The organism is Streptococcus sanguinis (assembly GCF_003943655.1).
Classification (GTDB): Bacteria; Bacillota; Bacilli; order Lactobacillales; family Streptococcaceae; genus Streptococcus; species Streptococcus sanguinis_F.
In genome coordinates this window covers 115,343-230,685 of record NZ_RJMM01000001.1, presented here as the reverse complement: position 1 = coordinate 230,685, position 115,343 = coordinate 115,343, and the positions used below count along the sequence as shown (strand labels likewise).

Annotated in this window: 97 protein-coding genes, 3 pseudogenes and 1 riboswitch (2 of these 101 running past the window's edge); of the genes and pseudogenes, 37 read left to right on the top strand and 63 right to left on the bottom strand. The window is 45.1% G+C overall.

The annotated features are described in order from the left end of the window. The 8 genes from cbiB to D8886_RS01050 all read right to left on the bottom strand — a co-directional run. On the bottom strand, positions 1 to 373 hold the beginning of the coding sequence (gene cbiB / locus D8886_RS01085) for an adenosylcobinamide-phosphate synthase CbiB (protein ID WP_125433965.1). The gene continues 578 nt to the left of window position 1, outside the view; only the first 373 of its 951 coding nucleotides appear in the window; it begins with the start codon at positions 371 to 373; its stop codon lies beyond the left edge, outside the window. 1 nt (position 374) lies between these two features. Further along, positions 375 to 1,733 (bottom strand): cobyrinic acid a,c-diamide synthase CobB, encoded by a 1,359-nt coding sequence (locus D8886_RS01080; protein ID WP_125433964.1) that lies wholly within the window; start codon positions 1,731 to 1,733, stop codon positions 375 to 377. Positions 1,734 to 2,031: 298 nt separating this feature from the next. After that, positions 2,032 to 3,789, bottom strand: coding sequence for an ABC transporter ATP-binding protein (locus D8886_RS01075; RefSeq protein WP_002910559.1), 1,758 nt, complete (start codon positions 3,787 to 3,789; stop codon positions 2,032 to 2,034). Beyond that, positions 3,779 to 5,545 carry an ABC transporter ATP-binding protein gene (locus D8886_RS01070; RefSeq protein ID WP_125433963.1) on the bottom strand — a complete coding sequence of 589 codons (1,767 nt, stop codon included), beginning with the start codon at positions 5,543 to 5,545 and terminating at the stop codon, positions 3,779 to 3,781. The genes D8886_RS01075 and D8886_RS01070 overlap by 11 nt, the downstream gene beginning before the upstream one ends. Then, positions 5,538 to 5,996, bottom strand: coding sequence for a MarR family winged helix-turn-helix transcriptional regulator (locus D8886_RS01065; RefSeq protein WP_125433962.1), 459 nt, complete (start codon positions 5,994 to 5,996; stop codon positions 5,538 to 5,540). Before D8886_RS01065 ends, D8886_RS01070 begins: the two co-directional genes overlap by 8 nt. 152 nt (positions 5,997 to 6,148) lie before the next feature. Beyond that, on the bottom strand, positions 6,149 to 6,559 hold the full coding sequence (locus D8886_RS01060; protein WP_125433961.1) for a peptide deformylase: 411 nt from the start codon (positions 6,557 to 6,559) through the stop codon (positions 6,149 to 6,151). Positions 6,560 to 6,605: 46 nt separating this feature from the next. After that, positions 6,606 to 7,505: a fructokinase ScrK gene (gene scrK / locus D8886_RS01055; RefSeq protein ID WP_002907200.1), complete on the bottom strand. Its 900-nt coding sequence runs from the start codon at positions 7,503 to 7,505 to the stop codon at positions 6,606 to 6,608. 159 nt (positions 7,506 to 7,664) lie between these two features. After that, positions 7,665 to 9,677 (bottom strand): PTS sucrose transporter subunit IIABC, encoded by a 2,013-nt coding sequence (locus D8886_RS01050; RefSeq protein ID WP_125433960.1) that lies wholly within the window; start codon positions 9,675 to 9,677, stop codon positions 7,665 to 7,667. Positions 9,678 to 9,873: 196 nt separating this feature from the next. Between D8886_RS01050 and D8886_RS01040 the strand changes: the two genes are divergently transcribed. Further along, positions 9,874 to 11,328, top strand: a complete 1,455-nt coding sequence (locus tag D8886_RS01040; RefSeq protein WP_125433959.1) for a sucrose-6-phosphate hydrolase — start codon at positions 9,874 to 9,876, stop codon at positions 11,326 to 11,328. Then, positions 11,309 to 12,274 (top strand): LacI family DNA-binding transcriptional regulator, encoded by a 966-nt coding sequence (locus tag D8886_RS01035; RefSeq protein ID WP_125433958.1) that lies wholly within the window; start codon positions 11,309 to 11,311, stop codon positions 12,272 to 12,274. The genes D8886_RS01040 and D8886_RS01035 overlap by 20 nt, the downstream gene beginning before the upstream one ends. A gap of 96 nt (positions 12,275 to 12,370) precedes the next feature. Here the strand turns inward: D8886_RS01035 and D8886_RS01030 are convergent, their stop codons facing one another. The 6 genes from D8886_RS01030 to uvrA form a co-directional block, all read right to left on the bottom strand. Continuing rightward, complete coding sequence (locus D8886_RS01030) at positions 12,371 to 16,069, bottom strand: pullulanase (protein ID WP_125433957.1); 3,699 nt, start codon at positions 16,067 to 16,069, stop codon at positions 12,371 to 12,373. Between the two features lie 223 nt (positions 16,070 to 16,292). Continuing rightward, positions 16,293 to 16,724: a transcription antitermination factor NusB gene (nusB, locus tag D8886_RS01025; RefSeq protein ID WP_185761212.1), complete on the bottom strand. Its 432-nt coding sequence runs from the start codon at positions 16,722 to 16,724 to the stop codon at positions 16,293 to 16,295. Further along, complete coding sequence (locus D8886_RS01020; protein WP_125433955.1) at positions 16,717 to 17,106, bottom strand: Asp23/Gls24 family envelope stress response protein; 390 nt, start codon at positions 17,104 to 17,106, stop codon at positions 16,717 to 16,719. Before D8886_RS01020 ends, nusB begins: the two co-directional genes overlap by 8 nt. Positions 17,107 to 17,125: 19 nt before the next feature. Then, positions 17,126 to 17,686, bottom strand: a complete 561-nt coding sequence (gene efp, locus D8886_RS01015; RefSeq protein ID WP_002896485.1) for an elongation factor P — start codon at positions 17,684 to 17,686, stop codon at positions 17,126 to 17,128. A 61-nt stretch (positions 17,687 to 17,747) separates the two neighbouring features. Then, positions 17,748 to 18,809 carry a M24 family metallopeptidase gene (locus tag D8886_RS01010; protein WP_125433954.1) on the bottom strand — a complete coding sequence of 354 codons (1,062 nt, stop codon included), beginning with the start codon at positions 18,807 to 18,809 and terminating at the stop codon, positions 17,748 to 17,750. 151 nt (positions 18,810 to 18,960) lie between these two features. After that, positions 18,961 to 21,792, bottom strand: coding sequence for an excinuclease ABC subunit UvrA (gene uvrA, locus D8886_RS01005; RefSeq protein WP_125433953.1), 2,832 nt, complete (start codon positions 21,790 to 21,792; stop codon positions 18,961 to 18,963). A 128-nt stretch (positions 21,793 to 21,920) separates the two neighbouring features. Between uvrA and D8886_RS01000 the strand changes: the two genes are divergently transcribed. Both D8886_RS01000 and D8886_RS00995 read left to right on the top strand, forming a co-directional pair. Then, positions 21,921 to 22,865 carry a magnesium transporter CorA family protein gene (locus tag D8886_RS01000; RefSeq protein WP_002901377.1) on the top strand — a complete coding sequence of 315 codons (945 nt, stop codon included), beginning with the start codon at positions 21,921 to 21,923 and terminating at the stop codon, positions 22,863 to 22,865. A gap of 18 nt (positions 22,866 to 22,883) precedes the next feature. Continuing rightward, positions 22,884 to 23,558: a DUF1129 domain-containing protein gene (locus D8886_RS00995; RefSeq protein WP_002901378.1), complete on the top strand. Its 675-nt coding sequence runs from the start codon at positions 22,884 to 22,886 to the stop codon at positions 23,556 to 23,558. 17 nt (positions 23,559 to 23,575) lie between these two features. On the opposite strand, the gene D8886_RS00990 is transcribed toward D8886_RS00995, so the two are convergent. The 8 genes from D8886_RS00990 to hutI all read right to left on the bottom strand — a co-directional run bounded on the left by D8886_RS00990 (position 23,576) and on the right by hutI (position 29,403). Beyond that, entirely contained in the window at positions 23,576 to 23,785 is a 210-nt protein-coding gene (locus D8886_RS00990; RefSeq protein ID WP_002901380.1) for a DUF1648 domain-containing protein, read from the bottom strand. Continuing rightward, positions 23,785 to 25,395: an ABC transporter permease gene (locus D8886_RS00985; protein ID WP_125433952.1), complete on the bottom strand. Its 1,611-nt coding sequence runs from the start codon at positions 25,393 to 25,395 to the stop codon at positions 23,785 to 23,787. Before D8886_RS00985 ends, D8886_RS00990 begins: the two co-directional genes overlap by 1 nt. After that, a complete protein-coding gene (locus D8886_RS00980; RefSeq protein ID WP_002901384.1) occupies positions 25,322 to 26,035 on the bottom strand; it encodes an ABC transporter ATP-binding protein in 714 nt (237 codons plus the stop codon). Before D8886_RS00980 ends, D8886_RS00985 begins: the two co-directional genes overlap by 74 nt. Positions 26,036 to 26,176: 141 nt before the next feature. Then, the gene (locus D8886_RS00975; RefSeq protein ID WP_185761217.1) at positions 26,177 to 26,833 is read right to left on the bottom strand and encodes a TetR/AcrR family transcriptional regulator; all 657 of its coding nucleotides are present in this window, start codon (positions 26,831 to 26,833) and stop codon (positions 26,177 to 26,179) included. A gap of 53 nt (positions 26,834 to 26,886) precedes the next feature. Continuing rightward, the gene (rpsR, locus tag D8886_RS00970) at positions 26,887 to 27,126 is read right to left on the bottom strand and encodes a 30S ribosomal protein S18 (protein WP_000068664.1); all 240 of its coding nucleotides are present in this window, start codon (positions 27,124 to 27,126) and stop codon (positions 26,887 to 26,889) included. Positions 27,127 to 27,162: 36 nt separating this feature from the next. Continuing rightward, the gene (locus tag D8886_RS00965; RefSeq protein WP_002896496.1) at positions 27,163 to 27,657 is read right to left on the bottom strand and encodes a single-stranded DNA-binding protein; all 495 of its coding nucleotides are present in this window, start codon (positions 27,655 to 27,657) and stop codon (positions 27,163 to 27,165) included. Between the two features lie 11 nt (positions 27,658 to 27,668). Further along, positions 27,669 to 27,959 carry a 30S ribosomal protein S6 gene (gene rpsF, locus D8886_RS00960; protein ID WP_002896497.1) on the bottom strand — a complete coding sequence of 97 codons (291 nt, stop codon included), beginning with the start codon at positions 27,957 to 27,959 and terminating at the stop codon, positions 27,669 to 27,671. A gap of 178 nt (positions 27,960 to 28,137) precedes the next feature. After that, the gene (hutI, locus tag D8886_RS00955) at positions 28,138 to 29,403 is read right to left on the bottom strand and encodes an imidazolonepropionase (protein WP_125433950.1); all 1,266 of its coding nucleotides are present in this window, start codon (positions 29,401 to 29,403) and stop codon (positions 28,138 to 28,140) included. Positions 29,404 to 29,602: 199 nt separating this feature from the next. On the opposite strand from hutI, the gene hutU reads away from it, so the two are divergent. From hutU to hutG, 8 genes are all read left to right on the top strand, one after another. Continuing rightward, the gene (gene hutU / locus D8886_RS00950; protein ID WP_125356083.1) at positions 29,603 to 31,633 is read left to right on the top strand and encodes a urocanate hydratase; all 2,031 of its coding nucleotides are present in this window, start codon (positions 29,603 to 29,605) and stop codon (positions 31,631 to 31,633) included. 119 nt (positions 31,634 to 31,752) lie between these two features. Beyond that, positions 31,753 to 32,652 carry a glutamate formimidoyltransferase gene (ftcD, locus tag D8886_RS00945; protein WP_002907222.1) on the top strand — a complete coding sequence of 300 codons (900 nt, stop codon included), beginning with the start codon at positions 31,753 to 31,755 and terminating at the stop codon, positions 32,650 to 32,652. A gap of 14 nt (positions 32,653 to 32,666) precedes the next feature. Beyond that, the gene (locus tag D8886_RS00940) at positions 32,667 to 33,293 is read left to right on the top strand and encodes a cyclodeaminase/cyclohydrolase family protein (protein WP_125340400.1); all 627 of its coding nucleotides are present in this window, start codon (positions 32,667 to 32,669) and stop codon (positions 33,291 to 33,293) included. Between the two features lie 66 nt (positions 33,294 to 33,359). Continuing rightward, on the top strand, positions 33,360 to 35,033 hold the full coding sequence (locus D8886_RS00935) for a formate--tetrahydrofolate ligase (protein WP_125433949.1): 1,674 nt from the start codon (positions 33,360 to 33,362) through the stop codon (positions 35,031 to 35,033). Between the two features lie 12 nt (positions 35,034 to 35,045). Beyond that, a complete protein-coding gene (locus D8886_RS00930; RefSeq protein WP_125433948.1) occupies positions 35,046 to 35,645 on the top strand; it encodes a HutD/Ves family protein in 600 nt (199 codons plus the stop codon). A 76-nt stretch (positions 35,646 to 35,721) separates the two neighbouring features. After that, positions 35,722 to 37,062 carry an APC family permease gene (locus D8886_RS00925; RefSeq protein WP_125433947.1) on the top strand — a complete coding sequence of 447 codons (1,341 nt, stop codon included), beginning with the start codon at positions 35,722 to 35,724 and terminating at the stop codon, positions 37,060 to 37,062. A gap of 35 nt (positions 37,063 to 37,097) precedes the next feature. After that, positions 37,098 to 38,639 carry a histidine ammonia-lyase gene (hutH, locus tag D8886_RS00920; RefSeq protein WP_125433946.1) on the top strand — a complete coding sequence of 514 codons (1,542 nt, stop codon included), beginning with the start codon at positions 37,098 to 37,100 and terminating at the stop codon, positions 38,637 to 38,639. Positions 38,640 to 38,780: 141 nt separating this feature from the next. Next, positions 38,781 to 39,770 carry a formimidoylglutamase gene (gene hutG / locus D8886_RS00915; protein WP_125433945.1) on the top strand — a complete coding sequence of 330 codons (990 nt, stop codon included), beginning with the start codon at positions 38,781 to 38,783 and terminating at the stop codon, positions 39,768 to 39,770. Positions 39,771 to 39,831: 61 nt separating this feature from the next. On the opposite strand, the gene D8886_RS00910 is transcribed toward hutG, so the two are convergent. Continuing rightward, positions 39,832 to 42,888, bottom strand: coding sequence for an ATP-binding protein (locus D8886_RS00910; protein ID WP_125433944.1), 3,057 nt, complete (start codon positions 42,886 to 42,888; stop codon positions 39,832 to 39,834). Positions 42,889 to 43,048: 160 nt separating this feature from the next. Between D8886_RS00910 and D8886_RS00905 the strand changes: the two genes are divergently transcribed. The 4 genes from D8886_RS00905 (at position 43,049) to D8886_RS00890 (ending at position 46,595) form a co-directional block, all read left to right on the top strand. Continuing rightward, positions 43,049 to 43,870, top strand: a complete 822-nt coding sequence (locus tag D8886_RS00905) for a PrsW family intramembrane metalloprotease (RefSeq protein ID WP_002914347.1) — start codon at positions 43,049 to 43,051, stop codon at positions 43,868 to 43,870. A 313-nt stretch (positions 43,871 to 44,183) separates the two neighbouring features. Next, entirely contained in the window at positions 44,184 to 45,233 is a 1,050-nt protein-coding gene (locus D8886_RS00900) for a bifunctional glycosyltransferase family 2/GtrA family protein (RefSeq protein ID WP_125433943.1), read from the top strand. Continuing rightward, positions 45,230 to 46,141: a phosphodiester glycosidase family protein gene (locus tag D8886_RS00895; protein WP_125433942.1), complete on the top strand. Its 912-nt coding sequence runs from the start codon at positions 45,230 to 45,232 to the stop codon at positions 46,139 to 46,141. The genes D8886_RS00900 and D8886_RS00895 overlap by 4 nt, the downstream gene beginning before the upstream one ends. After that, a complete protein-coding gene (locus tag D8886_RS00890; protein WP_185761210.1) occupies positions 46,122 to 46,595 on the top strand; it encodes a hypothetical protein in 474 nt (157 codons plus the stop codon). Before D8886_RS00895 ends, D8886_RS00890 begins: the two co-directional genes overlap by 20 nt. A gap of 91 nt (positions 46,596 to 46,686) precedes the next feature. Here the strand turns inward: D8886_RS00890 and D8886_RS00885 are convergent, their stop codons facing one another. The 9 genes from D8886_RS00885 to D8886_RS00845 form a co-directional block, all read right to left on the bottom strand. Continuing rightward, complete coding sequence (locus tag D8886_RS00885) at positions 46,687 to 47,256, bottom strand: histidine phosphatase family protein (RefSeq protein WP_125433940.1); 570 nt, start codon at positions 47,254 to 47,256, stop codon at positions 46,687 to 46,689. 11 nt (positions 47,257 to 47,267) lie between these two features. After that, positions 47,268 to 48,110: an HAD family hydrolase gene (locus tag D8886_RS00880; protein WP_125433939.1), complete on the bottom strand. Its 843-nt coding sequence runs from the start codon at positions 48,108 to 48,110 to the stop codon at positions 47,268 to 47,270. A 245-nt stretch (positions 48,111 to 48,355) separates the two neighbouring features. Continuing rightward, positions 48,356 to 50,593 carry an alpha-galactosidase gene (locus tag D8886_RS00875; protein WP_125433938.1) on the bottom strand — a complete coding sequence of 746 codons (2,238 nt, stop codon included), beginning with the start codon at positions 50,591 to 50,593 and terminating at the stop codon, positions 48,356 to 48,358. 108 nt (positions 50,594 to 50,701) lie between these two features. Then, positions 50,702 to 51,646 carry an AraC family transcriptional regulator gene (locus tag D8886_RS00870; protein WP_185761216.1) on the bottom strand — a complete coding sequence of 315 codons (945 nt, stop codon included), beginning with the start codon at positions 51,644 to 51,646 and terminating at the stop codon, positions 50,702 to 50,704. A 1-nt stretch (position 51,647) separates the two neighbouring features. Continuing rightward, positions 51,648 to 52,526 carry a methylenetetrahydrofolate reductase [NAD(P)H] gene (gene metF, locus D8886_RS00865; protein WP_002896521.1) on the bottom strand — a complete coding sequence of 293 codons (879 nt, stop codon included), beginning with the start codon at positions 52,524 to 52,526 and terminating at the stop codon, positions 51,648 to 51,650. Between the two features lie 138 nt (positions 52,527 to 52,664). Then, positions 52,665 to 54,917 (bottom strand): 5-methyltetrahydropteroyltriglutamate--homocysteine S-methyltransferase, encoded by a 2,253-nt coding sequence (gene metE, locus D8886_RS00860; RefSeq protein WP_125433936.1) that lies wholly within the window; start codon positions 54,915 to 54,917, stop codon positions 52,665 to 52,667. Positions 54,918 to 55,157: 240 nt separating this feature from the next. After that, positions 55,158 to 56,099, bottom strand: coding sequence for a hypothetical protein (locus D8886_RS00855; protein WP_125433935.1), 942 nt, complete (start codon positions 56,097 to 56,099; stop codon positions 55,158 to 55,160). Then, entirely contained in the window at positions 56,096 to 57,196 is a 1,101-nt protein-coding gene (locus tag D8886_RS00850; RefSeq protein WP_125433934.1) for an AI-2E family transporter, read from the bottom strand. Before D8886_RS00850 ends, D8886_RS00855 begins: the two co-directional genes overlap by 4 nt. A gap of 78 nt (positions 57,197 to 57,274) precedes the next feature. Next, positions 57,275 to 57,646, bottom strand: a complete 372-nt coding sequence (locus D8886_RS00845) for a hypothetical protein (RefSeq protein WP_002910615.1) — start codon at positions 57,644 to 57,646, stop codon at positions 57,275 to 57,277. 132 nt (positions 57,647 to 57,778) lie between these two features. On the opposite strand from D8886_RS00845, the gene pabB reads away from it, so the two are divergent. The 9 genes from pabB (at position 57,779) to D8886_RS00800 (ending at position 66,219) form a co-directional block, all read left to right on the top strand. Continuing rightward, a complete protein-coding gene (pabB, locus tag D8886_RS00840; protein WP_125433933.1) occupies positions 57,779 to 59,509 on the top strand; it encodes an aminodeoxychorismate synthase component I in 1,731 nt (576 codons plus the stop codon). A gap of 1 nt (position 59,510) precedes the next feature. Further along, on the top strand, positions 59,511 to 60,125 hold the full coding sequence (locus tag D8886_RS00835; protein WP_125433932.1) for an alpha/beta fold hydrolase: 615 nt from the start codon (positions 59,511 to 59,513) through the stop codon (positions 60,123 to 60,125). Positions 60,126 to 60,257: 132 nt separating this feature from the next. Further along, positions 60,258 to 61,166 carry an ABC transporter ATP-binding protein gene (locus D8886_RS00830; RefSeq protein WP_125433931.1) on the top strand — a complete coding sequence of 303 codons (909 nt, stop codon included), beginning with the start codon at positions 60,258 to 60,260 and terminating at the stop codon, positions 61,164 to 61,166. A gap of 16 nt (positions 61,167 to 61,182) precedes the next feature. Continuing rightward, on the top strand, positions 61,183 to 61,935 hold the full coding sequence (locus D8886_RS00825; RefSeq protein WP_125352271.1) for an ABC transporter permease: 753 nt from the start codon (positions 61,183 to 61,185) through the stop codon (positions 61,933 to 61,935). A gap of 37 nt (positions 61,936 to 61,972) precedes the next feature. After that, positions 61,973 to 62,665: an ABC transporter permease gene (locus D8886_RS00820; protein ID WP_125433930.1), complete on the top strand. Its 693-nt coding sequence runs from the start codon at positions 61,973 to 61,975 to the stop codon at positions 62,663 to 62,665. Between the two features lie 144 nt (positions 62,666 to 62,809). After that, entirely contained in the window at positions 62,810 to 63,718 is a 909-nt protein-coding gene (locus tag D8886_RS00815; RefSeq protein ID WP_125433929.1) for an ATP-binding cassette domain-containing protein, read from the top strand. Positions 63,719 to 63,730: 12 nt separating this feature from the next. Beyond that, positions 63,731 to 64,426 (top strand): ABC-2 transporter permease family protein, encoded by a 696-nt coding sequence (locus D8886_RS00810; RefSeq protein WP_125433928.1) that lies wholly within the window; start codon positions 63,731 to 63,733, stop codon positions 64,424 to 64,426. A gap of 145 nt (positions 64,427 to 64,571) precedes the next feature. Further along, complete coding sequence (locus tag D8886_RS00805; protein WP_125433927.1) at positions 64,572 to 65,504, top strand: ABC transporter ATP-binding protein; 933 nt, start codon at positions 64,572 to 64,574, stop codon at positions 65,502 to 65,504. Beyond that, entirely contained in the window at positions 65,497 to 66,219 is a 723-nt protein-coding gene (locus D8886_RS00800) for a lantibiotic ABC transporter permease (protein WP_002910626.1), read from the top strand. Before D8886_RS00805 ends, D8886_RS00800 begins: the two co-directional genes overlap by 8 nt. A 110-nt stretch (positions 66,220 to 66,329) precedes the next feature. Here the strand turns inward: D8886_RS00800 and D8886_RS00795 are convergent, their stop codons facing one another. The 4 genes from D8886_RS00795 to D8886_RS00780 form a co-directional block, all read right to left on the bottom strand. Beyond that, complete coding sequence (locus tag D8886_RS00795) at positions 66,330 to 66,947, bottom strand: helix-turn-helix domain-containing protein (protein WP_002910627.1); 618 nt, start codon at positions 66,945 to 66,947, stop codon at positions 66,330 to 66,332. Positions 66,948 to 67,056: 109 nt separating this feature from the next. Next, positions 67,057 to 67,887 carry a CPBP family intramembrane glutamic endopeptidase gene (locus tag D8886_RS00790; RefSeq protein ID WP_125433926.1) on the bottom strand — a complete coding sequence of 277 codons (831 nt, stop codon included), beginning with the start codon at positions 67,885 to 67,887 and terminating at the stop codon, positions 67,057 to 67,059. 454 nt (positions 67,888 to 68,341) lie between these two features. Then, positions 68,342 to 69,217, bottom strand: coding sequence for a sensor histidine kinase (locus D8886_RS00785; protein WP_125433925.1), 876 nt, complete (start codon positions 69,215 to 69,217; stop codon positions 68,342 to 68,344). A gap of 1 nt (position 69,218) precedes the next feature. Then, positions 69,219 to 69,899 (bottom strand): response regulator transcription factor, encoded by a 681-nt coding sequence (locus tag D8886_RS00780; RefSeq protein WP_002896543.1) that lies wholly within the window; start codon positions 69,897 to 69,899, stop codon positions 69,219 to 69,221. Positions 69,900 to 70,214: 315 nt separating this feature from the next. On the opposite strand from D8886_RS00780, the gene D8886_RS00775 reads away from it, so the two are divergent. Beyond that, entirely contained in the window at positions 70,215 to 71,996 is a 1,782-nt protein-coding gene (locus D8886_RS00775; RefSeq protein WP_125433924.1) for a serine hydrolase domain-containing protein, read from the top strand. A 17-nt stretch (positions 71,997 to 72,013) separates the two neighbouring features. Beyond that, positions 72,014 to 73,792 carry a serine hydrolase domain-containing protein gene (locus D8886_RS00770; protein ID WP_125433923.1) on the top strand — a complete coding sequence of 593 codons (1,779 nt, stop codon included), beginning with the start codon at positions 72,014 to 72,016 and terminating at the stop codon, positions 73,790 to 73,792. A gap of 213 nt (positions 73,793 to 74,005) precedes the next feature. Here the strand turns inward: D8886_RS00770 and D8886_RS00765 are convergent, their stop codons facing one another. Beyond that, the gene (locus D8886_RS00765; RefSeq protein WP_208447622.1) at positions 74,006 to 74,566 is read right to left on the bottom strand and encodes a TetR/AcrR family transcriptional regulator; all 561 of its coding nucleotides are present in this window, start codon (positions 74,564 to 74,566) and stop codon (positions 74,006 to 74,008) included. A gap of 95 nt (positions 74,567 to 74,661) precedes the next feature. Between D8886_RS00765 and D8886_RS00760 the strand changes: the two genes are divergently transcribed. Together D8886_RS00760 and D8886_RS00750 are read left to right on the top strand one after the other, a co-directional pair. Further along, positions 74,662 to 75,327 (top strand): HXXEE domain-containing protein, encoded by a 666-nt coding sequence (locus D8886_RS00760; RefSeq protein ID WP_125433922.1) that lies wholly within the window; start codon positions 74,662 to 74,664, stop codon positions 75,325 to 75,327. Between the two features lie 390 nt (positions 75,328 to 75,717). Then, positions 75,718 to 76,665 (top strand): alpha/beta fold hydrolase, encoded by a 948-nt coding sequence (locus D8886_RS00750; protein ID WP_125433921.1) that lies wholly within the window; start codon positions 75,718 to 75,720, stop codon positions 76,663 to 76,665. A 97-nt stretch (positions 76,666 to 76,762) separates the two neighbouring features. Here D8886_RS00750 and D8886_RS00745 read toward each other — a convergent pair whose 3' ends face one another. From D8886_RS00745 to D8886_RS00720, 6 genes are all read right to left on the bottom strand, one after another. Further along, a complete protein-coding gene (locus D8886_RS00745; RefSeq protein ID WP_125433920.1) occupies positions 76,763 to 78,202 on the bottom strand; it encodes a 6-phospho-beta-glucosidase in 1,440 nt (479 codons plus the stop codon). A 229-nt stretch (positions 78,203 to 78,431) separates the two neighbouring features. Continuing rightward, positions 78,432 to 79,580 (bottom strand): DUF3592 domain-containing protein, encoded by a 1,149-nt coding sequence (locus D8886_RS00740; RefSeq protein ID WP_446677709.1) that lies wholly within the window; start codon positions 79,578 to 79,580, stop codon positions 78,432 to 78,434. Between the two features lie 144 nt (positions 79,581 to 79,724). After that, a complete protein-coding gene (locus D8886_RS00735) occupies positions 79,725 to 80,072 on the bottom strand; it encodes a VOC family protein (protein WP_125433918.1) in 348 nt (115 codons plus the stop codon). Between the two features lie 154 nt (positions 80,073 to 80,226). Then, positions 80,227 to 82,002 (bottom strand): pyruvate oxidase, encoded by a 1,776-nt coding sequence (gene spxB / locus D8886_RS00730; RefSeq protein ID WP_125433917.1) that lies wholly within the window; start codon positions 82,000 to 82,002, stop codon positions 80,227 to 80,229. A gap of 313 nt (positions 82,003 to 82,315) precedes the next feature. Further along, positions 82,316 to 82,948, bottom strand: a complete 633-nt coding sequence (locus tag D8886_RS00725; protein ID WP_125433916.1) for an SGNH/GDSL hydrolase family protein — start codon at positions 82,946 to 82,948, stop codon at positions 82,316 to 82,318. Next, positions 82,948 to 83,805 carry a Cof-type HAD-IIB family hydrolase gene (locus D8886_RS00720; RefSeq protein ID WP_002901458.1) on the bottom strand — a complete coding sequence of 286 codons (858 nt, stop codon included), beginning with the start codon at positions 83,803 to 83,805 and terminating at the stop codon, positions 82,948 to 82,950. Before D8886_RS00720 ends, D8886_RS00725 begins: the two co-directional genes overlap by 1 nt. A gap of 184 nt (positions 83,806 to 83,989) precedes the next feature. Between D8886_RS00720 and D8886_RS00715 the strand changes: the two genes are divergently transcribed. The 3 genes from D8886_RS00715 to D8886_RS00700 all read left to right on the top strand — a co-directional run bounded on the left by D8886_RS00715 (position 83,990) and on the right by D8886_RS00700 (position 87,809). Further along, positions 83,990 to 84,631 (top strand): GntR family transcriptional regulator, encoded by a 642-nt coding sequence (locus D8886_RS00715; RefSeq protein ID WP_002896558.1) that lies wholly within the window; start codon positions 83,990 to 83,992, stop codon positions 84,629 to 84,631. A 248-nt stretch (positions 84,632 to 84,879) separates the two neighbouring features. Then, entirely contained in the window at positions 84,880 to 86,070 is a 1,191-nt protein-coding gene (locus D8886_RS00705) for a quaternary amine ABC transporter ATP-binding protein (protein ID WP_002898349.1), read from the top strand. A gap of 14 nt (positions 86,071 to 86,084) precedes the next feature. Beyond that, a complete protein-coding gene (locus D8886_RS00700) occupies positions 86,085 to 87,809 on the top strand; it encodes an ABC transporter permease/substrate binding protein (protein WP_125433914.1) in 1,725 nt (574 codons plus the stop codon). 107 nt (positions 87,810 to 87,916) lie between these two features. Here D8886_RS00700 and D8886_RS00695 read toward each other — a convergent pair whose 3' ends face one another. Together D8886_RS00695 and D8886_RS00690 are read right to left on the bottom strand one after the other, a co-directional pair. Beyond that, complete coding sequence (locus D8886_RS00695) at positions 87,917 to 90,046, bottom strand: transglutaminase domain-containing protein (RefSeq protein WP_125433913.1); 2,130 nt, start codon at positions 90,044 to 90,046, stop codon at positions 87,917 to 87,919. A gap of 274 nt (positions 90,047 to 90,320) precedes the next feature. Next, positions 90,321 to 91,766, bottom strand: a pseudogene (locus D8886_RS00690) (glycoside hydrolase family 1 protein). Positions 91,767 to 91,871: 105 nt separating this feature from the next. Here D8886_RS00690 and D8886_RS00685 point away from each other — a divergent pair. After that, positions 91,872 to 92,744 carry an AraC family transcriptional regulator gene (locus D8886_RS00685; RefSeq protein ID WP_049553250.1) on the top strand — a complete coding sequence of 291 codons (873 nt, stop codon included), beginning with the start codon at positions 91,872 to 91,874 and terminating at the stop codon, positions 92,742 to 92,744. Positions 92,745 to 92,896: 152 nt separating this feature from the next. Here D8886_RS00685 and D8886_RS11880 read toward each other — a convergent pair whose 3' ends face one another. From D8886_RS11880 to D8886_RS00645, 8 genes are all read right to left on the bottom strand, one after another. Continuing rightward, positions 92,897 to 93,097, bottom strand: coding sequence for a RhtB family transporter (locus D8886_RS11880; RefSeq protein ID WP_125433912.1), 201 nt, complete (start codon positions 93,095 to 93,097; stop codon positions 92,897 to 92,899). A 184-nt stretch (positions 93,098 to 93,281) separates the two neighbouring features. Further along, complete coding sequence (locus tag D8886_RS00675; RefSeq protein ID WP_125433911.1) at positions 93,282 to 94,664, bottom strand: CapA family protein; 1,383 nt, start codon at positions 94,662 to 94,664, stop codon at positions 93,282 to 93,284. Between the two features lie 215 nt (positions 94,665 to 94,879). After that, the gene (locus D8886_RS00670) at positions 94,880 to 96,151 is read right to left on the bottom strand and encodes a TRZ/ATZ family protein (protein WP_125433910.1); all 1,272 of its coding nucleotides are present in this window, start codon (positions 96,149 to 96,151) and stop codon (positions 94,880 to 94,882) included. A 136-nt stretch (positions 96,152 to 96,287) separates the two neighbouring features. Further along, positions 96,288 to 96,980: a methionine ABC transporter permease gene (locus D8886_RS00665; RefSeq protein ID WP_002898357.1), complete on the bottom strand. Its 693-nt coding sequence runs from the start codon at positions 96,978 to 96,980 to the stop codon at positions 96,288 to 96,290. Beyond that, the gene (locus tag D8886_RS00660) at positions 96,980 to 98,047 is read right to left on the bottom strand and encodes a methionine ABC transporter ATP-binding protein (protein WP_125433909.1); all 1,068 of its coding nucleotides are present in this window, start codon (positions 98,045 to 98,047) and stop codon (positions 96,980 to 96,982) included. The genes D8886_RS00665 and D8886_RS00660 overlap by 1 nt, the downstream gene beginning before the upstream one ends. Positions 98,048 to 98,295: 248 nt before the next feature. Further along, the gene (locus tag D8886_RS00655; protein ID WP_125433908.1) at positions 98,296 to 99,168 is read right to left on the bottom strand and encodes a MetQ/NlpA family ABC transporter substrate-binding protein; all 873 of its coding nucleotides are present in this window, start codon (positions 99,166 to 99,168) and stop codon (positions 98,296 to 98,298) included. Positions 99,169 to 99,326: 158 nt separating this feature from the next. Continuing rightward, positions 99,327 to 100,262 carry a peptide-methionine (R)-S-oxide reductase MsrB gene (gene msrB, locus D8886_RS00650; protein WP_125433907.1) on the bottom strand — a complete coding sequence of 312 codons (936 nt, stop codon included), beginning with the start codon at positions 100,260 to 100,262 and terminating at the stop codon, positions 99,327 to 99,329. Positions 100,263 to 100,425: 163 nt separating this feature from the next. Continuing rightward, positions 100,426 to 101,364, bottom strand: coding sequence for a dihydroorotate oxidase (locus D8886_RS00645; RefSeq protein ID WP_125433906.1), 939 nt, complete (start codon positions 101,362 to 101,364; stop codon positions 100,426 to 100,428). Positions 101,365 to 101,717: 353 nt separating this feature from the next. Here D8886_RS00645 and gdhA point away from each other — a divergent pair, with 353 nt between their 5' ends. The 3 genes and pseudogenes from gdhA to D8886_RS00625 all read left to right on the top strand — a co-directional run. Next, positions 101,718 to 103,064: an NADP-specific glutamate dehydrogenase gene (gene gdhA, locus D8886_RS00635; protein WP_125433905.1), complete on the top strand. Its 1,347-nt coding sequence runs from the start codon at positions 101,718 to 101,720 to the stop codon at positions 103,062 to 103,064. A gap of 31 nt (positions 103,065 to 103,095) precedes the next feature. Next, on the top strand, positions 103,096 to 103,581 hold the full coding sequence (locus D8886_RS00630; RefSeq protein ID WP_125433904.1) for a GNAT family N-acetyltransferase: 486 nt from the start codon (positions 103,096 to 103,098) through the stop codon (positions 103,579 to 103,581). A gap of 15 nt (positions 103,582 to 103,596) precedes the next feature. After that, positions 103,597 to 103,746, top strand: a pseudogene (locus tag D8886_RS00625) (NADP oxidoreductase); the annotation flags it as partial. 56 nt (positions 103,747 to 103,802) lie between these two features. Here the strand turns inward: D8886_RS00625 and D8886_RS00620 are convergent. From D8886_RS00620 to D8886_RS00605, 4 genes are all read right to left on the bottom strand, one after another. After that, a complete protein-coding gene (locus tag D8886_RS00620; protein ID WP_125433902.1) occupies positions 103,803 to 104,171 on the bottom strand; it encodes an EXLDI protein in 369 nt (122 codons plus the stop codon). A gap of 62 nt (positions 104,172 to 104,233) precedes the next feature. Next, a complete protein-coding gene (locus D8886_RS00615) occupies positions 104,234 to 105,136 on the bottom strand; it encodes a DUF2268 domain-containing putative Zn-dependent protease (RefSeq protein WP_004188786.1) in 903 nt (300 codons plus the stop codon). Positions 105,137 to 105,310: 174 nt separating this feature from the next. Next, the gene (locus D8886_RS00610; RefSeq protein WP_125433901.1) at positions 105,311 to 105,940 is read right to left on the bottom strand and encodes a DUF4352 domain-containing protein; all 630 of its coding nucleotides are present in this window, start codon (positions 105,938 to 105,940) and stop codon (positions 105,311 to 105,313) included. Positions 105,941 to 105,961: 21 nt separating this feature from the next. Beyond that, complete coding sequence (locus D8886_RS00605) at positions 105,962 to 106,825, bottom strand: mechanosensitive ion channel family protein (protein ID WP_125433900.1); 864 nt, start codon at positions 106,823 to 106,825, stop codon at positions 105,962 to 105,964. A gap of 144 nt (positions 106,826 to 106,969) precedes the next feature. Here D8886_RS00605 and sstT point away from each other — a divergent pair. After that, a pseudogene (sstT, locus tag D8886_RS00600) lies at positions 106,970 to 108,135 on the top strand (serine/threonine transporter SstT). 65 nt (positions 108,136 to 108,200) lie between these two features. Here the strand turns inward: sstT and D8886_RS00595 are convergent. The 6 genes from D8886_RS00595 to D8886_RS00570 all read right to left on the bottom strand — a co-directional run. Next, entirely contained in the window at positions 108,201 to 109,538 is a 1,338-nt protein-coding gene (locus D8886_RS00595; RefSeq protein WP_125433899.1) for an alanine/glycine:cation symporter family protein, read from the bottom strand. A gap of 85 nt (positions 109,539 to 109,623) precedes the next feature. After that, a riboswitch (glycine riboswitch) is annotated at positions 109,624 to 109,716 on the bottom strand. Positions 109,717 to 109,882: 166 nt separating this feature from the next. After that, positions 109,883 to 110,197 carry a thioredoxin gene (gene trxA / locus D8886_RS00590; protein WP_002898369.1) on the bottom strand — a complete coding sequence of 105 codons (315 nt, stop codon included), beginning with the start codon at positions 110,195 to 110,197 and terminating at the stop codon, positions 109,883 to 109,885. 84 nt (positions 110,198 to 110,281) lie between these two features. Then, a complete protein-coding gene (locus D8886_RS00585) occupies positions 110,282 to 111,700 on the bottom strand; it encodes a C69 family dipeptidase (RefSeq protein WP_125433898.1) in 1,419 nt (472 codons plus the stop codon). Between the two features lie 100 nt (positions 111,701 to 111,800). Continuing rightward, the gene (locus D8886_RS00580; protein ID WP_125433897.1) at positions 111,801 to 112,445 is read right to left on the bottom strand and encodes a GNAT family N-acetyltransferase; all 645 of its coding nucleotides are present in this window, start codon (positions 112,443 to 112,445) and stop codon (positions 111,801 to 111,803) included. Between the two features lie 10 nt (positions 112,446 to 112,455). Next, positions 112,456 to 114,789 (bottom strand): endonuclease MutS2, encoded by a 2,334-nt coding sequence (locus D8886_RS00575; protein ID WP_125433896.1) that lies wholly within the window; start codon positions 114,787 to 114,789, stop codon positions 112,456 to 112,458. A gap of 54 nt (positions 114,790 to 114,843) precedes the next feature. Further along, positions 114,844 to 115,343, bottom strand: partial view of a CvpA family protein gene (locus D8886_RS00570; protein WP_125433895.1) — the 3' portion only. It continues 52 nt past the right edge of the window; only the last 500 of its 552 coding nucleotides appear in the window; the start codon falls outside the window, past its right edge — the gene reads right to left on this strand; the stop codon is at positions 114,844 to 114,846.

The following is a 115,343-nucleotide window of genomic DNA, read 5'->3' as shown; positions in this document are numbered from 1 at the left end:
CAATCATGCCAACTTGCTTTCTAGCTTCTTCCAAACTACCAAACTTGAGCGTATGGTAAACTTTTCGGGCCTCAAAAGCTAGACTCTTAGTCGCCAAACTGGCATAGGCCAGATAGATCCAGACAATCCAGTAGAGGACGGGATGAACAAGACCAGCCAACCAAAGTAGCCCGTAGCTTACTCCCAGCGCCAATCCAACTGTTGTCAACCAGAGAAAAAAGCCAAATAGATAGGGCGAAAACTGCCTTTTCTCCTGCAAGTGCATACATAAATAAATATAGGAACCCATCCACTTGACCGGATGAGGCCAGCTATAGGGGTCGCCAATCAGCCAGTCCAGTAAGACGGCCAAAAAAATTGCAATGAGTGTCATATCACTTCGCCTCTTTGATATAGTTCAGCCAGTTGGCCAGCAGCTGCTCATCCTGATAAAAATGAACATGCAGGTAGCTGGCAAAGGTTCGGCCCTTTTGATAACCGCCTGTCCAGGCAGCTACGACCTGACCGTCTCTGACCTTCTCGAGCTTGAGGACCGTATCTTCCTCCGTCTCAAAGACCGAATGGTGAAACTCATGTCCCCTGACAGCTGTACCTTTAGGACCAAAAAGACTATTTACCTGCGTTTCTGCTTGGCAGTAGCCAAAGCTTTTCAGGCCGGGGGTCATCAGGCTCTTGCCCTTGAAAATACCGACCATCTCATAGACCTGACCCTCTACTTCCAGCAACTCTCCCAGATACATGAGGCCACCGCATTCTGCGTAGATTGGCCGGCCCTGCTCGTGTGCTTTCTTAACCGAAGCACGAAAGTCATCATTTGCCATCAGCTCCTGAGCGTAGACTTCCGGAAAACCTCCGCCAAAGTAATAAGCGTCTGCAGCTGGCAGCTCCTTATCTTTCAGAGGGCTGAAAGGTACTAACTGGACCTTGAGCTCTCTTAAAAAGTCCAAATTATCTTCGTAGTAAAAGTGGAAAGCATCATCCAAAGCATAAGCCAAAGTCAAGGGCTGATCATTGTGGATATGAAAAGGATTGGTCATCTGCTTATCGGGCAGTTCTGCATTTTCCAGCAGCCTGTCTAGATTTATATGCTTAGCCGCTGCCGATCCCAATTCCTCAAATCGACGGTCCAAATCATCCATTTCTACGTCTGGGATTAGACCCAGGTGACGCGATGGCAGCTCTGCTGTTGTATTTTTAGGCAGATAGCCCAGCACTTCGACATCCGTGTAACGCTCAATGGCGCCCTTGATAAGTTCAAAGTGAGTCTGCGAAGCCACCCGATTGATAATGACCCCAGCAATATCCAAGTCCGGATCAAAAGTCGCAAATCCATGGACCATAGCTGCCGCCGAGGTTGATGTCGCCTTTCCATCGATAATCAAGACAACCGGAATTCCCAACTTCTTAGCAACAGAAGCAGAGGACGCACAGTCCTTGTCTGTTCCCAGACCATCAAAGAGCCCCATGACTCCTTCGACCACTGCCACATCCGCATCTCCATGCCATTTATAGTAGGACCAAGCCAGACTCTGATCGTCCGGTATCATAAAGCTGTCCACATTCCGCGACGGTCGCTTGGTAATCCGACTATGATAAGCTGTATCAATATAATCAGGTCCTACCTTATAAGGCTGGACCTGATAACCTCTGTCTGCCAGAGCTTTCAAAATCCCTAGGGTAACTGTAGTCTTTCCAACACCGCTGGAAACACCAGCTAGCATAAATTGCTTCATCGCTTTACTCCAGATTCGCTGATAAAAAAAGTACTACAAAAAAATAAGGAATTTTTATTTTTTTGTAGCACCGTTGCTCACTTATATGTAGAACAAACACCCCGTTGTGTTCGCTTTCAGTTCTTATATTAAATTTATTTTAATATAAACGACAAAAGCTGTCAAGTTTTTCCTAGAGCATCTGCGAAAAAAGTCAGAATTTTAGAGCGTCTTCACTGAAAACTGAGCATTTTTTACAATTCTGTTAAATTTTAAAAAACATCAGGAAAACGAACATTCCTGATGTTTTATTTAAGCATCAACTTGCATCTTCCTCTACAAACTGACTATTATAGAGATCCGCATAGAAGCCATTCTGCTCCATGAGTTCATCATGGTTGCCCTGCTCGATGATATTTCCATCGCGCATGACCAAGATAAGATCTGCATTACGGATAGTGGACAGGCGGTGGGCAATGACAAAGGAAGTCCGGCCTTCCATGAGTTTGTCCATAGCCTTTTGAATGAGCTCCTCCGTCCGCGTATCGACTGACGAAGTTGCCTCATCCAAGATCAAGAGCGGTGCATCTTTGAGCAGAGCACGAGCGATGGTCAGCAGCTGCTTCTGACCGACCGATAAGTTGACCGTGTCATCCAACACTGTATCATAGCCCTGCGGCAGAGTCATGATAAAGTGATGAACACCGACCGCCTTCGCTGCAGCGATAACTGCTTCATCTGCCACATGCTCCTGATTGTAAATCAAGTTCTCCCGAATCGTCCCCTCAAAGAGCCAGGTATCCTGCAAGACCATTGAAAAGGCATCGTGAACCTCGGAGCGTTTCATATCCTTAATATCTATACCATCAATGCTGATACGCCCTTTATTAATTTCATAGAACTTCATGAGCAGATTAACAATGGTTGTCTTACCAGCACCCGTTGGGCCGACAATGGCTATCTTCTGTCCGGCTTTGGCCTGGGCTGAGAAATCATGAATAATCGTCTGGTCTGGCTTGTAGCCAAAGAAGACATCTTCAAAGGCAACATCTCCCTTGACAGCAGTAAGCTGCTGCTCTTTATGCTGGTCGTCTTCCATCTCAGGCTCAGCCAGAAAGTCAAGGACACGAACCAGTGCTGCACCAGCCTGCTGCAAGACAGTGATACCTTGGGCAATCTGTGACAAAGGCTGAGAGAAGGTCCGCACATAAACCATAAAGGCGACGATAATTCCGATGCTAATAGAGCCATTAATCGCCAGAGCAGCACCGACCAAAATAACCAGCACATAAGCAAAATTCCCCGTAAAGAACATGAGCGGCATCATCATGCCAGAGATAAATTGAGACTTCCAAATACTGTTATAGAGATTATGATTGAGAACCGCAAAGCGCTCCTTAGACTGCTCAATGGCATTATAGCTGGTAACAACATTATGACCGGAGTACATCTCCTCCACATAACCGTTTACCGCAGCCAGATCGTTTTGCTGGGCAGTGAAATAACCCTGGGACTTGCCCATGATGAGACCAACAAAGACAAAACCTAATACAGTAGCCAAGATAGTTACCATGGCCAAGATCCAGTTCATGAAGAACATGGTCAAAACCACAGCAACCAAGAGCAGGCTGGCAGAGATGACGTTACCCAAACTCTGGTTGAGGGATTGGCCGACCGTATCCACGTCATTGGTCACGCGCGACAGAGTATCCCCCTGAGAATGACCATCGAAATAGCCCAACGGCAGCTTGTTTATCTTCTCTGCAATGGCCGTCCGCAGCCGCTTGGAAAAATACTGGATAACCGTACTGATGATAAAGGACTGGCCATAGTTGAGCAGGGCTCCGACTGCATAGAGCACGGTCAGCAGAAGGGCAATCTGAGACACAGCTTTCAAATCAATGCTGGTAGCCAGACCATCAGAAATGAGATTGGTAATTTCTTTTAATTTATTTGGCCCATAGACCGTAATAATGTTTGACAAGACAGCTCCCACAAATGCCAAAGCAAGAGGAAGCTGGAAGCCTTTGAGATAAGGCCGTATCTGGCTAAATAATGAAGGCTTCTTATTTTCCATTTTCTAATTCCTCCTTGGATAGTTGTGAGTAAGCAATTTCTTGATAGACTTCGTTGCTGGCCAAAAGTTCTCGGTGAGTACCTTGACCGACTACCTTACCAGCATCCAAGACCAAGATTTGATCCGCATCCATGATAGTAGAAATCCGCTGCGCCACGATCAGTTTGGTCATATCCTGCGTCCGCTCAGCCAGTTCCTTGCGCAAAATGCGGTCTGTCTTATAGTCTAGCGCTGAGAAGGAGTCGTCAAAGATGAGGATTTCTGGCTTACGAGCCAAGGCTCTGGCAATGGCCAAGCGCTGACGCTGACCACCAGAGAAGTTGGTCCCGCTTTGAGCCACTTCTGACTTGAGCCCTTTTTCCTTCTCTTGGACAAAGGGCTTAGCTTGTGCTAGATCAAGAGCATCCCACATTTTCTGCTCATCCAGCGGACTTTCTTTGCTTTGGCCGAAGTCCAGATTGCTCTCAATATCGCCAGAGAAAAGCACAGCCTTTTGCGGGATGTAGCCGACCTTATTATGCAAGTCTTCCAACTGGTAATCTTGAACATTGACACCATCTACCAGAATCTCTCCTTCAGTCACATCATAGAAACGAGGAATGAGATTGACCAGCGTGGATTTCCCTGAACCGGTTGAACCGATAAAGGCCACAGTATCACCAGCCTGCGCTGTAAAGCTGACATGCTCAATGACCGCTTCTGAATTCTTGGAATAGCGGAAGGACACGTCTCGAAAGACCACCTCTCCCTTGCTATCCGCTGCTGCCTTAGGCTGTTCCGGACTGGTGATAGAAGAATGCAGGTCCAGAACTTCATTAATCCGGCCAGCGGATACAATGGTCCGAGGCAGGACGATGAAGAGGGCACCCATGAGCAAGAATCCAATCACAATCTGCATAGCATAGGACATAAAGACGACCATATCACTGAAGAGCGGGAGACGCTCCTGCAGCCCAGCCTCCTGAATCAAGTAAGCACCAATCCAGTAAATCGCCAGTGTCAAGCCGCTGGAAATCCCCATCATAACTGGATTCATCATAGCCATCAGACGACCGATGAAAAGATTGAGTCGGGTTACTTCATCATTGGCCGCCGCAAACTTCTCATCCTGATAGTCCTCAGCATTGTAAGCCCGGACCACGCGAATCCCAGTCAGACTCTCTCTAGTGACGCTGTTTAGCTTATCGACCAAGCGCTGCGCCACTGACTGCTTGGGAAAGGCCAATGTCACCAAAACTACTGTCAGCAGGATATTGACTATAACAGCAATAAGAACTGCAGTTAGCCAGTTCTCGGACTTACCAATAATCTTGGTCATAGCCCAAATCGCCATAATCGGTCCCCTAGTCACCACCTGCAGTCCCATGGTAATTAAGGTCTGTACCTGGGTAATGTCATTCGTCGTCCGAGTCAGCAGACTAGGGATTGAAAATTTCTTAATCTCCGTCTGCGAATAGTCCAGCACACGGTTGAAAATATCGCTCCGCAAACTCTGGGTAAAGCTGGCAGCTATACGAGCGGCAAAAAAGCCAACCACAATGGCTGACAGCAAGCTAGCAAAAGACAGGCCGATCATTTTCAGACCTGGCTCCCACAGATCCGCCAAACCAGTCCCCGGCGTTTGCAATAGCTCTGTAATCGTCGAAATATAGGTTGGAACTTCTAATTCCAAATATACCGTTAGGAAGGTGAAGAGCACACTGAGAACAATCATGCTCACTTCCCTTGCCGTCAGCCGTTTAAATAACTTAAACATCTTTTCCTCCATTTTCTAAACTTTCGATATTCTGATAAAACTTGGCCATGACTTGAGAAAAAATCAGCAGTTCCTGCTCAGAAACACCTTTCAAAATAGAACGGTTCATTTCATCAAAAAAGTCACGGATTTTCTTCATTCTTTCTTGCGACTGCGGAGTGAGACGGATATATTTAGCCCGCTTGTCTGTCTTGCTCATTTCCAGCTGGATAAAGCCATTCTTCTCCATCCTTTTCATTAAGTTAGAGGCCACCGATTTGGAAATATCCAACTCCTGCTCAATATCCTTGATAAGGGTATCCTTCCCCTCTTCCATACGGCAGGCGACAATATGCAAGACCTGCCCCTGCGGCCCAGCCATGGACTCAATCCCTTGCTCCTTAGCAAGCTTTTCCACTATGAGATGAATCTTTCGTCCAAAACGCTTCATTTCTAATAAAGGCTTTTCCATCAAAACTTCCTTCCTAGGTTGGTTCTCGTGAGAACTAATTAGTTTTCATGAGAACTATTTTAACACATAGAAGAAAGATGTCAAGAAAAAAGTTTCTATGAGAACTATTTTTCGATCAAAAAATTCAGCCCTTCTCAGGCTGAATTACTTTCTTAAATCAAAATCCCTTCCAAATGATCCAATTCATGCTGGCAGATTTGGGCAGGCAGGCCTTTCAAGGTCATGGTCTGCTGCTGCCAATGTTTATCCAGATAATCGACTGTGATTTCCTGATAACGTTGAGTGGGACGGCTTCCAACCAAGGACAGGCAGCCCTCTTCTGTCTTATAAGGGCCTGACTTAGAGAGCAGCACCGGATTAAACATGACTACCGGCACCAAGCCATATAGAAAGATAATGACCCGCTTACGGACACCAATCATATTTGCTGCGAGCCCTATACAGTTTTCTCGATTGGCCTGCAGAGTATCCTGCAAGTCTTGAGCCAGATAAAGGTCTTCTCTGCTAGCCCGCTCAGACAGCTGCTGCAGAAAGAAAATATCTTTGACAATTGCTTTTTCCATTGCTTTCCCTCATAGAGAAGAGCCTGATAAATCAGACCCTATAAGCTTATTTTGCGTGGCGTTCACTAACTTCTTTAGCCAGTACAAAGTTGCCCAGCGTTGCGGAGCCATTTCCAGCCACAGCCGGTGTCACGATATAGTCACGAACATCAGGAACTGGCAAATAGCCATTCAGAAGAACTGTGAATTTCTCACGAACTCGATCCAGCATGTGCTGCTGAGCCATAACTCCGCCACCAAAGACGATGACATCTGGACGGAAAGTCACTGTCGCCTGAATAGCCGCCTGAGCGATATAGTAAGCTTGAATATCCCAGACAGAACTATTGAGTTTAATGTTTTCCCCACGAACTCCGGTCCGTGCCTCTAAGCTTGGCCCAGCCGCCAATCCTTCCAAACAGCCATTGTGGAAAGGACAAACGCCATTGAACTCTTTTTCCACATCCATAGGGTGCTTCGCTACATAATAATGTCCCATCTCTGGGTGGCCTGTCCCCCCTACAAATTCGCCTCGCTGGATAGCGCCAGCACCGATTCCTGTCCCAATCGTATAATAGACCAGATTTTCAATACGGCCACCAGCATTGTTGCGGGCTACTACTTCACCATAAGCTGAACTATTGACATCCGTCGTGAAGTAAATGGGCACATTGAGAGCACGGCGCAGAGCGCCGACAATATCCACATTAGCCCAGTGCGGCTTAGGTGTAGTCGTGATAAAGCCGTAAGTCTTTGAGTTAGGGTCAATATCAATCGGACCGAAAGATCCAACAGCCAAACCAGCTAGATTGTCAAAACGAGAAAAAAACTCAATCGTCTTGTCTAGGGTTTCAATAGGTGTGGTCGTTGGAAACTGTGTCTTTTCAACAACTTCAAACCGTTCATCACCTACAGCACAGACAAACTTAGTGCCGCCCGCTTCCAAACTTCCATACAATTTTGTCATTATAAATCCTCTTTTAATATTTGATTTCTACTCTATTCATTATAGCATATCTCTTGCAGACTTCTTGCCAAAAATAGTTTTTTTAAAGCTTTTTCAACAAGACTGTACTTATGACATAAAAAACGAACAAAAGCNGATTTGTTCGTTTTCTAAATTCCATTAGGCTTTCACTTCGATAATTGCGTCGCCTTTAGCAAGAGCTCCTTCTGCTACTGGAGTCACAGAAGTGTAGTCAGCTGTGTTGGTAACGATGACCATAGTCGTATCATCCAGACCAGCGGCTGTAATTTTCTCAGCTTCAAATGTTCCCAGAACGTCACCAGCTTTGACCTTGTCGCCTTGAGCAACCTTTTGGTCAAAACCTTCGCCGCCCATAGACACTGTGTCGATTCCGACATGAATCAGAATTTCAGCACCATTAGCTGTCTTCAAACCATAAGCATGGCCAGTCGCGAATGCAATTGTCACTTCAGCATCAGCCGGTGCATAAACCACACCCTCACTAGGCTTGATGGCAATTCCTCGCCCCATCGCTCCGCTAGAGAAAACAGGATCATCAACATCGCTCAAAGCAACTGCCTGACCAACAATTGGAGAAATAATCGTTTCATCTTGGAGAGCAGCTGGCACATTACCAGTTATTTCTTCTTCGACCAGTTTTTCAGTTTCAGCTTTTTCTTCAGCAGTTTCTTCGTCTTTGTAACCAAACATATAAGTCAGAACAAAACTCAAACCAGTTGTCAAAACAACCATAAAGATATATTGCAACAATTGACCATTCAGGTAAAGGAGAGTACCTGGAATAATTGTGATACCGAAACTTGTACCTGCAAGCCCCATAATAGAAGCTAACCAACCACCAACGGCACCAGCACCCAGTCCAATTACAAAAGGTTTAACAAAGCGCAAGTTAACCCCGAAGATAGCTGGCTCAGTAATACCCAATCCTGCAGAAAGTGCTGCTGGGAAAGCAAGAGCCTTGAGTTTTTTAGATTTTGTCTTCACAGCTACAGCCAAAGTCGCACCAGCTTGAGCTGTCATAGCAGCAGTGATAATCGCATTAAATGGATCTTTCCCAGTTTGAGATACCAACTGAGATTCTAGTAAGTTGAAGATGTGATGAACACCAGTTACGACAATCAGCTGATGCACAGCACCGATAATCAATCCAGCAAGACCAAACGGAAGGCTAAGAAGGAACTCTGTTCCATTTAAAACATATGACTCTACAATGTGGAAGACTGGACCAATCACAAAGAGTCCCAGAATAGACATGACAAGGAAAGTAAGGAATGGAACAAGAAGAAGATCCAAAACATCTGGAATTTTCTTGTGCAGCCATTTTTCAAATTTTGCACCAAACAAACCTACAAAGAAGGCTGGAAGCACAGAGTTTTGGTAGCCAACTACTGGAATAAAACCAAAGAAGTAAATTGGGTGAACTTTTGTTGCTGTAACTTCGCTGGTAAATTTCAAACTTCCTAGAACATCCATATTAGCAATTTTGTCTAAAATGTCCTTAGAAGGATCAACAGCAAATTTAGTAGCCTGACCAGCTACCTCCCAAGCATTTGGAAGTGCTGAGTTAACCATCATTAGACCAAGAACCAAACCAATGATTGGGTTTCCGCCAAAAACTCTAAAAGCCGACCAGCAAATCAAAGCAGGGAAAAAAGCGAAGGCAGTATCAGTTAAGACTACTGTATAAGTATAGAAGTCAGTTGCTTTGAAAGCATCCGCAGTAGTACCAAACAAAGCTAAAACTTGATCCTGAGCAATTGCTCCACGAACTCCCATGAAAAGTCCTGTCGCAACAATAGCTGGAAGAATTGGTACAAATACNTCACCAAATGTACGGATGGCACGTTGGAACCAGTTTCCTTGCTTAGCAGCTTCTGCTTTCATGTCATCTTTTGATGAAGTTGGCAATCCTAAGGCTACAACTTCGTCATAGATTTTATTAACCGTACCGGTACCAAAGATAATCTGGTACTGACCTGAGTTAAAGAAGGCACCCTGAACTTTTTCCAGATTCTCGACAGTATTTTTGTCGATTTTACCTTCATCTTTAACCATCACGCGTAAGCGAGTCGCACAGTGAGCCACACTGTTAACATTCTCACGTCCGCCAAGGGCTTCAATGACTTTTTTTGCAATGTCAGTATTATTCATTTGCAAAAATCTCCTTATAAATATTTTTAACTTTTTGAAAGCGATTTTATCGCCTTTACGAATATTATTTTACCATGATTCAAAAATATGTCAAGCGTTTTGCAGAAAAAATATTTTTTTACTGTTAAATGTTGATTTTTCAGCAGAAAACGTTTACTATAGTAATAAGAAATAATATGATTCGGAGGACAAAAGATTGGCTTGGACGACTGAAAAACGCTACAAACGCTATGAAGACTGGACTCAGGAAGAGCTACAGCAGATCAAAGAAAACATCGCTAAATCTCCTTGGCGGGCTAACTACCATGTAGAGCCTCAGACAGGTCTCCTAAATGACCCCAATGGCTTTTCTTATTTTGATGGCAAGTGGGTGGTTTTCTACCAAAACTTTCCTTTCGGAGCAGCTCACGGTCTCAAGTGCTGGGTCCAGATGGAAAGCGATGACCTAGTTCACTTCACGGAAACTGGCCTTCGGGTGCTGCCAGATACTCCTCTAGATAGCCACGGCGCCTATTCTGGCTCTGCCATGCAGTTTGACGACAAGCTCTTTCTCTTCTATACTGGCAATGTTCGTGATGAAAACTGGGTGCGTCATCCTTATCAAATCGGTGCCTTGTTAGACAAATCAGGCAAGCTGGAAAAAATTGACAAGGTCTTGATTGAACAACCTGCTGAAGCGACTGACCACTTCCGTGATCCACAGATTTTCAACTACAAAGGGCAATTCTATGCCATTGTCGGTGGGCAAAACCTAGATAAACAAGGATATATCAAGCTTTACAAGGCTGTTGATAATGACTATACCAACTGGGAAGTCGTCAGCAATTTGGACTTCGCCAATGACAAGACAGCCTATATGATGGAGTGTCCTAATCTAGTCTTTATCAACGACCAGCCAATCCTGCTCTATTGCCCTCAAGGCTTGTCTAAGGATGTACTAGATTATGGCAACATTTATCCAAACATGTATAAAATAGGTCAATCGTTTGACACAAGTAACGCTACTTTGATTAATCCTAGTCCTATCCAAAATCTGGACTATGGCTTCGACTGCTACGCGACCCAAGCCTTTAACGCGCCTGACGGTCGTGCACTCGCTGTCAGCTGGCTGGGCTTGCCTGATGTGGAATACCCATCTGACCGCTTCGACCATCAAGGTGCCTTCTCCCTCGTCAAGGAATTAAGTCTGAAAGACGGAAAACTCTATCAATACCCAGTGCCTGCTATCAAGAACTTGCGAACAGATGAACAGCCTTTCACTGCTTTGGCAGAAAGCAAGAACAGCTACGAACTAGAACTGAAGCTTGCTGCGGACACCAAGCATGAAATCGTCCTCTTTGCGGACAAGGATGGCAAGGGCCTACGCATCAATTTTGACCTCAAGGCAGGTCAAGTGACCGTTAACCGCAGTCAAGCGGGTGAGCCATTCGCTCTGGACTTTGGAACCAGCCGAAGCTGTGATATTGACAAAGAAGCAACGAGCGCTACTATCTTCATCGATAAATCGATTTTTGAAATTTTCATCAATAAAGGAGAGAAAGTATTTTCCGGCCGTGTCTTCCCAAGAGAAGACCAAACAGGTATTGCCATTACCAAGGGCAATCCAACCGGTACTTACTATGAATTAGATTATGGTCGCAAAGCTAACTGATGTAGCAAAACTAGCAGGAGTCAGCCCCACAACTGTTTCCCGCGTCATCAACAGAAAAGGCTACTTATCTGACAAAACGATTTCCAAGGTTGAGGCAGCCATGCGAGAATTGGCTTACAAGCCTAACAATCTGGCGCGTAGCCTCCAAGGAAAATCAGCCAAGCTAATTGGACTCATTTTCCCTAATATCAGCAATGTCTTTTATGCAGAATTGATTGGTAAGCTGGAGCATGAGCTCTTTAAACAAGGCTATAAAACCATCATCTGCAATAGTGAGCATGATTCAGACAAGGAGCGTGAATACCTTGAGATGCTGGAAGCCAATCAGGTGGACGGCATCATTTCTGGCAGCCACAATCTAGGCATCGAGGACTACAATCGTGTGACCGCACCAATCATTGCCTTTGACCGCAATCTTTCGCCAGATATCCCAGTTGTCTCCTCAGACAACTATGGCGGCGGAGTGCTGGCAGCTCAGACCTTGGTCAAGACTGGAGCGCAAAACATCATCATGATTACTGGCAATGACAATTCCAACTCACCAACCGGCCTGCGCCATGCTGGCTTTGCCTCTGTCCTGCCTGATGCTCCTATTATCAATGTATCCAGTGACTTTTCTCCAGTCCGAAAGGAAATGGAAATCAAGCAAATCCTGAGTCAAACCAAACCGGATGCTATTTTTGCTTCAGATGATTTGACAGCCATCTTAATTATGAAAGTCGCTCAGGAGCTAGACATTCAGATTCCCAAAGATTTGAAAATCATCGGCTACGATGGCACTTACTTTGTAGAGAACTACTACCCACAGCTGGCAACAATCAAGCAGCCGCTGAAAGATATTGCCTGCCTCTCTGTGGACCTGCTCCTCAAAAAGATTGCTGGTCAAGAAGTCCAAACGACTGGCTATTTCCTGCCAGTCAGTCTCTTGCCTGGTAAGAGTGTTTAAAACTTATATAAACAATGAAAGACGACCTCCATTATTGGAAGTCGTCTTTATTTAGCCATAGTCTCAAAAATTTCTCACAGGGCATTCATCAAATTATTACTGTTTCTTTCTAAAGGTTAAAAGACCGGCCAGGAAAGCAAGGAAGCCACCTAAAAGTGCCAGTAGGGAAGTGTTGGTTCCAGTTTTTGGCAAGGTTTTTTCTGTTTGGCTAGCCGCTTCTTTTACTTCTGAAGCCTGAGGTTTTTGCCCATCCAAGGATAAAGCCTGAGGCTTAGTACTGGATACAGAAGGGACAGACCGCTGCTCTTCTTGGGCTACTGGAGCTTGAGATTTTTCTTCCTGAGTTGGGATACTTTTTCTAATTCTCAAAATAGTCGCTGTTAGCGGAGCCAGGGCTAAACCATTGCTGTTTCTGGTGACACCTGCCGGATCAGAAATGGCTGTCACTCCTGCCGTATTGCCATCTGCCACAATCTCTGCACCTGCTAGATGCTTGTAAGCTTCACCAAAGTTAAATTGTCGTTCCTTGGTGTCCGCATTGACAAAGACTGCATAAATATCGCCATTTGAAGCAACCACTTGGTAGCCGAGAACAAGGTCTTCTTTCTCAACACCATCCTTGCCAGGCTGGGTAATGAGGGTTACATTTTGCTCCACTTCATCTTTGGAGCTGCGGGTAAAGGCATCTGTTGACTTCCGCAAGGCAATCAAGCCTTTCATATAGGCACGACTCTTGGCATTTTCAGGGAACTTCTCCGAATCAGTCGCCTTGGTCCAGTCAAAGTGGTTGACCGCGTCGCTCGAATCATAAGAATCATGAATGAAATAGGGATAGTCAAACGGCGTGCCGTCTTCATTGGTCAACAAATGCGCTTTGTTTGGAACCTTGTCTTCTGAGACAGGATATTTATAGGCAGGATCGCGGAATTGCTTGGTCCGGCCGTACTCTTGACCAGAGTGGATAAATGGTGTCCCTTGCGAAGTCAGAATCATCAGATTTCCCAGACGCAGGCGGCGATGAATCTCCTGATAATTGGCAGCTAGTGCCGGATCTTTCTTAATCGACTGGGCAATGATATCAAAGAGTGTCAGATTATCATGAGCAGCGATGTATTGGATCACGTCCCCTGGACTATCTGCCTCAAAATTGGTTGGCTGCGCCTTGATGTTTTTGAAGACATTTTCTATGTTGCGCTTGCCATTCGTGATAAAGGCTGGTGTTCCCTCATTTGGATAACCCGATTTCAAGGTATTGCGAATATCATCTGAGAAGACCGCTACCGTGTCTGTTGACTTCATCCAAGATTGGTCAGCAGGCTGGACAGCTTTATTTTCATCACCTGCATAAGTCTTCCAGCCCTCACCCAGCATAATGAGATTTGGGTTGAGCTTCTTGGCTTCTTCATAGGCTTTTTGAATGGACTCAGCATCATGATCTCCCATCATATCAAAGCGGAAACCGTCTACCTTGTACTGGTCTGTCAGGTACTTGATCGAATCCACCAAGACCCGTCTGCTCATATAGTGAGTAGTACCCAAGCGGCCGCCACCAAAGCTTGATCTCGGTGTACCATCCGCATCCATAAAGTGGTAGTAATTGGGCTCCAAATCTTCAAAGATAGAGGTCTTAGCCGTATGATTATAGACCACATCCAGGATAACGCCCATGCCACGCTTATGAATTTCATTGACAAGGTTTTTAAATTCCTCAATGCGCTTGGCTGGATCTGTCGGCACGCTGGAGTACATACCTGTCAGCGAGAAGTAGTTTTGCGGGTCATAGCCCCAGTTATAGTTGCTGTTGCTGGAAGCATACTTGTCCATGCGCTCAGCATTTTTCAGCTCATTTACAAAGTAATAACTTAGAACTGGCAAGAGCTGAATGTGGGTCACTCCCAAGTCTTTCAAATAATCTAATTTTTCAATGAAAGCTGAGAAAGTTCCAAATTGAGATTTCAAATCCTTTGAGATAGCTGGATCAGAGGTAAAGTCACGAACGTGCGCCTCATAAATCAAGGCATCTTCCCGCTTCTTAAAGTTCGGAATAGTAGCATAGGTCAGGTCTTTCGGTCCATATTCACTTGGATCTACAAAGGCTGCCTTGGCAATCTTGTAGGCATCCCCCTTATCCGCATCTTCACTGTTCCAAGCGGCTAAAGACTTGGCATAGGGGTCCAGTACAAGAACTTTTTTACCACCGCGAGTGATTTCATAATGATAGAAATACCCTTGATAGTCTGAAATCCCCAGACCGCTCTCAGGCGTCAGGCTGCTGGTCCATGTGCCAGACTCACCTTTCTGCATAGCCAGGCGTCCAATGACCTTATTCTGATCTTCTTTGTCATAGACCACCAAATCAACTTGGTCTGCACTCGGTGACCAGAAGGTTAGGTCCACTTGTTTGCCCGCTTGAGAAACACGCGCTCCCAAATCACCATCATACTTATAAATACTATCCTTCAGCTGCCAGTTCATGCTGGTTTTGAATTGATCATTGCCATATTTGATAAAATAAGGTGACTGAGCTTGGTTAAAATCACCGATGAATTTGGCGCTTTTGGTCTTAGGATCCAGAACTACATCTTGCACAGCGACTTCATTGCCATCTTTGTCTGTAATCTTTAAGTTCTTTAAAATGTCCTCTTTTTTGGCATTTTCTAAGGTAGAAAAGCTGGCTTCAATCTCGGTCAAGCCTATATGCTGGGCTCCCGTCATACGAATATCATTGACAAAGTAAGGGTTGGTATAAACTGTCGGATCCGCATCCCGCAAGAAAATTTGGCTGTTTTTCTCCAAATTAGCAACATTATAATCCTGATTTTGAATCTTCACATCATCTCCTGATTTGCTTTCGTCTAGAAGCAAAAAGCCAATCATCTTAGCAGCGTCTTTCAAGGGAACATCTACATAGCGACCATATTTCCCAGTATTTTCAAAATCCACTCCGTCAGGCCAATTCTTGCTCGGGTTTTGGACATCTCCCCAGAGCCAGAGCGACTTCTTATCATACTGCCCATCTGTACGATAGTAGTTGATTCGTACCATGCCTTTTTTCAAAGGCTCATAGGTATGAGGTTGATAGTCTGTGTCAAACCAAACTTCATTCATCTGAGGACTGAGCAGTTCAACTGTCTTGTCACCTGTAATATTTTGCCCTGCGGTATTATTGATTAGAAGGCTGATTTTGCTTCTTTTCTCAGCCATTTTAACATCAAGGTAATAACCGTAGTCATCTTCTTTAGCAGTCGCAAAGCTAGTCGCTCCAGTCGGCCAACCACCCTTTTGGCTAGAAGGCGTCTCGACATCGTCCCAAGTCCACAGGCCCAAGCTGTCTAGATTTTGTGAAGGAAGGGTTTTGAAATGAAAGCGAATATTGCCTTCTTCAATAGCATCTTTAGCCAAAGCCTGCGGCTGACTAACTGGTTCTTGCTTGTCTTTTTCACTTGGATTTGCAGCATCTTGACCAGCTGCTTCCGAACCTGCACTAGCTGGAGCTTGATCTGCCACTACACCAGTTGGAGCAGCCTGCTCTGAAGCCCCCGCTCCTGAACTATCTGCCTCTCCAGTTTTTTCTTCATATGCTGACTTAGGTAGGGCAGCCGCATTTGCATCAGAGACTGCTGCTGTCGCTGGGCTGGTAGCTGTGCTCGCCTCATCCGCTTGGACTAATCGGGCATTTCCAAGTAGGAAACCTGAGGCAATAACAACAGAGGCTACTCCTAATTTTAAGCGACGGATGCCGAAATAATGACGCTTTTCGCACATCCGAGACTCTAGGTGATAGTTATTTTTCATAAACAGAAAACTCCTTTATTTTTTCTTATAGAGAACATCTATGCAAACGTTTTCTGTATTTATTATACCGATTCTTTTTAAACTTGTAAAGGCTTTCAAGAAGAGTTTTTTTACTCAGATATTTCATGCTCTCTGTGCGGATTTTGATGATTCGATAAGCTATTTGCGATTCAAACGACAATTGACAAACAAAAAAGCCAAGACACTTGTCTCGACCTTCATTTTATTCAACGATAAATTGACTCAAAATGCCGTTGATGAACTTACTGGACTTTTCGTCAGAGAATTGCTTGGAAAGCTCAATGGCTTCGTTGACCGCTACCAGCTGTGGAGTGTCAAACTCCGTAATCTCAAAGATCCCCAGACGCAGGATGTTTTTTTCGACCAGCGTCAGACGATCCACTGTCCAGCCCTTTTTGAGATGCTGGGCAATTTTCTTGTCCAAGTCGTCTTTGGACTGGACCACACCAGAGACCAGATTGAGCAAGAAAGCCGGAATATCAGCTTCCCCCCCTTTGTCTGCCTCTTCGTCCTTATCATAGGAATAGGCAAAGCGGCAAGCCTCCACAAGATCCCCTTCATACTCTAGGCTCATCAGGGCCTGAAAAGCCCGCTGGCGCAGACCTCTTCTGGATTCCAACAGTATATCAGTCATTGAGGAAGTCCTCATCAAATAGATCTTTCAAGTCTGGCTTCGGTGCCTTTTCTGGAACAATGCCTACCACATGGATATTGACAGCAGACAGCTCTACCTCAGCCATATCAAAAACAGCACTTTTTACAGCCTTCTGGATTGCTACTGCAACAGTCGGAACGCTGACACCGTATTCCAAATACAGGTAGATGTCCACCGTCACATCACCTGTCTCATCGGTATGGAGTGATACTCCGCGACCAAGTGAGCGCATAGAAAGACTGTCTGACATACTCTTATTTGCGAAGGAATAAACACCTTCTACCTTTGCCGTTGCAATGGCAATGATTTTTTCCAAAACACGTGGCGCAATGACGATTTCACCTAATTGTTCAGCTGCCATAGTTATTACCTCTTCTATATTATGCGCGAGAAACGTAAGTTCCTTCTGCTGTGTTGATGATTAATTTTTGTCCAACTTCGATGAAGTCTGGTACGTTGACAACAAGACCTGTCTCAAGTGTAGCTGGCTTACCAGATCCGGTAACAGTAGCTCCCTTGATAGATGGCTGAGTATCTGTCACGACCAATTCAACTGTTGTTGGTACTGTCACACCAATCACTTCTGTTCCGTAGAACTGGATTTTCACATCAGAGTTTTCAAGGATGAATTTCAATTCTTCTTCTACATTGACTACTGGAATTTCATATTGATCGTAAGTCTCAGTATTCATGAAATAAGCAGTATCATCCATTTGGTACAAGTATTGAGCTGGAACAGTTTCAATAATGGCTTGTTCAAATTTTTCTTCTGGACGGTAGCTGGTATCAAAGGTAGAGCCAGTACGAACATCGCGCAGCTTCATACGCATAATCGTATTTCCCTTACCTGGCTTGTGGTGGCTCGCTTCCAAAACGCGGATGAGTTTCCCATCAGCTGTTTCGAAGGTCATTCCAGCTTTCAGCTTACTTGCTTCAATCATTCTATATTACCTCTTTTTAAAATTATATTTCTACTTATTCTATCATAAAGCCTGATAATTCTCAAATAACAATCAACTCTTTCGGCGCAAGAGTTAGGACTTGACAGCCGGTTTCGGTGATGAGGAGATCGTCTTCGATGCGGACACCGTATTTGCCGTCCAGATATATACCCGGCTCATCCGTCAGGAGCATGCCTGCCTCAATCGGCTCTTCTGACTTGCCGAAGTAAGGAATCTCATGGATGTCTAGGCCGATACCGTGGCCAATCCCATGGCTAAAGTAAGGACCGTAGCCAGCATCGTTAATAATCTGGCGCGGAATCCGGTCAAAATCAATTCGGCTAAGCCCAGCCTTGGCTGCTTCTATCAGGGCTTGATTGCTGCGCAGGACAATATCATAAATCTCCCGCTCCTCATCCGTCACATGCCCCACATGAACAGTCCGCGTCATATCACTGACATAGTGATTGTAGTAGCAGCCAAAGTCCATGGTTAGGGTTTCACCCTTTTGAATGACCTTGTCACTAGCCACGCCATGTGGCATAGCAGAGCGGTATCCTGAAGCGATGATGAAGTCAAAAGAGGCACCTGAAGCACCTAGCTGGCGCATACGGGCATCTAAAAAGTTCATAACAGCCAGCTCTGTCGTCTCACCAGGCTTGATAAAATCCAGTACATCTAGGAAGGCTTGATCCGAAATCTGACAGGCCTTGCGAATAGTCGCGATTTCTTGCTCATCTTTAATCATGCGCAGATTTTCAATAAAGCCCGTCATGGGAACCAGCTCGTAGGCCGAGAAGACATTTTCTAGCATCTTGAAGTAGGCATAGGAAATTTCATCCTCAAAACCGATTTTTTGCAGCTTATCGCCCGCAATAATCTTGACAATCTCCCCAATCGCGTCGCGCGTTTCGACAATATCAAAACCTTGGACAACTCCCTTGGCAATCAGCGTATAGCGCGCATCCGTCAGGAAAATCCGACGATTCTTGCTGATAAAAACTGTCGCTTCTGTCCCACTGAAACCAGTCAGATAGTAAATATTTTTCAGATTGGTTACTAAAACAGCATCGCATTCTGTCTTAGCCAATGCTGCTTCAAACTTTTCAACTCTTGATAACATGAGCCACCTCCATGAAATAACTAAGCTTATTATATCAAAAAACCAGTCAAATAGGAGATTTTTTTACAAGTCCTATCTAAGACTTAAATCTGACGAGCATTCTCCGACACGAAAAATCCCTGTTTTTAATATCAAACAGGGATTTGATGAATTATTTTACGTGTAGCTTGCCTTTCAAGTACTGGCCGGTATAGCTGGCTGGATTAGCAGCGACTTCTTCCGGTGTACCCGTCGCAATGATGGTACCGCCACCGACACCGCCTTCCGGTCCTAAGTCGATGATATGGTCAGCTGTCTTGATAACATCCAGATTGTGCTCAATAACGAGGACTGTATTTCCATCGTCCACAAAGCGTGATAGCACATGAAGAAGCTTAGCGATGTCTTCAGAATGCAGACCCGTGGTCGGCTCATCCAAGATATAGAAGGACTTCCCAGTCGAGCGCTTGTGAAGTTCGCTGGCCAGCTTCATCCGCTGGGCTTCACCACCTGACAAGGTCGTGGCTGGCTGCCCTAGAGTCACATAGCCTAGTCCCACATCCTTGATAGTCTGAAGTTTGCGGGCAATCTTAGGAATATGCTGGAAGAATTCTACCGCATCATTGACTGTCATGTCCAGAACCTGAGCGATATTCTTCTCCTTGTAGTGGACTTCCAGAGTTTCGCTATTATAGCGGGTGCCGTGGCAGACCTCGCAGGCCACATAGACATCAGGCAGGAAGTGCATCTCAATCTTGATAATCCCATCACCCGAGCAGGCCTCACAGCGGCCGCCCTTGACATTAAAGCTGAAACGTCCCTTCTTGTAGCCGCGAATCTTGGCTTCATTGGTCTTGGCAAATAGATCACGTATATCATCAAATACTCCAGTATAAGTAGCCGGATTAGAGCGCGGTGTTCGGCCAATCGGACTTTGGTCAATATCAATCAGTCGATCCACATGCTCAATGCCGCTGATTTTCTTGAACTTACCTGGCTTGGCAGAATTACGGTTGAGTTTTTGTGCGATGGCCTTTTTAAGGATAGAGTTGACAAGCGTTGACTTACCAGACCCAGAAACTCCCGTCACAGCGATGAATTTTCCCAAGGGGAATCTGGCCGTGATATTCTGCAGATTATTTTCCTGAGCACCAGTCACTTCGATAAAGCGTCCATTGCCTACACGGCGGTCCAATGGTACTGGGATCTCGCGCTTACCTGACAGGTATTGGCCTGTGATGGATTTCTTGCTCTTGGCTACTTGTGGAGGAGTGCCAGCTGCGACGATTTCACCGCCGAAAACACCGGCTCCTGGTCCCACATCAATCAGCCAGTCAGCCTCCCGCATGGTGTCCTCATCGTGCTCAACCACGATGAGGGTATTGCCCAGGTCGCGCATCTTCTTGAGGCTGGCAATCAGGCGGTCATTATCACGTTGGTGCAAACCAATAGAGGGCTCATCCAGGATATAGAGGACGCCACTCAAGTTAGAACCAATCTGGGTCGCCAAACGAATCCGCTGACTCTCACCTCCCGATAGAGTCCCAGCCGAGCGAGACAAAGTCAGGTAATTAAGGCCAACGTTATTGAGGAAAGTCAGGCGATCATGAATTTCTTTGAGAATAGGCCGCGCAATCGTAGCTTCATTTTCGGTTAGACTTAGCCGATTCAACTGGACCAGATGATCTGCAATGGACAAGTCTGAAATCTCACCAATATGCAAGCCATCTTCACCACCAACCTTGACAGACAGAGCCTGAGGACTGAGTCGATAACCATGACAAGCCGCACAAGTCAGCTCATTCATATAAGCCCGCATCTGTGTCCGAGTAAAATCACTATTGGTTTCATGGTAGCGACGGTTGATATTGGTGACAACCCCCTCAAAAGGAATATCAATATCGCGCACGCCGCCAAATTCATTTTCATAGTGGAAATGAAACTCTCGTCCATCTGAGCCAAAGAAAATCAGCTGCTTTTCTTCCTCCGTCAGCTCCTCAAAAGGCTTATCCATATCAATGCCAAAGGCTGCCATGGCCTGCTCCAGCATCTGCGGATAGTAGTTGGAGGAGATGGGATTCCAAGGTGCTAGCGCTCCTTCGCGCAAGGTCTTGCCAGCTTCTGGCACAACGACATCTAGATCCACCTTCAGCTTAACCCCCAGACCATCACAGTCCGGACAGGAGCCAAAGGGCGCATTAAAAGAAAAGAGTCGCGGCTCTAGCTCTGGCACTGTAAAGCCACAGACTGGGCAGGCATAGTGCTCAGAAAAGAGAAGCTCTTGACCGTCCATGGTATCAATCACCACATAGCCCTCAGCAATCCGCAGAGCAGCTTCGACCGAGTCAAAGAGGCGACTGCGCACCCCTTCCTTGATAACAATTCTGTCTACCACAACCTCAATATCATGCTGCTTGCTCTTAGAAAGCTCTGGCACTTCCGTCACATCGTAAATATCGCCATCCACGCGCACACGGACATAACCGTCCTTCTGAATCTTATCAAAAACGGTCTTATGCTGGCCCTTTTTCTTGCGGATGACCGGGGCTAATATCTGCAGCCGCTGACGCTCTGGCAATTCCAAGACCTTGTCAACAATCTGTTCAACAGACGAAGCCGTAATAGCTCCATGACCGTTGATACAGTATGGAGTTCCAACACGAGCATAGAGCAGGCGCAGGTAGTCATTGATTTCGGTAGCTGTTCCCACTGTTGAGCGGGGATTTTTACTGGTCGTCTTCTGGTCGATGGAAATAGCCGGGCTGAGACCATCAATCGAGTCTACATCCGGCTTTTCCATATTGCCCAAAAACTGCCGAGCATAGGCCGATAGACTCTCCACATAGCGGCGCTGCCCCTCGGCATAGAGGGTGTCAAAAGCCAGACTGGACTTGCCTGAACCAGACAGACCGGTCACCACGACCAGCTTGTCCCGCGGAATTTCTACATCAATATTTTTTAAATTATGAGCTCGCGCTCCATGAATCACAATTTTATCTTGCATCTTGACCTCGTTTCACTTATAAACCTTCTCCATTATAACAAATTTTTCTGCAAACTTTTGCCCCAAAAGCCCGAATTTGTAGTATAATAGTACGGTATGCAAAAAACACTCTGGAAAGGAAAAAGATCATGAAGCAAGTCTTTTTATCAACTACGACAGAATTCAAAGAGATTGATGCGCTCGAATCAGGCTCTTGGATCAATCTTGTCAATCCTTCCCAGAGCGAATCAATCGAAATTGCCAACGTCTTTGGCATTGACATCACTGACCTGCGAGCGCCACTCGATGCGGAAGAAATGTCTCGGGTTACTATAGAGGATGAGTACACGCTGATCATTGTTGACGTGCCCATCACAGAGGAGCGGAATAACCAGACTTACTATGTCACGATCCCCCTTGGTATTATCATCACGGAAGAGGCGATTATCACCACTTGTTTGGAAAAATTACCTCTGCTGGACATCTTCATTCACCGGCGCCTGCGCAACTTCTATACTTTTATGAAGTCACGTTTTATCTTTCAGATTCTCTACCACAATGCCGAATTATATCTGACAGCCCTGCGCTCCATTGACCGTAAGAGTGAGCAGATTGAGAGCCAGCTGCACAAGTCCACGCGAAATGAAGAACTGATTGAGCTCATGGAGTTGGAAAAGACCATCGTCTATTTCAAAGCCTCTCTTAAGACAAATGAGCGTGTGATTAAGAAGCTGACCAGCTCCACCAGCAATATCAAGAAATACCTGGAAGACGAGGACTTGCTGGAAGACACCTTGATTGAGACCCAGCAGGCCATTGAGATGGCTGATATCTACGGCAACATCCTCCACAGTATGACTGAGACCTTTGCCTCTATCATTTCTAATAACCAGAACAATATCATGAAAGCCTTGGCTCTGGTGACTATCGTCATGTCTATCCCGACCATGATTTTCTCGGCCTATGGGATGAACTTCAAAAATAACGAACTGCCTCTCAACGGTGAACCTCATGCCTTCTGGATTATCATGTTCATCGCCTTTGCCATGAGTGCTTCGGTCATGGCCTATCTCATGCACAAAAAACTATTTTAACCTTTAGAAAGAACGCCTATGTCACAAGTATCCCTCGACAAACTCAGCAAAAAAAACAAAGAATTTATCCATATCGCGACTAACCAACTCCTACAAGACGGCAAATCCGATCAGGAAATCCAGACTATCTTAGAAGGCATTCTGCCGGAAATTTTGGAAAATCAAACCAAGGGAATCACTGCCCGCGGCCTCTACGGAGCCCCAACTACTTGGGCAGCATCTCTGACTGCAAAAGAGCGCTATGATGCCGAGCATCCAAAGGAAAATGACGATCCTAAATGGATGATGCTGGACTCTGTCCTCTTTATCTTTGGTTTCTTTACCCTCCTGACCTCTATCGTCAATCTGGCTTCCTCTCAGCCATCTGTCTATGGACTGACGACTCTCGTACTTGGAAGCATCGTCGGTGGCCTTTCTTTCTATGCTCTCTACCACTTTATCTACCGTTTCTACGGACCAGATAAGGACCGTAGCCAGCGCCCTAAACTGCTCAAGTCCATCCTTACCATGGCAGCAGCTATTCTCCTCTGGAGCATGTCCATCGTATTGACCAGCCTCCTGCCTGAATTCCTCAATCCCCGCCTGTCCAATGTCGTAGTTGCTATTGTCGGCGCTATTACCCTAGCCCTGCGTTTCTATCTCAAAAAACGCTTCAACATCAAGAGTGCGACTATGGGACCGACGAGATATTAATATCACACAAAAAGAGGTCAATGACCTCTTTTTGATTTGCTTCGGAAATATTTCCAATAAAGAGAGTAGGGAATGGGCAAACCAAGAATCAACCAAAAGCGATTGACAACAATGTCCGCCTTTCCTACCCTGTTAAAATGAATGGGGACCTGCTCTGGCAGCAGGCAGATAATCAGAAATATGATTACTGCTAAGAAAAACAAAACGAATAAATCTTTCTTTTTCATTAGCCATGGACCTCCTTAAAATATCCTTGTTTTATTAAATGCCTATAAAGGACGACAGCCAAAAGCAAAAGTCCAAGAGCTGAGATTCGCAGCGACATCTCCAAGTCCATACCAAATAGTAAGGAAAAGCAAAGAGGGAACACAAGAACCAAGATGCCAATTCCTCCAGACAAGATAGCCGAAAAACTTTGCTTAATAACAATCATTTCATTGTCCCAGATGAACTTAGGATAATGAAAATTGACCACAAGTCCCTGAAGAGCTGTAAATAGAGAATAAGGCAGTGAAATAAGGACCAAGTCCACTACTTGCAATCCTCCTAGCGAGAAACGCCAAACCAGAACAGGCAAGCCCAGCAGCAAGGCCACGAAATGTAAAGACACCGTCAAGGCCAGCTTTGCCATCATTATCTGCCTCATAGAAACCGGGAGCGTCTGAAGCAGCCAAATCTCTTCACCCTCTAAGGAAATACTGACAGCTGCAGGATTGGAAATACTGAGACAGCCAGCCAGTAATAGGGGTAAAAATTCTCGGCTATCGCTGAGTCCTATCGAAGAAAAGAGGACATCAGGACTCATAAAACAAAGTGAGATGGCTAAAACGATGATTAAAATAGTTCCCAGCCCACTATTGAGCATATAAAGATAGGAACTCACAAAATTCGCAAATTCTCTCCTATAAAGAGCCATAAAGGGAGACTTCTGCCAGCTTCTATAGACTTTGCTTTCTGACTTCACTCCTGTTATCATCTGATTCATTTTTAAATAATTTCTACTTAAATACCTTAGAAAAAGTCCTGTCAGCGCAAACGATATAAGCATCAACAAAAGGCTAGCCCACAAAAAATGCTGAGGGTTAAAAAACAAGCTTGCCGGAGGATAGAGAGAAGTCAGTTGCTTGGTAAGCAAGAGACCAACATTTTCTGCTGACATTCCTGCCCTCATAGCCCACATACTGCCTGTTGCCAGCCCCAAAAGCAAGAGAAGAGAAAAAAGGAAGGCAACTAGATTCTTATGAGGGGCCTTTGAGGCTATGTAGGCAACGCACAAGCCAAGTAAAGAGGCTAAACAGAGAGGTAAAAGAGGAATAAATCCCATTAAAAGCAGATAAAGAAGCAACTCCAACAAGGACGCACTATATCCAAACCAAACGAGGCCTGCTGGGAGCATGAGAAGGACGGCAAACACACTGTTTAAAAGATAAAGAAAAGCATATTTCTCATAGACGATTTCCCTAATACTGAGCGGCAATACAATGAGCCTTTCAAGTTCCTCTTGGTCAAACAAGATACCATTTGACTGCATCAGACTAAAAAAGAAAATAATAAAACTAACNAAGGCAATCATATAGGCTGGAATCAAATTTGCCTGCCCAAATCTTACCAAACTCAAAGCCGTCAAAAGGTTATAGCCTGAAAATAGCAAAACAAGCAAGAAGAGCAGGCCAAGCTTAAAATACTTGCCCAACCCTCGTCCTTTCCTTAAATCATTAAGCGAAAATGTGCTGTATAATTGTACTTTTAAAAGCAAAAGAATATTAGTCATCATCCTGTAACTCCATAAATACTTGTTCCAAACTGAATGTCCCCTTAACTTCAGAGGTTCTTCCATTAGCCACCAAACGTCCCTTTTGCAGAATTGCTACCTTATTGCAGAGTTCTTCCGCAACCTCTAAAACATGGGTAGAAAAGAAAATCGCATGCCCTTGACTGGCTAGCTCTCTCATGATCTGCTTAAAATAATAAGCACCTTTCGGATCTAAACCGACAAAAGGTTCATCTAAAATCAACAATTCTGGCTCATGCAAGAGGGCAGCTATTAGTGCCAATCGCTGCTTCATTCCATGTGAATAAGCTGATATCAACTGATCCAAAGACGTATCCAGCTCAAACATTTTAGAATACTTTTCTATAGCTGCTTGCCTCTTTTCCATAGAAACCCTATAAATGTCTGCTACAAAATCCAAAAACTGCCTTGCTGTCAGATTTTTATAAAGATCTGGGTTATCCGGCAGAAACGCCATCTTTTTCTTACAAAGCAAGGGCTCCTTCCTGATAGAGTGCCCGCAGATATAAATCTCCCCTTTATCAAAATCATGAATCCCCACAATGGACTTAATAGTGGATGTTTTACCTGCTCCATTGGCGCCGATGAAGCCATAAATATCTCCAGTCTCCACCATCAGACTAAGATCATCCACTGCCTTTTTACCGTTGCTATATACTTTTGTTAAATGTTCTATTTTTAACATGAATTTCTCCTTTTATTTAAACTTACATCTTGTCAGTGTTAGCCTAAAATTTTTTAAATATCAGGATTAAAAGATTGAAGATTTAAACTGACATTTTGTCAGTTCTATTTCTAAATAAAAGGCAGAAAACTGCCGATTATTCTAAAAAATAGATTCTTCTAATCCTAAGCTTCTTTCTAGGATTGCCTGGAAGCTGGTGAGATAATACTGAAAAGTCTCTGGTTTTTCCTGACTCATCTTGATATCATTGGACACAAAGACGTAGGCAGTCATGAGAAAAGAAGCCGTTTCATGCGGATATTTCAAATGAAAATCTCCAGATTTCTGACCTTCCTCCAAGATATGAGTAAAGAAAACAATCATCCGCTCACAGAGTCTATGATAAAAGCGATCCAAGACATAGCGATTTGTTTCTAAATTGNCGGTTTCCTGCAAGACTTGATTTTCCTGTGTTCTGCTCTCCTCTGGGATAAGGGTCGCCTCAATAAAAGTTCTGATTTTTTCCTTGGCTCCGACATTTGGCTGATAGCTGATTTTTTCTAGCTTTCTCAGCAAGGGCTCAGAGTTCTTTTCAATCAGACAATAGAGAATATCTTCCTTATCCTTAAAATGATAGTAAAGCAGGCCTCGAGAAATTCCAAGCTTATCAATAATGTCTTGAGTCCTTGTCTTTAGATAGCCCTTTTGGGCAAAGAGCTGCAAGGCTGCAGACATAATCTCCGCCCGCCGCACCTCTACTTCCTTGACATCACGCATGATTTCTGCCTCCTTGTGGTCAGTATAGCACTCCACTGACATTTTGTCAATGACAAAATAAAAAAACAGCAAGCTAGAGCCTGCTGTTAATCTAATTAGTCTTCATTTACGAAAGGCATCAAAGCCATTACGCGAGCGCGTTTGATAGCTGTTGTTACTTTACGTTGGTTTTTAGCTGAAGTTCCTGTTACACGACGAGGAAGGATTTTCCCACGTTCTGAAACGAAACGGCTAAGAAGCTCAGTATCTTTGTAATCAACATATTCAATTTTGTTCGCTGCGATGTAATCAACTTTTTTACGGCGTTTGAATCCGCCACGACGTTGTTGAGCCATGTGTTTTCTCCTTTATATTATAGTTAGATTCGGTCCTTAGAAAGGTAGATCGTCGTCTGAGATATCCATTGGGTTGGAATTGCCAAATGGGCTCTCATCACGAGAAAAGTTCGGTACTTGGTTAGACGAGTCTGCACTGCCATAACTTGGAGCAGAGCTGCCGCCGAAGCTGTTCCCACCGTAACCGCCAGATGACTGACCTTCACGATTAGAGCGACTTTCCAAGAGTTGGAAATTGTCCGCAACAACTTCTGTGACATAGACACGCTGGCCTTGCTGATTCTCGTAGTTACGCGTTTGAATACGGCCTGTAATTCCGATCAGGGCTCCTTTTTTAGCCCAATTTGCAAGATTTTCTGCCTGCTGACGCCAGATAACAACATTGATAAAGTCTGCTTCTCGCTCGCCACTTTGATTTTTAAAGTTGCGATTGACAGCCAGAGTAAATGTTGCGACCGCTTGGTTCTGCGGAGTATAGCGAAGCTCGGCATCACGGGTCATGCGACCCACCAGTACAACGTTATTAATCATAGTCTACCTTCTTAAGCGTCAAGTTTGACGATCATGTGACGAAGAATGTCAGCGTTGATTTTTGAAAGACGGTCAAACTCTTTAAGAGCTGCATCGTCGTTTGCTTCAACGTTAACGATGTGGTAAAGTCCTTCACGGAAATCTTGGATTTCGTATGCAAGACGACGTTTTTCCCAGTCTTTTGATTCAACAACAGTTGCACCATTGTCAGTCAAGATAGAGTCAAAGCGTGCTACCAAAGCGTTTTTAGCTTCTTCTTCAATGTTTGGACGAATAATATAAAGAATTTCGTATTTAGCCATTGATTTTTCCTCCTTTTGGTCTAATGACCCCAAGACTTTGCAAGGGGTAAGTGAGGTTTGCTCACAAATAACTATTATAGCAGACTTCCAGCAGAATGGCAAGGGAAAGTTTTGATATAAAGAAAACTCTCCCTGTCACCAGAGAGAGTCCGAAAAATACGATTCATTTTTAGAGAGGCTAGACAATTCTGCCTTGATCGACGACCAGTTTTCCAGCCTTGTAGACCTGATGGGTCAGGTTGGTCGCAAAGAAATAAAGTGGATAGTCAATATTCTTAGCGTCTAGGATGGTAATATCAGCCTGCTTGCCAGTGTCAAAGCTGCCAATCTTATCTTGTCGATTAACTGAGTAGGCCGCATTGATGGTTACAGCGTTAAGGACTTCCACTGGCGTCAGACGCATCATAAAGCAGCCTAGCTGCATGACGAACTGCAGGTTAGCTGTTGGACAAGAGCCTGGATTGCTGTCGGTAGTCAGAGTGATGGCCATACCAGCTTCCAGCATTTTGCGGGCTGGTGCATAGGTATCTTCCATCAGACTGAAGGTAGTTGCCGGCAGGAGATTCCCAATAACCTTGGCTTCCGCCATCTTGCGAATGCCTTCATCGGTCGCCACCATCAAGTGCTCTGCACTAGTTGCTCCTAGTTCAGCTGCGACATCTACTCCACCGATAGACTCGATTTCATCAGCATGGATACGAAGCTTGAAGCCCATTTCCTTAGCCTTGGAAAGTAAGTAACGTGACTCAGCCGCTGTAAAGACACCTTTTTCGCAGAAAATATCACAGAACTCAGCTAGATTTTCTGCCTTTACCCGAGGCAGCATTTCCTCGACGATGAGCTCCAGATATTCCTGAGAGCGTCCTTTATATTCTGGTGGGACGGCGTGGGCAGCCATAAAGGTAGAAACGAGGTCAATCTCATGGTCACGGTCTAAAGCCCCAACGACATCCAGCTGGCGCTTCTCTGTTTCCCAGTCCAGACCATAGCCACTCTTTGCCTCAACAGTCGTCACCCCATGCAGCAGCATATAGTCCAGCAGTCTCTTAGACTTATCATAGAGAGTGTCAAAAGAAGCTTCTCGAGTTGCTCGGACTGTACTGAGAATACCGCCGCCTTGAGCAAGAATTTCCAGATAAGGGACCCCGGCTAACTTCTTAGCAAATTCATGCTCCCGGCTGCCACCGTAGACCAAGTGAGTATGGCAGTCGATCAAACCAGGCGTAGCAATCTTGCCCTCATAAGACTGAATCTTAGTATCTGGTCCAACCAGACTGGCATCCGGCTCTCCGCTGCCAACTGCTAGGATTTTGCCGTCTTTGACTGCAATGTAGCCGTCCTCCAAGACCTGAGCTTCCTTCATCTCCTCGCCAAAAAGGGGATGTCCGAGATCCTTGGGACAGAAGACTTGATTAAAGTGAGTTAATAGTAAATCAGCAGTCATGCTTGTTCCTCCATTTCATTTTCCGACATATTTGCTTTTCATCATAATACACTATCGTCAAATTATAGTCAAAAGCTTGTAAAAGATAGGAGCCCCACTTTTTTTACTGTTTTTGTCATTTTCTTGACTCTTTATGGACGGGAGTCTTATAGAATGTAGGAGAAAGATATTTTACACTTGACTAAAAGGAGGATTTTTCATGTCATACTTTAGCGAAAATGAAATTGCAGCAGCAATGACCGTCAAATTAGACGATGTACTGCCTGAAAAAACAGTTTTCCAAGAAGGCATCCGTCGAGCACCTGACCGGGGCTTCCGTTTGACTCAAGCTCAAACCGAAATTGCTCTAAAAAATGCCCTTCGCTATATTCCAAAGAGATTCCATGAGGAAGTGATTCCAGAATTTCTGGAAGAACTGAAAACTCGCGGACGGATTTATGGCTACCGCTGGCGTCCAAAAGAACGCATCTACGGTAAACCAATTGACGAGTACAAAGGGAACTGTACTGCAGCCAAAGCTATGCAGGTTATGATTGACAACAACCTGAGCTTTGAAATCGCCCTTTATCCTTATGAATTGGTTACTTATGGGGAAACTGGATCTGTCTGCGCTAACTGGATGCAGTACAACCTCATCATGAAATACTTGGAAATCATGACCGACCATCAAACCTTGGTTGTGGAATCTGGCCACCCACTCGGACTCTTCAAATCTAAACCAGAAGCACCTCGTGTTATCATCACCAATGGCCTCTTGGTCGGTGAATATGACAACATGAAGGACTGGGAAATTGCAGAAGAAATGGGCGTGACCAACTATGGTCAAATGACAGCTGGCGGCTGGATGTACATCGGCCCTCAAGGTATCGTCCATGGTACTTTCAACACTCTCCTCAATGCTGGACGCTTGAAACTAGGTGTAGCTGATGATGGCGACCTGACAAGCAAACTCTTCATCTCTTCTGGTCTGGGCGGCATGAGTGGAGCTCAAGGGAAAGCAGCCGAAATTGCTAAAGCTGTAGCAATCGTGGCAGAAGTAGACTATTCTCGGATTGAAACTCGTCACTCTCAAGGATGGATTAGCCAATTAGCCGAAAGTCCGAAAGAAGCTATCGACTTGGCTCAAAAAGCTCTGGAAGCTGGCGAATCAACTTCTATCGCCTATCATGGTAACATCGTAGACCTCTTAGAATATGTCAACGAGAACAATATCCATGTAGATTTGCTGTCTGACCAAACTTCTTGCCACAATGTCTATGACGGCGGCTACTGTCCAGCTGGTATCAGCTTTGAAGAGCGGACTCGCCTCTTGGCTGAAGATAAGGAAACCTTTGCTAAGTTGGTTGACGAAACATTGGAACGTCACTTCAAGGCAATCAAGACCTTGACTAACAATGGCACTTACTTCTTTGACTACGGTAATGCCTTTATGAAGGCAGTCTATGACTCTGGCATCAAGGAAATTTCTAAGAATGGCTTTGATGATAAAGACGGCTTTATCTGGCCATCTTATGTAGAAGACATCATGGGTCCAATGCTCTTTGACTATGGCTACGGTCCTTTCCGTTGGGTATGTCTGAGCGGTAAGCACGAAGACCTAGTCGCTACTGACCATGCAGCCATGGAAGTCATCGACCCTAACCGCCGCTACCAAGACCGCGACAACTACAACTGGATCCGTGATGCAGAAAAGAACCAGTTGGTTGTTGGAACTCAGGCTCGCATTCTCTACCAAGACTGTATGGGCCGTGTCAATATTGCTCTCAAGTTCAATGAATTAGTACGCGAAGGCAAGATTGGTCCTGTCATGATCGGCCGTGACCACCACGACGTATCTGGTACCGACTCTCCATTCCGTGAAACTTCTAATATCAAGGACGGATCTAATGTCACTTGCGACATGGCTGTGCAATGTTATGCTGGTAATGCAGCTCGTGGTATGAGTTTGGTAGCTCTCCACAACGGTGGCGGAACTGGTATTGGTAAGTCTATCAACGGTGGCTTTGGCTTAGTACTGGACGGCAGCGAACGCATTGATGAAATCATCAAATCTGCTATCGCTTGGGATACAATCGGCGGAGTTGCTCGTCGTAACTGGGCTCGCAATGAGCATGCTATCGAAACAGCTATCGAGTACAACCGTCTCCACCAAGGAACAGACCACATCACCATTCCGTACTTAACTGACGAAGATTTGGTCAAAGAATCTGTTAAAAAGTTGTTCGAATAGAAAAAACTTGTCCCCCAACTTCCGACCTGAGCTGGGTATCAGCCTAGCTCAGGAGGAGGTTCTGCTTTATTAAGTTCATATTATAAATTAAAATTATTGATATCACGAGGTAATATCTTATGGCAAAAATTGTTGAATGTATTCCTAACTTTTCTGAAGGCCGCAACCAAGCGGTCATTGACGGTCTAGTGGAAACAGCTAAGAGCGTGCCAGGTGTAACACTTTTGGACCACTCTTCTGATGCCAGCCACAACCGCAGCGTCTTTACCTTGGTCGGCGACGATCAAAACATTCAGGAAGTTGCCTTTCGTTTGGTCAAATATGCTTCTGAAAACATTGACTTGACCAAGCACCAGGGCGAACACCCTCGTATGGGCGCAACTGATGTCCTGCCTTTTGTACCGATTAAGGACATCACAAGTGAGGAATGCGTAGAAATTGCGAAGACAGTATCTGAGCGAATCAACCGTGAGCTCGGTATTCCTATCTTCCTCTATGAAGATGCAGCGACTCGTCCAGAGCGTAAGAACTTGGCTAAGGTACGTAAGGGACAATTTGAAGGCATGCCAGAAAAACTCTTGGAACCTGACTGGGCGCCTGACTACGGTGAAAGAAAGATTCACCCAACTGCTGGTGTCACTGCTGTCGGTGCTAGAATGCCGCTCATCGCCTACAACATCAACTTGGATACAGACAATCTGGAAATTGCCAACAATATTGCCAAAATTATCCGTGGATCAAGCGGTGGCTACAAGTACTGTAAAGCTATCGGCGTTATGCTGGAAGACCGCAACATTGCCCAGGTTTCTATCAATATGGTTAATCTGGAAAAATTCCCACTCTATCGTGTCTTTGAAACTGTTCGCTTTGAAGCCAAGCGTTACGGAGTTGGAATCCTCGGCTCAGAAGTCATCGGTTTGGCTCCAGCCAAGGCTCTGATTGACGCAGCAGAATACTATCTGCAAATCGAAGACTTTGACTATGGCAAGCAAGTTCTGGAAAACCATTTGCTGGGCTAGGAGGGCAGAAACCTATGAAATTAGTAGATTTAAGTTTGACAGAATTTGCCCAAGTCCTAGGCTCAGACGCTCCTGCACCAGGAGGCGGCTCTGCCGCTGCTCTTTCAGCAGCTAACGGGATTTCCCTAACCAAAATGGTCTGTGAATTAACCCTTGGCAAGAAAAAATACACAGAATTTGAAGCAGAAATTGCTCAAGTGCATGCAGAAAGCGCCTGCCTGCAAGAAAGCCTGCTCGCTGCTATCGACAAGGACACTGAAGCCTTCAATCTGGTCTCCGCCGTCTTTGATATGCCTAAGGAAACAGAGGAAGATAAGGCTGCTCGTCGGGAAGCTATGCAGCAAGCCCTCAAGGAAGCGACCAAGTCACCTTATGGCATGATGGAAGACATCTTGGCTGCCCTGCAAACAACTCAAAAGGCTGTCGGTAAGTCCAATACCAATGCTGCCAGCGACCTGGGGGTAGCAGCTCTCAACCTTAAGGCTGGTCTGCAAGGGGCTTGGCTCAATGTCCTCATAAATCTGTCAGGTGTCAAGGATGAAGCATTCGTCGCAGACTACCGCAGCAAGGGTGAAGAGCTCCTACAAAAAGGCTGCGCTCTAGCCGATGAAATTTATCAAGAAATTTTGAAAGTTGTCTAATAGATAAACGGAAGAGAAGTCTGCTCTTTCCCATGGATGGACTTCCTTTTCTCAAGAGGTAACAATATGGTTTTATCAGATATTGAAATTGCGAATTCGGTTCAAATGAAGCCCATCAAAGAGGTGGCAGAAAAGCTAGGAATTGCTGAAGATGCCTTGTCTCTTTATGGAAATTACAAGGCAAAAATCAGTGCCGGCCAACTGGAAGCCTTAAAAGACAAGCCAGACGGCAAACTGATTCTCGTGACAGCTATTTCTCCGACACCAGCAGGAGAAGGCAAGACAACGACTTCTGTCGGATTGGTCGATGCTTTAGCTGCTATCGGTAAAAAAGCCGTTATCGCTCTGCGTGAACCTTCACTCGGACCTGTCTTTGGTATCAAGGGCGGAGCTGCTGGCGGTGGTCACGCCCAGGTTGTACCCATGGAGGACATCAATCTCCACTTCACTGGTGACTTTCATGCCATCGGTGTTGCCAACAACCTACTAGCGGCCCTCATTGATAACCACATTCACCATGGCAATGCCTTAGGTATCGATTCTCGCCGCATCACTTGGAAGCGGGCAGTGGATATGAATGACCGGCAACTGCGCCACATCGTAGACGGCTTGCAAGGTAAAGTCAACGGTGTTCCGCGTGAAGATGGTTTTGACATTACAGTTGCTTCTGAGGTTATGGCTATTCTCTGTCTGTCAGAAAATATCACTGACCTCAAGAACCGTTTGGAAAAGATTATCATTGGCTACAGCTTTGACGGTAAACCAGTAACTGCCAAGGATCTGAAAGCTGGCGGCGCTATGGCTGCTGTGCTCAAAGACGCTATCCATCCAAACTTGGTTCAAACTCTGGAACACACACCAGCCTTGATTCACGGCGGACCTTTCGCCAACATTGCCCATGGTTGTAACAGTGTTCTGGCTACCAAACTGGCTCTCAAATATGGTGACTATGCAGTCACCGAAGCTGGTTTCGGTGCTGACCTGGGTGCTGAAAAATTCATTGATATCAAGTGTCGTACATCTGGCCTTCGTCCATCGGCTGTAGTTCTGGTTGCTACCATCCGCGCTCTCAAGATGCACGGTGGTGTGGCTAAGAGTGATTTGGCTGAAGAAAATGTCCAAGCTGTTGTAGACGGACTGCCGAACTTAGAAAAACATCTGGAAAACATTCAAGATGTTTATGGATTGCCAGCAGTCGTTGCCATCAATAAATTCCCGCTGGATACCGAAGCAGAATTGCAAGCAGTTTATGACGCCTGCCAAAAACGCGGAGTTGACGTAGTGATTTCCGACGTTTGGGCAAATGGCGGAGCCGGCGGTAAAGAGTTGGCTGAAAAAGTCGTTGAACTGGCCGAAGGAGACAATCACTTCCAATTTGTATATAATGAAGAAGACTCCATTGAGACCAAGCTCAACAAAATTGTTACTAAGGTCTATGGAGGCAAGGGCGTTCGCCTGACACCTGCCGCTAAACGTGAGCTCAAACAACTGGAAGAGCTGGGCTTCTCCAACTATCCTATCTGTATGGCTAAGACTCAGTACTCCTTCTCAGACGATGCTAAGAAACTAGGCGCACCTAAAGACTTTGTTGTGACTATCAGCCAGCTCAAAGTTTCTGCTGGTGCAGGCTTCATCGTCGCTCTGACAGGTGCTATCATGACCATGCCTGGCTTGCCTAAGGCACCAGCCAGCGAAAAGATTGATGTTGACAAAGACGGCAATATCAGCGGTTTGTTCTAATAAATACCAAAAATGACAAATGTAACCCTTTTAAGAGCAAACGATTTTCAAGTTTCCGATTGGTCGGGGGGAAAGACTAAACAGCTTTATCTTTCCCCACCAACTGGCCACTATGGCAAGCGTGACTTTGACTATCGACTCTCAACAGCGACTGTGGAGTTGGCTGAAAGTCAGTTTTCTGACCTCAGCGGCTTTCACCGTATTCTCATGAGCCTGGACCACACACTTCATCTCCACAATGCCAGCCGGCAGGAGGAAACGGTTCTAGCTCCCTTTACTCCCTATTTCTTCGAAGGGAGTGATTCTATCACAAGTCGTGGAACTTGTACCGACTTTAACTTAATATACAGCGACCATTATCAGGGACAGATGATTGCCGTCTTCAATGAGCAAGAGCTTAGCCGAGATGACGAAATTCAATTTATTTATGCCTTAGAGGATCTGACGGTGACGGGAACAAACCTGCCAGCACTTAACCTAGAGGCAGAGCAGCTTCTGATAGTGGAAAAAGAGACTCAGGAAACTGAGCTGCATATAATGTTTTCGAGTAACCAGCCAAAGGGCGCTCCCCTCGCTATTTGGGCTGGTTTGACCTACATCCCTACTAAGTAAAGATACCATAATGCCTTGTCACCATTCTATCTTTACTTGGAGAGGATCGCCATATCTCTAAAGGAGAAACATTATTATGGATGCAACTAAACTCACTGCACAAGAACAAGAACAGGAAAAAGCGAAATTTAGCTTTTCCGGTGCAACTCTCTACGGTATCAATGCCGTTATCGGTTCGGGTATTTTCCTCCTACCGCAAAAGATTTATAAAGGACTTGGTCCTGCCTCTCTGGCTGTCATGCTTGGAACAGCACTCCTCGTTATTCTCTTAGCCGTCTGCTTGGCAGAAACTGCTGGTTATTTTAACAAGAACGGTGGAGCCTTCCAATATTCCAAAGCAGCCTTTGGAGACTTCATTGGATTTAACGTTGGTTTCCTAGGCTGGGTCGTAACTGGTATTGCCTGGTCAGCTATGGCTGCTGGTTTTGCCCGACTCTTTGTCATTACCTTCCCAGCTTTCACTCCTTACGAGCGTTTGCTTAGTATCGCTTTGATTATCTTGCTCAGCTTAATGAACATTGCTGGTTTGAAGACCTCAAAAATTTTCACACTCACTGCAACTGTAGCTAAGTTAATCCCAATCATTGCCTTTGCAGCATGTGCTATCTTCTTTATCAAAGGCGGAGTAGATAAAGGAAATTTCACTCCTTTCCTACAGCTTGAACCTGGAACCAATGTCATGACTGCCATTGCCAACACAGCTGTCTATATCTTCTACGGCTTCATTGGATTTGAAACTATGTCTATCGTTGCCGGTGAAATGCGCAACCCAGAAAAGAATGTGCCTCGGGCTATCTTGGGCTCTATCAGTATTGTATCTGTTCTATATATGTTGATTATCGCTGGAACCATCGCTATGCTGGGTAGCCGTATCTTGCAAACAGATGCTTCTGTACAAGATGCTTTTGTCGAAATGATCGGCCCTGCAGGCGCTTGGATTGTTTCTATCGGTGCCCTCATCTCTATCGCAGGTCTTAATATCGGGGAATCCATCATGGTACCGCGTTTTGGAGCAGCTATCGCAGAAGAAGGCTTGCTGCCTAAGAAAATTGCAGAAACCAATGCTAAAAACGCTCCTGTAGTTGCTATCTTAATCTCTGGAGCATTCTCAATCGCTCTGCTCTTCTCTGGAAAATTTGAAGAATTGGCTACCCTCAGCGTGGTCTTCCGTTTCTTCCAATACATCCCAACTGCCTTGGCGGTCTTGAAACTCAGAAAAATGTATCCAGAAAAGAAGGTTGTCTTCCGCGTACCATTCGGCCCTGTCATCCCTATCCTAGCTGTTGTTGTCAGCCTGGTTATGATTGTAGCTGATAATCCGATGAACGTCGTTTATGGTGTCATTGGAGCCGCTGTTGCCAGCTTAGTATACTTCTTTATGCACGGCCGAAAAAAGGTTCCTACTAACCCTGACTAACTCTAAGCATTATATCCCATCATGGAGGATTTTACATGTCAAAATTGATTCACTTAGACGGAAACAGTCTAACACTTGAAGATGTTATCGCAGTAGCCCGACATGGAGCCACCTGCGAAATCAACCAAGAAGCTAAGAAAGCTGTAGAAGCTTCCCGCAAAATCGTGGATGACATCGTCCGCGAAAAGCGGGTAGTCTACGGTGTTACAACTGGATTTGGCTCTCTCTGCAATGTCAGCATCTCACCAGAAGATACGACGCAGCTGCAAGAAAACCTAATCCGTACACACTCTTCAGGCTATGGCGATCCTCTACCTGAAGATGCCGTCCGCGCTATCATGCTAATCCGGATTAATTCCTTGGTAAAGGGCTATTCTGGCATTCGTCTCTCTACTGTCGAAAAGCTCCTAGAATTGCTCAATAAAGGCGTAGTCCCTTACATTCCGGAAAAAGGATCTTTGGGAGCTTCTGGAGATTTAGCACCGCTGGCTCACATGGTTCTGCCTATGTTAGGACTGGGGCGCGCTTACTATCAAGGTGAATTGCTCTCTGGACAAGAAGCATTGGACAAGGCCGGTATCGAGAAAATTGCTCTAGCAGCTAAGGAAGGGTTGGCGCTGATTAACGGTACGACTGTCCTGACAGGTATCGGAGCCCTGGCTACCTACGATGCCATCCAGCTGCTTAAACTGTCAGATGTCGCTGGCGCTCTTTCCATGGAAGTCCATAATGGTATTACCAGTCCATTTGAAGAAGACTTACACACCATTCGACCTCAGAGCGGTCAGCTAGCTACAGCCCGCAATATCCGCAACCTTCTGGAAGGCAGTGGCAACACAACCGTAGCCACTCAACAACGGGTCCAAGACCCTTACACCCTGCGTTGTATTCCGCAGATTCATGGTGCCAGCAAGGACTCTATCGCTTATGTGAAAACTAAAGTTGAGATTGAAATCAACTCCGTCACAGACAATCCTATTATCACCAAGGAAGGCCATGTTATTTCAGGCGGTAACTTCCACGGTGAACCAATGGCTCAGCCATTCGACTTCCTCGGCATCGCTATTTCTGAAATCGGAAATGTATCCGAGCGTCGTGTAGAACGTTTGGTCAACAGCCAACTGAGCAAGCTTCCATCCTTCTTAGTCAAACACCCAGGACTCAACTCTGGCTTTATGATTACCCAGTATGCTTGTGCTTCACTCGCATCTGAAAACAAAGTTCTGTCTCATCCAGCCAGCGTAGACTCTATCCCATCTTGTGAAAACCAAGAAGACTTTGTCAGCATGGGAACTACTGCAGCACGTAAGGCAGCTGAAATTCTTAAGAATTCTCGCCGCATCGTGGCAACAGAAATCATGGCAGCCTGCCAAGCTCTAGATCTGAAACCAGAAAATCATGAACTAGGCAAGGGAACCAAGCCAGCTTATGACCTCTTCCGTCAGCATGTCCGCTTTATCGAGTTTGATAAGGACATTGAAATCTACGAAGAGCTCAACAAGGCTTCTGAGCTGATTGAAAACGAAGAATTCCTAGCAGCCGTTGAAAAGGCTGTGGACTTGAGCATTCAGTTTTAAAGTTGATGACTCTATAAAAAACTAACCTAAGAAGCCCACTCTCATGCAGCTGGGCTTCTTTTCCCGCCAAAAGTCATTGACAGGCTTGGTGGAAACTCTTATAATAAAGTCGCAAATATCGTTATGGAAAAGGACAAAATCATGTTAGAAGATTACTATCAGCTAGATAACAGCTATTATCATAAGAGACTGGATGATGATTTATATGCTGCCAAATGGGGGATGGTTATTGAGTTTTTGGACTTAAATGACCCTAACTTAAAACCTTTTGATGGCGTCAACTTTGCCTTGATTGGCTTCAAGAGTGATAAAGGGGTTTATATCAACCATGGCCGAGTGGGGGCTGTCGAAGGGCCACAAGCTATCCGAACCCAGCTGGCCAAGCTTCCTTGGCATCTGGGCAGAAACGTCCGCGTCTTTGATGTTGGCGATATTGACGGTCCTAACCGCTCTCTGGAGCAGCTACAGCAAAGCTTGGCTCGAGCAGTCAAACGCCTGCGAGAGCTCAATCTCCGGCCTATTGTCCTAGGGGGTGGCCACGAAACAGCCTACGGCCACTATCTGGGTCTAAAGTCGTCACTAGCTCCTGACCAAGACTTGGCCGTTATCAATATGGATGCCCACTTTGATTTGCGTCCCTATGACCAGACTGGTCCTAACTCTGGTACCGGTTTTCGCCAGATGTTCGATGACACTCTGGCTCAGAAACAGGCCTTTAACTACCTTATCCTAGGGATTCAGGAGCACAATAACAATCTCTTTCTCTTTGACTTTGTGGCAAAATCCAAGGCTATCCAGTTTCTGACTGGAATGGATATTTACCAAATGGGTTACAAGGAAGTCTGTAAAGCGGTCGATACCTTTCTAGCCGGCAAGGAGCAGGTCTATTTGACCATTGATATTGACTGCTTCTCAGCTGGTGCTGCTCCTGGTGTTAGTGCCATTCAGTCGCTCGGTGTGGATCCCAATCTAGCTGTTCTGGTCTTCCAGCACATCGCTGCGTCAGGCAAGCTGATAGGCTTTGACATCGTCGAAGTCTCTCCACCTCATGATATTGACAACCATACGGCTAATTTGGCTGCCAGCTTTGTCTTTTACCTGACCCAAGTCTGGGCGCAAGCACATGATTGATGGACATTTAAAAACTTCATTACAAACATCAAAAGAGGATGAACTCTATGTTCGTCCTCTTTTATTTTTTGTTTAATGCCAGAGATAGGCCTTGGCGTAAGTTTTCTAATTCCTTTAGCTGGTGACGATCTCGATAAGGATTGAGCTGTCTTTTAGCCGTTTCATAGTAGGAATCAAAGTCCTGAGCCAGTAAGCCTTCAAAGGCAGACTCCTCTATGCTTCCAGTCAGCAGGCGATACTTAATCACAGCCATCAGATAGTAGATTAGCCCCTTGTCCCGCGGATTGCCATAGCGACTAATGAGGCTATCCTTTTTCCGCAGCAGGTCAAGGACCGGCTGGAAATCTCCCTTCTCACAGCCAATCAAGGCCAAATACACTTCCAACTGGGTCTCTTTCCAAGGGAAACTGAGGGACTTCAGAGCTGTTTTAGCCTTGAAGAAAATCCGCTCCGCCTGCTCATAATCTCCCAGTTGATAATAGGTCATACCCAAGCCGATGTAAAAAGCAAAAATCGAAGGCTCCGCTGTTTTATTTTCCGTCAGCTCAATGGCCTCCTTCTGATGAGCCAGAGCTGTCGTGAAATTCCCGCGAATCTGCTCAATCTCCGCCAGATAGTCTAGAGCCGCCGCAATCTGAATTGAATACTTGGAACGCAGCGAAGACGTCAGGCTGAAACAATCAATAGACTGGTAGAGATGGTGAAGCGACTGCTCCTCATCTCCAATCATGAGATGATAGAGCCCCTTGAGTCGGAGATTGATAGCAATGGCCTCGTGATTGTTGGCCTGGACCGAAGCATCTAGAGCCAACTCCGTATAGTAACGCATCTCAGAGATATTCTCCGTCTGGATGCAGTAATAAATCATCTGCCGATAGCCTTCTAGGAGAAAATCCATCTGCTGCAGCTCCTTGGCTGAAATAATCACCTGCTGGATATTGTCCATTCCCTGCTGGTAATTCCCCGTCCGGATAGCATAGCGCCCTTCTAGATAGAGAAAGCGGAGAACCAATAGCTGAAAATCCTTGTGATTCTGATGTTTTCTCTCTAAGCCCTCTATCTCCCGACGGATACGGTCAAACTGGTCTAAAACTGCGGACTGATTGCTATCATCCGTCTTTTCGATAAAACCAAACTCCCGTGAATAAATCGGAAAGAGCTCGTGATGAAACTTCAGAGTAGCTTCGAGATAATGCAGCTCGTACTCCAGAGACTTGATGGGCTGCTTGGACATCTTGTAGTGATAGGCGATTTCATTGAGCAACTGAGCATGATAGAGAGAGTCTCCCAGCTGGTCTTCCATGCCTTGGGCAATCTGATGATGCAGCATTCGCTTCTTGGCAAGCGACAAGCGCTCATAGGCGTAGATTCTCAAAAGCTCCTGACTGAACCGCACTACCAAGTCCTCGCCCTGCTCCTCTTCCATCAATAGCTGCTTCCGTCCAAACTCCTCAGTGGTTTCGACCACTTCTTCCATCGGCAGGCCTAATAACCTAGCTAAGAGCGAAACCGACGCAGGAGCCCTAAAACAAGCCAGATAGTCCACCAACTCCTCTTCTTGACTGCTCAGGTAATCCAGCTTCAAGGACAGCTTAGCCTTGATGGCCGGAGTCAGCGGATGAAACTTCTCTCCTCGTAGGAGCTGCTCAGCGTATTCCGACAGGAAGAAAGGGATGCCTTGGCTGACCCGATAAATATCCTCAAGGCGTTCTTCAGATATGGCTAACTGACCTGTCTGGGCTTGCAAGTAAGCTGCACTATCCTTAAAATTCAGCGGCTGCAGCTCGATAAATCCCAGCTTATTGCGTACCAGCAGGTGATTGAAAAAATGTTCCAAATAAGAAGGGGTGCTCAGATGCTTGGTCAGCACAAAGGCCACAGGATAGCCGGTCAAATGATTCATAACCTGCTCTAGGACAGCAACGCTGTACTTATCCATCCAGTGACAGTCCTCAATCAAGATTATCAAAGCTTTTTTCTTAGAAATCTTCTGCAGAATATCCACGACAAACTGAGCCAGCTTGTCCGCATCCAACTGAAGACCAGAAGTGCCGCCTGTCAAAATGGGAAAATAACTCTCCAAAATGACCTGCCACTGACTGATAGAGAGAATCTGGTGCTGAATAACCAAGTCCCCCAGGCCGTCCAGCAAACCACGCCAAGGCTGGAGCTCTGACTTCATCTCTTCCTTGAAGCACTCGGCCATAACAATCTGGAAATACTTGGTCTGGTTGGCCAGTACTTGACGAGTCACTGTCCGCTTTCCAATACCAGTACCACCGACTAGAACCAGAGCACGAGCCTCCTGAGTCTCTATCACTTTAGAGAAATAAGATTCCAAGCGTTTGATTTCATCGACCCGTCCGAAAAAGTGGTCCGTATTACGCAGAAACTGCTTAGTCTTGCGCTCGCTACGGTCCTTGGCAAGCACTTCATGATATAGTTGCTGGATAGGTTCCGTAGGACTAATACCCAGTTCCTTATCCAAAATATTGACCAATTTGTAGTAGGTCTCTATCACCTTGCCAGGCCGGTCATTATCCTGATAGAGCTTCATGAGCAGATGATAGTTCTTCTCGTCAAACTCATCAATGCTGATCAAGCGGCGCAAATTCCGCTCAGCCTCTTTCAAATCCAGCTGGTCTTTTTCTGTTTCCATCTGTTGGTAGCAGGCCTGGATATAAAGCTGCTCATATCGCGTCCGCATCTTAGACACCCAGTAATCAAAAGCCTCGCTATCCTTGAGATAGAAGCCCTGCAGAAAATCACCCTGATAGAGAGACAGATGCTCCGCAGGATGATCCGTAAAAAGTTCTACATCACTTTCAATCGCACACTCGGGATTAAGCGACAGAACAGTTCGGTTGGGAGCGACAATCCATTCCCCACCTAGTAGCTTGTTAGCTTGATAAATTGTATTGCGCAGATTCTTTTTGGCGGTCTGATTGTCCTTGTTTTCCCAGAGGATTCCTGCAATCTCCTCTCGATTGACTGCTCCATTGATGTGGAGATAGTAAAGCAGAGCATTGATTTTGGCAAAAGGAAAAAAGACTTCCTCTTGATTGAGAAAGACACTCGGACTTCCCAGCAATTTCAACCTCAACAGATCTTTCGTCATGCAAACGCCTCCAAGAAACCTTATAGAACTAATATAAACAAAAAGAGACAGTTTGGCAAGTAAAGTATTATACCAGCCCTTAATTTCCAGTTTTTAAATTGGTTTTATTTAGGATTTTTTTGTTATACTAGGATGAAAATAAAATTTTAGAAAGTTACTTATGAAGAAAAATATTGTTCTTTTCATTTTTCTCCTTCTGAGCGCGATTGGCTTAGAATACGAGACACAAGCCTATACTACTGGCAGTATGTCAGGTACTTCCTATGGGATTGTCGGACTGTCAGCCCTTCTGGCCTTGCTCTATATCATCCCTGCCCTGCTCTTGATTCGCCAACTGGGCAAAAAATGGCAGACGCCTGCACTTAGCCTTGGGGTAGCTCTGCTAGGTGGTCTTTTCATTTCTGGCTGGACCTCTGGCTTGGCCAACACCTATATCCACGAGTGGGTCAGCACGAGCTTCCCAAACACCTTGCTCAGTGACCTAGAAAATGCCATCGCAGCTCCGCTGGTTGAAGAACCCCTTAAGCTGTTGGCAGTTGCCTTCGCTGTCTATCTAGTCCCAGTCAAAAAGCTCAAATCTTTCTTGATGCTGGGTATAACGGCCGGCATGGGCTTTCAGATTAGCGAAGATTTCTCTTATATCCTCTCTGACCTGCCCGAAGGCTTCTCCTTCACCATCTCTGGGATTCTAGGACGTATCACTGGCGGCATTGCCTCTCACTGGCTCTACACCGCCCTAACCACTCTCGGTCTGGCTCTCATGCTACGCTATGCCAAAACTCAGAAAAATTATTTCCGAGTGGGGCTCTTCTACTTCCTAGCAGCCTTCGTTCTCCACTTCTTCTGGAATTCACCGCTGACTGCTATCGAAACGGACATCCCAATCATCGTACCTGCCATGACTGCTCTGGCTGTCTTTATCTTTTACCAAGCCTACCGAACAGCCCATAAAATCGACCAAGAAGAATTGGAAGTGGAATAATATCAAAAAAACGACCGTTATGGTCGTTTTTTCGTTGCAGGAAAATATTTTCCCAATATTTATATTTGAATCATAGTAATAGATTGCCAACATTTGAATTTTCTAGTTTTTATAAGTATATACATAAATCACCTTTCATACTCTATAATTCATCCCACAACTTCACCTCAACCCCTCTTCCCATCGCATTTCTACCACATTCTACCTCTGCTCTTTCCTTAAAAAAATGTTAACATTTTCTTAAAACTAACTTATATTAGGAATTTTTAAGCCACAGTCTGTATACTTTCTACAAATCATCTAAGAAAGAGGTATGGATATGGATTATCTAGTGATTCCGGCCTATGAGCCTGATTATAATCTTATTAAGCTGATAAAAAAAATTCACCATAAGAGTGATTTTCATATCATTGTTATCGATGACGGCAGCTCTTCCAAATGCCAGATAGTCTTTGAGCAGGCAGAGCAGTACGCGATCGTGCTCCGTCATCAGGTCAATCAAGGCAAGGGGCAAGCACTGAAGACTGCTTTTACCTTTATCCAAGCACTGAAGATCTATGGAACGGTGGTAACAGCAGATGCGGATGGCCAGCACAAGGTCTGGGATGTTTTCCGCGTAGCGGCCAAATCTTCTGAAAATCCCAATCAGCTGATTCTGGGAGCACGCGCCTTTACTGGCAAGGTGCCTCTGCGCAGCCGCTTCGGCAACAGTCTGACTCGGGCTCTCTTCAGGCTTCAGACTGGCGTGGGTGTCTCCGATACTCAGACAGGCTTACGAGCCTTTACGACCAACATGATTCCATTTATGCTAAAGGTAGAGGGCCAGCGCTATGAGTATGAAATGAACATGCTCTTAGAAGCCAGCAAGGAATATCCCATTTTGGAAGTGCCTATTGAGACGGTCTATATCAATGACAATCAAGGCTCCCACTTCCGGCCGATTCGGGATGGACTCATGATTTATAAAAATATTTTCAAATTTGCCCTGACTTCTCTCAGCAGCTTTATCGTAGACTACATCGTCTATGCACTGGCTCTCTTGTTTTTAGCTGCTGTGCCGACCAGCCTGAGAATTCTTTTAGCTAACGGGATTGCTCGAGTGACCAGCTCAATATTTAACTATTCGACCAATAAAAAGCTGGTCTTTAAGAACGACGACAGTATACTCAAGACAGGAACTGGCTATTTCAGCTTAGCTGTGGTGCTCTTTATCCTGGACACACTGCTGATTCGCCTCTTCTATGCTGTCTTTGGTCTTAATCTTCTGATTGTCAAAATCATCGTCGGCATCTTGCTCTTCATCGTCTCCTGGATGGTCCAAAAGAGATTTATTTTTAAGGAAAGGACACACACCGCATCATGAAATTTTTAAAGAAACGCTATGCCTACGCCTCCATTTTCGGGCTGCTTCTGACAGCTTCCTTCAGCTACTCCATGCTGAAAACCTTCGTCATCGCAGAGACCATTTCGACGGTTTCAAGCACAAGTTCGTCGTCCAATGCCGAGGCTGCCAGCAAGGCTGCTGAGACAGCGACAGTGACGGATACCAGCTATTCAGACGACAACATCTCGGTCACATTGACTGAAAAGACCGTCAGCAACACCCAAGTCTACATCGCTGATGTGACCGTCAGCTCATCGGAATACCTGAAAACCGCCTTTGCCCAAAATACCTACGGAAACAATGTCACAGCCAAAACTTCGGAAACAGCTGCCAGCAACAATGCTATCCTAGCGGTCAACGGCGACTACTATGGGGCCAATACGACTGGCTATGTCATCCGCAATGGCGTCGTCTACCGCGATACCGTCCGAGAAGACTCCAGCAATGGTGATTTGGCTATTTACAAAGACGGCTCCCTCAAGATTATCTATGAAGATCAAGTCTCTGCCGATCAACTGGTTAAAGACGGCGTGGTCAATCTCTTGACCTTCGGCCCATCTCTCGTAGAAAATGGTGAAATTGTCGTTGATACCAACTCCGAAGTCGGCCAGTCCATGTCTTCCAATCCTCGGACAGCTATCGGTATCATTGATGAAAACCACTATATCATCATTGTTTCAGACGGACGCACCACAGAAAGCGAGGGGCTTTCCCTCTACCAGATGGCAGAAATCATGAAATCTTATGGTGTCAAGACCGCCTATAACCTCGATGGCGGCGGCTCCTCTACACTTTACTTTAACGGTCAGGTCATTAACAAACCTACAACCAACGGAAATACTATCTCAGAAAGGTCGGTGAGTGATATTGTCTACATCGGTTACTAATCCCAGCAAAAAACGTTTTAGAAAAACAGCCCTTATCTACGCACTATTAACTATTTTCTTCTTTGCTTTCAGCAGAATCTATGAATCCTTCAGCTTCGGCGAAACATCTAGTCACATGCACTATCTATTTGCTATTCCTCTAGCGGGCTGCATCCTCCTCCTGCTCTTTATGAAGGTCATCCCTAATCTCTCTCGGCTCAGCCTCAACCTCTGGAACTCAGCTGTAGCCATCATGACAGCCGGTATGCTCTTCCGTGGCATCGTCAATCTATCTGGTCGCTCCACGACACTGGATATGCCCTACTGGTATGTGGGATCATCCTTTGCAGCTCTGACACTACTCTCCATGGTCTTTACCCGAAGTGAGTGGAAGGCAGAAGAGCAAGCTCAACCAATACCCAGCAAAAAAGAAGACGCAAAACTAAGTCGTCGTGAAACCTACAGTCAAGTATAAACCAAAAACCTCAGAAAAATCTGAGGTTTTTATTCTAGTGATAATCTTTCTAATTCTTCATTACTATGAGCAGTTTAAAAAATTTGCTTTTTCATTCACACTCATACACACTACCCGTCAGCGGGTCAATGACTTCTACCAGCTTAAAATATCCCTGCTCATAATGGTAATGACAAATGGCGCAGTTGCCAAAGCGCACCTTGGGATCCAGAGCTTGAGCTGCAATCTTGAGATAGAAGGCCCACATGGCACCACCATGGCTGACGGCCAAGACTGGCTCTGCATCCGCCTGCTCCATTACCTCAGTCAGAGTAACTAGCACGCGCTCACCGACCTGGTACACACCTTCTCCGCCATAGGGGACGAAGAGGTCTTCGCTTTCCCCTTCAAAGGTCCCGAAGTTCCACTCCTTGAGTCCCTTGATACGCTTATAGGGAATCTTACCGTCTGTTACCAATTCCAAGGTATCACAGGCCCGCTCTTGAGTAGAGCTATAAGCATCGTCAAAAATAATTCCAGCATCCTTAAAATATTTCCCCGCCACCTTGGCCTGATAGATGCCAAAATCAGTCAGAGGAGCATCACACCAGCCTTGTACCTTATGGCGTAGGTTGAAAAGCGTCTGCCCATGCCGCATCAGATAAAGAGTTTTTGCCATCATTCATATCTCCTTTAGATGAGTTCTAACTTTTCAAAGGCCTTGTAGAGACCGTCTTGGCTGACCGAGTCTGTCACCAGATCGGCCATGGCCTTGATTTCCGCTCCGCCATTTCCCATAGCGACCCCGACCTGACAATAGTCCAGCATAGGAATATCAACCTTGGCATCACCGAAAGCCAGAGTATACGCCCTGTCAGCATGCAGATGCTTCAAGAAAACCTCAATAGCATGCGCTTTGGTAATGCCTTTGACTCCCAAATCACCAAATAGGGCATGCTCGCCCTTGCCACCCCAAGTACCTGCTTTGAGCTCAGGAAAAGCCCGTTTGGAGTCCAGATGGTCTTGGTAACTCTTTAGGATAAAGCTGACTTTGTTCAGGTCGTCCCGATAGAGCTTCCCACCATAAACCAGGCCGTGAAGAGCTTCTTCTGCCTCCATATTTACTACTTTTTCTGGATTAACACCTTTTCCAAGGACGTAGGTCCGAAGCGCCGGCCGCGCTGCTTCGCGGAAGCCTTTGCTTGCAAAGAGACCGTTATTACTCTCTAGGTAAAACTCTAGCCCCCGCTCTTGAAGCCAGTCGACTAGCCTTTTAGCGACATCTCGCGGAATCAGTTGGTGCAGAATAACCTCCCCCTCATGCTCCACATAGGAGCCGTTGCCACCAATCATCCCATCAAAGCCGATATCCCAAATTTCCGGCGGCATCTCAGCCTTGCTGCGGCCGGTACAGACATAGACCAGATGGCCCTTTTCTCGTGCCTTGCGAATGGCGACAACAGCAGACTCCGGTATATGATTATCATAGTCGATGATGGTACCGTCCACATCCAGAAAGATGATTTTTCTCGTCATAAAACTTCCTCTTCCTCATGTTCTTCCTCGCATTTGCTGAATGCTTTCTTCATTTTTTACAAATTCTCTCACTTTTAGCCAATATTATTTTACGAACTCTCTATCCTATTATATACCTTTTCGAAAGCCTTTTCCTATAGAATTATCAGAGATAATGGTACTATCCTTTTTTCTCAGAGAAAAAAAGCAAGAAGGATAGCTTTTAATCAGCTTGTTCCTTCTGCTCTTTTTATTCCTCATCTTATCTACTCATCCTCTGCTTCAAACAGCCAGAGTTTGGAATCAAAGTCATAGCTCGGCTTTTGCTCAGAATCCTCTAAAAGCTGACCGCTGGAAGCGTCCGTGGTGACCAGTCCAACTCGCATAAGCTCAGCCCCCGTATAGGCACACACCTCTAGCCGATAGACCTTATCCGCAGCCAGTCCTTTCAGTTGCAAGCGCTGATGAGAACGATTGACTTGATTGAGGACCTTGAAAGCGCCTAAAAGTGCAGTGTTCTGATCCTGACTGACAACCATCCAAGCTGTCTGCCCATCTCCCTTAAATGGCGACTGCAGTCGATAAAAAGTTCCATTATGAATCAGCTCTCGATGGCGCTTGTAAAAAGCTATCTGTTCCCTGACCTCAGCCAATTCTTCTGGACATAGCTGATTAAGGTCCAGCTCATAACCAAAGGAACCGAAAAAGGCGACATTCCCCCGCGTCTTCAACGGAGTCAGACGATTGGTCTGGTGATTGGGCACGATGGAGACATGGGCTCCCATAGACGAAAGCGGATAGAGAAGACTGGTCCCATACTGGATCTTCAAGCGTTCAATCGCATCCGAGTCATCGCTGGTCCAAGCTTGAGGAGCATAGTAGAGCATACCTGGATCAAAGCGGCCTCCACCTGAAGAGCAGGACTCAAATAACAATCTCGGATAGCGACTAATCAAACGCTCATACAAGTCATAAACACCCAAGACATAGCGGTGAAAAATCTCTCCTTGCTGATCCGCTGGCCAGGCAGCTGAGAAGACATCCGTCAGAGGGCGATTCATATCCCATTTGATATAATCCAGCTGCGCTTCCTCGATAACCGCTGACAGACGTTCAAAAATCTCATCCACTACTTCCGGCCGAGAATAGTCCAAAACAAACTGGTTCCGACCATGGTGGGGCTGTCTATCTGGCACTGCCAACAGCCAGTCAGGATGAGTTCGGTAGAGTTGGCTGTCCTTATTGACCATTTCCGGCTCAAACCAAAGACCAAACTGCATGCCCAAACCGTGAATCCGCTCTGCTAGCGAGCCCAGCCCCTGCGGCAGCCTTTCTGGATTGACAAACCAATCCCCCAGCCCAGCACGATCGTTAGTCCGCTGGCCAAACCAGCCATCATCTAACACAAAGAGCTCCACCCCTACTTCCTGAGCCTTTTCAGCAAGCTCCAGCAGCTGATCCTCACTAAAGTCAAAATAGGTAGCTTCCCAGTTATTGATGAGCACAGGACGCACTCGCTCGCGCCAGTAGCCTCTAGCTAGTCGTCGACGAAATAGCTGATGAAAGGCTTGACTCATGCCGTTGAGGCCCTGCTCAGAGTAAACCAACAGAGCTTCTGGACTGGTAAAGGAATGGCCCACAGCCAGCTTCCACTCAAAATCGAAAGGATTAATTCCTAGCTGCAACCGGGTCACATCATAGGTATCCACCTCAGCCTGAATGAGAAAATTGCCCGAGTACACCAAGGCCGCTCCTAGCACTGGACCTGATAACTCAGTCGTTTCCGGTCGCTTAAGAGCCACAAAAGGATTGTGGTGGGGACTGGAAATGCCGCGGATTGACTCAATAGACTGAATCCCCTGCTGAAGCGGGCGCTCCTTGATATAGCGTTCCCGAGCCCATGCTCCTGATAGCTGCAGCCAGTCATAGTCAGCATCTGGCAGATCCAGCGACAGACTAGCTAGGGATTCCAAGTAGCAAGTTTCCCTGCCTTGATTGATCACTTTGCTGGAACGAGCTATAACCGGCCAATCAGCAAAAATCGTATAAAACAGCTGAACTTCCACTTCTGTCAACGCATCTCGCAGAGTTAGAATAAGAGTCTTAGCCTCCGTTTGAGCCTCTGTATAAGTAGCGGGCAGGCCCTCTAAAGCCGGCTTACCATCTACTATCTGATGACTGACATAGACAAAATCAGTAATACGCGAGCCATTTTCCTGCCGCAGACAGATAGCGGGATGACGAAAATCTGTCGTGCCGTATTCTGGAAATTCCTGCCGTACATGCTCCAAAGAATAGCGTAAATCCCCTTCTTTCCGATAGGTCGTCATGGGCCGATGCTGCAACTCCACCAGATAAGAATAATCCCGCTCCGGTACCCCCGCGCCATAGTAAAGCTGCAAGAGTTTACCATCCTCCGCAACCCGAAAGATATAAGAAGCATCACCATTAGTCAGATGAAATTGCCTGCCCTCTTCGTTAAACAAAATACTCGCCTTATTCATGGTCTTCTCCTTTCACAGTCTGCAATCAAGCTTCCACTTTCATTATAAAAAAGGCTGCCCTTTTTGGTAAGCCTTTCTTTCTAGTATTATTTGTCCAAATGTGACTTTTTACAGCTCCTGCCCCAGATGAGAGCTAGCCTTGCGAAAATTCAAGGGCGACTGGCCACGCGCCTTCTTGAAGGCTTTTGAAAAGCTCTGTGTTCCGGCAAAGCCTGTCTTACTGGCAATCTCTTCCACCGAAAGCTGGCTGCTCGTCAGCAGATCAGCTGCCATATTGAGCCGCAAATCATTACTGTACTCCTTGATCCCCTTTCCTACTTCATCCTTGAAAAGCCGAGATAGGTAGGAAGGGTGCAGAGCCAATTTCTGCGCCAAGTCCTGTACAGATAAACTTTCTGGCAGATGACTGCTCAGCAGTTCCAAGACCTGCTGGACATAGGGATTGACCCGACGGCTTTCCGTGATTAAAGATGTCTGCTTAAGACGCTGGGACAAGAGCTCTAAGAAGCGATAAACTTGCCTTTGCAGAGCCAGTTCAGCTGTTATTCCGCTGCCCTCATAAGCCAGACTTTCAAAGACCAAGGCCTTAAATTCCTGCAAAGAAGTCAGCTCAAAAGACCATTGGCTCGACTGTAAGCCCAGAGCCTGCAGATAAGGAGGCAAGAGACGCCCGCCCAGTCCCATCCAGACATAAGACCATGGCTCTTCTCCATCAGCCTGATAAAAGACCGACTGACCTGGCGGCACCACAAAGCCCTGCCCTTCCTGCAAATCATAGCGCTGATTGCCCACGGAGTAAGTCCCCCGTCCCTCCAGTACGATATGAATGACATAAACATCCCGGACAGCCGGCCCAAAGCTATGATGGGCTTCCGTTTTCGAATAACCGCAGAAGGCAAAAAAACAATCTTCTTGGCCAAACTGCATAGACTTAACCAAGGTCAGCGAATGCTCCATCAGCTCCTCCTTAGATTTGGATAAGTTTTTTATCCTTATTATAAAACAAAAACCACTAAACAGCAAATGAATCTGATTAGTGGTTTCTTCATTCATCTTAAAAAGATTGGACGGATGGATTATGATTAAAGAGGGCATGGGTAGCCTTATAGATATGGTAGGCTGTTGCAGCATTATTCATAGTATAAAGGTGTATGCCCGCTACATCTTGGGTCACCAAGTCAACGATTTGATCCACAGCATAAGCCAGACCTGCTGCTCTCAGAGACTCTGGGTCATGTTCGTACTTATCCAGAATAGCCCGGAATTTTCTCGGCAGCTTAATATTCTCACATGTCTTGAGCAAGCGCAGAGCCTGATTGCGGTTGAGAATTGGCATAATCCCAGCATGGATAGGCACTTCAATACCTGCTAAAATGCACTTGTCCTGAAAATCATAAAAGCGCTCATTGTCAAAGAAAAGCTGGGTCACCAGACTAGAACAGCCAGCATCCACCTTTTTCTTCAGATTTTGAATATCCGAAATCTGATTTGGCGAATCTGGATGGCCTTCTGGATAGCAAGCTCCGATGATGTCAAAATGCGGTGCTTCTGTCTTGATGTATTCGATCAAGTCAGTCGCATAGGTAAAATCATCCTTAGGTGCTACATCTGGAAAAATATCCCCTCGCAAAGCTAAAATCTGATGGACACCAACCCGATCTAGAGACTGCAAAATATTGGACACCATGTCCTTGGTCAGATAAACCGCGGGTAGGTGAGCAATCGTCGGAATCTTGAGGTCGTTGGCGATGAACTCCGTCAAACGAACCGTCGTCTCCTCAATGTCAAACTTATTATTGCTGGCTGTCACACTGATAAAGTGAGGAGCCAGATCTTGCATCTCTCTCAACGCCTGAAAAATCTTATCATTGCCTACTGCCGGATTGGGAGGAAATACTTCAAATGAGAGACTGGGTGTGTGACGACGAACCATATAACAAAAAGTTCCTTTCAATGATGGTAGTGATAGCCGAGGACAATCCTAGAAGAACAGCTTCTGCAGGATTGTCAGCTCTGCTTCATTTTTTGGGGGTATCCTCCATCAAGTTCAACTTTTGAGGTTCCAGGAGGATTATTTCAAATGTTGTCTAGCTGCTTTGGCTGCTTCTACTAAGCGCACCAAGCTAGCCTTGGTTTCTGGGATACCACGAGTTTTAAGACCACAGTCAGGGTTGATCCAGACCTTGCCGCTTGGCACCTTAGCCAAGATAGCCTCAATCGTATGGTCGATTTCCCCTTCATTTGGCACGCGTGGTGAGTGGATATCGTAAACTCCAGGCCCCACTTCTGTCTGGAAGTTCTTAGCCTTGAGCTCATCCAGGATTTCCAAGTTAGAACGGCTGGCTTCAAAGGAAATCACGTCCGCATCCATGTTGTCGATAGCTGGGATGATATCTGTAAATTCTGAGTAACACATATGAGTGTGGATTTGCGTATCTGGCGCTACTGTTGAGTGTACCAAGCGGAAGGCTGGAATTGCCCAGTCAAGGTAGTCTTCGTACCAGTCGCTGCGACGGAGTGGCAATTTCTCACGAAGAGCAGCCTCGTCGATTTGGATAATCTTCACGCCTGCAGCTTCAAGGTCAAGTACTTCATCTTTGATTGCAAGAGCGATTTGAAGGGTAGAATCCTTGATAGAGATGTCTTCACGTGGGAAAGACCAGTTGAGGATGGTTACAGGTCCAGTCAACATACCCTTAACAGGTTTGTCTGTACGGCTTTGTGCGTAGCTAGACCATTTAACAGTGATTGGGTTGAGACGAGTCACATCACCCCAGATGATTGGTGGTTTTACCCCACGCATACCGTATGATTGTACCCAACCATTCTTAGAGAAGAGGTAGCCTGACAAGTTTTGACCGAAGTACTCAACCATGTCATTACGCTCGAACTCACCGTGCACCAGCACATCAAATCCAACTTCTTCTTGCCACTTGATCCATTCATCGATCTGCTCAGCCAAGAACTTGTCATAGTCTTCTGCTGACAGCTCACCCTTACGGAAAGCCAAACGTTTGGCACGGACTTCCTTGGTTTGAGGGAAGGAACCAATTGTCGTAGTTGGCAATGGTGGCAGATTGAGCGTCTTGTTCTGGATTTCCTCACGCTCTGCAAAGGCTGGCAAACGAGTGTAGTCAGCGTCTGTCAAACCAGCGATGCGAGCACGAAGTTCCGCATTTTCACCCACACGTTCAGTCGCAAAGAGTTCTTTGTTAGCAGCAAGTGCTTCTGCACCGCCACCATTGCGGATAGCATCCAAGTCACGAATTTCATCCAATTTTTCCACCGCAAAGGCAAAGTGGTTCAAGATTGCTGGTTCAAATTCTTCATTAGCTGTTGTAACTGGCACATGGAGCAGTGAACATGAGCTTGTCAAGACGATGTTTTCAGCTGGGATTTGCTCAAGCACTGCCAAGCTCTTTTCATAGTTGTTGCGCCAAATGTTCTTACCATTGACAATCCCTGCATAAAGAGTCTTATCAGCTGGGAAGCCACCTTTGACAAGTTCAAGTGTTTTCTTGCCTTCGACAAAGTCCAAACCAATCGCATCTACTGGCAACTCTACAAGATCTGCATAGATGTCACGAACATCACCAAAGTAGGTTTGAACCAAGACTTCCAAACCTTTCTTGTCTTCCAAAAGTTTCTTATAAAGGTCCAAGAAGAGAGCTTTTTCTTCTGCTGACAGGTCTTTGACCAAGCTTGGCTCATCCAGCTGGATACGCTCTGCGCCCAGCTCTGCTAATGTTGCAAAAACTTCTTGATAAGCTGCAGCCAGTGCATCGACAAAGTCAGCTGGCGCTAAACCGTCTTCAAAGTCAGATACTTGCAGGAGAGTGAATGGTCCGACCACAACTGGACGGGTTACCAAGCCCAACTCTTTCGCTTCTGCAAATTCATCAAAAATCTTATGCCCAGCCAATTTGACTTGGGTTTCTTTTTCAAATTTAGGAACGATATAGTGGTAGTTGGTATTGAACCATTTCTTCATCGGAAGGGCACGGACATCCCCTTTTTCGCCCTGATAGCCACGAGCCAAGGCAAAATACCGCTCCAAGTCAGTCAACTCCAAGCCTTGCACAGATGACGGCACCACGTTAAAGAGAAAGGCCGCATCCAGCACATTGTCATAATGAGAAAAGTCATTAGACGGAAGCTCTGAAATTCCTTTTTCCTTAACAATATTCCAGTGCTTAGCGCGCAGCTCCTTAGCTGCAGCCAGAAGCTCATCTGCTGAGATTTCATGTCTAAAGTATTTTTCAGTTGTAAATTTCAATTCGCGGAATTCGCCCAAACGTGGGAAACCAATGATAGTCGTTGACATAAACGTCCTCCAAAATTTTTCTTGATTTTATCTTATCAGAAAATCCCCCCTCTGTATAATTGGAATTTCCCAGAGTTTGTTATAGCTTAAAACTATAACTGATTTCATCAACCAAGCCAAAATCCCCATTTTAGCTGCACTATTGACTAAGATTATTGTTTGATATAGGTAGAAGTTATGACATTGGAAAAAGAAAAACCAGCGATTTTTATTCTCGCTGGTCTTTTATGATTTGCTTACTTAATTTTTCTGTAGCGCTGGATGCTGCTCCAACCATGCTTTTGCTTCTTGACTATTATGAATCTGAGTATCAGATACAGATGAATCATCATTGTAGCCATAAACTGGCAAGACATCTTCTCCCTTGGTCGCAAACCAATAAAGAAGAGTATCAAACCACTCATCTGGTGTAACCTTATCCGTCCTAACATAAAGCACCCAATCTTCTTTAATCAGTTTAGACTCTATATCTGGATAAAGGCTGTAAAGATTGATGTTCACATCTTGAACCCTCCCGTCAAGTGTGAATTTTGCTATTTGATTCGAAGGATTCATATAGCCCTTAGGATCTATAACTTCCGAAAAATTTGTTGCTTTTGCCGTATTATAGATATCAGAATCCATGGTAAACTTTGTATTTTCTGATGCATCTTCTATTTGTTCTGTCTCCAAATTTAAGTACACATCTTTTAAAGTTGGTCGTTCTTCTGAAAGGTTCTCTATAGTCAATCTAAAGTAATGGTCCCCATCAAGATAATAACATCCAATTAGTTCAAGCGGAACACTTTTCTTATTGTAACTTCGAACAGCTTGATAGAGATCAATCTTTCGTTCTGGCAAACCTTCTTCCTCTAAATTATAAAGAATAAGGTTCCAATACTCTCCTTTTTTCTGAAGATGCTCCTTCGAAAATGTTTGTTCTTTCTCTGGAAGAATCGCCCATCTTTTTTCTGAATCTATGGCGTACTTTTTCCCAACAATCAAAGAACTTGGTGCTAGGACATATTGCTTTTTATCTCCAAATATTTGAATATCTGAACGTTTTACTTTTGAGTTCGAGTTACTCTTATATGCTATTTTCTGAGATTCATTCTCCGTTGATTTTCTATAAATAGTGAAATAAAAACTAACAAGCAAAATAGCTAATAGCAGCGAGCTGAGAAGGATTATTTTTTTCTTCATCTACTTCCGCTCCCCTCGGCTTTTTTCCCCTCCTTCTCCTCAACAAACTCTCTAACCAAGCGGTAGATAACTGCGAAGATAGGAGTGAAGAAGATCATGCCAACCAAGCCAAAGAGGTTACCCCCAATCAGTGCGGCTGCTAGGGTAAAGAGAGTTGGAAGACCGACGGACTGGCCGACTACACGCGGATAGATGACGTTGCCCTCAATCAACTGCACTCCCTGAAAGACTGCGATTGAAAGAAGGGCTTTCCAAGGGCTATCGGTAAAGATAAAGATAGCTCCCAGAGCACAAGCTGAGAAAGGCCCGATGTAGGGAATGAAAGAGAGCACTCCAGCCAAAACTCCTGTCAAGGCTGCATAAGGCAGGCCTGTCAGAGAATAGGCGATAAAGACTAAAATCCCAACAATGACGGCCTCAATCATCTGCCCCATCAGAAACTTATCATAAGTCTCAACAATGACAGAACCGACATAGGAGAGGCGTTTGACAGCCTTCTCAGGAAGCATAACCTGCAGGAGACGGCTAGTGATTGTCTGCAAATGCTCCTTGCTGCTCAAGAAGGCAAACATGAGGAAGATAGACATGATGACAGAGAAGAAATTGCCAAAGATGGCAGAGATATTGCCTGTCAGACTGCCCAGAAGAGAGATGGCTCGGTTGACAATGTCACTGTTTTGCAGCTGCTTGGTCAAATCTTTCAGCTGGCTAGAGGAAAGCAAGCCAGACTGCTGCAGCCACTTGGCTACCTGAGGCGCTACCTTGCCGATTGTTGCGCTCAGCTGATTGACCGCTGTGGTCAAAGTCGGCACGACGATGGAGACAATCCCCGTCATAATGAGAGCTAAAATCAGCACCTCCAAGACTAAGGCCAAACCACGCTGCAACTTCTGAGGGACTCGGCATTTATCCAAGAAGTCTTCCAGTTTTTTCATCGGAACATTAAAGATAAAGGCAAGGACACCACCCAATATAATGGGTGAAAAAACCGAAGTCAGGCTCTGCAGACCAGACCAGATGTTCCCGATATATAGAACCAGAGCCAGAGCGAGCGCCGCAAAGACGATTAGTTTATAAGATTCATTTATTTTTTTCATAAGGCTTCCTTTTAAGGTTTTATCATTTCCTTATTTTATCATAATTTTCGAGGGCTTTCGAGCAGGAGAAAGCATGGATTAGTCAGCTTTGTCTTCACTTTTTATTTTTTGAAAATCTTGAAGATAGAGGACCCCAGCTCCTATAGACAAAAGGCCTGCAAAGATAGCTAGAAAAGGAATAAATCCCATGATAGATGCAAAAAGCAGCATCTGATGATTCATCTTATTGACCCTAGAGTCCCCACTATAATGAGACATACCAGCTAAGGAAAGTATCAACAAGAAAACATTAATTAGCAGAATCAGAAGTGCCCATATGTAATTTTCAATGAAGCTACCAATCAAATCAACAAACTCAAAACTCGATCTTTGTAAAGAAAAATACATGATAAGAATTCCCGCTATAATACTCGCAACCCCATTTACCAATAACAATTTATTTGATTTCATAGCAATCTCATTCTTTCTTTTTTAAACATAGTATACCTAGCCACTTTCTAATCTGTCAACCATTATAAAAGAATGATTGTCACATCCGATAAATCCGTTTTCATTCAAATTATCTTATGATAAAATAACTTTATGCACAAGAAAACGATTATTGATTTTAAGCAGTTGGGCCAACGCCTGATTTTTACGAATCCCATCAAGGAGCTAAAGACTCGCCGTCTTGACCAAGTGGAGGAACTTTTGACAGAGATTGAGGGTTGGCAGGAGAAAGGATACTACGCTGTCGGCTATGTCAGCTATGAAGCAGCGCCAGCCTTCGAGGAAAAATTCCAAGTTCATTCGGCTCCGCTCCAGAAAGAATACCTCCTCTACTTTACTATCCACGATAAGACCGAGGAGGCTTCCATTCCCTTGACCTATGAGGAAGTGGAAATGCCAGCGGCTTGGCAGGGGCTGACTTCTGAGCAAGAGTACCAGAAGGCTATCGAGACTATTCATCATCATATCCGCCAGGGCGATACCTATCAGGTCAACTACACGGTGCAGCTGTGCGCGGAGCTCAATCCTGAGGATAGCTTGGCTATTTACAACAGGCTGGTCGTTGAGCAAAATGCTGCCTACAATGCCTATGTGGAGCATGACGAGACCGCCATCTTGTCCATCAGCCCTGAGCTCTTTTTCGAGGAGCACCGAGGTCAACTGACCACTCGTCCTATGAAAGGAACTACCAATCGGGGACTGACCTTAGAGCAGGATAGAGAGCAGGCTGCATGGCTGGCCCATGATGCCAAAAATCGAGCAGAAAATATGATGATTGTCGATCTGCTGCGCAATGATATGAACCGCATTTCTCAGACGGGCAGCGAGCGGGTTGAGCGTCTCTGCAGTGTCGAGCAATACTCTACAGTCTGGCAGATGACCTCTACCATTAAAAGCCAGCTAAATGAAGGAATTGGGCTGGCAGAGCTTTTCAAGGCGCTCTTTCCTTGCGGATCCATCACAGGCGCTCCTAAGATTTCGACCATGGCGATCATCAAAGCAACAGAAAAAGCTGCTCGCGGTGTCTACTGCGGTACAGTCGGCATCTGTCTGCCAGACCAGAGACGGATTTTTAACGTCGCCATCCGCACCATTCAACTCGAGGGAAGAAAAGCTATCTACGGCGTTGGCGGCGGAATCACTTGGGACAGCACGTGGAAATCCGAGTACATCGAGACCCAGCAAAAATCTGCCGTCCTCTATCGAAAAAATCCGCGATTCGACCTGATTTCTACCGGAAAAGTAACGAATGGAAAGCTGACCTTGCAAGACCAACACCTGCAAAGACTGACAGAAGCAGCTAGCTACTTCGCCTATCCTTTTGACCAAGACAAACTGAACCAAGAGTTAGAAGAAACCTGCGCTCAGCTGGATAAAGGGCAGGATTACAGGCTGCGTATAGCTCTTAAAAAAGACGGCAGTATTGGGCTAGAAACAGCTCCTCTACCACCGCTGACGGCGACTTTCAGAAAGGCAAAACTAGTTGAGCAGACAGCCAATCTAGCCCAGCCCTTTACCTATTTCAAAACCAGCCATCGGCCACATCTGACCTTGGAGCAGCAAGAGCAGATTTACTACAATGCACAAGGCCAGCTGCTGGAAACCTCTATCGGAAATCTGCTGCTGAAGCTAGACGGCAAGCTCTACACGCCTCCAGCTGAACTGGGCCTGCTCAAGGGCATCTACCGCCAGCAGCTACTGGATGAGGGGCAAGCTACTGAGAAAATTTTGACTCTGGCCGATTTGGATCAGGCTGAGAAAATCTACGCCTGCAACGCAGTCAGGGGACTGTATGAGCTGGAGATTGATAAAGGAGAGCTCTGACATGAAAGTTATCTTTCTGCACGGACTAGGGCAAGATGAGTATTCTTGGAAGAAAGTTCAAGAAGCTCTAGCTGATGTCCCGACGGAGTCGCTGGCTCTTTTTCCAAAGGGAAATGAAAGCTATCAAGAAATTCGACAAGCAACCCTCCAGCACCTTCAAGCTGAAGAACAGCCTTTTATCTTAGTCGGTTTGTCACTCGGTGGCTTGCTGACACTGGACCTAGCTGACCAAGCTCTTACTCATCTGAAGGGTTTGATTTTATCCGGGACTCAATACAATTTAGCAGATAATTTTCTCTACAGACTGCAGATTCTCGTCTTTAAACTGATGCCCAAAAGCGTCTTCACCAAGCAAGGGGCGGATAAAGGCCAGATGCTGCGGATTTTGACCGAACTGCGTAAGGTAAATCTTACTGATAAGGTAAAGAAAATCAAGCGCCCCAGCCTGCTTGTTTGCGGCAGCAAAGACAAGCCCAATCTAAAAGCTGCCTACAAACTTAACAAGCTGCTGAAAAATTCTCAGCTTTGCATTATAGAAAAGGGCGGCCATACTCTGAATAGCCAAGCGCCCGAAGCATTTGCTCAAATAATAGAGAAATTCCTAGATGAGTTCTGACCCTTTTACATGACAAACCAAAAACTTTAGAAATATTTGAGAAATTCTTTAGAAATATTTGAAGGTTTGGCGCTATACTAATTAATAAGAAGAGGAGTTTTCTCTCCTAACATCATGAAAAGGAGACTTGACATGGAAAATGTTTTGGTTTTACAGCAAGTCAGCAAAAAATTCGGCCGGCAGTACGCTCTGACCGATGTGAGTCTGACGATAAAAAAAGGAGATATTTACGGTTTGATTGGCAAGAACGGGGCCGGAAAGACCACTCTGATCAAGGTCATCACCCAGCTCTTGGAAGCAAGCAGTGGCAATGTCTCCCTCTTTGGCTCTCAGAACTATCAAGAATGGACGCAGAGCCTCAAACGGGTCGGATCGGTCATCGAAACACCGGTCGCTCACAACCACTTGACAGCCTATGAAAATCTCAACTACTACTGCAAGCTCCGCCATATTCCCCATGCGGACAAGGTCATCCGTGAAACCTTGGAATACGTGGACTTGACGGATACCGGCAAGAAGAAATTCCGCGACTTCTCACTCGGGATGAAACAACGGCTGGGTCTAGCTATCGCGCTTCTTACCAGACCTGACCTGATGATACTGGACGAACCTATCAATGGCCTGGATCCAGTCGGCATCAAGGAATTCCGACAGCTGGTACAGCGGCTCAACGAAGAGTTAGGCATGACCTTTATCATCTCCAGCCATATCCTGTCTGAACTCTACTTGGTTGGTACCCAATTCGGCATTATCGAGGAAGGACGACTGATTCGCGAGATTTCCAAGGCGGAGTTTGAAGAACAGAGTGAAGACTATATCGTGCTTAAAACGTCACAGTTAGAAGAAGCCAGCCGGCTGATTCACGACCAGCTCATGCATCGCATCAAGGTGGTCAATGCTTCTGACGAGATTCATATCTTCACCCATTCGCATGAGATTAGCAAGATTGTCAAGGAACTTGCGACTGCAGATATACCAGTGCAGGAGATTTACTATGCACGACAAAACCTAGAAAACTTCTTTACAGACTTGGTCAAATGACAAAGGGAGGCTTATCATGATGGATTTCATTCGAGCCGATTTTTACCGGCTCATGCGTTCAAAAGGCTTTTGGATTACTGAGTTTTTCTGTGTGATTTTATCAGCAACCTTCTTCCAGGCAAATATTCATTTTGGAGCAAATATCTCCAGAAATGAGGCTGCTAGTCAATCTCTAGGAAAACTAACCGGCCTTCAAGCTCTGGACTATTTTGCAGGCAAAACAGACAGTCTGCTCTTTTTCACCATCATTGGTATCGGTATGGTCCTTGGAGTGGACCTGTCTCGGAAACTTTATAAAAACTGTCTGAGCTACGGCATCTCTAAGCTCAGCTATTATTTTTCTAAGTTCTTTGTTTGTGTTAGCATCGCAGCCTTTCACTTCCTGCTGATTTTATCTATCTCCTTTGTGACTGCTAGTCTGTCCAACGGAATTGGAAGTGCCCCCAGCTCTTTTTTGCCTCAGCTAGGAGCTGCTCTCTTCGTTCAATTTCTCAGCACGATTACATGGATTGCCATCATTTCTTTTGTGCTCTATGCCAGCCACTCGATTATATCTAGCTTTCTGACCTATTTCCTTGGCGGTACTTTACTGACTATTCCCCTCATCTTTTATCCGGATAATGAATGGCTAATCTGTCTGACCCTGCGATTTAACACAAATATGGCAGCAGATGGCGGAGCTGTTATCAAGGCTATCCTGACAGTGGTAACGGTCACCCTGCTCTTTCTAGGTGGCGGGCTGATGGTTTTCAAAAAGAAAGATTTATAAAAAGCAGGAACAATCTTAATCATTCAGAGGAGATTTCATGTTACATACTATTCAGGCGGAGCTCTACCAGCTTGTCCGCTCCAAACCTTTTTGGCTAATAGAAGGGCTGCTCTTTTTTCTCATTTTCATCAGCTCTCTTGGTGAAAGCAACTTTAATTTTTATATCTCTACGTCTTCTGATCCAGAAGAAATAGTCATCCAAGGTTGGACAGGATTTGAAGCTCTCGGGCAGCTTGCTAAAGATTTCCTGCCCTTTGTCATGATTACTNTCCTTGTGCTCATTATCTTTCTGTTAGGTCGTGACCTGACTAGAAAATTATACAACAATATATTAGCTGGCGGGGTTTCTCGGAAAGAATTTTACTTATCCAAAATAGCTCTTCTTGTCATAATTATCATCTTTCAACTAATAACAGCTTTTGCTGTAGCCTTTATCTTTGGAAGCCTCTTCCATGGACTTGGGACTATGCCAAAGAACTTTTTCTGGAGCTTTTCCTTATCTTTCTTTCGCTCCTTTCTCTTTATTATGACCTGCAGTTCCGTAGTTACCTGTCTCCTCTACCTGACCCGCTCCACCCTGGTCAGCTATCTCGTCTTTTTCGCCCTGATTATGCTTCAGTCTAGCCTCGTCATCGTTTTCCCTCAGATAAATTCTGAACTATTTTTACTCTTTATCCTAGCTGGTTCTCTCTTAGGTGGTTACCAAGCCTTCCATCGCAAAGACTTATAAATTTAAGCAGTCAGCCCTTTGGCTGCTTTTTTATTGTTTTTAGATTGGTTCTGCATTTCTTTAGAAATATTTTAGAATTTCTTGAGAAATATTTGAAATCTAGCTTGTATACTAAAATCAAACCTAAGAAAGCGAGAATATACCATGCAAACTGTTTTAGAAGTCAAGCAAGTTACCAAACAATATGGCCAGCAATATGCCCTTGATCACGTAAGTCTTTCGATCCAGAAAGGTGACATCTATGGACTGATTGGCAAGAATGGAGCTGGTAAGACTACTCTTCTCAAGACCATTAGCCGGCTCATTCATGCCAACAGCGGAACCGTGTCTGTCTTTGGTTCGCAGAACTCTAAGGAATGGAACGAAGCCTTGCGCAAGATAGGAACCGTCATCGAAACACCAGTCGCTTACAATCAAATGACTGCTTATCAAAACCTCAACTACTACTGCAAGGTCCACCAGATCGCCCAGCCCGACCAGCTCATCAAGGAAACCCTGGCCTATGTCGGATTGAGCAATACTGGTAAAAAGAAATTCCGCAACTTTTCGCTAGGAATGAAGCAGCGCTTGGGAATCGCTATTGCCCTTATCAGCAAGCCTGAACTCATGATTCTAGACGAGCCCATCAACGGCCTTGATCCGCTTGGCATCAAGGAATTTCGACTGATGATTCAGCGACTCAACCAAGAATTGGGAATCACTTTTATCATTTCCAGCCACATCTTATCCGAGCTTTATCTGGTAGCCACCAAGTTTGGAGTGATTGACCAAGGACGGCTTGTTGCAGGATTCACCAAAGATGACTTTGACCGAGCCAGCGAAGATTATATCGTCCTTAAGACCAGCGATAGAGATCAGGCTGCCAATCTCATCCAAGGCAAGCTCCACTATCAGCTCAAGGAAGCTGATAAATCTGACGAACTGCACATTGTCGCCCAAGAACAGGAACTAAATGACATCAACAGGGAGTTGGTCCTATCCAACATTCATGTCAATGGTATCTATGCAGCTCACAAAGATTTAGAAAAATACTTTACAGATTTAGTCCAGTAAGGAGAAAAAACCATGTTACATACTTTTCAAGCAGATTTTTACCGTTTCTTTCGTTCCAAGGCTGTTTGGATTACCGAATTCATTTTTCTACTGACGACCTTGAGCGCAGTCTTTGGCAAATTAAATGCTGTCCAGCTTATACAAGCGGTGTCCAACGCTATCGGTAACAATACTTTTATCATCATTATCCTCTCTATGGTCGTCATCGGGACAGATCTGAACAAGCAGCTTTACAAGAATACATTAACCAGCGGTGTTTCCCGTACCAGCTTCTTCGTCTCTAAAGCCCTAGTCATGGTCTGCGTAACGTTCCTGCAGTTGGCTCTCTTTTATAGCATCAACTTTATCCTAGCGGCCATTCTAAACGGTATTGGTGATTTATCCGCCACCTTCCTGCTTCAGTTTATTCTTCTATTCTTTGTGCAGTGCCTGACTGTCATTGCTTGGACAGCTATTATCTCCTTTATTCTTTATCTGAGTAAATCTATGATTGCTGCTTTGGGAGGTTACCTTTTCTGCGCATCCTTAACCGGAGCTCTTGCTCAATTTTATCCCAAATCTTTATGGCTGCAGCATTTCACCATGAGCTTTGATTTTGAGACGCTTCAAAGCAACGGTGTAACCTTAAGAATTGTTCTAATCGCCTTGGTCTTAGGAACAGTCTTCACCGCAGCAAGTCTCTATACTTTCCACAAAAAGGATTTATAGTAAACAATGAGCCGGTTCTTGACTGGCTCATTTTAATCTTTTCAATTTTAAATTTCTTTAGAAATATTTTAGAATTTCTTGAGAAATATTTGAAATTTAGTTTGTATAATAAAAGTATAAACAAAGTAATTAAAGGAGAAACATCATGCAAAATGTTTTAGAAGTGAAAGGACTCACTAAAAAATACGGTGATCAATATGCTCTGAAAGATGTCAGTCTTTCCATCAAGAAAGGAGAGATCTACGGTCTCATCGGAAAAAACGGTGCTGGTAAGACCACACTGATCAAAATCATCACTCAAGTCATCTATCCTAGCGGAGGGTCCGTGTCTGTTCTGGGCTCTCAGAACCAACAAGAATGGACCAAGGCCCTCAGCCATACTGGATCTGTCATCGAATCCCCTGTAGCTCATGCCCACATGTCGGCCTATGAAAATCTGCGCTACTACTGTACCGACCGGGGCATTCCAAATGCTGACAAAGTCATCAAAGAAACCCTGCAATATGTCGGCCTGACCGATACTGGAAAGAAGAAATTCCGTAATTTCTCTCTGGGGATGAAACAGCGGTTGGGCATTGCCATTGCCATTTTGGGGCGTCCCGACTTGCTCATCCTGGACGAGCCCATTAATGGTTTAGATCCAGTTGGGATTCAGGAATTTAGAGAAATGGTCAAGCGCCTCAATCAAGAATTAGGCATCACCATCATCATTTCCAGCCATATCCTGTCCGAGCTTTATCTAGTCGCAACTCGCTTTGGCTTTATCAATCAAGGGCATTTCATCAAGGAGCTGTCTAAGGAAGAATTTAACCGAGAAAGCGGCGACTATATCATCCTCAAAACGGATAATATCAAGCAAGCTGCTCATTTAGTGCAAGACAAGCTAGGCTACCAGCTCAGACCGACCAACAAGGAAGATGAGCTGCATATTTCCGGTAAGGTACAAGAAATTCGCAAGATTGCCAAGGAACTAGTCCTAGCCGACATCCCAATCGGGGAAATCTACTACGCCCACAAAGACTTAGAAAAATACTTTACAGACTTAATCAACCAACAAGGAGGAAACACTCATGTTTAATAGTATCAAGGCGGATTACTACCGTCTCTTCCGCTCCGTAGGATTCTGGGGAGTGCAGGCTTTCTGCATCTTTGGAATTCTCCTCGGCATTTTCACTTCCAAAGTTGTCAGTTCCGACAACGGTATCTTTTTTGCTATAGATGTCGTCTCCTACAACAGCGGCATGCTCTTTATTGCCTGCAATGTCATGACTAGCTTGCTTCTCGGTGTTGATCTCAATGACAAACTTTATCACAATAACCTGACTACAGGCAAGACTCGGACCCAGTATTACTTCTCTAAATCACTGACTATCGGTAGCTTACTTCCTATGCAGTTCATACTACTCTACATTTTTGGTATTGTCATCGAATTTGTCCGAACCGGTGGTAATATGGGAACCCTGCCAGATAATTTCTGGGGACAATTCGCAATACTCTTTGTCATGCAGGTCATCTGTACCTATGCTTGGTACTGCATTACCAGCTTTGTCCTCTACTTGACTCGAAACTATAGTGTCGTCTTTATCACCTATATCATGACCTACATCTTACTCGGCCTCCCTAGTCAAATGGTTGATGCCAATAATGAATGGTTCAAGGCTATCAAGATGGAGTTCGTCTACGGAGACGCTTCAATACCAAGTGTCATCATCAAAACAGCTATCTTTGCTCTCAGTCTGATCACGGTCTTTAGCTTAGCAGGACTGGCTACACTGAAAAAGAGAGATTTGTAAAATAAAAACTCAGCTAATCACTAAATTAGCTGAGTTTTTTTGAGCGGATTTTAATTGGATGATGAGCAGATTTCACCCTTTCTGGTCTAGCCCTCTTTATCGGCTTTCTTTCACTGCTTCCAATCTTGCTTTTTCAAGAACAGACTGATGCAGACTCCTAGGATAAGGTAGAAAGTGACAAAGGTAAGACTAGCTGCCAAACTGGTCGGATATGGAAAGATCTTGCCCAGAGGAAAAAGAACATTAGATAGAAATCCGAGGGGAACAAAGAGCAAGAATAAAATCAAGGCTAGCTTAACCTGAAAAGAAGGTCTTACCTCGGATAGATTGCGGCCCGTTCCCCACACCAGCAGCCCTACTCCCTGAACGATCAGCACCGGCGTTAGCAAGATACTGATCTTGAGAAAATCAGCTAGGATAATGGAGAGGATGATGCCCAGACCGACAAAGCCAAGAGAGAGCTGATAGCAAATATTGCTGGCTATTCTCCTGTGCTTGATTGACTGCTCTTCCTCTTTCTGGACTACAGGCTCAATTCCCTTGAGCAGATAGTCTGTGGTCACCTCAAAATAGTCACTCATGGAAATGATCTTATCCAAATCAGGCATACTCTGCTCGCTCTCCCACTTGGAAACGGCCTGTCTAGACACACCGAGTTTTTCGGCTAGCCCCTCCTGAGAAATGCCCCGCACTTTTCGCAGGTACTGGATTCTGTCTGATAGATTCATGGATTGTTTTACCTACTCTTTCTTATTTTTTATACTTTCTTTCATTGAAACTTATTATAGCACAAGGCGGAGAGACTGCAAAGTCTGATTGTCATCTCTTCATAAAATGCTAGACTTCTTCTTTAGATGGAAGAGCTTTTTCCTCCCTATCCGTCCGATACCAGAGATAGATACTATAAAGTGTCAGGAGAATCACACCTCCAAAGTAAAAGAAGGGATTAACTTGAGAAAAATCCAAATTGTTAGCTTGAGCTATTCCAACAAAAGTCGGGATGAGGGTGTTGGAGAGCGCATGAAAGATGTTACAAGCAAGGCCAGACTGGGTCTTCTTATACAGAGCTGCAAGCCAAAAAGATAGAAGGATACTGAAAATGATAAAAACTGAGAAAATATCCTGGCTTCGATCATAAAAGCGATCGTAAAACCAGAGAGGGATATGCCAGATGGCCCAAATGATACCGGTCATCAAGGTAGAGACAAAGAAAGAAAACTTTTTCTCTAAGGCCGGCTGTAGGAAGCCGCGCCAGCCAAATTCTTCAATCCCGCCCGATAGGACAATACAATAGATAAAAAACCAAGGAAATCTTACTAAAGCGCCGTCTACCAGCTTGCCGCCAGAAGCTAGGGCATAGAAGGCGGTCAGACCACCACCATAGATTAGCAAGTAGAGCCAGGTCTCTTTCTTGCCTGAAAAGAGATAGGAGCAAACGGCCTTGAAGCCTTTCTTTTTCAGTACGATCAGACTAGCCAGCATAGGCCCAAACATAGCAATACCATTTAGAATAGCTTCAAGAGCAAGATAGGCTGTAGGTGGGCTGTCTGGCCAAAGGTTTTTGAGGATAATGTCCAATAGCCAGAATCCCCATGTCCAGCCGAAGTTCCAAGCCAGGAACGGCAAAATTAGTTTGGGTTGTGGTTTGATAGTTGTTTCTGTATTCATGAGAATACCTCCTTATAATATAATTAAACTCAAGTTTTTGATCCAAATCTTCAAAGACAGCGACTCGTTCATTCCGAAATCAAAAACTCGGCTTCTGCTTTCAGATTAACAAAAAAGCCAGTTGCCTTTCTAGCGACTGGACTTGGAATAAAGAAAACATCTAGTTGCTTTTTGAGTGATTGAACTTGGAATCATTGTCAACTGTCAGTTGCAAGTCAGTTATATCAAGGGTTTAGAGCAGTTGGCTGATTTTTCACTTTGACTGGTAAAATGACCTCGCTAATATGACTTGCTTTTCAAATCACAAAACAAAAAGGCATCTTTATCATGCCTTTCTTCGACTTAATCTAAAAATAAACCTCCGCCAATTCGAAAATTAGCTGAGGTTTATGAGCGGATTTTGAGGCTAGCTGATAGAGCTGAGCCTTCCTTATTTTGCTTTTTCAAGTCTTTTTTACAAAGTCACAACTAGTTCAAACCAGTCGGCCTCGGCTTTCATTGTCAAGTCCCCGCCTAGGATTTCGACCAACTGCTGGGTGATGTAGAGCCCCAACCCTGAAGACTCCTCGCTGCTGGATAGATTTTCTGAATAAAAGCGATTAGTCAGCTTATCCAGATATTGGATAGGCTGCTGGACGATATTTTTGACGGTAAAGATACAATGCTCGCCCTCTTTTTTCAGAGAAATGCTGGCGGCCTTACGGCCGTGCTTGAGGACATTGCTTATCATATTTTGGACAATGCGCTCTAAAATTTCTGGGTCTGTCTCTAGCTCTAGACCTTCAGCCAGCTCTACCTGCAAGTCAATCTGGGCTTTCTGGAAGGCGTCATAATAAGTAAAAAGCTGCTGGGTTACCAGCTGAGATATATCTGTTGGCTGGACATTGGCTCGAATGGCACCCTCCATCAGCCGGCGATACTCCATCAAGGCTTCCAGCCGTTTGGATACCATTCCCAGACTTTCTGCAATTTTGATTAACTGCTGACTTTCCTGACTATCATCCTTCAAGAGCTGCTGGGTGTAACCGCTGGCAATGGTCAGAGGGGTGCGGATATCATGGGCAATATTACTGATAGCCATATCCAGCGTCTTCTTTTCCTGCTGGACGACAAAGGTCGTCTTATCTAGCTCCCTAAAGAGCAGCTCTGCTTCCTCTGTCAATTCCAAAATACTGGGGGCATGAGCAGCAGGAGCCAGACGATTCTGGCTCCCTGTCTGTCGCTTCCGACGAATCTGCTGTGCCACATCCTTGACCGCCAGATGATAGCGTATGAAACCAATAGCCAGAAACAGACTGATAAGGGCAAATAAAATGACTAACACCAACATATCAGTCCTCCTTGAGCCGGACACCCAGTCCCCAAACAGTCTCTATGTATTCTTCCGTTGGGTCCAACTGAGCCAGTTTCTTACGTAGATTGCTGAGGTGAGTATTCAGGGTATTATCCCCAGGCAGATAGCTCTCTTCCCAGACCTGCTCAAAGAGCTCTTCCTTGGTGTAGATCTTCTTGGGATGACGGAGCAAGAGCTGGAGGATATGATATTCTTTCTTGCTCAGACGGACGCTTTTCTCACCACAGACCGCCTCAAAGGTAGCCTTGAGTAGACGGATATTTTTAAAGGACTGGCCTTCTTCCTCGCCAGTCAAAGCCTGCTGGCTGCGCAGCTGCACGGTGATACGGGCAAAAACCTCATCCAGATTGAAGGGTTTGACAATATAATCATTAGCACCATTCAGCAGATACTGGCTAACCAGCGCTTTTTCACCAAGAGCTGTCAGCATAACCACTGGCACCGTAGCGTTGCTACTGCGAATTTCCCTCAACACTTCATCACCATTCTTCCCCGGCAGCATGATGTCCAGAAGAACCAAATCAATCTCCTCCCGCTCAAACAGCGAAATGCCCTCTGTCCCCGAATAGGCAGAATAAACCGTGTGTTCCTTCTGAAAAAGTTCTTTTAGAATTTCATGAATATCACTATTGTCTTCGATGAGTAAAATATGAGCCATAAACACTCGCCTCCAGAAATTTCCTATCACTAGTGTAGCAAGGATAAGAGGCTAAGTCAATAAAAGATGGACTATTCGAAAAACTTTAGAAATATTTTAGAATTACTTGAAGGATATTTGAGAATTGAACTTTAAAATAGAAAGAAATAAGAAATGCATGTGCTATAAAAAGGAGGCTTGATATGTTTAAAATTTTTTGCAAAATCATTTTTAGAAGTATTACTTTCGCCCTTGAGGGCTAATAAAAAAGGAGACTGCGCCGACTATCTGAATTCAGCTTATGTGAGTACTAAAGTTGAACAGAAAGGAAATGCTATGAAAAAAACATTTATTCTAACGCTTCTAACGATTATAACTCTAGGACTCTTCCGGCCAATTACTGCATCGGCTGAGGAGTCTCAAAAGCTACCCTCTGGTATCGAACGGGACCAGATTGGTCAGAAAATCCAAGACTATGTCAAGGAACATGAAAAGACAACTGCCGGCATGGAAACTGCTATCTTTGACAAGAATGGTACCATTTATCAAGGCAACTTTGGATACATGGATAAGGAAAAAGGCATTAAGGCTGATGATGATAGCGTTTTTGAATGGGGCTCCGTAACCAAATTAACCATCTGGGTCTCTGTCATGCAGCTCTGGGAGCAAGGTAAGATTAACCTAGAAGAAGACATCCGCACCTATCTGCCAGAGGGCTTTCTTAAGAATCTCCGCTATGACAAACCTATCACCATGTTGGATCTGATGAGTCATCAGGCAGGATTCGATGAGGTAACCATGTACCTACAAGAAGATAAAAGTATCGAAGAAATCCTTAAAGAACAACAACCTATTCAGTCTTTTGAACCCGGTACAGTCACAGCTTATTCAAATTACGGTGCTGGCTTGGCTGCTCTGATTGTCGAGCGGATCTCTGGTCAGACTTTTTCCGACTATGCCCATGAGCATATTTTCCAACCACTGGGCATGGATAAAACGGCTATTTTGCCGGATCTATCAGACAATTCCTACGTTCAGAAAAAGCGTCAAGAAACCAAAGGTTACGACACTAAAGGAAACTTACTGAGCAAGGACCATTTCATCACTAGCATCTATCCTATCGGAGCGGCTACTGGCACCTTGAAAGACTTGGAGAAGTTCGCCCAAGCCCTGCTGGCTCGCAAGACGCTCTTTGAGCGCCCAGAGACCTGGAACACCCTCTATACTGCCAGTTCCACCTACCCTGACACGGATATCATCCGCAATGCTCATGGTTTTTGGGCCAACGAATACGGTACTACTGTGTTGGGCCACGGCGGAAATACAGCTGGCGCTACTTCACGGATAATGTTGGACTTGGAGCACGGTATCGGCTATGTCGTCATGACCAATCAAGGTACAGAGCAAAATTATAATTTCCAAATGCCAGAACTCGTCTTTGGGCCACGTAAAACAGCCAGCAAGGAAACCAAAGAGCAGTTCAGTCCAGGCTATTATCGAACTCTGCGTAACTTTAATCAAGGGCCTCTGGCTATCTTTAAAATGATTCCAGCCTCCGCAGACTACTTGCAGGAACCATCTGACGATCAGCGATTGCCAAACAACTTCTGGACCATTTATCAGAGCCAAGGCAAGACCCGTATCGCAGTGGCTGTCGCAGACTATGAGAAAGTCTCTGACTTTGATTTCTTTAAAGACTATGTTGTTCTAGGCTTGGCCGGACTTGGTATCATCTACGCCCTCGGCCTGCTCATCATCAGCCCGCTTCTAGGAGTCTATCGGCTTATCTTTCGCAAGAAACAAGACCAGCCAGACCGCACTTGGAAGGTCTGGAACCTCCTAACAGCTGTTGGTATTTTGGCTGTCCTAATCAATCTCTTTCTGCTATTCATGTCAGCAACTTCAGGAGATTTCAGCGAAATCGCTCAGTGGCGCTACATGCTCTTTGCTGCTTTGGGACTCCTGCTAACCACAGCCGCTCTGTTACCTCTCTTCAGAAAGTTCAGAGAAAAGCTCAGCAAAGGCCGCCTCTTCCTAACATCCGTGACCAGCCTATCTGCCTTAGCAGTGGCCGCTAATATCCTCTATTGGTCTCTATATCAGTGGTGGATATTCTAATATGAAAGGAGCCAGCTATGAAAAAAACATTTTCCCTAATCCTTTTAACTCTTTTGACTTTAGGACTCTTTCGACCAATTACCACACTGGCTGAAGAGCAGAAACTCCCATCTGGTATCGAACGTGACCAGATCGGCCAGAAAATCCAAGACTATGTCAAGGAGCATGAAAAGACGACTGCCGCTATGGAAACGGCAGTATTTGACAAGGATAGCACCATTTACCAAGGCAACTTCGGTTATATGGATAAAGAAAAAGGCATCAAAGCTGACAACAGTAGCGTCTTTGATTGGGGCTCTGTGACCAAGCTGACCGTCTGGATAGCTGTCATGCAACTCTGGGAACAAGGAAAGATTGACCTAGAGGAAGATATCAAGACCTATCTGCCAGAGAATTTTCTTAAAAATCTGCACTTCGACAAAGCTATCACGATGCTGGATCTCATGAATCATCAGACGGGATTTGATGAATCTCTATCTTACACAAAAGGTGATAAAAATATAGAGGAAAATCTACGCATGCTCCAGCCTGTCCAGTCCTTTGAACCTGGAACAGTAACCTCTTATTCCAACTATGGTGCTGGGCTCGCTTCTCTGATTGTCGAGCGGATTTCCGGCCAGACCTTTGCTGACTATACCCACGAGCATATCTTCCAGCCGCTTGGCATGGACAAGACAGCTCTCCTACCGGACTTATCTGATAATCCCTATGTTCAGAAAAAACGTCAAGAATCTAAGGCCTATGATACAAAGGGAAATTCACTAGGGACAGCTTTTTATGAATATGGTCTCTACTCAATTGGCCAAGCAGCCGGTACCTTGGAGGATTTACAGAAATTTGCTCAGGCTCTGCTGGGGCGCAAGGTTCTCTTTGAACGTCCAGAAACTTGGAATACTCTCTACACTCCCACTTCGACCTATCCAGGTACAGACATAGCCCGTAATGCCCACGGTTTTTGGATCAATGAATACGGAGTCAGCATCATTGGTCACGGCGGCAATACTGATGGTTTCAGCTCTCGTCTCATGCTAGACTTGGAAAGTGGCATCGGCTACATAGTCATGACCAATCAAAGCATGGAAGAGAATTACAACTACCAAATGCCTGAACTGGTTTTCGGAAAACGTAAAACAGCTGACGAAGATACACAAAAGCAGTTTAAACCAGGCTACTACCGTTCTCCACGTACCTTTCTCCATGGCCCCCTGTCCTTTCTAAGACTCATGACGCCCTCAATAGAGAAGATTGACAATCCTGCTCAGAACCGAATCTTGAGTACCAATTTTTGGACCATCTATAAGAGCAAGGGAAAGATTACAATTCCCGTCGCTGTGGTAGACTATGAGAAAATCTCTGCTTTCGACTTCTATAAGGACTATATCATCTTAGGATTAGGTATTCTTGGAATTGTCTATGGTTTTGGAACACTCATCATCAGCCTTTTACTAGGAGCTTATCGCTTGATTTCCCGAAAAACGGTTGAGCACACAGACCGCACTTGGAAGGTCTGGAATCTACTGACTTCTCTTGGTATTCTGGCTGTTCCCCTAAACCTACTAATGATTATGATACCTTTGATGGCTGATGACCTTGATTCTCTAGCTCCTTGGCGCTACATGCTCTTTGCTGCCTTGGGACTCCTACTAACCGCTGCTGCTCTGCTGCCGCTTTTCAGAAAGTCCAGAGAAAAGCCCAGCAAAGGTCGCCTCTTCCTGACGGCCATGACCAGTCTATCTGCTTTGGCAGTGGTTGCTAATATCCTTTACTGGTCCCTCTACCAGTGGTGGGTGATGTGATATAAGTTGCCTGCCTTCCTTTGGGAAGGTGGGCTTTGGCTTTTTGGAAAAATATGATGTCCTCCATATTAGCTGCTTAGAGGTACGAGGGAAAGATGTAGAGAAGCAGTGTCAGGTTGACAGAATAGATAGGCGAGAAAGAGAAAACATATGCTTAGCTATCAAATAGTAACATGTCATACGTTTTTTGATTCATACTCAAGTTATTCCTGCCTAGTGTGAATTTTCATTATTTGAGTATGAATGCCAAACTGATAATTTGTTAATTTGTTCTTGAATAAAGAGGGTTAGTTCCTCAACTGTTAAGGGAATATCCTGCCTGGCATATTTTTCTAGCAGCGCGAAAATCCCTCCCATTACAAAATCAAAAATCAAGTCTAATTCTGTATTTAGTTTTTCAACTTTTAAAAATGCCAGCAAATGAGGTTGCAAGGCTTGTTTGTAAGATTCATAAAAGGAAGAATCTCTGTTTAGAAATACGATTATTTCACCATAGACTTTATGAACAGTAATCAACGATTTTATAAATTTCTCGTCTGTCAGATTTGGTTGCAGACTGATTTCAGAAATGATAGAGTGAATCAAATTGGTTTCCACTTGCTTCCTGAGATCGTAAACATCCTCAAAATAGTAGTAAAATGTCGACCTATTATAACCCGTCCTTTGACAAAGTTCTTTTACTGATATTTTATTTAAAGGCTTTTCGCGTAAAGCCTTGAGAAAAGCTTCCATAAAAAATTCTCTGGTTTCTTCTAATGCAAATAACAAACTCATGACTTTCCTTTCGGACACTTTGGGCAAAATTGTTGGTATCATTCATGGCAGATTTTGTCTATACTAGACTTATCTTATATAAATGAGGTATTGTTATGTCCAAACTGATTTCTGTTTGGTTAAAAATCTGGATTCCCATTCTCTTTGCTATGGGAATCGGTATTCTCTTATATCTTATCACAAATTGGACTACACTAGATTCTGGAAGCAGATTTGTCGCTATAATCTATGTCATGCTCCCTTTTCACTGTCTAGAGGAATGGAGATTTCCTGGCGGTTTTCATTATAACTACAACATGCTTCGGCGCTCTCGAAAGCCCGATCGCTATCCTATGAATCAATTTTCTGATATGCTGACTATTATGTTAGCTGAATTAATTGGTATTGTCTGTCTTTTTTACGGTGTCAATCAGATCATTGTCATCTGGAATCTTATCTTTTGCTTTTTTGAAATGATTGGCCACCTGATTTTTGGGTTCAGTATGTACCGACGTTTTCGAACAGTAGGAAAAAGAACCATTTATAACCCAGGTTTTGCGACAGCGGTTGTCTTTACGCTTCATGCTCTCTACTATGTTCTGAGCCAGTATCCTACAAATCTCCCCGGTTTGCCAATAATCATTTTAGCCATTATCAGTGGAACAGTTCTTGTAAGCAGTGTCGTTCTTATCCCTGAGCAACTGTTCAAATCAAAAGATACCCCTTATCCTTTTGATAGCAATCGTTATTATGAAAAATATATTGCAAGAGAAAAAAACTGAATTCCCTTCCCTATTTCATAATCTTCTTCAAAAATTCTATGAGAAGTCAAAGGCATAACTGAGCGACTAATACTCACCGAAAATCAAAAAGTGGCCTAGTTTTATTCTACTATTTTAAGTTTGGACTTGCGGCCAACCAGACATATCTAATGTTTGTTAGAGAACTATTGAAAGATTGCAGGGTTCAAGCATTAACTGGTACTTCTATGGTGGGGTTGCATTCTTCTTATTAGTTACAGTAAATTGCCAATCAGTATGACAGCTCTTTTATCACTTTACCTGATTAAACTTCTATTCGCTTTTAGTGTAAATCACTATATGACCGCTTGAAGTAAAGATTATAAATAAAAGTATGCGAGTCTAAAATATGATGAACAGAAAGGAATCCCTATGTTGAAAAGAATCTTTATATTTGTCCTTAAAACAATCACTTGGCTGGTAGGACTCTTAGCTCTGGCCTTATTGGCTATCTTTCTCTATCACCGCTTTCAAATAGCTCAGGAAAGCAAACTCATTGAGAAGCCGATTGGTCAGCTAGTCGAGGTAGAGGGTAAGAAGCTTAATGTCTACACTGCCGGCAAGGGCAAGAAGACTTTGGTTTTCCTAGCGGGACTGGGCACCAATGCTCCGGTTCTGGATTTCAAGGCTCTTTATTCCAAGCTGGAGGACGATTATCGCATCGTCGTGGTAGAACGTCTAGGCTATGGTTACAGCGATGATGGAAACGATGACCGCTCATTGGATAGACAAGTGGAGCAGACACGTAAGGCCCTCAAAGCTGCTAAGATATCCGGTCCTTATGTTTTGGTTCCGCATTCGATTGCCGGTTTAGAAACGATTCACTGGGCCAATCATTACCCAGAAGAAGTAGAAGCTATTATCGGGCTGGATATGACCATGCCCCATACGGAGGTGGCCGACCAGCAGAAATTTTATGGCTCTTATCAGACTATCCAGCTGGGGAGAATGCTAGGCTTGGCTCGCCTACCGATTTTCTTTGATGAAAATAGCAGCCCAGCCATAAAGTCTGGGGCCCTCAATGATCAGGAAAAAGCTATCTTTAAAGCCTTGTTCCACCGGCGGTCAATCACTCAGGCGGTCATGAACGAAGTCAAGAATCGGAAGAAAAATGTTGAAACGATTAACAAAGAACCCGTGCCGCAGATTCCGACTCTTATCTTTGCGGCTGTCCAGAAAGGCGGAGAAGCTCCCAAGCTAGAGGAAGAGTTTGTTGCGCAAAATGCCCAAGCCAAACTTGTGACATTAGAAGGCTCCCACTATATCCATGACGAAAAGCCAGAGGAAATCGCCCAGCAAATAAAGGATTTCTTGAAATAATAAATCTTGAAAAGTATTTAAATTTCAGTTAGACTAAAGTTCCTATAAAACATACATACTTGAAAAAGGCTGAGACATTCATATCTCAGCCTTTTTTCTATTTCACAGATGCTCCGTTAGTCGCGATGACTTCCTTGTACCAGTCAAAGGATTTCTTCTTGGAACGTTTGAGTGTTCCCCTGCCTTCATTGTCCCGGTCCACATAGATAAAGCCGTAGCGCTTCTTCATCTCGCCAGTGCCGGCTGATACCAGGTCAATACAGCCCCAGGTCGTGTAGCCCCACAACACCACACCGTCCTCATTGATGGCTTTCCGCATAGCCTTGACATGGGCCGTCAGATAGTCAATCCGGTAATCATCAGCCACATAGCCATTTTCATCCGGACTATCCACTGCACCCAGACCATTCTCCACGATAAACATAGGCTTTTGATAGCGATCCCAGATGGTATTAAGCGTAATGCGCAAGCCCAGAGGATCAATCTGCCAGCCCCACTCAGAAGCTTCCAAATAAGGGTTCTTCAGAGAAGCAAAGATATTGCCCTCGGTCAGCTCATTGACCTTAGGGTCGCCTGAAGCCACCCGGCTAGAGTAGTAAGAGAAGGAAATGAAGTCCACCGTATGCTCCTTGAGCAGCCGCAGGTCTTCTTCTGTCATTTCAACAGTGATGCCCTCGCGCTCCCAAGCTTTCTTGGCGTAGTTGGGATATTCACCACGCGCCTGCACGTCAATGAAGAAATAGTTTTTCCTGTCTTCCTGCATGGCCGCCCAATAGTCAGCTGGATGAGCTGTATTGGGATAGTATGGACCCGCCGCTAGCATACAGCCGACCTTGTTTTCCGGGTCAATCTCATGAGCCAGCTTGGTGGCAATAGCTGACGCGACCAGCTCATGATGGGCTGCTTGATATTTGACCTGCTCCTCATTTTCGCCTTCTTCAAAGCAGAGCCCCGCCCCCATAAATGGTGCATGCAGAATCATATTAATTTCATTGAAGGTCAGCCAGTACTTGACCAATCCCTTGTAGCGGGTAAAGAGAGTGCGGCAGAGACGCTCGTAAAATTCCAACATGCGACGGCTCCGCCAACCGCCATATTGCTCAATCAAGTGCATGGGACAGTCAAAGTGAGTAATGGTCACTAAAGGCTCAATGCCATACTTGTGGCATTCCTTAAAGAGGTCTTCGTAAAACTTCAGGCCAGCTTCATTGGGCTCCAGCTCATCCCCCTTAGGAAAAATCCTGCTCCAAGCAATGGACAGACGATAGGTCTTAAAACCCATCTCACCAAAGAGGGCAATGTCCTCCTTAAAGCGATGGTACATATCAATAGCTTCCTTGGCTGGGTAGAAATAACCGCCCTCAAAGTCAAACATCTTTTTCTTCCCCGTGATGATGGCCAAACGGTCCTCACCAATCGGCACCACATCTACATTAGCCAGCCCACGACCATCTGCATCATAAGCGCCCTCACACTGGTTGGCAGCTGTCGCTCCGCCCCACAAGAAACCATCCGGAAAAGTCATTTTTTCAGTCATCTTTTTGCCTCCTTACCAATTAAACGTTTTTCTTATATTATAATAAACAATCAGTAAATAAACTTCTAGCATCCTACTAAAAACTCATACTATTCTAAGGTCTGTGATGTCTGTGAGGTTCAGCGTTCCCGATACTCTTCAGCTCATGTAGAGGCACATCAAAGCAGGTCAAGACAGTAGGACAGCCAGTTGCTGGTCAATGATGAGGGAGCTGGCATTAGGAGGGAGATCAACTAATCTGTATTTGATTTGTGATGGCATAGATGTCATTGTCATCTATCAGGAACTGGCTATCATCATGAGGATCCACATAGACTGGGATAGGTCTAGGATTCTGGCTGTAAGAAATAAAATGATGCTCTCTTAAGGGAAGGCAAATGCTGGTTTGATAGGGCACTTGGTTAATTTCAAATTCAAGCCAAATCTCATGCAACTGATTATACTCTCTAAACTGTTCAGCGGGGATAACATCGATAATATATCCGTCATAGACAGGCCCTAGTCTTCTGGCTTGAGCGAGGCTAGCCTTCTTTATCCAAGCAGCAATGATTAGAGAGAGAATCTTGCCGACTAGCAATAGACTAAAGCCAGGCAAGAAGACTATATAAAAGAAATGACGGTTTTCACTAGAAGCACTCTGATAGGGATACTCAGGATTATAGGCAATAGGGATTTGACTTTGAATTTTGGGTTGTGTAAATCTACCGAGAACAGAATGGCCTTCATAAGTTACGCCGTCTACTTGATATTGGTAGATGCTATTATAAAGACTTAATCCTCCTCCTCCTCTACTTCCTCCGGTTTCATACACATCATAGTCAATGACTTGAGCGGATGTAGTTTTCCAACCATAAAATACGGCTTTGAATTGCCCTGTTGCAGTGATACAGATATAAGTGAGGGCTATCATAATCAGGCTTAGGTAGACTAAAGATACAATGGGATTCTCTTTACGAACTGTTCCCTCAACAATGCTGATGCTTTTTGCCGCCTTGGGTTGCGGCTTTGGCTCCTGTAGAGGATTAAAGGCCTGATAGAGGGAGCCGGCAGCAAATGCCATAAATAATAAGAATCCCAGCAATGGCATGAGTACAAGGACAGGGATGGGGATGTCATTCTTATATTGGCTCTGATCAGGCGACTTGGGATTATAGAGAATGCTAATGGTTTGCCCAGACTTAGGCACTTCATATTGATAGATGTCTGAAATCCCTTGGTAGGTTTGGCCATCAACAATGTAGTGATAAATAGGGTAGTAAGTGGGCGTAGAGCGATTTTCCGGACTGGTCGTAAAATCGCTCACCTCAGCCGTTATGGTCTGCCACCCCTGAAATCGACTCTTATACCAATTAGTGGACGAGACATCTTTCAGCATCATGAACAGAAACGACAGCCCCACGAAACAGCTGAATAAAGCAAAGAGTAGTTTGTATAATTTGTTTGAACTAGTATTGTCTTTTGTCATATTATCCTATTATACCATAGGTCAGGGATTTTTAGCTTTTCTCTATGTTAAACAGACCTATTTCATTCGATAAAAATCAATCACTAGACCAGCAGGTCCTTTAACTAGCAGGGATTCTGTTCCCCAATCAGTTACAGCTGGGCCGTGTAAAATCTCGGCACCAAGCTCTTTCAACCGTTTGTAGTTCTGGTCTACATCCTCAATCTCGATGTGAAGAATGATGCCTGACTGAAAATTTTCCAAAGGAATCAAATGATTTTGAGACAACATGAGGCAGTGACTGCCAATCGTGAACTGAGCAAANCTGTTGTCAACATAGTCTGCCTTTTTATCCAAAATACGCTCCAAGTCAGCACAGACTTGAGGAACATCTGAAACGATAATATCTAATTGATTTAAATTCATTGACTATTCTCCATAAAAAGACCGGATTGCTCCGATCTTTTCAAGTTCCGCTCTAAGAAAATCAAGTTATAAACAAGACATCGAACCGCAGGCAGTACTGGGGTACGGCAAGGTGAAGATAACACAGTTTAAATTTGATTTTCAGCGAGAGGAATTATTTAATTGCGCGTGATTGCAAGCCTTCTTCTTCCAAGAAGAGACGGAATGGTACGAGTTCTTCTGCTTCGTATTTTTCCTTGAAGGCTTTGATTGCTTCTTCTGAGTGAAGTTTTGGATCCAACTCAAGAACTTCTACCGGAAGCGGACGGTGTTGCGTGATGCGGGCATCAATGACAACTGTCTTACCTTCTTTGTTGAGTTTTACAGCTTCTGCAACGACTGCGTCGATGTCTTCGATACGGTCAACTGTAAATCCAATAGCTCCTTGTGCTTCAGCGATTTTAGCATAGTCAGCGTTTGTGAAGTCTACACCAAACAAGTGTTTGTTTGTGTCTTCGTATTTGTTCTTGATGAAGCCGTACTCAGCATTTGAGAAGACAAGGTTGATAACTGGAAGGTCGTATTGAACGTTTGTGATAACGTCTGGGTAGCACATGTTGAATGCACCGTCACCCATGATGTTCCATACTTGACGGTCTGGATTGTCTTTCTTAGCAGCGATACCACCAGGAAGGGCAATACCCATTGTCGCAAAGAGTGGAGAGGTACGCCACATGTTCTTAGGAGTCATGTGAAGGTGACGAGTAGATGTTTGAGTTGTGTTACCTACGTCGATTGAGTAGATAGCGTCTTGGTCAGCATGTTTGTTAATGGCATTGTATACTTGGTACAACTGCAATTCACCCTCAGTTTTACCTTCGAGTTTGTTCATGTAATCGCGCCAGTTTTGGTTGTTCTTAACGTTTGCACGCCACCATGGAGTAGACTCAACTGCGTCTACCTCATCAAGAATCGCTTTAGCTGCTTGACCTGCATCACCAAGGATAGAAGCGTCAAGGGCATGGCGTTTACCAAGTTTGTAAGGATCGATATCCACTTGGATGAATTTTTCAGTGTTCTTGAATGCTTNGTAAACTTCAGCAAATGGGAAGTTTGAACCAAGGAAAAGAACTGTGTCTGCTTCAAAGACCACTTCGTTAGCTGGTTTCCAACCAACACGGTAAGCAGAACCTGTCAAACCTTCGTAGTTCCACTCGAAAGCTTCAAAGTTTTTACCAGTTGTGATGATTGGTGCTTTGATTTTACGTGACAATTCAGTAATCACTTCACCAGCTTTAACACCACCAAATCCAGCGTAGATAACTGGACGCTCAGCCTTGTTCAAAATTTCAACAGCTTTGTCGATTTCAACTTCGTTCAAAGCAGGAGCGATGAATGAACGTTCGTATGAACCTGAACCGTAGTATGAGTTTTCGTCGATTTCTTGGAAACCAAAGTTTACTGGGATTTCAACAACAGCTGGACCTTTTTTAGAAACTGCAGCACGGCAAGCTTCGTCGATTACTTTTGGCAATTGCTCAGCGTAAGCGACACGTTTGTTGTAGACAGCGATACCGTTGTACATTGGGTTTTGGTTAAGCTCTTGGAAGGCATCCATGTTGAGTTCGTTGACTGGACGTGATCCAAGGATAGCAAGGAATGGAGTGTTGTCCATAGCTGCATCGTACACACCGTTAATCAAGTGGGTCGCACCTGGACCACCTGAACCAACTGCAACCCCGATTGAGCCGCCGAATTTAGCTTGCATCACCGCTGCAAGAGCACCAGTTTCTTCGTGGCGAACTTGCAAGAAGCGGATATCTTTGTCTTCAGCCAAAGCATCCATGAGTGAGCTGAGTGTTCCTGATGGGATACCGTAGATGGTGTCTACGCCCCATGTCTTCAATACGTTGAGCATTGCTGCAGATGCAGTAATTTTTCCTTGAGTCATAATAATAACTCCCCTTCAATAAAATAAATTTTCAGTTGTTGAAAACATTTCCACTTGTGAATGAAAACGCTTCAAGAAACTTTACTCTATCAATTTATCATGTTTTCTCGCTCTTGTATAAGAATATGCTCAGAGATGATATAGAACTATTACATAACACATAGCCCTGAATTTTTTCACAAAGTCCAATGTGTTTTATAATAATTTTCATAATCCCTTTGAAATCAAGCATCATTCACAGAAAACTTTTGTAAGTTTAAGAAAATAAAAAAGCTCTTTTCTGATAAAACAGAGCTATATTTTTTCGAAGAAACTACAAATATTCCTGCAAAACCTTGGACAGGGCTGCATAGCCAGCAATGGTCAGATGGAGGCCGTCAGTTGTGTAGCCTGGGCGCAGCTGGCCTTCCCCGTTCAGAAAAGCATCGTAGAGATCGATAAATTGGACATTCATGTAGGCGTTAGCCAGCTGGCGATAGGCCTGATTAAGGGCCTGAATCTTTTCATTGCTGCGGACATAGACCGTGCTCTTGTAGGCTGGAGCTTCATTGACCGGCAGGACCGACAGCAACTGGATCTGAGCCAGAGGATAGTCGCGAGAAATCTCCTGAATAATGGCTTCTAAATTCGCCAGCGTTTCTGTCTGAGGCATCTCCTTGCCAATATCATTGGTACCAATCAGGATAAAGACCTTATCCAAAGCCTGCCCAAAGAGATGGGCATCTAGGTTGTCTAAAAGCAAATCAGTCTTATAGCCCCGAATGCCGCGGTTAATCAGGACCTTATCCGTCCGCAATAGTTCCTGCAATGGATAGTATTCTACGATAGAATCTCCGATAAAGATGATGTCTGGCTCCTTGACGGAGAGTTGATTGAGCTCTCTGTAGTTTTGCTGCAATTTTGCCTGCTCCTTGAGAAGCCATTCTTCTAGTAATTGTACTGCCATTATTCTTTTTCCTCTTCTAGGTATTGCTCAATCACCTGTAGAACACCGGCTTCTGTATTGGCCGGTGCTAGGTAGTCTGCTACCTTTTTGACTCGCTCATCACCATTTTCCATAGCGTAAGAAATACCAGCTAATTCAAGCATTTCTATGTCATTTTCACTATCCCCAAAAGCCATGATTTCCGAGCTTTGAATCTGCCACTTAGCCATCAGCTGCTGCAAGCCCCAAGCCTTGTGCATCCCATCTTGGAGGATGTCAATGGCTCCGTAACCACTGGCAACTGCGCTCAATCGGCCTGCAAAATGCTGATTAATCAGACGAGCATGCTCTGCTGCTGCAGCCTCTTCTACCATCATACTCATTTTCAAGACCTTGTCAAAGGGATAATCCTGAAGGCTTGGCACAAAATTCATCCGCTTATAGAAAAGCTGGGCCATTTCCTTAGTCATGACTTTTTCAATCAAGGGAAACTCTGTACCCTCCTGAACAAAGCCACCTCTTTCGGAGGTCACAACCAGCTGAAGCTCCCTTTCATGACCGGAAAAATAAGCCAGCGCATCCCTAATCAATCCAGGTTCCCAGAAGCTGCTCATGCTTAGCTGGTTCTTTTCAAAAATCCGCGCTCCGTTGGCGACTACCAAGGTCATGCGTTCTACCAAATCTCCCAATAGCAGTCGCATCCGTGGAATTTCATTACCAGTAGCCACCACAAAGCGAATGTCTCTCTTCTCCAGCTCATCTAAAATAGTAGCCAGACGAGGCAAATCCAGCTGTCCCTGTCCATCCAGCAAGGTTCCATCCATGTCTGTCGCTATCATCTTTACAGTCATCTTTTTATCCATTTCTATCTTTATCATCCAATTTGGATTGCCTCTTTTCCAGAAAACCTCTGACTTTTAGACATATTATACTACTTAAAAAAGTAAAAAGAAAGGCAAGAAGAGGCGGTTAAGACGGTCGATTTTACAAAGGGCACTTTTCAATCTTCCAGTTTTATATTATAATCATAGCTATATTCCTGTCGTAAAATTGGAGGTCCTCATGAGCAAAAAAGAAGTCGCATTCCCACGCTACCAGCAGATTGCCGTCGCCATTGCCGAGCGAATCGTTGACGGCAAATATCCCATCGGCAGCAAAATCTATGCTCGCTCTACCTTAGCCAGCAACTTCAATGTCTCTCCCGAGACAGCCCGCAAGGCTATTAATGTGCTGGTAGATCTGGAAATCATGGAAGTCCGCCATGGCAGCGGGGCATTCATTTCCTCCAAGGAAAAAGCCCAGCAGTTTCTTGAGACCTATAAAGATGTCAACTCTCTGCAGGATCTCAAAAGCAAGCTCCACCAGAGCATCCAGCGCCAAGAGGAAGAATTTGCTAACTTTTCCCAGCTGCTTAACCAGCTTCTCAGCCGAACTAAAGATGTCCAGCAGCGCTTCCCTTTCAATCCCTACGAGCTCCAGCTCTCAGCAGACGCCATCAACCTAGGAAAATCTATCAATGAGCTCAATATCTGGCACTCGACTGGCGCTACCATTGTCGCAGTCCAGCAGGGAGACCAACTCCTAATCTCGCCTGGTCCTTATACCAAGCTGGAAGCCGGCAATACCATCTATTTTGTTGGCAACGAATTATCAGTCGGTTTGATGCATAATTTATTTTTTAATGAAATTGAAACAAACAAGTGAAACAGCACTTGTTTTTTCTTTGTCAAAAAAACAGAATAGACAGGCGAATCCGCTGTCTGACAAGGTTTTTATGACTTTCAGAAATATTCCAAAAATCCCCACTCCCTTTTTTATAATAGCCGAAAAAGACCGGTCTGACGGTCTTTTGGGTTTGACAAAGTGACCACACGATGTTATACTGTGATGGTCTTTTAAGTGACAACTTATAAAAATAAACATGTAGTCACTTGTACAAAAGGAGAAATACGTTGAATAAACTAGAAGTAAAACATTTGACTAAAATTTTCGGTAAAAGGCAAAAGCAGGCACTGGAAATGGTGCAGCAAGCCAAAAGCAAAACGGAAATTTTAGAAAAAACCGGTGCTACTGTCGGAGTTTACGATGTAAACTTTGAGGTTCAGACTGGAGAAATTTTTGTCATCATGGGACTGTCCGGTAGTGGGAAGTCTACCCTTATCCGCCTGCTCAACCGATTGATTGATCCAACATCAGGCGACATTTACATTGACGGCCAAGATGTGGCCAAGATGAACGAAGAGGAGCTGCGTGACGTTCGCCGCCACAAGCTCAATATGGTCTTCCAGAACTTCGGCCTCTTCCCACATCGGACCATTCTGGAAAATACTGAGTTCGGTCTGGAAGTCCGAGGTGTTGATAAGGAGGAGCGCACGCGCCTAGCTGAACAAGCTCTGGACAATGCCGGTCTCCTCTCTTTCAAGGACCAATACCCCGATCAGCTCTCCGGCGGGATGCAGCAGCGGGTTGGCTTAGCTCGAGCTTTGGCCAATAATCCTGATATTCTGCTCATGGACGAGGCCTTCTCAGCTCTAGATCCCCTTATCCGCCGCGAAATGCAGGATGAGCTGCTGGATCTGCAGGCAGAGCATGAGCGTACCATTATCTTTATCACGCACGATCTCAATGAGGCCCTGCGTATCGGTGACCGTATTGCCATTATGGCTGACGGTCAGATTATGCAGATTGGCACCGGTGAGGAAATCCTGACCAATCCAGCCAATGATTTCGTTCGAGAGTTCGTTGAGGATGTGGACCGCTCTAAGGTCCTGACTGCTCAGAATATTATGACAACGCCACTGACTACCAACATTGACATCGACGGACCAACCGTGGCCCTTAATCGGATGAAAAAAGAAGAGGTCAGTATGCTGCTGGCTGTGGATAGGAAGCGGCATCTTAAGGGTAGTCTAACTGCCGAAGCCGCCCGCGATGCCCGTAAACAGCATCAAGCACTGGCTGAAGTGATTGATAAGAACGTCCGCAAGGTCACTCAGGAAACCCTGATTACTGATATTTTCCCGCTGATTTACGATTCACCAGCGCCTCTGGCCGTTGTAGATGATAAGGACAAGTTAGTCGGCGTTATTATCAAAGGTCGAGTCATCGAAGCCTTGGCCAATACTACTGAATCTGAAGAATAAGGGAGGTTCGTATTTTGAATATTTTACAACAGCCAATCCCCGTTTCTCAATGGGTTGAGGCCTTTACTAACTGGGTAACTGATACCTTCTCCGGACTTTTCTCGGTCCTTCAAGCTATCGGAAATGCCATCATGAATGGAATGACAGACACCCTGCTCTTCATTCCGCCCCTGCTCTTTATCGCAGTCATCACTATTTTTACCTATTTGATTTCCAAGCGTAAGCTGGGACTGCCCCTGCTCACCTTCCTAGGCTTGCTCTTTGTTTACAACCAAGGACTCTGGGAAAATCTTATGAACACTGTGACCTTGGTTATCGTCTCCAGTGCCATTTCCATTATCATAGGTATTCCACTGGGGATTTGGATGGCTAAGAGCAATCGTGTCGAAGCAGTTATCAAGCCCTTGCTGGACTTTATGCAGACCATGCCGGCCTTTGTCTATCTGATACCGGCCGTGGCCTTCTTCGGTATTGGTATGGTGCCTGGGGTCTTTGCCTCTGTCATCTTTGCCCTGCCACCGACTGTCCGCTTTACCAATCTAGCCATTCGTCAGATTCCGACCGAGCTGATTGAAGCGTCAGACTCCTTCGGGGGCACTGGCAAGCAGAAGCTCTTCAAAGTTGAGCTGCCTCTGGCTAAAAATACTATCCTAGCTGGGGTCAATCAGACCATCATGTTAGCTCTATCTATGGTCGTTACTGCCTCTATGATTGGGGCGCCAGGACTGGGCCGCGGCGTTCTCTCTGCCTTGCAGCATGCCGACATCGGTTCCGGATTTGTCAATGGGGTATCTCTGGTTATCTTGGCCATTATCATTGACCGCCTGACCCAGAAGCTCAACCAACCTCTGGCTAAAAAATCACCGGTCACTGCCAAGGAAAAACGCAACAAGATTATGCTCTGGTCTGCTCTGGCTGCTGTCATCCTGACAGCCTTTGTCGGAAATCAAGTGACCAAGCTCCAGCAAAGCAAAAAAGAAAAAGTCAACCTTGCCTATGTTGAATGGGACTCCGAAGTTGCCTCAACCAATGTCGTAGCGGAAGCTCTCAAGGAAATGGGCTACGATGTCACCATCACACCGCTGGACAATGCCGTTATGTGGAAGTCCGTTGCCAATGGCGAAGCTGATGCCATGGTTTCTGCCTGGTTGCCGACCACCCACGCTGCTCTCTATGAGGAGTACAAGGATAAGCTAGTGGACTTGGGGCCAAACCTTGAGGGCGTTAAGACAGGGCTAGTCGTACCAAGTTATATGGATGCTGACTCCATCGAAGACCTGTCAGAACAAGCCAAGAAAACCATCACAGGTATTGAGCCCGGTGCTGGTATCATGACCGCGACTGAGAAGACTATGCAAGAATACAGCAATCTCAGTGGTTGGAATCTTTCTTCTTCCTCAACAGGAGCCATGACCACTGCTCTGGATCAAGCTATTAAGAATAAAGAAGATATCATCGTAACCGGCTGGTCACCTCACTGGATGTTCTCCAAATACGACCTCAAGTACCTCAAGGATCCTAAGGGAACAATGGGTGGCAAGGAAGCTATCCACACTATTACTCGAAAAAATCTAGACAAGGACTTGCCAGAAGTCAACAAGGTCCTAGATAACTTCAACTGGACCCAAAAGGACATGGAAGAAGTCATGCTTAAGATTAACGAAGGCAGCTCACCAGAAGCTGCAGCCAAAGAGTGGATCAAAAACCACCAAAAAGAAGTCGAAAGCTGGAAGAAATAAAAGTATAGAAAAAACCCTGAGATACTGTTATCTCAGGGTTTTTGATTGGCTTCTTCCTTGCCTTACAAGGCTTAGGCATCTTTTAAAGATTGCTTCTATTTGGATCATCATTCTTTAATAGCATCTTCGTATCTGTCAAAAGCATAGTGGCTCTGCGCATAGAGTGGATTATCCATGGCCAATAGCAAGTATTCATTTTCTTTTTTATTGCTGTCTCCATCAGAGTCATTCCAGGTAACATCTAAGGCCAGCCACTGACCATCTACTTTTGCGAAGTTCCAAGCATGCGGGTCAAAATCATCTGTATTTCCACTCACATACATGGTTTCGAGACCAGCTTCCTGAGCAAGAGCCTGGAAGGTCACAGCATAAGCTTGACAAACTCCCTTACCCTCAAATAGCGGACCAGTAATATCAAAACTAGATTCATACTTACGAATACCGTCCTGCATATCTTTAAACGCTTTTGAAATAGCCTCTTCTGATTCTTTATTCTCAATAGATGTTTTGTAATTCAAAAAGCCTTGGTAAGCAGCCTTATCATAGCTAATATGCTCAATCATATACTGATTAATTGCCTCAATCTTTTCTCTGTCGCTCATCTGGTCTTTGATGATGTCTTTGACAATCTCTTTGACCTTTTTACGGGCTTTCTTATATTTGGCTGTTTCGTCAGCATCATATTTAAAGTGTACCACATGTTGCTTAGCATCAATGGCAGGAACTACTCCCTGCTGAATGACTGGATTTTGCTCTAAAACATCGTGAAGCAATTCACTGACATCTCCTTCACTCAGCTCTGGAAACTCACTGTAATCAACATATTCTGCATCGGACAGAAGGGCCTTGGCAAAATATTCCTGCGCTGCACTTCTGGCTGCCACTCTTTCCTCAATATCGCTAACATCATGAACGACTGTTTTACCCTTGAGATCCAAGTCAGCCTGCTCTACACTGATATATTTCTCTGAAACACCCGACTTGCTTTCCTCTTTATTGACCTTTTCATTATGCTTATCTACAACAGGCTGCACTTCTTCTACACTAGCCTGTTCAATGAAAAAGTCCGTTTTGACAGTAGGCATGCCCTTGATAGAGACCAGACATCTGACATCCCGGCCTTCTTTTTCAATTTTTTCATAGACGATTGGAAAGTTCTGAATCTGGCCATCCATCATCTGCAGTGGTGCTTCTTCAGGAATGTTTCCCTTCTGCCGCAGAGCGGAAACCTGGTCAGAAAAAGTCCGAAAATCGATTTGATTCGGCATCAGTTTCGCAAAGCTATCAGATGAGATAGGATTGCTGATCGTGCCTAAAGCTTCTTTGTCTTTGAGGGGAACAACAAGGAGTTCATAAGGCTTTTTCTCAACCGTTTTCTTACTGTAATCCTGATCGTAAGCCTGCAGCAACCGTTGTCTGGCAAGTATCGGATCATCTCCGGAACGGCCGCCGTTGCGGCTATCATAGTGGGTAGGCAAATCTGTCCGATACACTGTCGAAGTGACCCGATCGACCTCTTTATAGTTATAAAGACCTGTCTTGGTATCACTGCCAGGTATGGTTACATACTCTCTTTTTATAATGGAATAAGAGTCCGCTCCCGGCACTTCCGTCCATTCCAGCTGCAAGCGACCATCTCCGAGCAGACTGCTCTTGGTTTTCAGAGCTAGCTTATCGCGCCCTTTCTTATCTATCTTAACGATCCAAAGTTTTGGCTTTTTAAGCTTTTTACCTGTGCGCTCATCATCCCGTTGCAGCAAATAGACCGTATCAAAGACACCCCAGCTCTCACCTTGCTTGGCTAGACCATATTCCGTATGCTCTCCATTTGGCTCTACTCTAGTCGCAGAGAAATGATAAGCGGGCTCAATCACTATCTGCCGCTTATCATTCAGCTTAAAGTCACCTCCTAAAATAGCTCGTAAGTTGCTGTCTCCATAAATTTCAAAGGAAGAAATCAACTCAGTCTGTCCTGCATGTGGCAGTGTCTCAAAATCGTTAGGCTTTTGTACCTCTGTCGGAAATGTAATAGGCTCATTTTCCTTGATCTGAATGACCTTTTCTTGGACATCATAAGGAGTATTTTTGCTGTATTTTTCTCTCAGCTTACGAACACTTTCCGAAAATTGGCTGCCTTTCTCTCCTGGACCGCCACCGTTCTTTTGAAAAAGACTGCAGCCCATCAGAAAACAAATCAACAAAGTAAGCAGAGAAATGAAACGGATTTTCCTACTCATGATTTTCCCTCCTGAAATAGATATTCTTAACATATTATACCATATTTTATTTGAGGCGTCTTTGTTTTTTGCAAACGGATTCATATGTCTGCAATTTTGAGAATAAATTCTTACTTTTTTATAGAGACAGCTTTCCTCAAAACACTGCTTTTCCTCTAGTTGCTTTTAAAATCAAGAGGGGTCGACAAAATTCCCATCTTAAAATATAGAAAAAACCAAGCCAGATAGGACTTGGTTCTTTCTATAAGGAGCCATTCTATTTTGTTTAAGTCATTCAATCCTGATAGAGGCTGTCTCCATTCGTCGCAATGACTTCTTTGTACCAATCAAAAGATTTTTTCTTATAACGGGCTAGAGTTCCGCTACCGTCATCGTTGCGGTCAACGTAGATAAAGCCGTAACGTTTGCTGAGCTCTGCCGTGCTGGCTGAGACCAGGTCAATACAGCCCCAAGTCGTGTATCCAAGGAGTTGTACGCCATCTTCCAGCGCTTCTCCTACCTGCTGCAAGTGCTGTTTGAGATAATCAATGCGGTAGTCATCTTCAACCGTTGGGCCAGTTGGACCCTCCACCAAGACATCCTTGGCACCGAGACCATTTTCCACAATGAAGAGAGGCAGCTGATAGCGGTCATAAAAGCTATTTAGTACCAAGCGCAAGCCGACTGGGTCAATCTGCCAGCCCCATTCTGAACTAGCCAGATGAGGATTTAGGATACCACCTAAAAGATTGCCTCAGCCGGAAGAATAATTTTCCGGATCATGAGCCGCAACCACACTCATATAGTAGGAGAAGGAAATAAAGTCTACAGTATTTTCAGCTAAAAGCTCTTTGTCGCCCGGCGCAAACTGAATCTCAATCCCATTCTCCTTGAAGAAACGATTGATATAGGCTGGATATTTCCCACGCGCATGGATATCAGAGAAGAGATAGTTTTGATTTTCAAATTCCCGAGCTGCCAGCACATCTTCAGGCTTAGGCGTCATGGGATAAGCCGGCATGGCCAGAACCATACAGCCAATCTTAAAATCAGGATTAATCTCATGACCAATCTTCGTTGCCAAGGCAGACGCCACCAGCTCATGATGAACTGCTTGATAAAGGTCCTGCTTGGATAGTTCTTCAGCTGGCGTGGCAATGCCTCCGCTCATAAAAGGCGCATGGAGAACAGAGTTGATTTCATTAAAGGTCAGCCAATACTTGACCTTATCCTTGTAGCGGGTAAAAACCGTGCGGACATAGCGCTCGTAGAAGCCAATCAAATCGCGGTTGGCCCAACCATTGTACTGACGAGCCAAATGCAGGGGCGTTTCATAGTGAGAGAGGGTAATCAGAGGCTCAATGCCATATTTAGCCAGCTCATCAAAGAGATCGTCGTAGAATTGCAGACCAGCTTCATTGGGCTCCGGCTCGTCTCCGTTTGGGAAAATCCGAGACCAGGCAATGGAAGTCCGGTAGACCTTGAAGCCCATCTCAGCAAAGAGAGCAACGTCCTCCTTATAGCGATGATAGAAATCAATCCCTTCCAGCTTGAGATTATCTGGTGTCGGCCCCTCGGTAATCAAAGGATTGCGGTCACCTGGCTTGGCTGGCACTCCGCCTTTTGGAGTCACATCCTGAACAGACAGGCCTTTTCCATCCAAATTATAGGCGCCTTCATACTGGTTAGCTGCAGTTGCACCGCCCCAGAGGAAATTCTGCGGAAATTTACCCATTTGCATTTTCTCGCTTTCGTTTTTTTTATATTTATATTATAATAGTTGTCAAACATATTTTCTAACACAATTATCTTAATAAATTGTACTATTCTATGAAAGAGTGTCCCCATGATTGATTTAGGCCAACTACATAAAAATACCGTTTTTAAAAACCAAGGAACCCCTTATTCTCTGACCCGCACCATCACTGAAAATGGTCATCCAGATATTCTTTTCCACTGGCATACCGATGTTGAAATGATTTATGTCCACGAAGGAAAAGCACAATTTCATATTGACGACGACTACTTTAACAGCGAAAAAGGTGATATTATCCTGATTCGTCCCAATGCCCTGCACTCCATTCACCCCATCAACGACGAGCGCCATTATATGGACGCCATTAATTTTCATCTGGATTTGATGGGCTACTCTGCCATGGATCAGGCTAGCATCAACTATCTGCAGCCCCTCTACAATGGTCAGCTGGACTTGACTCATGTTATCAAGCCCAATGATACAGCCTATACGGAGATTCGTCAGTGCCTCTTAGCAGCTATGGAAACAGGCTATTTCCGCAAATCTCACTACGAGTTTCAGCTCAAAGCCCAGCTCAACCAGCTCTTCTACCTGCTCTTTGAGAACGGCTATGTCATTTCCAAAGACCTATCACCAGAAGGCTATCGCAAGGAAGAAAAAATCCGCTCCATCATCGACTACATCAATGCTCACTACCAAGAAGACTTGAACATTGACCAACTGGCTGGCATTTGCGGCTACAGCTCCACCCATTTCATGAACTTCTTCAAGAAGCATCTGGGCGTTTCCTGCATTGAGTACCTGATCCAATTCCGCCTGCGCAAGGCGGCCGAACTCCTGCAGCACTCTAACCTCTCTGTTCTGGAAATCTCCAGCCAAGCAGGCTTTAATAACCTGTCCAACTTCAACCGCCAGTTTAAAAAATACTACCAAATGACACCAAGCCAGTATCGGAAGAAATGAAGCGCTAAAATAGAAAATAAAAAACGAATACCTGCTAACCAAAATATGCTGAGGGTATTCGTTTTTTTATGCTAATTTCACAAGAAGGACAGAAATAATAGTATCTTTTTACATATAAGTCAGCTAAGACCTAAGTGTTTCGATTGTTGTCATTACGACCTCATCGTTTCTATACTAGCAAGTTCAGCAGGAGATTGAAGAGTCCTAACCAAAAGATAGCTAGCAATAAATAGCGCCCCTGCTTTTCCTTGAAGAAATTTCTCCGCAAAAACAGGCAGAAAACCAGCAAGACCAGGGAGCACACTAGCAACAAAAACAAGATAAACATGGGTATAACATACAAAAGTATCCACAAACCAAATTGCATTTCATTTTCTTTCTAATAAAATAAATCAAAATGATAGACGAGCTCGAAAGCGGTCTGTTTCATTCATTAACAGTTCTATAATCCTTTTTAATTATAACNAAGTCCTCAATTTCAAAACATCAAAAACCAGATTGGAAAATCCAATCTGGCTAAACTCATATTCAAACAATTTATTGCCCCGGCCAATTCAGTCCAACATGAGAATTCATTTCCTGATAGGCGGTATCAATCCGTGCTCTGGTTTCTTGGTCCAGTTTGTCTCGATACTTGCCGCCTTCGATAAAGTCATCCAAAATCCAGGTTTGGTAAGTGTATAAAGGAGAGCCGTCTGCTGAAGTAGCGCCCTTTTCAACTCGGCTGACCCAGCTCGGATGAGCCTGAGCACTTTTTATCTGCGTGCCCTTTGGTGTCTTTTCAATGGTAACATCCATCAGCACTCCGCGCTCAGTCCAATGAGCATTTTCAATCTCCTCCATGGTTTCGATGCGCTGATTAGAAATGAAATTCCCCATAGAATACATAATCAGCTTCTTCTGGCCATCTTTCTCTAAAATCTCAGCTGGCTGAACCACATGCGGATGGCCCCCAAAGACGATATCTGCTCCCCAGTCAATCATTTTATGGTAGAGGGTCATCTGCTCCTCGGTCGGCTCTAGCTGGTACTCTATCCCCATCTGAGGCATGACGACTGTAATATCTGCTTCCTTTTCTGCCCGCTCAATCTCGGCCCGCATCTTTTCTTCATCCAGATCGGATAGGCGAGCATCATAATCTTCCTGACTGAGAAGCCCCTCCATACCATTGTAACCATAGGAGTAAGCCAGCAGTGCGATCTTAATGCCTTTGACTTCCTTTATCAAAATCGGTGCCTGACTGCGGCTTTCATGCGGATAAACACCGATAGAAGTGATTCCCTCTTTTTCAAAAGCCTGAGCTGTAGTGAAAACTCCCTCCAAGCCAGAGTCTAAAATGTGATTATGAGCCAGATCCATCACCTGATAGCCGGCATCCTTGATGGCTGGAACTACGGCTTCTGGAGCATTAAAGAGCGGATAGCCATTCAATGGATAGTCCGGCCGAATCGTGCCTTCAAAGTCCCCTAAGACCAAGTCTCCCTGCCGAAGCCATTCCTTAGCATAGTGGAAATTCTCAGAAAAATCATAAGTTCCATCTTCTTTCTGAGCACTTAGATAAAGGCCGTCGTGATAAAGCAAATCCCCAGTCGCCATGATACGAACCGTTTGATTCCGAGAGGGATCCGTCTGCTGCTCTTTCTTTGCAGGGAAGGAAAAGCTGAAGTCAGGTAAATGCTCTGACAGCAGAATTAAGCCGGCTGACATCCCAACAACTGTCAAAAGCACTCCGACAAACTGCCGATTGCTAAGCTGTTTTTGAAAGAACTTAGGACGAGGAAGCGGCAACTTCTTAATCCAATCCCGCCAAGCTTGGTAGGCATCTGGCAGGAGAGTATGCTCTGCAGCAAAACCCGATATCTTTTTCCAAAGTTCCTGAAAAAAAGTCTGAATCTTCTCCCAAAGAAATTTTTTATCCATCGCATCTCTCCGCTTTTTCTTGCTTGATAACAGCACATCAATCTTTACTATATTGTACTATTTTTACTGTCAAAAGAAAAGGAAAGCAAAAAGCAGGAACTGGGAGAAGCATGCTACAATCTTCAAATTGCGGCAATCTCTCCCATTCTCCTGCTCCATTTTCTATTTTTTCAATTCTAAGAGCTGATCAACGAGCTGAAACTCGGCTTTCATTCTTACCCAAAACTTCCTAGATCTACCGTCAGCACTTGGCCGTCTCGGACAACCTGTCGCCCTGCAATGTAGACATCCTGAACATCGCTGCCCTTGACTGCGTATACTAGGTGCGACAGCATATTTTCCAAAGGATAGAGATGAAGTCGTCCCTTAGGTTGAATGACAATGAAATCGGCTTGTTTCCCCGTTTCCAGACTGCCGATTTTCTTCTCTAATCCCAGCGCCTTGGCTCCCTCAATAGTCAAAGTTTTCAAGGCCTGCTCAATAGTAAACTGAGTCGCATCTCCTGCCCGCATCTTCTGGAGGAGGGCAGCTGTCCGACCTTCTTCAAACATATCCAGATTATTATTGGAAGCGACAGAGTCCGTCGCTAGGCCAACGGTCACTCCAGCGGCTAATAAGTCCGTCACCGGAGCTACTCCAGAAGCCAGCTTGAGGTTGCTGATAGGATTGTGGGCGATGCTGACTGGTGAAGCCGCTAAATCCGCAATTTCTGACGGATTCAGTTCAACTCCGTGAGCAAAAATGGCTGGCTGCTCTAAGTAGCCCAGGCCTTTTAAGAAAGCCAGAGGCCGTTTACCATAGCGCTCCAGAATAATTTTATTTTCTTCCTGTGTCTCCGCCACATGGATATGAAGCTTCAAATCCAGCTCACGCGCTAACTCAAGACTGCCCTTGAGCAGAGCTTCGTCACAGGCATAAGGCGAATGAGGCGCCACCATGACCTGAAAATCTTCATCATCATAGGAGCGAATTTTCTCAATAATGGTCCGAGTACGTGCCAGAGTCTCTTCTGCTGTTTCCGACCCTGAGCTAAAGAGAGTTGGTGAGAAATAGCAGCGCATACCAGACTGCCGCACAGTCTGATAAATTCGGTCAATCTCCACTCCCTGAGGATTATACATGTCGTTAAAAGTCGTTGTTCCTGACTGCAGCATTTCAGCTAGAGCCAGCTGGACAGCCTGGGTCGTTAGATCCTCCGTGAATTGACTTTCTGCTGGCCAGATATAGTCCTCCAGCCATTCATGCAGATTACTGTCATCACGAATTCCGCGCAGCAAGGTCATGGCCGAGTGAGTATGACAGTTAACCAGCCCTGGCATGATCCAAGCACCTTCATAATCCACTGTTTCACTGCATTTCCCTAGCCAGTTTTCATCATAGGGACCGCAGTAGGCAATGCGGTCGTCCTCAACCACCAACAGCCCCTCCCGGTAAACATGAAATGCGCTGTCACAGGTCACCAGATTGACACTTGTATAAGCTTTCATCCGCCATATCCTCACTTTCCCAACACTTGGTTTCAAGAGATTTTAGCTATTATAACAAGCCTAATCTAATTGTGCAAGTCTTTTTATAAAATCATGGCATAAAAAGAGCCCCAGCTGAGGCCCTAGTTGTTAATCATTATCTATGACTAATCTTCCGTGTCAGGAAATCCCCAACAAACTGAATAAAGAAGATGAGCAGCAAAATAAGAATGGTCGCAAGAATAGTCACATCATGGTTGAAACGCTGATAACCATAAGTCAGGGCAACATTTCCCAGTCCACCGGCACCAATCGCTCCAGCCATAGCGGTCTCCCCAACCAGAGAGATGAGTGTAACAGTCGTCACACGAATCAAGTCCGGCAGACCTTCCCGCAGGTAAACACCGACAATGTCCCAGAAGGTTGCTCCACTAGCCTGCGCTGCTTCAATGACTCCTCGGTCTAGTTCGGATAAGACCACCTGAACCTGACGGGCAAAGAAAGGAAAGACAGCCAGCGAGAGAGGCACCAAGGCCGCAGTCGGTCCAATCCCAGTTCCTACAATAATCCGAGTAAAGGGATTGATAAGGGCTAGGAGAATGATGAAAGGAATCGCTCGGAAGATAGAGGTAACCTTATCTAGGACGAAAAAGACAAGTCTATTTTCCAAAATACCTCTCGGCCCTGTCAAGACGAGTAAGAGACCAGCGATAAAGCCTAGAATCCCTCCGATAAAGAAAGGAATGATAGTCATATACAGAGTCAGGTAAATAGCTGTTCCCCAGCCAGCCTGCCCAGACCAGCCCATTCTATAAACATTGGGCATAAATTGTTGAATCAGCTGTAGCATTAGTTACTCCTTTCTTTCAGAACATGCAGCTCTACTCCTGCTTCGCGCAGACTTTCCTGCACCGCCGCCAGTTGCTTGGTCTCTCCAGATAAGATAACGACCATTTCTCCGACCGGTACATGATCTAAAATCTCAATATTGGCGTGAAGAATATTGGCAGATATTTGATACTGCTTGTAAATGTCGTTTATAATGGCTGTGTCCGTCACCACACCTGAATATTTCAGGTGGGCCAGAATGGAACTTTCCGGCAGTTTTTGCACAATCTTTTGCTGGTTGATTTTGATCATGGCCTCATTGATACCGGTTGCGGTCGTAATGAAATCTTGGGTCAGCTCATTCTTGGGATTAGAGAAAATATCCAGAACTGAGCCTTCCTCAATCAGCCGACCATTCTGCATGACTGCTACCCGGTTAGCAATGTCCTTGACAATCTGCATTTCGTGGGTAATGAGGACAATAGTCAGGCCTAATTTTTGATTCAAATCCTGCAATAAAGCCAGAATCTGCTTGGTCGTCTTAGGATCCAGAGCGGATGTGGACTCGTCCGAGATTAGGATTTTGGGATCATTGGCCAAGGCCCGCGCAATAGCCACCCGCTGCTTCTGACCGCCAGACAGCTGGGCAGGATAATTGTCCGCCCGATCTGCTAAGCCTACCAAGTCTAAAAGTGTATGAACTTTCTTCTCTTTTTCAGCAGCTGATAAAGGTGAATGCTTGAGCGCAAAGGCAACATTTTCCTTGGCTGTCATCTGTGCCATGAGGTTAAAATGCTGGAAAATCATTCCAATATCCTTACGCTTTTGGCGTAGCTCAGCTGCAGTAAGCTGAACCTGATGATGATCATAGAAAACCGTATCATCCACCGTAATCTTACCGGCAGACGGCACCTGCAGCAAGTTAATGACACGGACCAGAGTAGACTTTCCGGCACCAGAATAGCCTACAATTCCATAAATATCTCCCTGATTAATATGAATGGTCACATCTTCTACGGCCCTAATGTCTTGCTTTTTTTGATTAAAAACGACATCAATGTGATCCAATTTGATAATTTCTTTGCCCATAATTTCCGATTCACTCCTTGATTTGTCCAATATGAGATTTAGCCACTATAGCCTTTTAATTTGCTTTCCGCCTGTCGCTTGACTAGGGAAATGTGATGCCACAAGCCGCAATCTTTACCGACCTAACCCAAAGCCAGATACTGTTCAAACTAAATGACCATAATAGCAGATAAAGGGCTGGAGAAGCTATTCTCCGCCCTTCTTAATCATTTCGTTTATTCAATACAATGACTTTCTGCTGGTAAAAATTACCAAACTGGCTGATCCATACCATCTGATGATTCTTCGATAACTTTTTTCACTTCATCAGTATGGTAAGCCTTGATAATTTTTTCAATCGCGTCAGCCTTGTCTGATTTCTTCCAATCTGCTTTCGCTGCAATCAGGTTATACCATTGTTTTGAGTTTTCATTGGCTTCTTCTTTGAAGAGGGCCTTCTTGTAGTCAATGCCTGCTTCACGAACGAAAGTATTATTGACAACTGCAGCATCTGCTGAAGTCAGAGAAGCTGGTGTTTGAGAAGCATCCAACTCAGAAATTGTCAGATTCTTCTTGTTTTCTTTGATGTTGGCAACAGTCGCAAGTTCCTTACCTTTAACATCAAGCTTAATCAAGCCAGCTGATTCAAGAAGATAAAGGGCGCGGCTCTCATTTGTCGCATCATTTGGAACGGCAATCGTACCATTTTCTGGGATGTCTTTCACATCTGTATATTTATTTTTGCCGTCCTTGGTACCAGAGTAAAGACGAATCGGTGCGATATAGGTATCCGCAACAGACACAAGGTCTGCTCCCTTCTCTTTGTTCCAGTTTTCAAGGAAGTTGTAATGTTGGAAAGCGTTGATATCCACATCACCGTCAAGCAGAGCTTGGTTAGGCTGAGAGTAGTCGGTAAACTGCGTATACTCCAATTTCACGCCTGCATTTTCTTTGTCAAGAATCTCTTGAACCTTGTTCCAACGCGCTTCTTCTGTATCACTCAGGCTCATTACCCCAACCTTGACGGTTACTGGGCCGTCTGCTGATTTGCTCTCCTTACTAGAAGAAGCTCCGCAAGCTGCCAAACCCAAGGCTGCAAGGCCTACTAAGCCTACTGAAAAGATTTTTTTCAAATTCATCATTTATTCTCCTTTAATGGATAAAATTCTAAATCTTCTATTCTATAAGATTACTTCTCATTTTACCATGTTCAAGGAGACTTGGCTTATATAAATAATTTATCGCCGTGATAAAAAATTTATATAACGGATTGAAGCATTTGAGTTGATTTCATGCCCTTTTACTGCATGAAGGTCAGCAGATAGCCGTATCCTTCTGCTTCCATTTTTTCTTTTGGAATAAATCGCAGAGCAGCTGAGTTGATACAGTAACGTAGGCCTCCTGCTGCTTCTGGGCCGTCAGTAAAGACATGCCCCAGATGGGCATTGCCAGAACGGCTGCGCACTTCGATACGCTCCATGCCATGGCTCTTATCTTCATAATATCGCAGAACTTCTCTGGCAATAGGCCGGCTAAAGCTAGGCCAGCCGCAGCCAGATTCAAACTTGTCACCAGCAAAAAAGAGGGGCTCACCAGTCGTCACATCTACATAAATTCCTTCTTCAAAAGTGGCATTGTAGGCATTTTGGAAAGGACGCTCTGTTGCACTAAGCTGTGTCACCTGGTACTGCTCTTCCGTCAGCTGCTCTTTCAGTTCCTCATCAGTAGGTTTCTCGTACTGACCAGGATCGACCAAGGGCTGATAGGCGTCATTGACATTGATGTGGCAGTAGCCGCCGGGATTTTTCTTGAGATAATCCTGATGATAGTCTTCAGCTCGGACATAGTGGCGCAAAGGCTCTAGCTCAACAGCAATCTTTTGACCCAGCTGCTTTTCCTGCTCAGCAAAGACTTGTTCTATAACTACTCTATCTGCTTCATCTGTATAGTAAACGCCCGTCCGATACTGACGTCCTACATCATTTCCCTGCTTATTGACTGACAGAGGATCAATAACTCGGAAATAATAGAGTAGGATTTCCCGCAGACTGACCCGCTCTTCATCATAAATCAGATGAACCGTCTCTGCATGATCCGTCTGATGAATCAGCTGGTAGTTGGTTGATTCCACCTGGCCATTGGCATAGCCTACTGACGTTTTCTTAACACCTTCAATGCGGGAGAAGTAATCTTCCAACCCCCAGAAGCACCCACCTGCTAAATAAATTTCTGCCATAAAAACACCTCATTTCTTTGCGACTATTTTCTCATAAAAGGAGTCGAAATTATAGCAATTTGATTAGAACTTTCTTCAAAATGATATGAAAAAGCTGGCTTGCAATCAACATCAACCCAGGCATCTTCTTCATTTCAAATCACAACAACTCTTGTATAGAAGATTACCCCTCAATATACTTCAATTTTCCTCGGAAATCTTCCAGGCTTTCATAGCCTTTTTCTTCCATAATAGCCTTGAGTTCTGCAGTGATTCGCTCGAAGGCTGCGACTCCTTCTTTATGAAGGGTTGTTCCTACCTGCACCATACTGGCTCCACAGAGGATATGCTCAAAGGCATCGCGGCCAGTCAGGACACCTCCAGTTCCGATGATTTGGATTTCCGGTTTCAGACGTTGGTAAAATGCATGGACATTGGCCAGAGCAGTCGGCTTGATATACTGACCTCCGATACCTCCAAAGCCATTTTTCGGACGAATGACCACTGACTCATCTTCTATATAAAGACCATTTCCGATAGAGTTTACACAATTGACAAACTTGAGCGGATATTTGTTAAAAATCGCAGCGGCCTGGTCAAAATGCACGATGTCAAAATAAGGAGGCAGTTTGATTCCTAGGGGCTTGGTGAAATAAGCAAAAACTTCTGACAAGATTTTTTCCGTCGTTTCAAAGTCATAGGCAATCTGCGGTTTGCCAGGGACATTGGGACAGGAAAGATTGAGCTCAGTAATACCTTTAAAGTCACTTACCTGCACTTTCTTAAGAATGGTATGGGTTTCTTCTGGCGACATACCGACCAAAGAGAGGAAGAAAGTGCGATTTGGTTCGCTTTCCTGGAGTTCCAGCAGGTATTCAAGATAGTAGTCTAAACCATTGTTGGGCAAGCCCATGGAGTTGATAGAGCNAAGCGGAACATCCTGATATCGTGGCTCTGGGTTTCCCTGACGAAATTCCAGCGTCGCCGTCTTGGTCACAAAGGTTCCCGCAGCAGAATCTTTGACTTCCGCCAGTTCCTCTTTTGTCATGCAGGCAACCCCAGCTGCATTCATCAGGCAGTTATCAAAATCAAAACCAGCAATTTGTGTAGATGTCGAAACCATAGTAAAACGCTCCTTTTTCTTCTGAAGGCGAGTGCCTTTAGCTCATTTCCCCTATTATATCACCAAACTCCACTTTTTCGTTTTTTTAACCGGCAATTCCTGACTAACGTTCGGAAAATATCCAGTTCGATTGGTCGACTTTCTGAAATATTTCAGAAAATAAATTGTGGAAATTTTTAGAAAATTCAACTTTTTTCTTTACAAGGGAAAAAAAGTCTGCTATAATGTTCCATGTAATAAAATATGACATTTAAAAGATGTCTGTTTTAAAGTTTTAAACACATCCTCGTCATACAAGCTGCAAACAGCTTCCGACAAGATGGTTTACTATTTTATTTAAAGGAGAATGACAGATGACAACTGCTAAAGAATATATCCAAAGCACTTTCGAGACCGTAAAAGCACGCAACGGACATGAGGCCGAATTCCTCCAAGCTGTTGAAGAGTTTCTCAATACCCTGGAGCCCGTTTTTGAAAAACACCCAGAATACATTGAAGAAAACATCCTAGCGCGTATTACGGAGCCTGAGCGCATTATCAGCTTCCGTGTTCCTTGGGTAGACCGCGAAGGTAAAGTACAAGTTAACCGTGGTTACCGCGTACAATTTAACTCAGCAGTTGGCCCTTATAAAGGCGGTCTTCGTTTCCACCCGACTGTAAACCAAGGGATCTTGAAATTCCTCGGATTTGAACAAATCTTTAAAAACGTCTTGACTGGCCTGCCAATCGGCGGTGGTAAAGGTGGATCTGACTTTGATCCAAAAGGCAAGACAGATGCTGAAGTGATGCGTTTCTGTCAAAGCTTCATGACTGAATTGCAAAAACACATCGGCCCATCTCTTGACGTTCCAGCTGGTGATATTGGTGTTGGCGGACGTGAAATCGGCTACCTCTATGGCCAATACAAACGCCTCAATCAATTCGACGCTGGTGTCTTGACTGGTAAACCCCTTGGATTTGGTGGCAGCTTGATTCGTCCAGAAGCAACTGGCTACGGCTTGGTTTACTATACCGAAGAAATGCTCAAGGCCAACGGCCAAAGCTTTGCTGGCAAGAAGGTGGTTATTTCGGGTTCTGGTAACGTAGCCCAATATGCTCTTCAAAAAGCAACTGAACTCGGTGCAACTGTTATCTCTGTATCTGATTCAAACGGTTATGTCATCGATGAAAACGGTATTGACTTTGATCTTTTGGTTGATGTCAAAGAAAAACGCCGCGCTCGCTTGACAGAATATGCTGCTGAAAAAGCAACTGCTACTTACCATGAAGGTTCTGTATGGTCTTACGCTGGTAAATATGATATTGCTTTGCCATGTGCGACTCAAAATGAAATCAACGGTGAAGCAGCTAAACGCTTAGTTGCTCAAGGTGTTATCTGTGTATCTGAAGGTGCCAATATGCCTAGCGACCTGGATGCTATCGCAGTTTACAAAGAGAATGGTATCTTCTACGGACCTGCCAAAGCTGCCAATGCTGGTGGTGTAGCAGTATCTGCCCTTGAAATGAGCCAAAACAGCCTTCGTCTGTCATGGACTCGCGAAGAAGTTGACGGCCGCCTCAAGGACATCATGACAAACATCTTCAACACAGCTAAGACTACTGCTGAAACTTACGGACTTGGCAAAGACTACCTGGCTGGTGCTAACATTGCTGCTTTCGAAAACGTAGCCAACGCTATGATTGCCCAAGGTATTGTTTAACTAGTCGATACATCCTATCGGAGGACAAATCATGAACTTACGGCCAATGGAAGTGAGAGACAATCCAGCTGTAGCGCAGCTCATTCGAGCCAGTCTAGAAGAATTCGGGCTTGACAAACCAGGAACTGTCTACTTTGATTCTCATCTAGATCATTTGGCCGACTATTATCAACATCAAGAGAGGGCAGCTTACTTTGTTCTGGAAGACGAAGGTCATCTCGTTGGCTGCGGTGGTTTTGCACCTGTGTCTGATAAAATTGCTGAATTACAAAAACTGTATGTCACTAAAAACAGTCGTGGCAAAGGTTATTCCAGTCAGCTGATAAAGCAGATATTCCAAGAAGCCCGCCTAGCAGGTTATGAACAGCTTTATCTAGAAACCACTACTGAACTGGCTACGGCCGTGGCCGTCTATCAACACTATGGTTTTACATCACTGCAACAACCAATTTCGAACGCTGCCGGCCACCCAGCTATGAATATCTGGATGATAAAATCCCTCTTATCAGATGAATAGATGTCGGTATACCCTGGCTGTCTCAAGAACATCATGACCAACATCCTCAACACAGCTAAAACGACCGCTGAAACTTACGGACTTGGCAAAGACTACTTGGCTGGTGCTAACATTGCTACCTTCGAAAACGTAGCCAACGCTATGATTGCCCAAGGTCCTGTTTAAATACTATTTAACTAGAACTCAAAGAAATCCGACTGCTTATAAAAGCGGTCGGATTTTTATATATCTAATTTTTCAAAAAATTTGCCTGCTGACTGCTTTTCTTTTAGCTTCTCCAGCAGCTCATTCTCCAGAAAAGGACTTAGTTCGTCAAAATCTTGACAAACCTTAAAGACTGTTTCTCTGTCCAACTGGTCATAAGCTAGTTCGTAATAGTCCTTATTATGATGCCAGCCCTGGTCATAATTGACATCTGTTCGCTGATAGTAAACGATGTTTTGCTTCGGTGTCAGGTAAAGCTTCTGTGTTAGAATGCTTTTCTGATCTTTGGACAGCTTGCTACGATTGAAAATCTTGACACCTTGAAAAATCTTTCGCTCATGGATACCTTGATTTGTAACTTTCAATTCGACTCTTTTATAATGCATACTGATACCTCCAGAAATCACCTACATTATATCAGGTTCTGGCAGATTTTCAAGCAAAAGCGTCATTTCCAAAAGTCTTTAGTCGCCTCTAAAATCTCTGCCGTCGGTGTTACTGTGGCCTCAATAATGCTCTTGCCAGTATTTTTTAGATAGGCTTGTATCAGATGATAGCCATAAGCATAACCCGCAGCATAAGGCATACCGACTGGTATTTGACCTTGAATCTCAGCGATTTCATCACCGTAGAGATAAGGAGCCATTTCCGCCATCCCCGTTAGCTGAAGCTGGCTTGAGATGATAGGCTTAATCTCCTCTAATTGCTCTGGACTGGTTGAAGTGACCCAGGGTCCGATGAGCTCCTTGCCATAGAGCTCAGCAGCAAAAGACTCTGCCAACCCCTCACTGACTACCCAGTCTGCTAAGGTCGTCTGCTGGTTCCATTTGATAAATTGGAAGCGGACATTATGGTTGCACTCATGGGCCAGCGCCGCCTGCACACGTGGCAAAGTATAGTCATTTGGTAGTAGACTAAGCATGAGGTAGCCTGGAATCCCGCCATCTCCACTGTAACCCTTATTGAGCTGGAGCATAGCCTTTTCTGGATTGCCTAATAAAATAGTAAAATGATAAGCCTCAACCTCTAAGTCATAGCCAGCCTGCTCGAAAAGACCGATACTCCTTTTAATGGTATCTTGGCAGTCTTGCCAGAGTTGATCAGAGCTCAGAGAGTCGATAGCTGGTCTATCCTTTTCCGACAGAGTTCCAGGCAGCTGATTCATAAAGCCAAGTAGAAATAGAGCATCAAATCCTCCAGGATACTTCGCTTTTAAAGGAATGTGCTGAGTTTGGTATTTAGGAGCAAATGGAGCGAGTATTTTCGCTCGAAAACAGCCCTCCCTTTTATCAAATGGAAGTTCAAGCAGCTCCTGATAAACTTTATCAGAGCGAATAATATTAATTTGCATAGTGATCTCCTTTTCTAGTTTTCACTAGTATACACCCTCCCCTAAGGTCAGGGTCAAGAAAAAGATTTGAAACTTTTGTCTCAAATCCTCTCTCATCTATAACATTTGCTGCCTCCACTTTCAAATCTGGGTGCGGAAAGTAGCAAAGGTATTAGAGTAATAGGATAATTTTCCCTACTGCTCCTTCTTTTTCTCTTGCTTTGGCTTGCTTTTCTCCTTTTGCCACTTAGCATTGTCGTAGGTTACGGTATAGGTATCCTCATCGCCGCCTTCCCCGTCAAATACCAAGTCAAAGCGGATAGACTTGCCTGGCGCCAGATTGGTGCCGATTTGTGTATTGTCAAAGGTTGAGCCGTCCAAAATATAAACATTTTCCTTCTTGTCATAAAGTCCAAAGTCATAAGGACTGACCAGAATGGGCTTTTTAGAAGTGTTTTCAACCGTGATTGTCGCAACGACAGCTACACCTGTCGACTCATCGCTCATGACTTTCTTGCTGTCTTCTACTGCCGAATGAACGGTCACCTTGAGTCCACTGGAAAATTCAACTGTTTTCTCAAAAGCATGGCTGGAATAGGTCTCTAAAGGCGAGTTATGGTAGCCTGTGAGAGACTTGAGATGGTCATTTTCCTCCATAAGGCCAATCGTAGTGATGACGAGGAGAATGCTGAGCAAGGCCAGAAGAAAGATGATAATACCAGACACCAGAGCTGCCCAAAAGAGCCCCTGCTTGTGGAGAGGACGTTTTAAACGGTAAACACGATTGTCCTCACTGACAATTTCCTGCTGAATTCGCTGATTCATATGGACCTTTCTAATCAATAATTACTTGCCTTTTGTAAGAGGCCCAAGCGTCGGAAGTTCAACCCCCTCTCGCAAAAGCGCTTCATGGTATAGGCGGTAGAAGATATGGTAAATGGAAACCTGCATGCCACCTTGTACGATCATGCTGATCCGGAAGTTGAACTGGCCATTTGAAGCCATCTGCGGCCCCAAGACATCCGGTTCCTTGAGAATCTCTGGATGTTCTGGCACTGCTTCTTCATTGACCTTGGAAATAATGCGGTAAATCTCGTCCAAATCTGTCTGGGCATAAAGCGGAATGTCAATCAGAACACGCATATCTCCTCGAGACAAATTGCTGACGACCATGATATTGCGGTTGGGCACAAAATGAAGCGTTCCGTCCGCGTCCCGTACCTGCGTCGTCCGAATCCCGACACTGATTACTGTTCCAGCGATGTTGATAGGACCGTTAGTCAGGCGGACATTGTCACCAACATCTAACTGTCGCTCGAGAAGGATAAAGAAGCCATTGACCAGATCCGACAGGAAGCCCTGGGCTCCCATCCCGATGGCCACCCCGGCAATTCCGGCACCAGCTAAAAGGCTGGAAACCGGTAGTCCCAAGATGGATAAAACCCAGTAAATCAAGAGGAAATACAAGACATAATTAAGCAGATTCTCAATCAGACGAGTGATAGTTTTCTGTCTGGCTACATCCTGCTTGGATAGCTTGAGAGAGGGGGCAATGATCTTGGTCACTGACAAATGCAGGATTTTCTTAACGATGTAAAATAAGATAAAAAGCAGAAGTAAAGAGACCAGCTTGGAAAAAAGGTCATCTGCAATCTTGCTCCAGTCAAACTGCTGGATATAGCGGGAAAAGACATTTCCGGTCTTAGACATAGGCTACCTCCAAAAAGATTACTACCATTATACCACAAAGACCAATCAGCGCGGACATAGAATGGTTAGTCCGACCTAGCGTTGCTTTCACCCCCCTTTCTATCGTATAATAAAATAAGTATCCAAGACAAGAAAGGAACTTACATGCTCCATCGCTTCATCACCATTTGGAATAAAACCAATCTAATCAAGCGGATTTCCATCGGTATTGGCATTGGTGTCCTGCTGGCTGTCATCTTCCCCCAAGCACAAGCCATCGGACTTCTGGGCCAAATCTTCGTTGGCGGCCTCAAGGCTATCGCTCCGCTCCTAGTCTTCGCTCTGGTGGCAAACGCCCTGTCGCAGCAGCAAAAAGGACAAAAGAGCAATATGAAAAAAGTCATCTTGCTCTACCTTCTGGGAACCTTTGCGGCGGCCTTAGTAGCGGTCCTGATCAACTTCTTCTTTCCCATTAGTATAGAGTTAGCTTCGTCCTCCCAAGAAGTTTCTCCGCCAGATGGAATCGGACAAGTTCTCAGCAATCTTCTGCTTCAGCTGGTGGACAATCCCGTCAATGCCCTCATCACCGCTAACTACATCGGTATCCTGTCCTGGGCTGTCATCTTTGGAATTGCCATGCGGGAAGCCAGCCACCACAGCAAGGAACTGCTGCAGACCTTGGCAGATATCACTTCTAAGATTGTCGAGTGGATTATCAATCTAGCCCCTCTGGGTATTTTAGGCCTGGTCTACACGACCATTTCCGGCAAAGGTTTCCAGGCTCTAAAAAGCTATGGTATCCTGTGATTACCTTTATCATGCTGCGGAAAAATCCCTATCCCTTGGTCTGGCGCTGTTTGCGAGTCAGTGGCGTGACTGCCTTTTTCACGCGCAGCTCAGCGGCTAACATCCCCGTCAATATGAAACTCTGTCGGGATCTGGGGCTCAATCCAGAGACCTACTCGGTCTCTATTCCTTTGGGAGCCACTATCAACATGGCAGGGGCTGCTATTACTATCAATACCCTGACCTTGGCTGCTGTCAACACGCTGGGTATCAGAGTTGATTTTGGCACGGCTCTAGTTCTCAGTATTGTAGCGGCAATTTCTGCCTGTGGGGCTTCCGGCGTAGCTGGCGGTTCTCTTCTGCTCATTCCAGTCGCCTGCAGCCTCTTTGGGATTTCCAATGATTTGGCCATGCAGGTAGTCAGCGTCGCTTTCGTTATTGGTGTCATTCAGGACTCCTGCGAGACAGCCCTCAACTCTTCTACTGACGTTCTCTTTACAGCTGTGGCCGAGATGAGCAGCTGGCCAAAAGAAAAACGCTATTAATTTCGACAAAAAACCTCTAGACTTCCATCATTACGGAAAGCTAAAGGCTTTTTTATGTGTGAAAATTAATTCTTTCGATGCTTGTCAAAATATCTCTTCGTCTCACTGATGACAATTGGAGACAAGACTAATAAGGCAATCAAGTTTGGCAAGGCCATGAGGGCGTTGACAATATCTGCAATAATCCAGACCGCCTCTAGACCCACAAAGCCACCGAGAACAATCATCAGGACAAAGAGCAGACGATAAACGCGGATATAGCGAACCCCAAAGAGAAACTCAAAACAGCGCTCACCATAGTAGTTCCAACCCAAGATAGTCGTAAAGGCAAACAGAACTAGAAAGACTGAAAGCAGAACTGAACCAAAATTAGCAAAAACACTCGCAAAGGCTGCCTGAGTCAGGGACACACCGTTGAGATTGCCATCCCAGACTCCTGTGATTAAAATCGTCAAGCCTGTCAGGCTACAGATAATCAGGGTATCGATAAAGGTTCCGGTCATGGAAATCAAGCCCTGTTCTACCGGTTCCTTAGTCCGGGCTGCCGCCGCTGCAATGGGCGCTGACCCCAAGCCAGATTCATTGGAGAAAACTCCACGCGCAACCCCGTTTTGAATGGCCATCTGGATGGTCGCACCAGCAAAGCCACCGACAGCAGCCGTCTGACTAAAAGCTGAGCTAAAGACCAGCTGGAGAGCCGGCAGTAATCGATCTAGATTGACCGCTAAGACAGTCATAGTGCCCAAGATATAAATCGCCGCCATAAAGGGCACAACCTTGGTCGATACTCGAGCAATAGACTGGATGCCGCTGAAAATAACCAGAGCTACTAAAATAGCCAATATAGAAGCTGTCACAGCTGGAGGCAGCTGAATGGTATTCTGCATGGCCTCCGTAATAGAATTGACCTGCGTAAAGGTCCCAATCCCCAAGAGAGCCACCAAGATACCAGCTATCGCGAAAAAGATGGCTAGAGGACGCCACTTCTCGCCCATTCCTAGTAAGATATAGTGCATAGGACCGCCTGCCATGGCTCCATGAGCATCCTTGCGGCGGTACTTGATAGCCAAGAGGCCTTCGGCATACTTGGTCGCCATCCCAAAGAAAGCAGCTACCCACATCCAGAAGAGGGCACCCGGTCCACCGGTTTTAATAGCTGTTGCCACTCCTATGATATTTCCCGTTCCCACCGTCGCAGCTAGAGCAGTACAGAGAGCCGCAAAGCTAGAGACATCGCCCTGATGCTCCTCGTCTGATACAAAAATTAGCCGAAAGGCACGCGGAAGTCGAAAAATCTGCAGCAAGCCCAGACGCAGACTGAGATAGATACCGGTACCAACCAGCAAAATGAGCAGGGGCGGACCCCAAACCAAAGAATCCAGACGATTCAATATTTCCAACATGATATAAGCTCCTTTTCACACCGAGAAAAAGAAAGAGCACATGCAAAACATGTACTCTGGATGTGCTGGAGTAGGGAAATTCCTGCCTCTTCGCTCTGTCCTTTTACCTGAGAGTTTGAGCGGTTCTAAACCGCCTTGCCCCTTCGGTGCCATTCATGGTCTCTCCAGAGTTCCGTCCATTTCACAGTCAGAGGTACCTGCCCCTTTCTGAAAAACTTCGTTCGGTGTTGATTATTAATTTTATATTATTCTAAAAGAACATTCGCTTTTTGTCAATATTTTATGAAAATTTTTGAGTATGTAAACGTTTTTAGGCACAAAAAAGAAGCCTAAAGGCTTCTTGCTTAGCTTAATTCAGCGATAATTGCCTTGAGCTGGTCTTTGGTGTGAACACCTGCGACTTGCTTCACGACTTGACCATCTTTCTTGAACAGAAGGGTTGGAATGGACATAATGCCAAATTCACGGGCCGTATTTGGATTTTCATCCACATCCATTTTAAGGATTTTCAATTCATCCTCATGGACTTCTCCTGCCAACTGCTCCAAGATAGGTGCCTGCATACGGCACGGACCGCACCAAGTTGCCCAAAAGTCAATCAGAACCAATCCATCTTTTGTTTCTTCTGCGAATGTTGCATCTGTAACTGCTGCTACCATAAATCTTCTCCTTTTATTGCTTACTTTTGATAACATTTTACACCAAAAACATCAGAAAGAAAAATATTTGCTATGGGTAGGACCTTAGTCACTCAGTGAGAAATGGTTGGTCATGAGATTGCTGGCATCCAAGAGAACTTTCTCCAAGAGCTGGTTTGTCGCTTCTTGCACCTTATTGCTCATGGCTTGATTTTCAGCTTCAAAGTCCACATCCTCGCTCTTGGCCAGAGCTTGGTCTACCCGACCAATCATTTCATGTCCCCAAGCCATAGTCTTTTCCTGATAATCATCCAAATCACCGACATGACTGCTAAAATGAGCATCAGCCAGACCAGCAATCAAGCGATTGGCCCAGTAGAAGGAATCTGTCGAAACCTTGTCAGTCGTATTGGCAAAGTAGTCTGGCGTTGTTGAGACTTGAGTAAAGAAAGGAACAGCTGTATTGTAAGGCATGGAGCCATAAGATAGCCACTGGATACCTGTCGTTTCCTGCGGTTGATTAGGGCGCAGCTGCAAGATAGCTGTCTGACTGGTCCGATTGATGCCAATAGTCCGGAAGGCCCGTCTGCTGTGGCGGTCGCCCTCTGCTCCGTAAGGATCATAAGGCGAATCCTGATAGTGACTGCTCAGGACATACTTGACATCCTCGATGGTGATCTTGCGGTATGGCTTGCGGCACCATGGAATGAAGAAACTCCTTGGATCTTGCTCCACTTCTGGATTGAGAAAACGCTGGATATCCCAAGCTCGCGGTGTATTGTAATGGCGGTCCTTATCCTTCTGGCTGCCAAAAGCATAGCGTGGATTGAAGCCCTCATCTGAGTAATTCAGATTGAGATGGTTTTCCTTGATAAAATTTTTGAGATTTGGATGACAGAGGAAGTGCTCTGGATTGTCAAATTCAAAATAATCGCTGCCCAGCTGATTTGGATTGGTCACATAGGCATCATCTGGCACGCGCCGCGCCATCCAATGGTGGCCGCCAATGGTTTCCAGCCACCAGATTTCATTGACATCTGAGATAGCAATCCCATTGGACTCATAAGTGCCGTACTCCTCTAGGATTTTCCCTAAGCGTAGAACCCCTTCTCGAGCCGTCTTGATATAGGGAAGAACCAGCGTAAGGATATCTTCCTCGCTAATACCTGACTCTACCAAAGGATCAGCTCCCAACACGCGGCTATTAGTTGTAATCGTTTCCGTTGCGCTGACAGCAACGTTATAGCTGTTAATTCCAGCTGCTCCCCAAATCCCATCCTTGGGAACTGCATCTGGCACCGCCGTATAGCGGACTGGATTGTCCGGCAAATCCATCTCAAAAGAGGTCAAAACAGACTGATAATGGCGGGGCTGGTCTTGTGGCTCCACTATGACAAATTTCTTGGGTGTAAAGACCCCATTTTGTGAATCCTCTGTACGAGCGACAATGGTTGAACCGTCGTAACTGGCCTTCTTGCCTACCAAAATAGTCGTGCAGGAATCTGATGCATGCTTTATTCTCATTATTTTCCCTCCGAAACACTTTATGCTGCTTCCATTATAGCAAAAAGCAGGTTCTCATAAAAGGACTCGCCGTTATCTCTTCGCTGAAATTTCTAATGCCCTATTCGATTTTCAAGACATAGGTATGTTCTTTGTAAAGCTCATCAATCTCAAAATGCTCCAAATCTTCTTCCTTTGAGACAATATAATGCCCTTCTCTTTGGTAATAGCCTAAAGAATTTCCCGACTTATCTGTCAGACAGATTGTCTGCTGCTTCCTATCAACGCTGAAAGAAAACGGTGTTTGATCTTTGGGGCGTCCGACAACTAAATAATCTTGACAAATCAGCTTGCCGCCCCACTTCTGATAGAGGTGATTTGCCTGCTCTCCATCTCTGGTAAAGATGATCAAGGCCTCAACTTTCTTTTCATGCAGTTTCTCCCAAGAAGTTTGAAAGAGTTGGCCGGCTATCCCTTGATTCTGAAAATCAGGATGGACAGCCAGATTAGCAAAGTAAGCTATCTTTTCTCCTGGATAATATGGATAAGAACGACTTGCTTCTTCGGTGTAAATCCCAATATCTAGAAGCCCTACAACCTGATCATCTTCCACTGCTATGAGCTCAATCGAATCTTGGTAAGGCTCTTCAGTAAACTCATCCTTGCTGCGGCTCACATCATCAAAGAAAGGCGAAAAGAGATAACTCAAAGCTTTTGTATAACCCCAACTTTTCTCATAAGTCGAGTTATAGATTTGTATTTTCATTTCTGGCCTCTTACTTAAATATCACAATCGTCGCACCGCTGCCGCCGGCATTTTGCGGGGCATAGCCGAAGGACTTGACATGCTTGTTGCGGCGGAGGTATTTAGTCACCCCTTCGCGGATGACCCCGGTCCCGATACCGTGGATAATATCCACCTGAGCCATGTTATTGAGGAGGGCCTGATCGATAAAGGCATCAAGCTCTTCCATGGCCTCTTCGTAGCGTTTGCCGCGCAAGTCTAGTCTGGCTTTGGGTCCAGAAGTATTGGCCCGCTTGACCACATTGACCTGCTTGCGCTTAGGCTGCTGCTCCTTTTCAGCCTTGAGCAAGTTAAACTCCTGCTCTTCCAGAGTCATCTTGATGAGACCGACCTGGGCTTCCCAGCGACCATCCTTTAGCTGCTTGACCAAGGTTCCCCGCTGACCATAGCTAGTGACTAGAATATCATCCCCCACCTTGGGAGCCCGATTTTTCTTAGCCTGTTTGAGCACCTTATTCTTTGATAAATCAACCGTTTCTGGTGCCAACTTTTTAAGCTGAGCCTTGGCTTCAATAATCTCATGTGGTTTGAGGCTAGACTTATCATGGAGATTTTTGAGAATGCTCTCACTCTCTGACAAAGCCAAATCAACGATTTCTTGGGCTTCCAAGCGTGCCTTATTGAGCTCAGTTTCCTTTTCTCGGTTAAACTCATTATATAGCTTTTTGAGGGCTCGGTTAAATTTGAGATTTTCCTGCTCCACCTCGCGGATATTATCCAAGCGCTTGCGGCTCTCCAGCGTCTGCTCCTCTAGGCGTTCAATTATTCGATTGACATCACTGTCTGTGTTGGTCTGCTCTTGGGCATGGCCAACGATAACTTCCGCCAAGCCCAAACGTCGAGCTATTTCAAAGGCATTGGAGCGGCCAGGCACTCCCTGCATAAAGCGATAGGTCGGCCTTAAACTATCTGTATCAAATTCCATGCTGGCATTCTCTACCCAGTCCATCTCAATCCCATAGGCTTTGAGCTCAGGATAGTGGGTCGTTGCCATGGTTTTAATCTGCCTTAGCCGCAAATCTTCCAAGATAGCAATAGCCAGAGCGGCACCCTCTTGCGGGTCAGTCCCAGCTCCTAGCTCATCCAGCAGAACCAGACTCTCGCTATCAACCTGATCTAAAATAGAGACAATATTGGTCATGTGACTGGAGAAAGTCGACAGGCTCTGCTCAATGGACTGCTCATCACCAATGTCTGCAAAAATCTGACTGAAAATCCCGACGCGGCTCCCCTTGTCCGCCAAAATCGGCAGACCTGACTGGGCCATGATCTGAGCTAAGCCCAAGGTCTTCAGCATGATGGTCTTCCCACCCGTATTAGGACCGGTAATGACAATCTCTGTCAAGTCTGGCCCGAAATGCAAGTCATTAGCCACTGCATTTTCAATCAGGGGATGACGGACACTGAGCAGTTGAATATCCTGCTCTTCCGACAGGTCTGGCACCACCGCTCCTGTCTCTTGCATGAAGCGGACCTTGGCACGCACCAGATCCAGATGTCCGATAATCCAAGCATTGTTGGCAATTTCAGCTGCATAGGGACGGAAGAGGTCTGATAATTCCTGCAAAATCCGCTGAATTTCATAACGTTCGTCCGCCCGACTGCTGGCAATTTCTTCGTTGAGATTGACAACTGCTCTAGGCTCGATATAGACGGTATTGCCGCTGGCTGAAATATCGTGAACCACACCAGAAATGCGGTTACGATAGGTATTTTTCACAGGCAGCACATTGCGGCCATTCCGGCTGGCCACTACCTGATCCGCCAGCATCTCTCCCTTGTTTTTGAGAATCTCTTGCAGAATTTCCCGCACCTGGTTTTCATTTTCTTGAATCTTTCGGCGGATACGGCTCAAACTTTCGCTGGCAAAGCTTTCAATAAAGCCGCCATCATTCACAGCCTGCAGACCTCCTTGGAGCTTAGGGAACACAGCCAGATTCTCAAACAGACGGTCCAGCTTTTCCAAGTGCACATTTTCCAAGTCCTCATAAAAGGACTTGAGCTCCTGAGTCACAGCCAAGACGCGCTTGAGGGCTAAAAACTCCTCGATATTCAAGTCGCTCTCCAGCTCCAAGCGCTTGGTCAAGGCAGTGATATCCTGAGTCGCAGCCAGACTAAAGTACGGATGCTGCACAAAAATCTGCTGCATATCTGTCATTTCCAGAAAAGCTGAAGCTACCGTCTCCTTCTTACTGGTCGGCAAAAGCAGGCCCAGTTCCAGCTGCCCCTGCTCTGTCAAAAGATAGGGAGCAAAAAGTTCTTTTATCTTCTTAAATTCTAAGGTTTCTAAAATTTTTGTGTTCATAATTTTCTTTTCTAGTAAAAAAGAACCCAGCTAGCAGGCCAACTGAGTCGTCTCTTATCCGATAACTTGATTCACCCAGAGATCTTTGAGGATATTGGATGTGATAGGGGTATACTTGACAATAAAGCGAATCATGAAGCTGCTGTTGAGCCGCTCCTGAACCATCTCCATCGGCACCGTTGCTAAAATAGTCAGGCACATTCCCAAAACAAAAATAGAGATGCAAACAGCGATGGCTCCGCTGATCACATTGTACCATTTGGTGTCCAGCTTATTGGGATAGGGAATCAGATTCGCAAAAATCCCAAAAAAGCGCCCAAGGATGTAGATAGCCGTAAAGATAATGAGATAGGCCAAACCAGCATAAAAAACCTGGTCCAACTGAAAGAGCTGGGAGCTAGGGAAAAAATAGGTCGAAGAGCCCTGAGTCGCACTGGCATAAGGCACCCAAAGGCTGATAAACTTAGCCAAGCTCTTATAAAAAGCTCCAGCCACCAGCATGGAAACCATGGTCGCAGCAGCATAATAGCCCTGCAAAACAATACCACGCGAAT

Coding starts and splice junctions, on each gene's coding strand:
- D8886_RS01080 (WP_125433964.1), bottom strand. CDS start 1,733: ATGAAGCAATTTATGCTAGCTGGTGTTTCCAGCGGTGTTGGAAAGACT.
- D8886_RS01075 (WP_002910559.1), bottom strand. CDS start 3,789: ATGGAAAATAAGAAGCCTTCATTATTTAGCCAGATACGGCCTTATCTC.
- D8886_RS01070 (WP_125433963.1), bottom strand. CDS start 5,545: ATGTTTAAGTTATTTAAACGGCTGACGGCAAGGGAAGTGAGCATGATT.
- D8886_RS01065 (WP_125433962.1), bottom strand. CDS start 5,996: ATGGAAAAGCCTTTATTAGAAATGAAGCGTTTTGGACGAAAGATTCAT.
- D8886_RS01060 (WP_125433961.1), bottom strand. CDS start 6,559: ATGGAAAAAGCAATTGTCAAAGATATTTTCTTTCTGCAGCAGCTGTCT.
- scrK (WP_002907200.1), bottom strand. CDS start 7,505: ATGACAAAATTGTATGGAAGTTTGGAAGCGGGCGGCACTAAGTTTGTC.
- D8886_RS01035 (WP_125433958.1), top strand. CDS start 11,309: ATGGTCGCAAAGCTAACTGATGTAGCAAAACTAGCAGGAGTCAGCCCC.
- D8886_RS01030 (WP_125433957.1), bottom strand. CDS start 16,069: ATGAAAAATAACTATCACCTAGAGTCTCGGATGTGCGAAAAGCGTCAT.
- nusB (WP_185761212.1), bottom strand. CDS start 16,724: ATGACTGATATACTGTTGGAATCCAGAAGAGGTCTGCGCCAGCGGGCT.
- D8886_RS01020 (WP_125433955.1), bottom strand. CDS start 17,106: ATGGCAGCTGAACAATTAGGTGAAATCGTCATTGCGCCACGTGTTTTG.
- efp (WP_002896485.1), bottom strand. CDS start 17,686: ATGATTGAAGCAAGTAAGCTGAAAGCTGGAATGACCTTCGAAACAGCT.
- D8886_RS01010 (WP_125433954.1), bottom strand. CDS start 18,809: ATGTTATCAAGAGTTGAAAAGTTTGAAGCAGCATTGGCTAAGACAGAA.
- uvrA (WP_125433953.1), bottom strand. CDS start 21,792: ATGCAAGATAAAATTGTGATTCATGGAGCGCGAGCTCATAATTTAAAA.
- D8886_RS01000 (WP_002901377.1), top strand. CDS start 21,921: ATGAAGCAAGTCTTTTTATCAACTACGACAGAATTCAAAGAGATTGAT.
- D8886_RS00995 (WP_002901378.1), top strand. CDS start 22,884: ATGTCACAAGTATCCCTCGACAAACTCAGCAAAAAAAACAAAGAATTT.
- D8886_RS00990 (WP_002901380.1), bottom strand. CDS start 23,785: ATGAAAAAGAAAGATTTATTCGTTTTGTTTTTCTTAGCAGTAATCATA.
- D8886_RS00980 (WP_002901384.1), bottom strand. CDS start 26,035: ATGTTAAAAATAGAACATTTAACAAAAGTATATAGCAACGGTAAAAAG.
- rpsR (WP_000068664.1), bottom strand. CDS start 27,126: ATGGCTCAACAACGTCGTGGCGGATTCAAACGCCGTAAAAAAGTTGAT.
- D8886_RS00965 (WP_002896496.1), bottom strand. CDS start 27,657: ATGATTAATAACGTTGTACTGGTGGGTCGCATGACCCGTGATGCCGAG.
- rpsF (WP_002896497.1), bottom strand. CDS start 27,959: ATGGCTAAATACGAAATTCTTTATATTATTCGTCCAAACATTGAAGAA.
- hutI (WP_125433950.1), bottom strand. CDS start 29,403: ATGACTGCTGATTTACTATTAACTCACTTTAATCAAGTCTTCTGTCCC.
- hutU (WP_125356083.1), top strand. CDS start 29,603: ATGTCATACTTTAGCGAAAATGAAATTGCAGCAGCAATGACCGTCAAA.
- ftcD (WP_002907222.1), top strand. CDS start 31,753: ATGGCAAAAATTGTTGAATGTATTCCTAACTTTTCTGAAGGCCGCAAC.
- D8886_RS00940 (WP_125340400.1), top strand. CDS start 32,667: ATGAAATTAGTAGATTTAAGTTTGACAGAATTTGCCCAAGTCCTAGGC.
- D8886_RS00935 (WP_125433949.1), top strand. CDS start 33,360: ATGGTTTTATCAGATATTGAAATTGCGAATTCGGTTCAAATGAAGCCC.
- D8886_RS00930 (WP_125433948.1), top strand. CDS start 35,046: ATGACAAATGTAACCCTTTTAAGAGCAAACGATTTTCAAGTTTCCGAT.
- D8886_RS00925 (WP_125433947.1), top strand. CDS start 35,722: ATGGATGCAACTAAACTCACTGCACAAGAACAAGAACAGGAAAAAGCG.
- hutH (WP_125433946.1), top strand. CDS start 37,098: ATGTCAAAATTGATTCACTTAGACGGAAACAGTCTAACACTTGAAGAT.
- hutG (WP_125433945.1), top strand. CDS start 38,781: ATGTTAGAAGATTACTATCAGCTAGATAACAGCTATTATCATAAGAGA.
- D8886_RS00910 (WP_125433944.1), bottom strand. CDS start 42,888: ATGACGAAAGATCTGTTGAGGTTGAAATTGCTGGGAAGTCCGAGTGTC.
- D8886_RS00905 (WP_002914347.1), top strand. CDS start 43,049: ATGAAGAAAAATATTGTTCTTTTCATTTTTCTCCTTCTGAGCGCGATT.
- D8886_RS00900 (WP_125433943.1), top strand. CDS start 44,184: ATGGATATGGATTATCTAGTGATTCCGGCCTATGAGCCTGATTATAAT.
- D8886_RS00895 (WP_125433942.1), top strand. CDS start 45,230: ATGAAATTTTTAAAGAAACGCTATGCCTACGCCTCCATTTTCGGGCTG.
- D8886_RS00885 (WP_125433940.1), bottom strand. CDS start 47,256: ATGATGGCAAAAACTCTTTATCTGATGCGGCATGGGCAGACGCTTTTC.
- D8886_RS00880 (WP_125433939.1), bottom strand. CDS start 48,110: ATGACGAGAAAAATCATCTTTCTGGATGTGGACGGTACCATCATCGAC.
- D8886_RS00875 (WP_125433938.1), bottom strand. CDS start 50,593: ATGAATAAGGCGAGTATTTTGTTTAACGAAGAGGGCAGGCAATTTCAT.
- D8886_RS00870 (WP_185761216.1), bottom strand. CDS start 51,646: ATGAATGAAGAAACCACTAATCAGATTCATTTGCTGTTTAGTGGTTTT.
- metF (WP_002896521.1), bottom strand. CDS start 52,526: ATGGTTCGTCGTCACACACCCAGTCTCTCATTTGAAGTATTTCCTCCC.
- metE (WP_125433936.1), bottom strand. CDS start 54,917: ATGTCAACGACTATCATTGGTTTCCCACGTTTGGGCGAATTCCGCGAA.
- D8886_RS00855 (WP_125433935.1), bottom strand. CDS start 56,099: ATGAAGAAAAAAATAATCCTTCTCAGCTCGCTGCTATTAGCTATTTTG.
- D8886_RS00850 (WP_125433934.1), bottom strand. CDS start 57,196: ATGAAAAAAATAAATGAATCTTATAAACTAATCGTCTTTGCGGCGCTC.
- D8886_RS00845 (WP_002910615.1), bottom strand. CDS start 57,646: ATGAAATCAAATAAATTGTTATTGGTAAATGGGGTTGCGAGTATTATA.
- pabB (WP_125433933.1), top strand. CDS start 57,779: ATGCACAAGAAAACGATTATTGATTTTAAGCAGTTGGGCCAACGCCTG.
- D8886_RS00835 (WP_125433932.1), top strand. CDS start 59,511: ATGAAAGTTATCTTTCTGCACGGACTAGGGCAAGATGAGTATTCTTGG.
- D8886_RS00830 (WP_125433931.1), top strand. CDS start 60,258: ATGGAAAATGTTTTGGTTTTACAGCAAGTCAGCAAAAAATTCGGCCGG.
- D8886_RS00825 (WP_125352271.1), top strand. CDS start 61,183: ATGATGGATTTCATTCGAGCCGATTTTTACCGGCTCATGCGTTCAAAA.
- D8886_RS00815 (WP_125433929.1), top strand. CDS start 62,810: ATGCAAACTGTTTTAGAAGTCAAGCAAGTTACCAAACAATATGGCCAG.
- D8886_RS00810 (WP_125433928.1), top strand. CDS start 63,731: ATGTTACATACTTTTCAAGCAGATTTTTACCGTTTCTTTCGTTCCAAG.
- D8886_RS00805 (WP_125433927.1), top strand. CDS start 64,572: ATGCAAAATGTTTTAGAAGTGAAAGGACTCACTAAAAAATACGGTGAT.
- D8886_RS00800 (WP_002910626.1), top strand. CDS start 65,497: ATGTTTAATAGTATCAAGGCGGATTACTACCGTCTCTTCCGCTCCGTA.
- D8886_RS00795 (WP_002910627.1), bottom strand. CDS start 66,947: ATGAATCTATCAGACAGAATCCAGTACCTGCGAAAAGTGCGGGGCATT.
- D8886_RS00790 (WP_125433926.1), bottom strand. CDS start 67,887: ATGAATACAGAAACAACTATCAAACCACAACCCAAACTAATTTTGCCG.
- D8886_RS00785 (WP_125433925.1), bottom strand. CDS start 69,217: ATGTTGGTGTTAGTCATTTTATTTGCCCTTATCAGTCTGTTTCTGGCT.
- D8886_RS00780 (WP_002896543.1), bottom strand. CDS start 69,899: ATGGCTCATATTTTACTCATCGAAGACAATAGTGATATTCATGAAATT.
- D8886_RS00775 (WP_125433924.1), top strand. CDS start 70,215: ATGAAAAAAACATTTATTCTAACGCTTCTAACGATTATAACTCTAGGA.
- D8886_RS00770 (WP_125433923.1), top strand. CDS start 72,014: ATGAAAAAAACATTTTCCCTAATCCTTTTAACTCTTTTGACTTTAGGA.
- D8886_RS00765 (WP_208447622.1), bottom strand. CDS start 74,566: ATGAGTTTGTTATTTGCATTAGAAGAAACCAGAGAATTTTTTATGGAA.
- D8886_RS00760 (WP_125433922.1), top strand. CDS start 74,662: ATGTCCAAACTGATTTCTGTTTGGTTAAAAATCTGGATTCCCATTCTC.
- D8886_RS00750 (WP_125433921.1), top strand. CDS start 75,718: ATGTTGAAAAGAATCTTTATATTTGTCCTTAAAACAATCACTTGGCTG.
- D8886_RS00745 (WP_125433920.1), bottom strand. CDS start 78,202: ATGACTGAAAAAATGACTTTTCCGGATGGTTTCTTGTGGGGCGGAGCG.
- D8886_RS00740 (WP_446677709.1), bottom strand. CDS start 79,580: ATGATGCTGAAAGATGTCTCGTCCACTAATTGGTATAAGAGTCGATTT.
- D8886_RS00725 (WP_125433916.1), bottom strand. CDS start 82,948: ATGGCAGTACAATTACTAGAAGAATGGCTTCTCAAGGAGCAGGCAAAA.
- D8886_RS00720 (WP_002901458.1), bottom strand. CDS start 83,805: ATGATAAAGATAGAAATGGATAAAAAGATGACTGTAAAGATGATAGCG.
- D8886_RS00715 (WP_002896558.1), top strand. CDS start 83,990: ATGAGCAAAAAAGAAGTCGCATTCCCACGCTACCAGCAGATTGCCGTC.
- D8886_RS00695 (WP_125433913.1), bottom strand. CDS start 90,046: ATGAGTAGGAAAATCCGTTTCATTTCTCTGCTTACTTTGTTGATTTGT.
- D8886_RS00685 (WP_049553250.1), top strand. CDS start 91,872: ATGATTGATTTAGGCCAACTACATAAAAATACCGTTTTTAAAAACCAA.
- D8886_RS00675 (WP_125433911.1), bottom strand. CDS start 94,664: ATGGATAAAAAATTTCTTTGGGAGAAGATTCAGACTTTTTTTCAGGAA.
- D8886_RS00670 (WP_125433910.1), bottom strand. CDS start 96,151: ATGAAAGCTTATACAAGTGTCAATCTGGTGACCTGTGACAGCGCATTT.
- D8886_RS00665 (WP_002898357.1), bottom strand. CDS start 96,980: ATGCTACAGCTGATTCAACAATTTATGCCCAATGTTTATAGAATGGGC.
- D8886_RS00660 (WP_125433909.1), bottom strand. CDS start 98,047: ATGGGCAAAGAAATTATCAAATTGGATCACATTGATGTCGTTTTTAAT.
- D8886_RS00655 (WP_125433908.1), bottom strand. CDS start 99,168: ATGATGAATTTGAAAAAAATCTTTTCAGTAGGCTTAGTAGGCCTTGCA.
- msrB (WP_125433907.1), bottom strand. CDS start 100,262: ATGGCAGAAATTTATTTAGCAGGTGGGTGCTTCTGGGGGTTGGAAGAT.
- gdhA (WP_125433905.1), top strand. CDS start 101,718: ATGACAACTGCTAAAGAATATATCCAAAGCACTTTCGAGACCGTAAAA.
- D8886_RS00630 (WP_125433904.1), top strand. CDS start 103,096: ATGAACTTACGGCCAATGGAAGTGAGAGACAATCCAGCTGTAGCGCAG.
- D8886_RS00620 (WP_125433902.1), bottom strand. CDS start 104,171: ATGCATTATAAAAGAGTCGAATTGAAAGTTACAAATCAAGGTATCCAT.
- D8886_RS00615 (WP_004188786.1), bottom strand. CDS start 105,136: ATGCAAATTAATATTATTCGCTCTGATAAAGTTTATCAGGAGCTGCTT.
- D8886_RS00610 (WP_125433901.1), bottom strand. CDS start 105,940: ATGAATCAGCGAATTCAGCAGGAAATTGTCAGTGAGGACAATCGTGTT.
- D8886_RS00605 (WP_125433900.1), bottom strand. CDS start 106,825: ATGTCTAAGACCGGAAATGTCTTTTCCCGCTATATCCAGCAGTTTGAC.
- D8886_RS00595 (WP_125433899.1), bottom strand. CDS start 109,538: ATGTTGGAAATATTGAATCGTCTGGATTCTTTGGTTTGGGGTCCGCCC.
- trxA (WP_002898369.1), bottom strand. CDS start 110,197: ATGGTAGCAGCAGTTACAGATGCAACATTCGCAGAAGAAACAAAAGAT.
- D8886_RS00585 (WP_125433898.1), bottom strand. CDS start 111,700: ATGAGAATAAAGCATGCATCAGATTCCTGCACGACTATTTTGGTAGGC.
- D8886_RS00580 (WP_125433897.1), bottom strand. CDS start 112,445: ATGAAAATACAAATCTATAACTCGACTTATGAGAAAAGTTGGGGTTAT.
- D8886_RS00575 (WP_125433896.1), bottom strand. CDS start 114,789: ATGAACACAAAAATTTTAGAAACCTTAGAATTTAAGAAGATAAAAGAA.